The sequence below is a fragment of the Vibrio breoganii genome (genome assembly GCF_001677275.1).
Lineage (GTDB): Bacteria > Pseudomonadota > Gammaproteobacteria > Enterobacterales > Vibrionaceae > Vibrio > Vibrio breoganii.
On the sequence record NZ_CP016177.1, the window covers coordinates 1,612,709 to 1,728,051 of the forward strand.

A 115,343-nucleotide genomic window follows, 5' to 3' on the forward strand; every position below is an offset into this window, starting at 1 on the left:
ACAGGGTTACCCTGAGTGATGATCAACATACCACTTATCACGGCAACGCCGAGGGCCAAAACAACATGGCGCGTGGTGAACGCCAAAATCAATGCCAATATAGCGGGAACGATGGATAGCAATCCATAATCAGCCATTCGTAAAATACTCCAAAAATGAAAAAAGAATCGTATTAGAGGAAGGCTGTATTAGTGAGCACTGATAGACAATAGACTGGCGTTAAAGCAATAGAAAAGATGCAAGCGCATGACTGTTGTAGCTCCCCATCCCGACAGAGTCGAAGATGACAGTGTTATTCTTATTTAGAACAACCCCAGCAATGCGAGTGACCATCTACACTGCTTCGGCATCGACTCCTTTCGTTAAGCTTCAATGGGGCGTCAACCTCCACTCAACTACTCTTAGGCGATGCGCCTCTACGTATCATCGAAGAACAATATTCTTCGAGACCGCAGAATGAAAACATATTTTATACGGCACGGCAACAAATATTTTAAACTAAAAAACGTGCGATGGATCACATAATTATTCCGCGATCGCATATGGATTAAACGATATAAGAAAACGGTTGCTTTAACAGATAAAGATAGGAAATTTTTAGCAAGGCGAACTACAAATACAAAAATAGCACCCTAATGAGTGCTACTTTGTGGTTACTCTCAGACATCTCTATTGAGTGCTTGTAGCACTACATCGCTTATCTGCGAGAGCGATTTCTGCGCTCTTGTGCTTTTTTCTCTTTGAACGCTGATGCCGCTTTAGCTTGTGATGCCAAGATAGAATCGACAGTCAGTTCCATTGGCTCTCTAGGCTCAATACCGTTTGCGAAGGTACGCATTCTTGGCGGCATTTCTTTCTCTTCTTCCGTTGGACGCGGCATGCGCTTGAAGCGAGACAGGTAAAACGCCTCTAGCTTCTCTCTTGCCCATTCACTTTTGCGAAGATACTTAACGCTACTGGCGACAGAGGGGTTGGTATGAAAGCAGTTAAAGCGCATCGCAGTATCAAGAATGTTCCAACCGTAATGGTCAACCAACTCTTGAACCATGTCTTCCAGTTTAAGACCGTGTAGTGGATTGTTTTGTAGTTCTTCTCTGTTAATGCTCATGTGCTGCTTACTCTGTTTGGTTTGGCTGGATTATAGCAATGAGTGAGGGTTGTTGTTAGGGAAATATGTGGGGTTGTTCACAGGAGAATGAGTGCGCTCTAAGATCCCACTGGGCTGGCAATCCAGATAAGCTATCGCTTTCTGGGATGACGAGATTCGGGATTGTGCGTTTAAAACACACACCCTCACAGCGTCATTCCGGAAACCCGTTAGGGTTATCCGGAATCTTAGGTTCCTCATAAGATGGCACGAGGAAAAACTTGTGGCTTGTAGCTTGTGGCTTAAAACTCACAACAAACTAATGCCGTTATCCGCCACCACCCCTTTAAACGAGTCATTCAAGTACTTCACATTGGTGTAGCCTTTTTTACTCAGCAACGTATACCCCAATGCCGCTCTTGCGCCTGCTTCACAGTGCAGTATCACTAGGCCATCTTTTGGTACTTTGGCGAGTTGTTCATCAAGCTCGGATAATGGGATATTAATCGAACCTTTAATGTGACCACTTGCGACCTCATCAGGATTACGCACATCTATGATGGTGGCATTGCCTTTTTTGGCTGCGGTAACGAATACCGACTCTTCCACGGCTCCTGGTAGCATTTTTTTCTCGTAGGCAAGCTCTGTAGGCAAGCCTTCAGTTTGAAGTGGGCGCTTGGCTAGGGTCCATTCTTGCATGCCACCTTGTAAGATCACGGCATTTTTATACTTCCAGAACGTTAAGATCTCGAAGGATTCTATGGCCTCATCGCTGTCATCGTTATCCGCTACAATAATCACGGGTGCTTTCTTATCGCGAAGGCCAAGTACGGTGCGTTTTGCCACTTCGAACTTGTCAGCGTTCCACTTATCATGCTGCTCGACAAGTTGGCTTGCAGGCATATGCACAGCGCCTTTAACGCTTGAGGTTGGGTTTTCGCGCACATCTAGGATGACATGGTGGATATCTAGGTTTTTCTCCATCCATTCTGGGTTTACGTGTGCAGGGTACACATCCGCTTTCCACGCAGGGAAACCTTCAACATACGCTTTGACATTGGTGTGCCCCGCTGCTACGGCAATCTTCAGCGCTGCAGGACTTAGCGGACAAGTCACACCGCCACAGTAAAACACCAACAACATCTCTTTATCACTAGGTAGCCAATCTAAATTATCTTTTAGTTGGTTGGATGGCGTCGCCTTCGCGGTAGGCAAGTGGCCCGCGTTATACACGGATAACGGACGCGCATCACCGATAAATACTGGCTTACCCTCATCCATTAGATCAGCCAAGGTATCGGTATCAATCACTTGTTCAGGTGGCAGTTTCACCAGCACTCTTTTAATTTGAGTCGCAACGTTGTCGTCATCAACTATCGCTTTAAACTTGGTGTTCACCGTAAGGTCTTTAAATGAATCAGCCTCTAACAATGTAGTCTCGTCGGTGTATTTTAATACCTTCACCTCTTTGGTTTTAGGGTTTAGATACTGGATCACCTTTGATGAGTGAATAATGGATTGGATCTTGCCCGTTACTTCGGCCGCGCTAGTTGCTATGGATACAGTCAGCAAAGGCACAGCCAATAGCAGCGAGGCAACCATTCGATTTGTAGTTAACATAGTCAATTCCCTCTTTTGCGTTAATCACAGGCAGCAAGTTCACCGCTGTCTGCTGCATATTTCATGGCAAAGTCTGCTACATCTGGTGCAATCTCTTGGAACTTGGCGCTGCTTAAGAACTCACTAGCCTCTGGATGTTTGCTACTGTATTTCTTGATGAACCGCGCTGCGTCTTTTTTAAAGTAACGCTTCCATTCCACCTTTAAGTGCTGGCTTGCAAAATCTTGACCGTTATAGCCAAACAGCGGCCGAAGGTATTCAAGATAGGCTTCCTGCCCCTTTGCTGCGTCCGCTTGCACGCCACAGGAGAGCAAGCCAATCATTAGACCTAATATGAGCTTTTTCATTGTCATTACCTCTTATCACTTTATCTATTGTCTTTGGCTTATTCTTTCCCTGTGATCATGGCTTTTAGGTGGCTTGTTAATTTCTCACCTAGGGTGATCAGGTAAAGGTGCACAATAAGGAACGCCATCACGCTATAGGCACAAAATGTATGGACTATCGCGACTAGCTCAATGCTGTTTAAAATCCCTGCCGCTCTTAGCTCAGGATAAAAAAAGAAGATAATGCCCGTTAGGATCTGCAAAGGCACAAGGACAAAAAGCACCAACAAATACGCCACTCGTTGCAAGGGATTAAACTTATCTTTGGCCGACATATGATGTGGGTGCTTGTCTCCTTTAAATATTCCGAATAAATAAAAACGCACTACGCCTTCGATGCCTTTGTGCTCTGGCATAAACTGACGCCACTCTCCTGTGGTAAAAATCCAGGTAAAAATGAGCACCACGAGTGCACCCCAAATAAACCCAGTCCAATGATGATATTCAGACGCGTTGCCCCAACCAAAAACCGACACTAAGCCGTGCAACTCTAAGCCAGAGACGATGAGTGTGAGAACCAGCAACGCCTGTGCCCAATGCCAAAACCGCTCGAACCGTTTAAATATGACTAAGGAATTACTCATAATTACTCTCCGAACTCTTTGTCAGCCTGCACTTTGCGCCGGCGTATGCTTATTAATCGAACCATTAGGTGCAAGCCCACTCCTGCCAAACCGCCCCAAATAGCGATAGCCCCAAACCACTCAACGAATGTGCTTCTATCACGGCCAACTAGGTAGAAGTCATTTAACCCATTTAAACGGCTATCTCTGCTGTGACATTCTGAGCAGCGAACGGATTGCTCTGCAGGTGCAACCATGTGTTTGATTGGCCAGTAGCCCAGCGTCTCGATAAAGCCATAATCACCACTGAAATCCACCTCGTTTAATTTAGCTCCGGCTACTAAGGCTTTGTCCCAATCAAATTCGGTCCAAAAAGCGCCTGAACCTTTACGGCCGTAGAGTTTAATGGGCAACATCTTATTGTTCTGGGTATCAAAAGGCTGTTTGCCTTGATGGATCTTAAATGGCCAGATACGCGCGTCGGGGTCATCGTAATTACCGGTTGGCGGGTTAATATCTATAGGAGCCATTGACGGGTCAAAGGTATCTTGGAAGGTCATTTGCTCTAGTTCACCTTTATACCAACGGTATTCAGGAACCACATTTTTGCCCCAGGTAAAGGTCCCTTTTTTGCTCATATAAGCATGGTGTTCGACACCGTCAAATTCGGCATCAATCACATAGGGTTTTCCGTCTTTCAGGTCTCCTGCGGTTGACCAATCCCAAGACAATTTAGTGAGATAAGGCCCACGAGCCATTTCGGGAATATGGCATGAGGTGCAGGCAACTTTAGCGGTATGGTTATCAATTTCTCGGTTATCGTGAGGGGTGGCGCTATGACAGCTTTCACACGAGACATTATTACCCATGCGATCTTCACGGCCCATGTTTAACTCATGGTCAATAAAGGCTTTGCGGTCATTGTAGCGACCAGAGATTTTATGGTCGTTGGTGGTGTGGCAATCTTGGCAGGCGAAGTCCAGTTTTTCACTGCTCATATGAACATCTAGCCCAAAGCTTGGGTCAATTAACGAAAGATCTGTGTCACCGTGTTTTACGCCGTTACCGCCGCCTCCTAATGCATGGCACGCTAGGCAATTATCACGATCTGGCTTACCCACATTTTGTGCGACAAAGGCTAGGTCGACCGCTTTTTGTAGCTTTCCGCCGAGCATTTTATCTTCGTAGTAAGGGTGTCCAGATGAGGCGGCCGATTTCTTATAGGTTCCTGTGGTGTCATGACACACTAAGCAGTCCACATTCTCTGGCGCATCTAATTCAAAGTCGTCATTACGCCAGCCATAACCTGTGTGGCACTGAGTGCAGCTTTGGTTTCCACGTGCAGAGACACAGTAGTTATTGAAAGCGTTCTTTGCTTTGCCCACCATAATGCCATCCACTTTCTTCGCCCAGTTCCAGTGGAACGTTTCCTGCATCTGCTTAGACGCTTCGGTATGGCACTCTAAGCAGGCTTCAGTGACATCTGGCGCATAGTCGAATTCTTGATGAAGGCTTTCAAAGGTTGAATGGTCGGCGGTGCTGGTCGTGGCTAAGTTTTCTTTAGGGGGGGCTTGCTGTGCTTCAGAGGAGGCACTGAAGGCAGGAAGAGAGAATACGATAAGAAGCAAAAACCATAACTTGTTCATAGGCCACAATACCTTTTGTGGGCCAGCTTCATGGGCAATTAATCTCTGTTTTGTTGCGTCATTCTTTATCTGCTTGAGAGATTAGATTGAGTATGAATAAGCCCGACTCACTTGCTACACCAAACACTAAATTAACTAATGCTAATGTAATAAATATACTACTGGATACTTATGTACGTACTCACATTGGTGGGTTTATGAACAGTTAGTTGATCTGCATCAACTAGGGTAATAATTACACAATACCGAGGTCTCAAATATCGTAATTAGCTTTGTTGCCAATATCAAAGTGCAATGGCATCTTCCATTTTGCTATTGCTAATACGGCAAAGATAAAACCGCTAAGACCGACTAATGGTGCAAGTATCGTTGGCTCTTTCATCCACAGTACTAACACCGAAGAGATTAACAGCAGAGGCACTAGGTTTAACCCTTTAACCTTAAAGCAGTAGGACTCTTTTAAGGCGATTCCAGAAAAGGTAATGAACATGAAGCCAATGTACAGCCATTCTTTGGTGGGCAGAAGAATAAACAGCGCCAAGCCTATCCAACTCGACCATGGAAAGCTTGACGGAACCCCCAGCCTAACTGGGGGGGCTCTTTTTACAAAAAAAAAGCACCTCACAATGGAGGTGCTAAAATCTAAAAACCTGATACTTCTCTAATTAGTTTTGGTCATTTCGAGTTGCCAAACGAACCTCATCGAAATACCCAACTAGTTCATCACTCGCTTCGCCCTTATAGGTTAACGAGAATTCGTCCAAGCGCACTTCAAGTTCGTTGCTCGTAAACTGGCTACTTGCATAGATCTCTTCTTCCGTCATCGTTCCATTGACATCGATAGCCATCAACGCAAATAGCTCTACGCTACCATTATTCCCAGTATTAAATGTTGTAGATACCTTTTTGAAACATGTTTTATTAGTACCTTGAGGAGCATTACTCAAATCTTTGACGTGTGCATATTCTTCAGTTATCGCATTACCATTGATATCTCTGGCACCGAAGTACAAGGTAGATAGTGAATCGTCTTTCTTGTTATCACAGTAATACAAAGAGTAAGTCACATCTGTATTGAACGGTAGTCCCTCGACTACTTGGCTAACACCTGGCAAGGCTGAAAAGTCGTGATTGAATACATCTTTCTTGAAGCGAACTCGAGCCGAGCCACCATCACCGAAAGCGTTGTCTCCAGAGCTACCTACGTCACCAAATCCTGCACTGCTGCCCTCATGCTGAACCCAAACATCACTTGTCCCGCTATTTGCACGGAAATCCACGAACTGTGCGTCATGAACCTCTACTGGCAGTGTCACTTCGGTAGGGATACCCAAGGTAACGTCTGCAATTGTGTGACTTCCAGAGTTGAACGGTACACGCACCCAGCGGTACTCGCTGTCTGATGCTAGACCTTGCTCTTGAACCAACCCGTCGACACTTAATCTGTACGCCCCTTTAACAAAGGCACTGAGTTCGTAGTCGTGATTTGGCAGTAGTGTCACATTCTGACTTACATAGCCATTGTTACTGATTGAAACGCTACCAGAGTATGAGAATGCTTCAACACCTGTTACCGCTGAAGCACCAAAACTAAACCAGTCATCAATACCATTTGCAAAGTCATTATTGGCAATATCTGAAACCACAATAGTCGGTTCTGGTTTCTCAATACGATAATGAACTGGGCCAACTTCTTCATAAGATAACGGCTTTAGCTTTCGGTCCATTACAGAGGCTTCATCGGCACCCACCATAGTCAATGAACTTCGTGTCTGGCCATCCATATCTGTCAGCACTTTAGAAACTTCATCAAACCAATAATCAATGGCATCGAGATTCGGGGAGTCTGTTGAAGGTCGGAATAAGTTATCCTCACTGTGGCGCTTAAGCTCAGATGATATAAACTCAAAACCCTCTTCATAATAAGTAATCGAGTCACTATCAGCCACTGATTGGCCAGAAACAATGTTGTTAGTTATCGTTGAGTTGGTGGGTACACCGCGATCTGAACTGCGGAAAATAGGCCCTATAGCTTTATCCACCAAATTATTGGCGATAATTACCTCGCGAGGCTGAGTCTTCTTGCCTCCACCATCTAAATTCAAGCTGTTCACACTGTCTACTACGGTGTTATGAGCTAAATGCACATTCTCTACTTGTTGGTAACCGTTACCACCATCACCTGAACCGTCAGAGCCCAATAAAACAATGCCACCATGGTGAGTTGTATTGAGGTAACGTGCACCTTCGATGTAGTTATTAGTAACCTCATGGTCACCATCAACAATCCGAATGCCACCAGCAAGAGGATAGCCGTCACCCATAATAAAGTTGTTGTTTATTTTTGCGTTGCTACCATGTCGAGTAGTCAGAGAACCATTGCTATTACGAATGGTATTGTGACTAATAACATTGTTGGTTCCCTTATTCGAGATCACTTCAGCTTCCGCTTGAATATGTTCAAACAAATTCCCCACAATGAATGAATCACCAGGGTAATGGTGAGTAGCACTTAGGCCAGTTCGAATCGCTTCGTAATCATTATCACTTGAGTCTGCGTAGAGTTTTCCGTCAGTAGGTGGTCTATTTCCAATGTAATTTTTGTAAATCACAATGTCACGGGCCAACTCATTGGTTTTAGTTTCTTCATCCCAATCATCGCTCACCCAGCGATTAAATGAAATCATTGGGTTTTTCACCATTTTACCGCTTAGAACACTGTGATCTAGCCAGTTACCTTGACCATAGATGTGTACAAGTATGCCAGAGCTGCCGCTCGCTTTTGTATCAATTGCCGAAATCTCGGTAATTCGACAATCTGTGCACAAATTATGAGTACCGTGGCGTGTTTCAATAAGGCTGCTGCTATATTGCACGCCATCAAAAACAAAGCCCTGAACCTGCACATGGCTACCTGCCATTTTTACAGCAACAGTTCCGCCGTTAATAATCGCCTTGCCTGGGTTCTCTGCTGCTACTTTGACTGGAGCATCAACACTACCTTGTCCGCCGAACTTTAAGTACAGGCCATCACTATACTCACCATCGGCTAAACAAAGCGTAGTGCCCGGCTCCATGTCATCTGACACCGCAGATTCCAATGCCTTAGTACTATCAAACACTTCAGAACAATTTACATCAGGTACATTTACTACTGCTGCAGGAATGCCACTTGATAGGAAAGTTAGATCGCCATTAAAAGGGGGTAAAGGTGAGTCTGGATCTGGACTTTCAGGTGATGGTAGATCTGGCGGATTTGGAACGTCAGGTGTCGAGTCTTCGGGTACTTCAGGACTATCGGACGGTAAGTTAACGTCGTCACTTCCCCCATTACACCCAACGAGAGTTAATCCAATTAGGACTGCTAGTATATGTTTATTCATTGCTCTCCATTTCCATTTGTATTTGTATTATTTGATAACTAAATATTACAAAGAGAGGCTAAGGTAATTCTGAGAGCACAGTATCATTTATCTATAAATATCAATAACTAGCGACAACACCAATCACCGAGGGGCATTTTATCCATTGAAAAACAATATGTTAACAAATTAGGTGAATAGTTATTCCTTGTATTATTTTATAACAATTGTGATATTGATCTGCTGAATGATTAAGTAGGTTTGGTCAGATCTCCTATTCCCACACAGATAACAGGTGATTAACCTCACACTTTATTCAAACTGTCATTTTTGATACGGCGAAAAAGACAATTTTTCAATTGCATAAGCAAGTTTAGAGGGTAGTAAAATTAGAGTCAGGGGATACCGAATTTAGTACATCGGCACTAGATTCATTTACATGGTAAATATATAGGTAAGCACAGCGCGTCGATTTACGAACTTATTCTTTTAATGCGCTTCAACTAGAGAATGATAGTAGAGAATAGAAGTGTTAAATCTCATAACTGGCTTTCTTGCCGATATCAAAGTGCAGTGGCATCTTCCATTTTTCTATGGCTAAGACGGCGTAGATAAAACCACTAAGACCCGCTAATGGTGCAAGTATTGTTGGCTCTTTCATCCACAGTACTAACACCGAAGAGATTAACAGCAGAGGCACTAGGTTTAACCCTTTAACCTTAAAGCAGTATGATTCTTTTAAGGCGATTCCAGAAAAGGTAATGAACATGAAGCCAATGTACAGCCATTCTTTGGTGGGCAGAACAATAAACAAAGCCAGCCCTAGCCAACTCGACCATGCAATGAGGGCGCGAACTTTCTTGTCATAGACATGGATATTAGCAGCACTAAGAGCGGCCGAAACAGCAATGCACTTGATGCTCCACTCCCTTAGCAGTGGAGCCGTCTCCATTTCAAGCACACACAACAACTCCGCGCTAAACAAAGCAAGAAGCGACAATGCAAACAGCGTAATGCCCGATCTGTAGGACACTACGCTGATCTTATCTAACCCATCCAGGTGTTCTTTGTGTTCAGGATTCGCCATCAGTTTTTCTGTGTGATTCATTCCTTACTAAAAAAGATATCACTTGTTAGCGTATTTACCTTAACTACAAACACACTATCGGGATCGGATTCACGCTTAAACTGAAACCTGAACTGATCTATAGGGGTAAAAATGGGAAGGTCGGTACGTTCTGTTAGCTCGTAGCCACCGTCAAGATAGAGATCGCTTTGTATTGCAAGGTCATGTGCCCTTCTCTTTCTTGCGTCGCGATTAAAGATGGGTTGAGTGGAAGCATTGCTTGGATATGACTCACCATCGTACTTCAATAAGCGCAGAGCTCCATCGCTCCATACCGTTATGTTTTTCCAGCCGTTAGTATCAGTATGAGAAATCAATACTGGCTTTTTGACTACGGTGAAGGTGTTCATTTTTTCAAACGAAGAATTGAACAGGTATGCAGAGCAACCGCCTGTACCGCAGAAGTATGGGTCTTGCATCAACACAAAGACCTCGTCCTCGGTGTCACCATTGAGGTCGGCATAGCCGTAGTCAAACGGATAGCTTCTGTCCGTCAATCCCTCTGGTTCCAGTATCTGTTCAAATACCATTTTTTGTATGGGATCGCTGGGCGCTTCCATAGCCGTTAGCTGCTCCGGATCGGACTGACAGCCTGCCAACAAAGCAATAATGGAAAGCGTTGCAAACGCTGATATGGTGTTCATAGCTTTAGGCATAGTGTTTCCCCCTGTTTAAAACTAGGATAAAACACTATATTGATCAATAAGGTATGAGTTTTAAACCGGCTGCACGTAGAAGTAAATGGCTAAGAAGTGGCACACCGCCCCACCCAACACAAAACAGTGCCAAATCGCATGGTTGAAAGGGATGCGTTTGTTGACATAAAAGATAATGCCGAGCGAGTAGATCAGGCCACCCGCTGCCAATAGTGCCACCCCGCCAGAATGTAGCGTTATCGCCAGTTGATACACCACTATGAGCGATAGCCAGCCCATGACTATGTAGCTGATTAGAGAAAAGCGCTTGAAGCGATAAACAAAGGCAAGCTTCATCACAATGCCAAGAATCGCAATACTCCAAATGACCACCATTAAACCAATGGCCAAAGGCGTTCGCAGACCTACTAATAAGAAGGGTGTGTAACTGCCCGCAATCAGCAAGTAAATAGCACTGTGGTCAAAGGTTTTTAGCCATCGCTTGGCGCGTGGGTAAGGCACTGCATGGTAAAGCGTAGAAGCGAGAAACAGCACTATCATGCTCGAACCGTAGATAGCCATGCTCGCGATAGTCATTGTATCCGCATCATGAGACAGCGCTTTTTGCAGTAGCAAGACTAGCGCGACAATGCCAAAGATCATCCCTACACCATGAGTAACGGAATTGGCGATCTCTTCATTCTTACTGTACTGATTGCTGATTACAATTGACATAACACAACACTGGTTAACTTCTCGGCTAATGAGTATGCCACTTTTAGCGTACACGTGTAAGCTTAAATGTTAATTATCGGAAAATGAGGGAAATGTTCGTGTATACAGAAAAACCTAGTACGCCATCTCCGAGTTTTTTATCGGAGATCTAAGGGTGTGCATGAGCTAAAAGCTGTCAGCTGTCAGCTGTCAGAGGTGTCATCTCAAAGATTATTTGAAGTATAATCGATGCCTAAATTATCCCCGATACAGTCATCCTGGGCTTGATCCAGGATCTTAGTAAGCACAAGGCTGAAATATTGCACACCCAAAACACTTAACAAACACTTCGTACTTTACAGTACAAGAAGGACTTTTGAGTTCTAAGATCTAGGGAAAACAAATCTTGCAGCTTGCGGCTGACGGCTGACAGCTAAAAAAGGCAGATCCTAAACCTTTGTTTTCATATGAGGTTATTAGAAAAGTTTGGGCTATCCTTAAAACAGATTTCATATAAAGACGGATTAACTACATGAAAAAACTCATCATTGTCGCAGCGGTAATCATTGTTGGCGGGCTATTCATCTGGAATAACGATACTGCATTGGCAAAAGTGTGCTCATCCATTGATGCGGTACAAAACCAATTCCCAGCAGATTGTACTAAGGCTCGTGCGCTGTCAGTGTTTGAGTAACAGGAATTCAAAAGGGGCAGCTTATTAAAGCTGCCCCTTTTCTATATCAGCCTTGTTTAACTCTAGATCAAAGCATGTCTCGCCTTAGCAGAGATCCACTCCGATACGATTACCGTAACCAAAATAGCGCAGAAGATGACGGTTACCTGTGGCCAGGCTAGTACTGCCATTGATTCTTGAAGCTTCAAACCAATACCACCTGCGCCCACCAGTCCTAATACCGTTGATTCTCGAATATTGATATCCCAGCGGAACAGGCTCGTGCCGATAAAGCTTGGCATTACTTGAGGTAGCACCCCGTAATCAAGCACTTGCAATGACGATGCACCTGTTGCTCGAATGGCAGACACTTGGGTGTCATTGACCTCTTCTATTGCCTCGTACATCAACTTAGAGACAAAGCCAATGGAGCGAAGTGCAATAGCAATAATACCTGCCAGCAGACCTGGGCCAAGAATAGCAACGAGTAGTAATGCCCAAATAAGCGAGTTGATTGAGCGGCTCGCGGCAATAATAAACAGCGCAACAGGTCTAACAAAAACCACGCTCGGCGTTGTATTTCGTGCGGCCATAAAGGCTACAGGGAACGCGAGCACTATCCCTAGTAAGGTGCCAAGCGTTGCGATGTTAAGGGTGTCCCATAGCGGTAACCAAAGCTGTTCTAAGTAGCTCCATCTTGGCGGCCACATGCGAGAGCCGATATCTGCGATTTGATTTGGCGAGTCAGTGACAAAGTACCAGATGGTATCTTGATTCATTACCTGCCAAGCAAATACCACTAAGGCAACAAATGCCAGCCAACACACCCATTGGGTGAGGGTTTGTTTCTGATCGTATTTTTGCCATGCAGTAGGCATAGATTGTAATTTGTTCATCGTATTATCCCCTACTGTACGCGCTGACGAATGATGGTTGAGACGTATTCACACACCATTACTATGCCTATGATGATCAACAAGATGGCGGCGGCGGCGCTGTATTCATAGCGATCCATTGCGGTATTTAGCGTTGCGCCAATACCACCAGCGCCTACGATACCTATCACGGCTGATTCTCTAAAATTGATGTCCAAACGATACATGGATAAACCAATAAAACGCGGCATTACTTGCGCTTGAACCGCATAGTTGACCTGTTGTAGCCAGCTAGCGCCGGTTGCACGCATAGCGGTCAAAGGTGCGGGGTCTATGGCTTCGATTTCATCGGCAAACAGCTTAGCTAGAAAGCCGATGGTGGCAAACGTGAGGGTGACAAAGCCGGCAAAGGTGCCAAAGCCGAACAGGGCGACACACAAGATAGCAACGATGATCTCTTGAAAGCTTCGCGCAATCGCCACAAATCCGCGGCAAAAGAAATACACAGGCTTTGGTGCTAGGTTCTTGGCAGCGCCCAGCCCAAATGGAATCGATAAAATCACACCCGCTACCGTAGAGGTTAGGGTCATGGTTAAGCTTTCTACTAAGCCCTACCAGATATTGTCCCAACGCCCTGCAAAGTCAGGGTTCATGAATGCAACGATAAAGCGCCAGCCTCTCTCGCTTCCCTCATAAATGCGCATCCAGTTAATGCTGATGGATTGGGTGGCGAGATACAGGTAAATAACCACCATGGCTGTAATGCCATAGCGAACCCAAGCACTTGAGATCAGCGGCGGCTTCTTCCACTGATTAGGGTAACTGCCACTCATGCTAACGCCTCGGTGAATGTCGTTGCAGTCATAGAAGACTCAGCTTCTTCTTCCGTTGTTTCATTCCAGTCTTCTTGACCATAGATATTGGTCAACACGTTTTCATCAAGCTCACATGGCTTGCCATCAAATACTACTTCACCCGCATTAAGACCCACGATGCGCTGCACAAAGCGCTTTGCGAGTTCAACATCATGAATATTGATGATGGCTGGAAGCTGCTGCTCTTCGCAGATTTCACTGACCAAACGCATGATCTGACGAGCAGTTCTTGGATCAAGCGCTGCGGTAGGTTCGTCAATCAACAACAGCTTTGGTTTTTGAGCTAACGCTCTTGCTATCCCTACCCTTTGACGCTGTCCACCAGAGAGCGCATCAGCGCGTTTGTTGGCGTGCTCTAACAAGCCTACACGGTCCAGTAATGCGTAAGCCGCTTGTATATCTTCGCTTGGGTAGCGACGAGTGAAGCTGCGCCAAAAACTCACATAACCTAAGCGGCCTGATAGCACATTCTCCATAACGGTCAGACGCTCAATCAAGGCGTACTCTTGGAATATCATCCCAATTTCTCGGCGAGCTTGTCTTAGGTTTGATGTTGAGAATTTGACCAAATCTCTATCCGAAAACAGTACTTGGCCATCTGTAGGTTCAGTAAGGCGGTTGATGCAACGAATCAGCGTAGATTTACCCGCGCCTGATGGGCCGATTAGACCCACTACCTCACCGGCTTCAACGGTAAGATTGACATTGGTAAGTGCCTTATCCGATAAAGAATAATGCTTGGTTAAGCCTTTTAGAGTTAATGTAGACATGACCTTCCTTTGGGGAGGTGATATCAATCGCACTAAATAACCGATCAAGCTCGCTGATCACTGACTTAGTATGATTGGTATTAAATAATGATGATGTAAAGCAAGGCCCAAACTCTATTTCGGGCCTTTTAGTGAGTCGTTTTACTGGTTAGCTACAGGTATAAGAAACCTGATTTGCTGTATCTATGGTGCGAATCACTTCCCAGTGCTCTTGGTAGGTAATTGGCACAAATTGCGCCTCGCCATTGCGTTCAAACTCTTCTTGCAATTTAGTCCCTTGCCAATCGAAAGAGAAAAATGCTTGCTGAATCTTTTCTTGAAGCTCCGGCGCTAGGTTATGCGCGGTTCCGTACGCTGTGGTAGGAAACGTCTGTGATTTATAGATCGATTTGATTTGCTGCTCATTCACCACGTCGCGCGATAACATGCGATTTAGTACAGAGTTAGCAATCGCTGCTGCGTCATAGTCTTTATGAGCCACACCTAGGATAGAGTTGTCATGGGCGCCAGAGAACGCTGGCTTAAAGTCCGCATCCGGCTTCAAACCATACTCTGCATCCAAGATAGCGGATGGCGCTTTAAAGCCAGAGTTAGACGTTTGCGAGGTGAATGCTAAATTCTTACCTTTAAGGTCTTCCACTTTCTCAATGCCTGAATCCGGGTGAGTAATGATTTCCATCTCATAACCAAACGAGCCGTCTTCCGCTGCCATCATGGTAAAGGGTGCGAAACCTGCACAGTTAACCGCTAACGGCGTTGAACCTGTGTTAAAGCCTGCAATATGTAGACGGCCAGAGCGCATTGCCTCAATTTGAGCTGCATTATTCTGTACTGGGAAAAAGCGAACATTTTTGCCCGTCTCTTTTTCTAGATGCTCAAGAAACTCCCTCCATACATCAGCATAAACCGCTGGGTCTTCAACCGGAGTATAAGCAAAGATAAGAGTAGAAGGGTTTACCCATTCGGCTTTATTTTGTGGAACGTCCGCAACTAGGTTGCCAGTGCGGTCTTGGTAGCGTGAGTCCATTGCTGAAACCGCTGCAGAGAACATTAATGCAGTAGCTACTGCAGTCTTAACTAGTTTCATTGTACTTTCCTGTTGGCTAATAAACTGCGAAGAAAGTTAATCAATTTAGATGACAGTTAGGTGGAAACTAGATGAAAGATTTATTTATTAAATGAATCTTTCATGACTGATTAATCCATTTATTTTCAGAAGGTTGCATTGAAATATTTTATTACAAATAGTTTGTGAATAGATGCATTTTTAAATAGCAGTGCAAAGAACGGCATTTCATTTTGCATATTTTATTACTTAACTAGAGAATTTACTCAATAAAACAGAAAGTGTTTTTTTACTTATTAGCTTCAATTATCTGCATATCGTTTCAATTCCAAACGGCCAATACACATCTCTAGTCACCCTCTGCAACACAAGGCTACTCTCTCCTGCCGTAGGTTTATCATTGAATCTCAAAAGGTCATCGACTGACATCTTGTAAGGCTTCATCAGAGCAGAACTATTTATAGAGTGTCGTACGATATTAATTCACATCGTCATAATAATGGGTGATAGAGATCTTTGTATACTATTTAGCACTCCAGATGAAACCGGTTTCATAGTAAGCAAATGACTTTTTGTAAATAGATATTATTGATCTGCCTTATGAATAGATATTCTAATCTACAACGTTTAGCATTGAGGCAATTCATTTATTTTGCGCTACGCTCTAAGTAGCTATTTTACATGGTAGTTTTAGTAAACAATGAAGACTGTTTGTCAGTTCATGCTCGGGTTGAAGCCCGATCATAAGGGAAGAAGAATTGAGCAAATCTGGGCATTGGACTCATTTTGGTTAGAGTACGACCATGAGTACATTCAGTGGCTTTTTCCTATTGATACCCCAAGCCGCTTTCACTCCCACAGTCCTATCGCCTGTCAATCAACTCAGGATTACTTCTGTGCCTGTGAAGTATTGCGTGAGGCCCAGCTTCATTCATTAGGCATGATGTTAGACTTCTTTGGAATGCGATTTTTTGGTAACTCTATTGTGCCAAAAGAAGACCTCAATATGCAGGAACACCCTTGGTTAAAACCCATGGACCACAATCATTTGAGAATCACTCGAATCATTCGCAGTCTTGCATTGTTAGGCCAAGCAGAACTCAGTCAAACCTTCCAAATGGCGATGCTGAAAACCGCTCGTGAGCAAGGTGATGTCAATGAAGAGACGCTCGGCTTTTGGCGCCAAGCGAATTTAATAAAAGAAGTAGTTAGTGAATAAGACGCACAATAAGAGCCCCGGTTGCTCTCATTGGTTCAACATTAAAGCTCAACACGACGCCTGCTCTTGGCGCATAGTACCGTTTAACCTCTTTGCCGAACGAATCTGTTTGCACGGATAAGAGATCCCCTTTTTTCACGGGTTGAAGCAGATCCACCTGAGGCTGATAAAATCCACCAGTTTCAGCGCGAATGCTAGTCAGCTCTTTTCCTTCAACAAACGGTGGTTCCGCTTCTAACGCTTCACCTTCTATTAATACTTCATAATCGCGCAACACGTTGAGCACTCCTTTTGTAGAGCGCTCCACCAATGGGTAATCACTGTAACGCCCCACCCCTACCTCTACGGTAATAGAGGGGATGTTATGTTGATTCCAAACTGTCTCCAAAATACCGGGGTCACCGGGATCGTCAAAAATGACATCTGGGTTCATCAAGCGTGCCATGTTAAGCGCATCATTAAGGCGATAGTCGGCAAATACGTACAAGGGATAGATGGTGCCACTGGTTTGTGTATGAAGATCTATGGCGAGATCGGCATTGGGCTTGAGTAAATTCTCCCACAGCTGATAAACATAGCGCTGCGCCTCATTACCATTTTTGTTTCCTGGGAAGAAACGATTGAGGTTGGCTGTAGAATGATCAGGATCGTTTGAGCTGTAATCTCGGCTATGACTAAGCATGCCGGAAAGGTTCACAGTAGGGACAATCACCACCGAGCCTGAGATCTCAGCAGAGGCTAATTGAGATGCGACCTTTTGTGCCACCAGCACGCCATTATATTCATCACCGTGCACACCAGCGGTTATCATGAAACGCTTGCCTGGCTTAGAGCCCTTGTAGATCATTACAGGTAAATGCAGCCATTGGCCTAAAGCATTGCTGCAAATCCGAAACCAAAAGGTGTGCTCTCCTGCGCTGAGATCTGACACATCTAAGCTCTGAATCACCTTTTTCCCGTCAATAACATCCGTTAAGTATTCTGTTGTCATAATCTTCGTTATCTTCCTTTTTGCTTGGTACTTTACTCTTCTAACCAAATTTGTTGAATATCAGGCCAGCCCCAAGGGGTCATATCAACGCCATGAAACAATTCCTGAAAGCTCATCGACTGCAGGTGATGGAATAGTGGTTTAGCTATCGCTTCACTGATCAGGTAATTGCCAATGGGCTCTAATCGTTCAAGGTAATGTGGGGACTGAATGTCAGCGCATAGCTTACCTAAGCTCAAGTCTAGCCATTCGCTCGTTTTAGCGTCCATACAGCTTCTAAGTGCAATATCACTTTGAAACGCCAACAATGCTGATGTCGGCAGATTGTCGTCCAATAATAGATTCATTAAGACAATATCTTGAGTAAACCCATCACTCATCGCGAGTTTGGCATACGCCTCGATGGACATTTCTTCGATTTCAACCTCAATGCCGTGTTTCTCAAGCACGTTGCTGATAGCCTGTGCACATACCCTAAGCCCGAAGTGGTTATAGATAAGAATCGATAAACGCTTCACCTCTGAAGATTGCGCTCCCGCTATTGAATCCCATGGTTTCCAAAAAGGGTAAAAATTATCAACAGGTACAAGATTAATAGGCACTTTGTTGTTCGTTATGTCTTTCCAAAGCGCTTCACCTTGAATCAGATGACTTAACCAACGACGTGTTTCTGTGGGCAATTTCTTAGCGGCATTTTGATTGAATACGGCCAGCAAGCAGCCATCTTCTATGCTCAACTGTTTTGTGGGCTCTAGAATTGGATCGGCATCATCTTCGCTTTGCTGAGACAGCAACTTATGACTGTACGACTCACCACCATTTGTGGATTGCACATGCCAAATTGTCAGTTCATCGGTCAATGATCGATAGCCATGAAATGCCTCGTAAGCCCCTAGTTTCAGCCACTTATCACTTTGTTCAAGCAAAGTAAAAGGGCCAGAGCCAATCACAGCTTTCTGCTTTGCAATACTCTTGGTCACTTGTGTAGCCGGTTGGATGGAATACTTAACGTCCGCCAATTTTAAAGCAAAGTCGATATCTGACGCATTTAAGTAGAATTTAACCACTCTAGGTTGAGGTGACTCTATTCCGGTCAGGCGCGATAGATCCCTCTTATACCCATGTAACTTCCGGTAGGCATTGAAAAGATCGACAATTGCTTTCCCGTGGATAGGGCTACCATCATGAAACTGCACCTTGGGCCTTAGATAAAATGACCAGACCTTGCCGTCTTCACTCATCTGCCAATGGTGGGCAATGTCAGCCGAGGTGATTCCTTTAGCGTCCTGTTTTACTAAGCAAGAATAAAGTTGGCGTACAAAGAATCGTTCGCTGTTTCGTAGAATGTTATGAGGATAAAGCGCGCTAAAGGTGCGGTTATAGGTCAATTGCACATGGAGCAACCCGTTGTGTAAGCCTGCGCCTGAAGATTGTTTCAGCAATTCGCCAAACAACTACTGATTGTCCTGCAGTACTTCTAAAGCCTCTTCAAACTGCTTCTGAGAGATAAAATCTATGGCAATTTGACGGCGAATGTCGGCTTCAGAATAGAGTTTTTTTAGAATTGAGCGCTGATTTCTTCCGGTTTTTGGTGTCCAATGAAGCCAGCCGTTTTTTTGCATGTCACTTAGCAAAGTGCGCGCATAACATGTTGTTGTATATAGCAGTTCTGAGACTTCATCCAGTAGCACCGCATTCTCTTCATGCACTGCGTAAGGCTCAAGTCGAGCAAAAAACCTCACCAATTTTACCGGCTTCATAGCACTCCTATTTTTTCTATTCCTTATTTAACCTAAAAATAGCCTATTCGAAATAAAAATGAAGTGATAAATACAATATCAGGAACATTTTCCTATCTGTTTTAATAACCTCAAAAATAGCGATACTGAGTGTGTTCACTAACAAGACAACTCTTTAGAGGCGACGGTTATGAAAGCGACCTCACAACATATTTGCACTTTCAGCATTAGCACTAGGTTAATCGCAATGACAAAAAGGGAGATTCAAGTAACTAAACCGTCCAAATCAATCAGCCCACTTCATAGCGGCTAACCCGTTTAAGGTGATACTTAATTTATCTGTGTTTTATGCTCCATCCCCACCTTATAAACACAAATAGGCTAATTATCACCGCCCTTTTCAGAGCTTGGTTCTTTTGCAAGGATTGAAGATAACCGGCTCTCCTCGAGTTAAACACCAAAAGTTCACTCTCACAAATAAGCAATCACAAGCATATAAAAATCAGAGAGTTAGTTTTCATTAATACGTTTTGAGTAATGGTATTGAAAGCGTTATTTTTCGATACTTAATAAAATAAAAATGTAAATAGAAGGGTAATCACATGTTCAGTAACTTTTTCGCCAGCCTGTCCAAGGTTGGTAAGGCACTTATGCTGCCTATAGCATCCATGCCAGCGGCCGGTATATTACTTGGTATTGGCTCAGCTAACTTTGCCATCATTCCACCCATTGTGTCACAGCTTATGGCTGAAGCCGGCGGCGCCGTATTTGGTAACCTGCCGCTTATTTTTGCTCTGGGTGTCGCCATCTCCTTTACCGATAACGACGGTGTAGGTGCTGTAGCGGCAGGTATTGGCTACTACGTTTTGATCGCAACCTTAAAGGTGATGGCAGGCGTATTAGGGGTCGATCACATCGATATGGGCGTATTAGGCGGTATCATTTCTGGTGCTGTTGGTGCGTACATGTTTAATCGCTTTTATACCATTAAGATGCCAGCGTATCTGGGCTTCTTTGCAGGCAAGCGATTCGTTCCTATCATCACTTCATTTGCGATGCTATTACTCGGTATTGTTCTTGCCTTTATCTGGCAGCCAATCGGCTTAGGCATTGACGCCTTTGGTCATTGGGCAACAGAGCAAAACCCAGTAATGGCATTTTGGGCTTACGGCACCGCAGAGCGTGCATTGATCCCATTTGGTTTACACCACGTTATTAACGTAATCATTCAACTGCAAGCGGGTGATTTCACCAATGCGGCAGGTCAAGTATTCCACGGCGAGATCCCTCGATTCTTCGCTGGTGACCCTAATTCCGGTAACCTTGCAGGCGGTTATCTGTTTAAGATGTTTGGCCTTCCTGCTGCTGCTATTGCTATTGGCCGTGCATCTAAACCAGAGAACCGCGTCAAGGTTATGGGAATCATGGTTTCGGCTGCGCTTACTTCGTTCCTAACGGGTATCACAGAGCCAGTTGAGTTTGCATTCTTGTTTATCTCCCCTGCTCTGTATGCAATCCACGCGATCTTAGCAGGGCTTGCATACCCGCTTTGCATCATTCTTGGTATTAAACACGGCTATAGCTTTAGTGCGGGTCTTATCGATTACGTCACCTTCTACGGTATCTCAACCAAAGGGTGGATGATCATTCCTCTTGGCCTAACCTATGCCGCGGTTTACTACGTTGTATTTACTTGGTTCATCAAGTATTTCGACCTTAAAACACCGGGTCGCGAAGACGTTACCGAAGAAGCAACAGACGTTTTAGAGGGCGATGAGTTCACAAAAGAACTAGTGGCAGCCTTTGGCGGTAAGGGAAACATTGTTTCTGCTGATGCGTGTATCACTCGCTTGCGAATGCAGGTGAAAGATCAAGATCAAGTGGACGATGCCAGACTAAAAGCATTGGGCGCCGCTGGCGTGGTGCGTGTCGGTACAGGCGTACAAGCCATCTTTGGTGGCAACAGTGATGTCTTTAAAACACAAATGCTCGACTATATGAAAAACAACTAAATCGAGTTGATCAACTGAGTTAACAGTTTGTCCGTTTGGAGTGGAAGCTTGTAGGCGACCACTCCTTTTTTATGGCTAGATGCCTGTACTCCTTGATAGTGCATCTTTATCAATTTGCAATCAATTCAGCTTGTTACACATCAATTGTGATGCCAATCTGATGTAGCACAATAAAATAACCACACTATTGACGCGGTTAACATTTCAGCAATATCTTCATTTCAAATCCTCACAAAACGTGTGACCATTTATTAACCCAAAAGTGGTAGTCCCTACTCTTCGTTCTACAACCAATTCTTGATCATAAATACAACAAGAATGAGCTATTGAGGAATAATAATATGAACAGAAATGATAGTGTCCCTCTCCCCACTAACACCAGAGAGTGGTTTTTTAACCGTAATAGTCTGATTATCCTTGCCGATATTGTACTCTTCTTTGCCCTATACAAATCTTTACCCTTTGAGCCTCAAGTGGTGCTCGGCATTAGTATTTTGGTATTTATTGCCGTGCTTTGGCTAACCGAAGCCTTGCACGTCACCATTACCGCCATTCTTGTGCCTATACTCGCCGTTGTATTCGATATCTTCGATACACAAACCGCGCTGAGCAACTTCTCCAATCCCATTATATTTCTATTCTTAGGTGGCTTTGCTCTCGCCGCCGCCATGCATGTGCAAGGCTTAGATAAGGTGATTGCCGATAAGGTTCTGATCTTGGCAAAAGGCAAGATGAGCGCGGCTGTGTTTATGCTGTTTGGTGTCACCGCCGGCTTATCCATGTGGATCAGTAATACCGCCACTGCAGCCATGATGTTGCCCCTAGTATTGGGCGTGCTTAGTAAGGTTGATGCCGATAAAGAGCGTAAGACCTACGTGTTTGTTCTGCTGGGTGTGGCATACAGTGCCAGTATTGGTGGTATCGCAACGATCGTGGGCTCGCCTCCTAATGCGATTGCCGCGGCTGAAGTTGGACTGACTTTTACCGAGTGGATGGCATTTGGTATCCCAGCGGCGGTTATCATGTTGCCATTAGCTGTTGCTACCCTGTACTTTGTCCTCAAGCCTAACCTAGAAGGCACCTTTGAGCTCAATAAAGAGCCGGTAAACTGGGACAAGGGCAAGATAGTAACACTGGCTATCTTCTCTTTAACCGTGTTCTGCTGGATCTTCAGTAAGCCTATCAACGCTATGCTTGGCGGTATTTCTAAGTTCGATACCATAGTGGCTCTTGCTGCCATAGTTTTGGTGAGCTTTGCACGAGTCGTTCATTGGAAAGACATTGAAAAGACCGCTGACTGGGGCGTACTTATCTTATTTGGCGGTGGTATCTGCCTAAGTAACGTACTTAAAGCAACCGGTACCAGTGTGTTCTTAGCAAACTCACTGAGTAGCTTGATTTCAGACTTTGGGATCTTGTTAATCATCGCCATCATAGCGCTATTTGTAGTGTTCTTAACTGAGTTCGCCAGTAATACCGCCAGTGCGGCGCTTCTAATCCCCATCTTTGCCACTGTGGCAGAAGTGTTTGGTATGTCACCGGTCGTGCTTTCGGTGCTTATCGCCGTCGCAGCATCTTGTGCATTTATGCTGCCGGTTGCGACACCGCCAAATGCCATCGTGTTTGGTTCTGGTCATATCAAGCAACAAGAAATGATGCGGGTGGGTATTGTTCTTAACATTGCTTGTATTGGCGCACTTACCTTTATTGCTTCATTATTCTGGATATAAGCTTTTCGAAATTGAGGGGCGATCACTGAGATCGCTTCTCTTTTATTCGAAAACGCGCAAAAACTCTTCGTTTAACCACACTCTGTTGATACATTTCTTTAACGTTTAATGAATTCTTTGTAAGCTAGCATTAATACGATAATTTCCATTCAGAGCAGGATGCTCAGCCAATTGATGTCAAAGCCTTTCTTAAAACGCGTACCTAATATTGCGACTCAGTCACTGCTTGCGCTCGGTGTTTTTTCTAGCTGTGCCTACTCCGCTACGCCGGTGGGTATGAAATACACTATCCACCGAGCAGAAAACGCTGATAACACTAAGAATGCCATGGTTCTTCCCTACGCTTTCTCCACTGAGTCTATGGGACTCAATGTCGGTATCGGCGGCGTTGTACAGGGCGTTGGACAAGAGCAGATGGTCATTGGTGGTACTGGCTGGGCTGGCGCCGATAGCTATGGACTCTCAGGTGGACTATGGAACTATCGACCTTGGTTTGCAAAGCGGGCATTTATTTCCCTAGCTGGCATGTATGCCTACTTTCCAGAACAAAGAGCCTATACCAATGGCAACATAGCGTTTGAAGACCCTAGATGGGGCAGTTCTGGTTCAAGTCAGGATGACTACATTCAAGGTGATGGTTATTCCAACTGGTTAGATATAAAGGTTGAGTACGTGTTGCCACTAGGCTCCGCGAAAGAAAGAGCCACTGTCGATTACTACTTGAGAAACGGCATCTTGGTCGATGGCCCAAAAAGTACCTATTGGAACCCGTTAGAAACCGGTACGACTATCTTACTCATGCGCCAGTTCAATCGTTATCAATCTTATGAAGATGATGCAGGGATTGAGCGAGAAGGTGACATGAGTGCATTCGAGTTTGGTATTCAATACGACAACACCGATTTTGCTCCAAACCCTTCCATGGGTAGTCGCCAATATTTGGGGTACTCCTATGAAGGAAGCATTGTCTCTCCCGACAATACTTGGAATTTTGTAGAGCTTGATGTCAGCAAATACCTTTCTATCGGTGAAAGTGATTGGGCTCGCCAACGCATCTTCGCTTTCAACTTTTGGACAGGATATTCACCCTCTTGGAATATTGTTGACGTAGACGGCCAGAGAAAAACTGTTGAAGATGGCGCTCCCTACAACGAGGGGGCAACGTTAGGTGGGCACGCTCGAATGCGCGGCTACGACTCAAATCGTTTCCATGATAAAGCAAGCCTATACGCAACCGCTGAATATCGTTACACCCTGCGTTACAACCCGATTAAGGAAGTCTCTTGGTTGAGGTTCTTGAACATCGATTGGTTCCAATTGGTGGCATTTGCCGAAGCCGGTCAAGTTGCACCAGAGTATGATTTGGGTGAGTTGACCCAAGACATGAAACTTGATGCGGGTGTCGCCGTTAGGGCATTGGCGGCAGGTGTGGTGGTACGATTTGACTACGCAGTGTCAGAAGAAGGCAGTTACATGTGGTTTATGGTTAATCAACCCTTCTAAAGGCTTCTTTTTCGCTGGCAGCAAAATGCAGCCAGCTGACCCAAAACAGGGGCAGTAAATAGATTGTCGTTGATACCATATCTAGATAGGTATGGTACTCCTGATGATTCATCAATTGCAGATAGGCCAGCAGAGAACCCGCGGCGACCAACCTGCCCCATATTCCAACCTTTATGACTATGTGTACCACTAGGGCCAGTGCCACGGCAGTATGCGTGCTGTAATCTGAATGAAACGCCGGCCATATTCCTAGCCATTCATCGATAAATCTCGAGCCGTACACAATACAGATGGTCACCATCAAAGCGGTGAAGCTTGCCTTGCGCTGTGATGTAGGCTCTTGACGCAATAAAACTACACTCCATAGCGCAAGCAATGGTGTGTAGATATCGGCAATAAGCGCCCACTGTTGAAAGGTCAGGTTTAGCATGAGTCCTTGGTTACTGCAGAGGTTCTAGCTTGATGATCTTGGTACGATCGAAAGTGACACGGTAACGTGCCGTTCTTTCCTTAACACCACCTGGCTCCGTCTTTTTCTCATGGATCTTCACTTCAATGCGTCCACGACGAGAAATACTCACCTTGCGAGATTTATTGCCCGTTGAATACACATACATATCTCTGTTTTCACTTGGAAAGCATCGCATGATAGGACCAAGGTCAATACTGGTGTTGGTCTTGATCTTCTTAAAGCCGTTGTACTCAAAATTCTTCAGGCTCACTGTCTCCCTAAAGAACAGCGATATGTTTTCACGGTTTGCAATAGCGACCTTTGAGTTGGGCTGAGAGTTAAACCATGTTTCGCCCGTTCCAATGCCTGTCTTCTTATCTGGCATACCAAACCAGGAGACAACGCGGGGTTTGTTACGAATGATCTTCTCAAACACCCAGGCTTTAATGCTTTCCTTAAACACATCTCGCACAACATAAAGAGCGGCAAATGCCAACACAAACTGCAAATCGGTATCCAGACCCATTAAGCGAAACTGGAAGATCACCACACTAAAACCCAACATGATTAAACCGGTTGCGATAGCAAGAGAGAGGTAGCGCTCTTTCTCCCCCACTCGCTTGCTGCTGCTGTGCACGCGAAGAGGAAGCTCTAGCAGCTTCTTTTGTAGATCTGTTTGGTTAAATACTCGCGTCAGCTTCTCTTGGTCTTCTGGCTCTACACTTTTAACCGAGTAGATACCTTCATACATTTGAGTCACGCGGTATTCATCTTCTGCCATTGACAGCTGTGCTAGGTAATCCCTAGCAGCTGTTGCCCCTTTGATGTTTTGCAAAGTCGCAGTCTGGCGAAGCAGGTACTGCTCAAATTCGTAGGAAAGAATCGCATCCACTTTGCGAAAACGCTCAAATTTCTGGTCATCTTCAAGTGAGAAGCGACGAAACGAGGTCAAGATATTTGAGTGGCCTTTTGCCTTCTCGATGATCTCTTCTACTGCCTGCTCTTCTTTTTCTTGATTGGTTTTAAATGAACGGATGTCGTTGATAAATAAGTAGGCAAAAAGGCTAATTGAGGTCTTATAAGACTCGTATGGCAATTGCTCTTTTTCTAGGATCTTGATGTAAAGCAACATCAAGCTGATGCTTTTGCCTTTATGGAAGCGGCGAGTCTGAGTAAATGATTTATCGAAGAAATCTCCAGCCGAAAAGGTATCGCCCAGATCTATACTGCTGGGTATGACAAACTCTACCTTAGTTTCAGACTGTGAATCGGCGGCGAGCGTTTGCTGAAGTTCAATGCTCTTCTTTGCCGTTACCTTCAGATCCAACATTTATGCACACCATCCTTATTATGACACTTTTATTACAAGCCATTGTATCACTGTTCCCTCCACAAAGAGTATGTCAATTTTCAACAATAGGCACTTGAAATTGCTAATAAAAAAAAGCTGACACTGTCAGCTTTGATGATTATTTTGCGATTGGACTATTTTAGCCAAAACCACCACACAATAAAGACGATAAGTAGTATGCCGATAATATTAATCATGATGAATACCTGCTGATGATTTTGGTGAGAACAATCTTAGTCGGTTAGCATTACTGACCACAGTAATGGAAGAGAGCGACATTGCCACGCCAGCTACGATAGGGCTAAGCAACATGCCTGTCAGTGGAAATAGCACACCGGCTGCAATAGGGATCCCTAGGGAGTTGTAGATAAACGCCCCCCACAGGTTTTGCTTGATGTTCTTCATCGTGGCTTTACTCACTTCGATCACTTGAGACACACCAAACAGTGACCCTCTCATTAGAGTGATATCCGCGCTTTCGATAGCCACATCGGTGCCATGCCCAATGGCAAAGCCCACATCAGATTGTGCTAGGGCTGGCGCATCATTGATACCATCACCCACCATGGCCACAACCAAGCCTTGCTGTTGAAGCTTAGTCACCCACTCTAGTTTATCTTGAGGTAAAAGCTCTGCATGGACCTCATCAACACCCGTCTCAGCCGCCACGGCTTGCGCAGTGTGTTCATTATCACCAGTCAGCATCACCACCTTAATACCTAAAGATTTAAGGGCTGCAATTGCGGGTTTAGATTCTTTCTTTATAGGGTCGCTAATGGCTAATACAGTGGTCAGCTGATTATCGATGGCAAAATACACCACGGTCTGCGCCTGACGCTCCCATTCATCGGCAAGAGATAGAGCACTATCGATAGCAATGCTGTGCTCGGCCATCAACCTTTCGTTGCCAAGTAGCACTGTATGGCCGTCAATTTCCGCTCGCACACCTAGACCATTCAATGATTGGAATCCCACTACATTATGGCTGTTCAGTTGTTGTTCGTTTTCACGGCAATAGTGAACAATAGCCGACGCTAACGGATGCGTAGAGCCGTGCTCAATGGCGTTTAAGTACCCCAATGTTGCCTCGCTTTCTCGAACCGTTCTAACCTTCACCACACTCGGCTTACCTTGTGTGATAGTGCCGGTTTTATCCAGCACCACAACATCGATAGCACTGGCTTTTTGCAAGGCATCACCGTTGCGAATAAGGCCCCCAAATTCTGCCGATTTGCCAATACCTATCATGGTAGAGATAGGCGTTGCGAGGCCAAGGGCGCAAGGACAAGCAATGATCAGCACTGAGGTTGCAGTGACTAGCATATTTATGACGGTTGGCGCTGGCCCAAAGTTGTACCACATTAAAGCGGTTACAATAGACAGTATCATCACGGTAGGCACAAATACGCTGGAAACGCGGTCCGCTAGATGGCTGATTGATGGCTTAGAATTTTGAGCGTTAGATACCATCTCAATGATCTGAGCGAGCATGGTATCGCTGCCAATCTTAGTCGCGACTATGGTGAGGTTCTGATCGCCATTGATGGTGCCCGCAGACACTGTGTCGTCTACTGATTTGATTACCGGAATAGGCTCACCGGTTAGCATAGATTCATCGATAGAGGATTCGCCATCGATTACCTTACCATCAACAGGTACTTTTTCCCCTGCACGAATCAGTAAGGTATCTCCAATGATCACCTCTTCCACTGGCAAGGTAAGAGCTTTCCCATCTCGAATCACCACCGCCGTTTTGGTTCTCAAATCCAATAGGCGTTTGATTGCTTGAGAGGTTCTGCCCCTTGCTTTTAGCTCCAAGGCTTGCCCTAGGTTTATCAAACCAATGATCATAGCCGAGGCTTCAAAGTAGAGATGACGAGCACTCTCGGGAAGCAAAGCTGGCATGACTACAACCACAATAGAGTACAGCCACGCTGAACCTGTGCCCAATGCAATGAGCGTATCCATATTCGCGCTGCGATTAACAAAGGCTTTGCTTGCGCCAACAAAGTAGTGTCGACCGCTAAAATAGAGCACGGCTAGGGTCAATAAACCCACAATCAACCAAATGAACTGCTCACTGGGCGTATTCACCGTCATTGATCCGCCAAGCAAGCCATACAACATTAGGGGAACACCTAAGCCAAGGCCCAAAATGGTATGGCGAATCTTATCGCGATATTCTTGCTGCTCGGCCTGTTCACGCTCTTGTTCTGCTTGGATTTCATCTAAGATGAGTGACGCGCCGTAGCCTACTCCTTCGACTGTTTCAATCAAGCTATCTGCAGGCAAGCTCGAATAGATACTTGCGGTTCGATTGGCAAAGTTAATATTCACCGAATCCACGCCTTGCTTACCTGTTAATGCTTTTTCTATGGTCGCAACACAACTGGCACAGGTGACACCTGATAGGTTAAGGCGAGTTAGACTAGCCTCATCAACATCAATAACCTTCGCATCGGCTTTTTCAGATACTGGGTTATTTTCTTCTGTTGGCGCATCAGCTACAAGGGCATAACCTAAGCTTTGCAATGAAGATTGCACCTGCTCACTAGACAATAGGCTTTTCACCTCAATAGTTTGAGCTTCAATATCGACAGCAACGACCGCGTCTTTATCAAGCTCAACAAGTGCGTTGGTGATCTTCTTCACGCAGCCTTGGCAAGATACGTTCGCTACCCTGCTGTTAATCTGCGGCAAAGGTTTCTCGCTCGCTTTGTAACCTAGGTTTGCTATCACAGCTAAGATGCCTGCAATATCTAGCGTTGTGCCCACACGCGCCCATTTTTTATCTTCACTGCTGTCGATAGTGAATTGGCTGTCTAGTTCAAGGGCCGCTCGTTTTATCTTATTGATACAGCCGCCACAAGAGACACCTTCGAGCTGAAGGTTAAACTGGTTCATTACTTCTTCTCCTCAGTCCAAGACTCTATCAAACAACAAATGGAATCACCGGTTGGCAAGCTATCCGGTAGCTCTCCCCATTGTTCAAAGGTCTCTTTTAGCATGGTGACATGTTGTTGCAGTCTGAGGATCTGCGCCTCTGTCTCTACAATCTTATCCGCCATCAATGTTCGCACCTTAGGGCACGGTGAGCTGCCGTCTTCGGTGGAAGCCAATATGTCCTCAATCTCTTTCAGCCCAAAACCAAGATCCCTTGCTTGATGGATAAACTTCAGCCTCTGTAGCGCGTTTAGATCGTACTCTTTGTATCCATTGTCAGGATTTCGAGTCGCCGTGATCAATCCACGCTTGGTGTAATAGCGCACAGTATCGGGTGAGACATTGGCTGATTTAGCAAGTTTTGAGGTAATCATTGGCCATTTCCTAGTGTTCGATTTTCTAACTATAACCTTAGTGTAAAACCTAGGAGCTACACATAGGTCAAGAGTTTAATTTGTAAATAAGGCAAGAACAAAAATAACCGCGAATAATAGCCCCACTAATTTAAGCAATGGCCCTAGCGAACGCGTGCCACCCTCAGGTGCTTTGTTGCAACATCCCATGTGATGTCTCCTCGTTAAAGTAAGTTCCGCACCAGTCTAAAACCTGTGAGCAGGTCACAGGTCAAACTATTTAAGACGTTGATTTATGGTTGTTTAAGTTTCATCACTGAAACGAACATTTGTATTGACGAGAAAATTTAATATGAGCTATAACGAATAGGAACTTTACGGATACTGACCATGCTTAAACGATTTCACTCACACAGCATAATTGCAATAACACTGATACTGGCTCTGCTAGTAGCAGGTGTATTTCCGTCAGTATCTCAAGTCCAGCCTATCGAGCATCACAACGCAGCAGCGCAAACATCAACGGATGCCGATTGCTGTGAGGAGTCACACCAACAAGCCACAACTGGGTGTACTAGCGCCACGCATCAGTGTTGTGAGCAGGCTTGTGGCAGTTTAATTAGTTTGCCTTCATCCGCCCTATTGTTATCCAGTACTAGCCTTGATGAGACCAGCTACTCTTTAGCTTCTTCAGATATTCTGCCACCCTATAAGCAAGCTGTATTGCGGCCTCCTATTGTTTAATTCGCTATTCATCTAATCGAATTATCAGAGTGTCTTACACTTATCTAAACAATATTTAATTGCCCAGCGAGTCGCTTGGCAATGGAGCAATACAATGAAAACAGTTAACAAAGTTATCCTTACCGCATCTCTTCTATTCAGTGGCCTAAGCTTCGCGAGTAACAACATTGAAATGTACAAATCTCCAAGTTGTGGATGCTGTACGGAATGGGCAGAAATCATGGAGCAGAAAGGGTATCAAGTGGATATCCAACAGCAAAAGGATTGGACTAACGTCAAGCGTGAGTTTGGCATGCCAGCCAAACTGCAATCTTGCCATACGGCGATTATTGATGGTTATTTAATTGAAGGACACGTGCCAGAAAAAGACGTAGCCCGCCTTCTTAAAGAGCGCCCACAAGGCATCAAAGGACTAGCAGCACCAGGCATGCCAATGCACTCACCAGGCATGGCAAAGCCGGGGGATGAGTACAAAGGCTTCGATGTTATCGCGTTTCATGCTGATGGCACGACGAGTGTGTATGCGGAGTATTGATTGGGGTTGTGTCCGTCATCCTAGAATTTGCGAAGCAAATATCTAGGATCTTGGGGGGCACATTGCTGGCTTTGGTAGTCAATCAGATTCCAGCTAAAAGACTGCTGGAATGACGATAATTAGAGCTCAGGACCTTCGGTTCTGGGTTCTGGGTTCTGGGTTCTGGGTTCTGGAGCATCGTCATCCTAGAATTTGCATGGCAAATATCTAGGATCTTAGGGTGCACATTGTCAGCTTGGGCATTACCCAAGATTCCGGCTAAAACACTGCCGGAATGACGGTGGTCGGGACTCAGGATCTTCGGTTCTGGGTCCCTAGTTCTGGACCACAGGCTCGTGGCTTTAGGCTTGGATCTTGAAGCTAGTAGCTTGCGGCTCGCAACTCAAAAAACACCGTCATGGTCGAGCGCTCCTATCGACCATCTCTCCATCCTCCCAAAACCCAGAACCCAGCCCCCATCGAATCCTACAACCCCTTCTTATACCCCAACATATAATTAAGCTTGCTCGTCTTGCGAGTCATCTTCTGAAAGCTTTTCTCATCAAAGCTGTCAAACTGCCCCATTGCCTTAGCAGACAAACCCGAACCGCCTAGGTTTTCGGTGTCTAAAGACAAAATGACGTCACCCGCTTCTTTCACCGCTTTCATGTAACCTTGCTCAGTTGCCAGGTCATATTGGTTTAGATCAAACACAGGCTTTAGCTCTTTAGCCCAGTAGAACTCAAGAAATGGCACGGGCTGCTTTGGCTTATTCCAGCTGACGTCGCGTGAGTAGTACATCAATGCGCGGTAGGGGTCATTGGCAAAATTGCTGATGCCCATTTGCTGTGGTAACTCATCGTGGATAATGGCTTTATTGTTTAGGTCGTACAACCAGGCATTTTTGTCGGCTTCAAGTTCTGCCCAAAACGCCTGCATGTTTTCTAGGTGGCGATAGTCTTTATCAACAATCACATGCACCTTGAAGTCACTGCCGCCGCCTGACATATGCCAGAAGGTGTTGAAGGTGTGGTGGCCATCGGTTAGGTAAATTTCGTTGTTAGGTGCAAGCACTATGGTTTTCATGTCTTTGCGCTTTTCACCTATGCCTTGCTCACAAACAAAGGACTCTGGCTTTGAAGGTACTGACTTTTCATCAAATGACGATAAACCCTTCTGACCATTGGCCTCACAGATCTCATCAAACTGCTTTTTCACATCGTGTTGATAGCGGCCTAGCTTGTAGTAAATCTGATCGTAGCCCACAGATGGCTGTGTCGGCTTAAGCTCAGACAGGGTAACTTGGTAGACATCCCCCTCTTTTACCGAGGTGAGATCCTGAGCCCATACTGACGTTGCGCCTATCAACGTAGTCAGTGCAATAAGAGACTTGTTCAGACAATTCATTGTGTACCTTTGTGTTTGTGCCCACGTAGCTATGGAAGTGCTGTTATGGAAGTGCTGTTATGAAAGAGTTGTAATGCAAGTACCCTAAAATCAAAGCATTACGAACTTATGACAGACAAGTTGCATTTACATTATGCCAGTAAGCGCACCTACTATTAACTGATAAGCATTTGTATTTCATTGCCTGCCTAGAGTGTGTTAAGTTACGCTTAACGGACTCAATCAAGACTCTATAACGATATCGTGAAGCCCAAGCAGAAAAGGCACCTAACCGCAAAATACTCCCTACTATTGGTATGGTGGGTAATAGTGGTGTGTCTGGCAAAAAATGTTGGCTTTATCAGTCTTTGTACCATTTCTCCCGAACAAATTGCCTCAACAGAGATCAGCCAACAAAGCAGTTCGTCATTAACTGAAACACCCTGCTCACTATCGGAAAAACTGTTGAGTTTTCATCAAGTCAGCATGGAAGACCTTGCTGTTGCATTACTGCTGATTGCCCTGATTGGCATCTTCACCGTCACCAGCTCTTTTAAACCTGTGCGTTTCTTTACCGAGCCAACAGGACCTCCGCCGCGACTCTATCTCAGGCTGTGTGTATTTCGTGAATAAACAAAAGATGGTTATACACAACTATCACTTTGTTATTTATGGAAAAACTATGCTTAAAACTAAATTTATGACTAGCACTCTACTCAAGCCTTTGTTGAGGGGCTTACTATTTCTATGGCTAATCAGCTTAACGCAGATAGTCTCCGCGACCGAGGTCAGTTCCGGTTGGATTACCTCTGCCGATCATCCCCCCGTTCAGGTGCGTTTTGATCTCACAGGCCAAACTAATAGTGACACTCACACTGTTGAAGGCTTGCTAGAGGTTAAGCTCGATGATGGCTGGAAAACCTATTGGCGCACGGCAGGCGAAGCCGGTGTCGCGCCAAGTATCGACTATGCCGCATCAACGAATATTGAATCCCTTGAATGGCACTGGCCATTTCCAGAGCGCTTTTCGCTACTCGGAATAGAGACCTTGGGCTATCAATCCGATGTGATCTTTCCTATCACTTTGCATTTGAATGAGATCTCACAGCCTGCAACATTGAATGCGACACTGACGCTTCCGTCCTGCACGACTATTTGTGTCCTCACCGACTACCCCATCACGCTTTCGTTTGTAGCCAATGACCTCACAACAAACGATAAGGCAATGCTGAGTTACGCCAAGGCCATTAGCTCTGTGCCAAAGGACTCTCCTTTACTGAGCAACCTAGAAGCGAAATGGGACAAGGTAAGCTCTAAGCTAGAAGTCAGCGTAACCAAGACAACACCTTGGCACTCCCCAGATGTGCTTGTTGATGGCAAAGCCGAGAATGTAGAAGATGCCAGCTTTAAGAAGCCGAGCATTACGCTAGAGGGCAACACACTGCATGCGGTGTTTGAGGTAACCAGTTGGCTAGGAGCACCGTCGCTTGAGAATGAAACCGTTTCGGTCTCCTTCTCAGATTCAGACTTTCTAGCCGAAGAACACATTGCGGTCAGCACTGGAGCGGTAAATTCTATTAATCCAAGTCTATGGCAGATGTTTATGTTCGCGGTTATTGGCGGCCTTATTCTTAATATTATGCCGTGTGTATTGCCTGTTTTAGGGTTGAAGCTTGGCTCCATTGTCAGTATGCAAGGCCAAGAAAAGCGTCAGATTCGATGGCAATTTATCGCATCAGCCCTTGGCATTCTGGTCTCGTTCTGGCTGATCGCGCTGTTTTTGGCCATCGTCAAACTAACGGGCGGCGCCTTAGGCTGGGGTATTCAGTTCCAAAGCCCATGGTTTTTAGGCTTCTTGTTCGTGGTCACCGCGCTGTTTGCCATAAATATGTTGGGTTTGATGGAGGTACGCTTGCCTTCTGGTATTTCCACTTGGCTCGCAGGCAAGGGAGATAACTCCTACTCAGGACACTTTGTTCAGGGCATGTTTGCCACCCTACTCGCCACGCCCTGCACAGCGCCCTTTTTGGGAACCGCTGTAGCCTTTGCCCTAGGTGCTGACATAAGCACACTGTTTGTGATTTTCTCAGCCCTTGCTTTAGGTCTGGCTCTTCCGTGGCTGCTCGTCGCGACTTTCCCGTCAATCGCAACGAAATTGCCTAAGCCCGGCGCATGGATGAACAAGGTGAAAATCGTGTTTGGTTTGATGATGCTAGTAACCAGTATCTGGCTGCTTTCATTATTAGGCAATCATGTATCACTGCTTTGGCTTATCGTCATAGGATTTAGCCTGTTTTGCCTGCTTATCGTTAAGTCTAAATCGGCCTACGGGAAAAACGTTGCAGCAGTCGTTGGCGTTGTTGGCATCATGACTGTGGGCGGAGGCTTAATTACTGCAAGTATGACTGCCGATAGTTGGGCGACTCCCCTACCTAAAGTGCGCCAATGGCATCAACTCTCCACTCAAGACATCGAGCAATACGTTGCTGACAATAAAGTCGTGTTTGTGGATGTGACCGCTGATTGGTGCATTACCTGCAAAGCCAATAAGATAGGGGTGTTGCTACAAGAGCCAGTCTACTCGACTCTCGATAACAGCAATGTCATTCGAATGAAGGGAGATTGGACGCGACCGAGTGACAGAGTGACGGGGTTCTTAAGAAGTTATAACCGCTATGGCGTGCCATTTAATATCGTATATGGCCCAAATGCCCCGCAAGGCATTGCGTTGCCGACGGTTCTGAGCAGTGAAGCTGTACTCAAGGCTATAGAACAAGCCGGAGGAAAACTGTAATGAAGAAAGTGTTAAACCTCTTTAAAAAAGCGCTGCTGTATATCCTACTGTTTACTTTGGTATCCGTTGCTGTAGATATGTGGCGCACTCGAGATTTTACTTCTAGCGAGAGCCCAACGACGCACGCTACAGCGCTTTCTGGGAACACCATTGACTTAGACCTTCTTAGTCAAAATAAGCCGGTGGTCGTGTACTTTTGGGCAACCTGGTGCGGGGCGTGTAAGTTTGTAACGCCCACCATCAATTGGCTAAGCCAATACTATGACGTTGTAGCCATCAGCGCCTCATCCGGTGAAGCACGTCGCGTACAGGCTTATCTCAATAGTCATGATTATCAGTTTGAGAACATTAATGACCCTAGAAGTCACATAAGTTCACGCTGGAATCTCAAAGTGACCCCGACCATAGCCATTGTTGAAAATGGCGAGATTAAAAACATTACTACTGGAATTACAACGCCTATCGGTCTACTCGCTAGACTGTGGCTTCTTTAAGGCATCTCATGAACATTAAAAACCTATTTATTAGCCTATTCGCTTCACTGCTTGTTTTTGTGGCACCAGTGAACGCCAATCAAGATACAACATCACAGAAAATACAAGACATTGCCGACATGTTGCAATCACACCCTGAGTTGGTGGATAGCCTTCATGGCAACCTGCAGGCGTACATTGAGCAACAAGGTCAGCTAAAAGTGGTGCTAACTCAAAATCACGACTATCTCTACAATAACGACCTTCAGCCATCCATAGGGAATAAAGAAGCGCCCATAACATTGGTCGTATTTACGGACTACAGTTGCCCTTGGTGTAAGAAGTTTGATCCAGAGCTCTACAAGCTTGTGGAGAACAACCCAGATACGGTTCGTGTGATTAATCTCTATGTTCCCCTTAAGGAGCAAAGTAGCGTGAACTCGGCCTCTTTCGCATTGAACGTATGGCGTGAGAAGCGCAGCAGTTATGAAGAGGTTCACCAGTTGATGGTGGCAAAACCCGGCGCTCACAACCTCAACTCCATCAGCAAGGTAGCAAAGAACACCGACACTACGGCATTGATGAATGCGTCGATGAAAAGCGATGAACTCATCAATAAGAACCTAGAGCTTTTCCGTGCTCTAGGCATGCGAGGTACTCCTGCAATGCTCATCGGCGATGAGATGGTAAGCGGTTATCTTGATTACGATAAACTGCAAGCCATCGTTGACGACAAACTGTCGAAGCTTAACTAAGGTTACTGATATTAAGGGCTCATTGAGCCCTTTTTGTTATTACGAGAGATATAAGGAAAAGGAATACTAAGTGCGAATACTCTTTTTGACCGGACTTGCGATGATGGCGTTTGCTGCAAACTCTTTGTTTTCTCGCTTAGCACTGGTTGATGGAGCCATTTCCGCAGAGGCCTTTACGCTCGTTCGCATCGTCTCTGGGGCCCTGACTCTCAGTGCAATCTTGTTACTATCACAGGGAGTAAAGGGCTTCTATCATCAATGGCGCATCGGCCTCTATTCAGGCATATGCCTGTTCCTCTACGCTTTGCTTTTCTCGCTGGCCTATACCGAGCTCACAACGGGCATTGGTGCTCTCATTTTGTTCGGCTCTGTACAATTTTCTTTACTAGGTATGCACCTCTTTCAAGGACACCGCTTTAGCGCTCTAGAATGGCTAGGGATTTTAGTCTCTTTTACTGGCTTTGTTTGGCTGGTAAACCCGCCTTCTTCAACACTTGTTATCTGGCCTATGCTAGCCATGTTGTTGTCGGGAATCAGTTGGGCTGGGTTCACTCTTCTAGGCAAACAAACGGGAGCCGCGCTGCCAGCAACCACCAAAGGCTTTGTTGTTGCCTCGGTGATATCTATAGGCCTAATCCCTTGGGCGTTTGATACCCATACTATAAGCTCACAAGGCCTTATGTACGCTGTGATCTCCGGCGCTATCACTTCTGGGCTCGGCTATGTACTTTGGTATGCGGTGGTACCCAAGATATCGCTATTGAACGCGTCACTGTCACAACTCTTAGTCCCAGCCATCGCTATGATCATGGGCGTCTTATTCCTTCGCGAATCCTTAACCACTGAAAACCTAGTGAGCATGGGACTTATTTTAGGTGGTATCGCCCTCACCCTCTATCAACAGCATCGCCATTCAGGTGATTAACTCTTAGCTAACTGGCACACTAATTCTGCAACGATCGTACATTTAAGGAGCGCTTAATCCGCTAAAGTGCACATATCTCATTAATGGTGTATCTAATTATTGACACCTTAAGGTTATATGATATTTATAGTCGGTATTGACAATGAAAAATAACAACACGGACGTAGTAATGGAAAACGCAATACCCTCTCAACCCTCTCCATCTAGATTAGGCACATTAGCTCGCTCATTAGGCCCAGGTGTAATGGCTGCAGCCGCCGCTGTTGGTGGCTCTCACCTTGTTGCTTCAACCAAGGCCGGTGCTATCTATGGATGGCAACTCGCTATTTTGATTCTGTTGGTGAACCTTTTTAAATACCCGTTTTTTAAAGCTGGCGTTCAATATACGGTGGGTACAAAGACGAGCCTTGTTGAAGGTTATTCAAACCTAGGTAAGCCTTACTTGGTTTCGTTTGCGTTACTCAGTGTGATCTCGGCAATCGTTAACACAGCGGCGCTGTTGATGTTCAGTGCAAGCTTACTGGCCTACTTCATCCCAGTTGATCTTTCTATGCCTGTGCTGTGCATGATTGTACTGGTAACCTGCCTGACTATTTTGTTTGTGGGGCACTACAAGGCGCTGGATACCTTGTCTAAAGCGATCATGGCAGTGCTAACCGTGACAACTCTTGTTGCAGTAGCCATTGCCTTTGGTAATCCTGTGGAACCACAGCCGGACTTTGTATCACCGTCTCCTTGGACACTTGCTGCTATTGGCTTCATCGTGGTGACTATGGGTTGGATGCCCGCTCCTATTGAGATCTCAAGCTTGACCTCAATGTGGCTGAAGAGTCAGTGCCGCGAGCAAGAAGTGACAGCAAAATCGGCTCTGTTTGATTTTAACGTTGGTTACATTGGCACTGCTGTATTGGCGATGGTGTTTGTGGCTCTAGGCGCGCTAATGCTTCACGGCTCTGGTGTGCAGCTTCAGGCGTCGGGCGTGGGTTTCTCGCACCAGTTAATCAGCCTTTATGCGGCAACTATCGGTGAGTGGTCTCGCTACCTTGTGGCGGTGATTGCCTTCTTCTGCATCTTTGGTAGCACCATTACGGTTATCGATGGCTACTCTCGCGTAATCACAGAGTCTCAGCGTTTACTTCGCAAGAAAAAGACGATTCACCCGGCCGTAAATCAAGCATGGATGTTGATCGTCTCTTTATCGGCGCTGTTTATTGTGGTGTTCCTAGCAAAAGCACTGCTGCCTATGCTCGACTTTGCAATGGTTCTGGCCTTCATCACAACGCCATTCTTTGCGCTACTTAACTACATCCTAGTCACGCGCACTCCGCTACCTGCTGAGTTAGCGGTAGGACCAAAATTAAAAGCCCTATCTATCGTTGGATTGGTGTACTTGTTCGGTTTCTTAGCACTGTTCGTGTGGTGGAAGTGGTTCATGTAATCTAAACGCTCTCAAACAAAAAAGAGAACCACTATTGGTTCTCTTTTTTTATAGGTGTCTACATTAACTCAGGTTAAGCTCAACTGGCTCACCAAGCCAGCCAGCTCGCTCAGTGTGATCGATAACAAAGCTGCCCGCTTCAGGATGCAGAAGTACCGTTAGGCCTTGTCTGTGAGCATCTAGCCAAGCAATGATCTCATCGAACTCGTCATGAGAAAACAAGATTTGGTAGCTCCAACAAGGGTGCGGTCCTACCGGCTTGGTGTGTACTCGGCCAAGCTCAATATTGAACTTATTTGCAATAGGCTCTCGCAAACTCGTTGCTTTCTCTAGGCTCGTTTCGTCAAAGTACACATGTGCATGGTAACGCTCAAACCCGCGACTCGGTAGCATCATTTCTTTTGATATCCTTATCTAACATAGTGAAGCAATTATACACCCTTGTGATATTGCTTATTGCCCGTTGGCGCAACTTTGCTATGAATAAGCTGTGACGCGTCTGAGTCTGTCATTTTACTCTGCAGAGCTTGCTCGAACAGTGCCACTAACTCTTCTTTACCCACCAGCAATTGCGTCTCGGTTTGAATGTCTCGCAAATCAATGAGCACATCGGTAAACAGCTCAGGATAGTCTGATAGCAACTCAAGATTAAGCACATTGTGTTCACTGTAGATGCTGTTGTGACTACCTTTGTGTTTTTGAACCACATAAGGGTTATCTTTTAGATTAATGATCGAAGTACGCTTCTCACACTTTCGTAAACAGCCCTTGTTCACCTTTATTTTCTTGCACCCTTCTGTTTGCTGGAACAAACATTGACGACTGGTGAGCAGCGTATTGGGATGATAGATACTGTAGAAGGTTCTGAAGTTTTCTGGTCTCTTAATATGACGAATCTGCTTCTTACTTAATTCGTTAGAGATAAAAGCACCAGAGGCTGCAAACTCTTGCTGCTGGCAATGCATCGCAAACGAGTTGGTGGTGTTCATGTGAGGGCCGGCAACCCAGCCAAGACCCTGTTGTTTAGCCTGATAGGCAACGCCTGAGTTATTGGTGATCAGTAGTTCAGGTTGAACTGCTTCCAAAAACTCGATGGCAGCGGCAAAGTCATCACCAATCAATATTGCTGGAAAACACGGCTTCAGCCTTGGGTTTTCAGTGAACAGCTCAATCAAGTTCGCAAGCTCAGCCTTCATTCCCATTGGCAGCTGGAAATAGAAATCGGCATTATCGTTGCTGAGCAGCGCCAAGTCTTCTTCAGAAGAAAGCAATACAGACAGCTTAGGGGCCTCCATCTCTGGTCGATGATGGGACAACTTTTCAATCTGCGGTGTGTCGATAGCGCCTTTTAGGCTCGAGCCGTTGTGGGTAAAACCTGAAATATCAAAATCAGCGGTTTCTTTGGCGACGCGCTGAATAATCTCGGTCTTATCATCGTAAAGCTTGGTTTTCACCTGCTTTAGTTGCTCTTCAGATGTCACGCCATACACCTTAGAGAAGTGCGTTACTGCATTGTCTCTAGGGTTATCGATGTACATATTCTTGCCAAAGTCTGCCTGCAAAAACGCATTGGAGAAGTCGCGGTTAAACACGGTATACAGCTCAGTGGTATCACTAGATAGTGCTTCACCATCACACAATCTATCGATTTGCTTGCGCCAATTGTCCACCACAGTAAACACGTAGTGGGACTTCTTAATGCGCCCTTCCACTTTAAGTGAGTAGACGCCAGCATCCACTAGCGCTTCTAAATCGCCAAACGCGGAGTTGTCTTTTAGATTAAGCGGGTAATCATTGCCCGTTTGCGTCGTTTCATACTGCTCACGACAAGGCTGGCTGCAACGGCCACGGTTGCCAGAGGCGCCATTGCGCGCAGAACTGATGTAACACAAGCCAGAAAAGCCGATACAATAAGAGCCGTGCACAAACACTTCCATAAATACATCATGCTTGAGACCAAACTGAGCTAGGTGCTTTATTTCTTTGATGTTCAGCTCACGTGAAAGGTTCACCCTGCTCGCACCCAACTGGTTTAGGAACAAGATCTGCCCTTCGTTGTGTGTGTTTAGCTGAGTTGAAGCATGCACATCTAGTGCTGGAAAGTGGTGCTTAAGTAGATACGCCAATCCCATATCTTGCACAATCACGCCATCCACCTTAGTGGTATTGAGCTGACTGAGAAGACGCACTATGGCTGGGATCTCGCTCTCTAGAATAAGAACGTTGAGCGTCAGGAAGATCTTACATTGATGCTGATGAGCAAGTTCAAGTACCCCATTGAGGTTATCTAGGGTCAGGTTCGTGGCTCTATTGCGCGCATTAAAGCGGTCAAGGCCACAATATATTGCGTCTGCGCCCGCAGCGATTGCCGCCTTAATCGAGTCTAGATCGCCACCTGGTGCTAATAGCTCAAACTGTTCTCTTTTCACATTGTCTTCCCGAGAAAAATCAGGCGCACATCTTACGTGATTAAAAGCAAAAAGTAACCTTAGGTGATGAAATAGTAATCAACGATTATTGCGCTTTTGACCTCACTTCCTCGGATTTCACTTTGCCAAGCATGTGAAAAACATGGCATTATAGGCATCACTGCTTATTTGTATTACAAATTAACAGTAAACAGGTGCTCTCTTAAAATTTTATCTATGTAGGCTGTTATGGGACTTATTGACCAACTCGCTTTCTCTATTTCTGTTACCGGACCCATCTGTCTGATCTTGGTGATGGGAGTGGTCCTTAAGAAAATTGGCATAATTAATGACGCCTTCATTGAAAGTGCCTCTAACCTAGTATTCAAGGTTACCCTACCGACAATGCTGTTCTTGAGCTTGGTTGAAGCAGACCACGACTTTGCTACCAGCGCTTCACTGGTTGGATTTAGCGTGGGAAGTAATGTGCTGTTCTTTGCATTTTGCACCGCTTTGGTAGGTGTACTGCTTAAGGGTAACGAAGACAAAGGCGTGGTGGTACAAGGGGCATTTCGTGCCAACACGGGCATCATAGCCTTAGCCTATGTCGCCAATATGTATGGCACAGAAGGGCTTGCAACCGCGGCTATCTATGTTGCCGCAACCACCCTACTTTATAATGTTCTTGCCGTAATCTCCCTGACACCTAAGGGCGCGCAAACGGGTGCAAGTGCACTAAAAACCATGACCAAGAGCATTACCAGCAATCCATTGATCATTTCAATTATGGCTGGCTTTGCCTATTCATTTATTGGCCTTCCCGTGCCTAAGGTCGCCTCTGATGCAGGGCACTACTTTGCCAGCATGACACTCCCTCTGGCACTCTTGTGTACCGGCGGTTCGCTAAATCTTAACTCCCTAAAACATGAAATTACACCAACCTGGATTGCCACAACGTTAAAGCTGATTGCAGCGCCTATCGTCAGCTGTCTATTAGCCTACGTACTTGGTTTTCGCGGCGAAGCGCTCGGTATCATCTTCTTCATGACCGCCTCGCCTACTGCAGCTGCAAGCTACGTCATGGCGCGCTCCATGGGCGGAAACTCGACGTTAGCGGCGAATATCATTGCCCTAACTACTATATTATCGGTTGTGACTACCACCATTGGCTTGGTGATTCTAAATAGCTTGAATTTGTTGTATTGATGTTTGGTGGGTGGTCTAAGTCAGTAATGTGCTCTCTACTCTCTCGTGTCATTCCGGCAGTCTTTACCGGTTTGCCGGCCCAGCGGGTTGCCGGCCCAGCGGGTTGCCGTCCAGCGGGTTGCTGCCCAGCGGAATCTTAGAGAGTGCCCAAGCCAGTAATGTGCTCTCTAAGATCCTAGATATTTACTGCGTAAATTCTAGGATGACGTTCGTGTTGTGTTTTGCACATTAATTATCGATCCTCAGACTCCCCTACGTAGCAAAATCTCACACTCCTTTTTCGTACACGCCCCCTTCACCCGTCATTCCGGAATTTGCAGAGCAAATATCCGGGTTGCCGGCCCAGCGGATTGCCGCCCAGCGGATTGCCGGCCAGCGGAATCTTAGAGAGTGCCGAACCAAGGTATGTGCACCCTAAGATCCTAGATATTTACTGCGTAAATTCTAGGATGACGTTCGTGTTGTGTTTTGCACATTAATTATCGATCCTCAGACTCCCCCTACGTAGCAAAATCTCGCACTCCTTTTTCGTACACGCCCCCTTCACCCGTCATTCCGGAATTTGCAGAGCAAATATCCGGGTTGCCGGCCCAGCGGATTGCCGCCCAGCGGAATCTTGGAAACTACCGTACCCAGCAATGTGCTCACCAAGGTCCTGGATATTTACTTCGTAAATTCCAGGATGACGACTTCCAGCCTTTAGATGATTAGATCCTTCAAACGAGATTTATACGATTGCTTTTATCACCATAAACTACTCCGTATTCAGACGTTGGAGTAAAGAACATGAAAAAATTATTATTCGGTGTCATCGGTAACATGGGTCCAGAGGCGGATGCACTGTTTCAGGATATCGTAGCGAAGAAAGAGATGGAGCATGGCGCTCTTAAAGATCAGGACCATATGGGTATGCTTGTGGTGAAAAACCCAGATATCCCAGATCGCTCTGAAGCCATCAATGAGGGCGGTGAAGACCCGGTTCGTGAGCTGCTTAAATCTGCGCAACTGCTTGAGCGCAACAACGTGCGTTTTGCGGTAATGACTTGTAACACTGCGCACTACTTTAGAGAGCGCGTTCAGCAATGCACTGGCGTGTATATTGTCGATATGCTGAAAACCACGGTAGACACAATCAAAGCACAAGACCCTGAGTCTATTGTCGGCATTCTATGTACTAACGGCACATACAACTCAGGTATCTACGACCAATACCTAGAAGATGCGCACCTTGTGTTCGTTAAGCCAGACAGCTACGCACAAGAGCACTATGTGCACAGTGCTATTTACGGTGAAGTGACTGGTGAGAAAACACAATGCGGTCAAGACATTCGCATAAAGAATGGCATTAAATCTGGTGTATTTGAGCGCAATGCTGAGCTATTAGCAAAAGCGGTTCAACCTCTTGCTGACAAGGGTGTATCAACAGTGATTTTAGGTTGCACAGAGTTACCGCTAGTGCGTAACTTGTTGCAAAAACAGTTCCCAGACATCCACTTCATTGACCCTATGGAAGCGGTTGCTGACCGTGTTGTTAGCATCTACAACACCGCTGAAGAGCGAATGAAATCAAACTACATTCCAAAGGTTGGTTTGAACCCAGAGAAAATCAGCACCGATGAAGAGATTATCAACTATATCTTGAGCCACATCTCTTACTAAGCGGTAAAAAACAAAAAGCCCCAGCTATCTCAATTTATGAGGCTGGGGCTTTTTAGTATCCAAATTGTGGTTACGAGTTATCACAACCGCAACGGGAGCAAACGCAGGGACGCTTCATCAAGCCTCTCCATAACCAGATAATGCCCCACAGACCACCGGTAAAAATGGTCATGATGAGGTGAATCCAATGCATAGGATGTGATGTTTCATGGGTTGTGCCCTCGTTACATGCAGGGCAAAACTTGGTTACTAGCGCCACTAATACTCTCCCAAAGTGTCAATTCTTCTGACTAAACGTGTCATTAGCTATATATACCGCAAGTAGTGGGTATATCGCCATATTAAACTCGTTTACAAGGGCAATTTTGTCGCATTAATGGCCTGTAAGCGCACGATTTTGTTATCTAGACCCTTTCAAGGCATTGAAATAATCCGTCCAACTTATATGAGGTCTGCCTGCAGCGCGTTCATAATGGCTTGGATTGTCCGCCTTACCCTCGCTGATCCCTTGGTAAATGCCCGCAATGACGGTACCAATAAATTCACCAAGCTCCGCTATTCTGTCTTCTCGATACTCTGCTACTGACATAGGTTGGTACTCTAACTGAGTATCAAACGCCGTGTTGATGAAATCTGCCAGTTGGTATTGAGAGAGGGATTCACCGTTAAGGTTATAGGTCTGGCCGTTGTGTTTATCTTCTGTCAGCATCTTGGCGTAGGCATAGGCTAACTCATCTCGCGTGGTATAACCGCACTTGCCGTTGCCCGCACAATTGACAATGACGCCGAGTTTTTTATAGCTCTCTACATACTCAATGTCCGGTTCAATATAGATACCGTTGCGACCAATAACCCACTCTAAACCCGACTCTCTGACATCTTGCTCCGTCTGACGATTACTTTGAATAACGGGTGAAAAAGCGGTGCCCTGCTCTGCGCCTTGCACACTGGTATAAACAATCTTCTTCACACCGGCCTGTTTCGCCGCTGAGATAACATTGCGATGCTGGTCTATACGCTTATCGGGGGCGTCCATCCCTGAAACGATGAGCAGTGTATCGATAGATTGTAGAGAGTCTTGCAACTCGGTTCGGTTTTCATAATCACCACGACGAACCACAACGCCTAGATGTTTGGCTTTTTCTGGAGTGCGCGCCAGGGCGACGACATTCTCTTTTGAGATAAGAGTGACCAGTGCATTTACAATCGCACCACCGAGTTGACCGCTTGCTGCCGTTACCGCTATTTTCATCTTAGTTACCCGCCCGTCGATAGTATTTTTAATCCTAGTAGATAAAGGCAAGGCACTGCTCATTCACAGTACCCTGCCTTTTGGTTTCTATGCGCTAACCGAAGCCTTGATGGTGCTTTTTAGGTTCTGCATAAAGTTTTTGAAGTGTGGCATAAAGTCCGCAAACAAAGGATGCTTTCTGTTTTGCATCATTACTGGACCTAGCAAGCGAAGCGCTACTGCCACTCTGGTGGCTTCTTCTTTGGGTAGTTCACTGCCTTTATTAATCATTTCAACAACTTTGAACATATCTTCACGGTCTTGAAACTCAAATTGCAGTGTTTTGCTTTCTTCTTGCGTTACTTCTTCAATGGTAATGCGATAGTTGTGATCTTGTCTGGTGATACGAGTCATAGGGTTACCTCTTTGTTTTAATTAATATTTCTAGCTTTTCAAAAAGCGTTCAACTTTTGGTTTGAGCGTGGCCGATACCACGGCCATTAGCAGCAATGCTAAAGGCAGGGCTCTTACCAAGGTGTCTAGCCAGGTACTCATCAGCATCGATGTATCAGCAATGCCCACGCTATTTACCGCGGTGCTAAATGCCATTCCCGACTCCATAACCAATGCCATAATCAAGCCAATGGATATGTTGCGTACTTTCTCACTAGAGCTAGGAAGGAGGCGCTCAGCGAGCTTGGTCAGTAGCGCCATAAACGCAAAACCCAAAGGCATCACAGTCACCGCTGCGGTAAGAAAAGCTCGTATCCATTGAGCATAAAACAGTTCGCTATAGCCTTGATTTAGGTAAGTCATCAATCCGGTTATTGAACCGCCCATTAATGTCATCATCCCCATCATTGCGAGCACCTTCAAAAACAAAGGTGTGCGCTTTTCTTCTGAGTTTGCTATTGGCATTGCGGCAATTGCATTCATGGATAATTCGCCCTCTCACTTAGTTGATATATACAACTATAATTATTTAAGTTGATACTGTCAACTAATTTTTGTGGCGACAATAAAAAGCCCCGACTCTAAGAGCCGGGGCTAGGTACTGTTTTGTTGGTCGCGATTAGGTGTTAGCTAGCGTTTACCGCCTTGTGGGAACGCCACTGAACCACCGCAATCCCAACAATGATCACTGCGCCCAATACCCCGACATTAAACGGGTTAAGAAGCAGTAATGGTATAGCGACAGCAGCTGCAATACGCTCCACCTTGTTGAGCGCTCCTAATAAGTACCCCTCAATGGTGATGGCGATAGCCACGATAATGGCCAGAGTCTGCCCAACTGAAAGCATTAGCGCGACTATACCTTCATTAGGATTGACCAAGTTAGTGTATGCCATCATGATCGGGATAATGAACAAGCCTCCTGCCAACTTAAAGGCTTCCACTGAAGACTTCATAGGATTGGCATTGGCCACGCCGGCCCCAGCAAACGCCGCTAGTGCGATTGGCGGAGTAACATTTGAGGTTTGCGATAGCCAGAATACAATCAAGTGAGCGGTCAGTATCGGCAATCCAAAGTCAGTCAACATAGGCACCGCCATAACGGCCAATACGATATACGCTGCCGTTACAGGTAAACCCATGCCTAAGATCAGCGCCACAATACTGATAAGTCCAAGGGCGATAATCATGTAACCGCCAGAGAAATCCATCACAAATTGAGTAAACTGAAGTCCAATACCGGTTTGTCCCACAACCCCAACAATGATACCCGCTGCACCACACGCCGCAGAAATTGGCAACGCTAGCAACGCACCGTTCTTCATACCCTCAAAAAACTTCTTTAGGCCGATTCGGCTATGCTTACGCATGCTTGCCACCACTAAGATAGCCGCACATCCTGCGACACCTACCAAAAGTGGTGAATACGCCATCATGAGTAGCGTAGTGATCAATACAAGCGGGATAAGGTGATGAGCACCATGCTTCATTACCGCGATCACCGCCTCTGTTTTACTCACTGCCTGCAGATTCAATTTACACGCCATAAGATGCACATAAAGCAAGGTACAGAAGAAGTACAAAATCGCTGGTGCGATGGAAGCAAACATGATCTCGCTATAAGGCACGCCAGTAAATTGCGCCATAACAAATGCACCTGCCCCCATAATCGGTGGCATGATTTGTCCGCCGGTCGAGGCCGCTGCTTCAATTCCTGCCGCCTGTTCCGATTTATAGCCAAGCTTTTTCATCATCGGAATGGTGATTGAGCCTGTGGTTACTGTGTTGGCAATCGCGGAACCTGAGATTGAACCGAGCCCCGCCGAAGCCAATACCGCGGCTTTTGCAGGGCCACCGCGATACTTACCGGCAATGGCAAACGCAAGGTCGATAAAGAATTTACCTGCGCCTGTCACCTCTAAAAAAGCGCCAAATAGCACAAAGATAAATACGGTCGTTGCCGCGATGCCCAGTGCTGAACCAAACACGCCGTTAGCCGAGAATATTTGGAACTGTATCAGCTCTTGTAGCGAATACGTTTTAATCGAGATAGCACTTGGCAGCATGTCACCAAACATGCTGTAGCTAAGAAATAGCACAGCGATAAGCACCATCACCCAACCCACGGTGCGGCGACAGCCTTCCATTAGTAAGGCAATTAATGCCCCGCCAGCAAACATGTCGGCAGGCTGTAACCCATAAAACAGGTAATTGATATCGTTGTAGTCAAAGATTGACATACGGTAACCCGCGAACACAACGACCGCACACAAAACCAGGTCAACACAGCGACCCGCCAAGTAAAACTTGCTTCGGCGATTACTGATTAACGGGAAGTGCAAAAAGATAAGCACCAACACCCAGCATAGGTGTATTGGTCTGAAGTAAGTGGCTGAAATAGTTGAGCTTATTCCCTGCCAGATTTGAAACACTGACAACGCAACGGCAATCAGTAATATTGAATAGCCAAAGAATGTCGTCACTCTTTCATAGGGCAAGTTAGCACTAAGATCTTGGTTATTTTCGTTATTAGTTACATCCATAACGGCGCCTGAAAGAAAAAATAGATAAGAATTAGAAGCACAAAAAAGCAAGCATCACGCTTGCTTTTTTGTTGGGTGGTTTTACTTAGAAACAGAGTCTAGGTATTTCTTCGCACCTGGGTGTAGAGGTACACCTTGCAGGCGAGAAGCGTTCTCTGGGGTAGTCATTTCAGCCATCTTAACCACCTTACGAATGTCACCCATATTCTCATAGGCAGCCTTGGTTAGGTTGAAAGCCATGTCATCGTCCATATTCGCGTTAACCACCAATACGTTCCAAACACTTAGCGTAGAGACTTCGCCAACGTTGTTGTACACATCCGCTGGGATATCATAAGAGCTGTATGCTGGGTTAGCCGTTACAAACGCTTGGCTTTCTGCATCAGAGATAGAAAGGACTTTGATTTTATGCGTTAGTGCAACTTGCGTTACTGCACCAACACCTTGACCACCTACGATGAAACCCGCATCTACTTGGCCATTAGCCAATGCGTTAGTGGTTTCTGAGTAGTTTAGGTATACCGCCTTGATGTCTTTCTCAACATCAATACCGATAGACTCAAGAAGTGCTGCTGAGGTTACCGCTGTACCACTGCCTGGAGCACCTAAAGAAACACGCTTACCTTTTAGATCAGATAGCGAGTTGATGCCTGACTTCTCTAGAGTAAGGGTATGAACTAAGTTTGGGTAAAGCGCAAAAAGCGTCTTCACTGGCATTTTTGAAGGGAATTTACCCTGACCATTGTAGGCATCTAACACAACGTTACCCATTGCAATCCCTGCAATCATGTCGCCACGCACTACCTTAATAGTATTTTCTACAGAAGCAGCTGTTACCTCTGCTTTTGCATTTACTTCTGGCACATGTTCAGACCAGACTTTCGCCAGTGCGCCACCGAATGGATAGTAGATACCGCTTTGACCACCGGTACCAATTGAATAGTTTTCAGCACTTACTGATAGGGGAAGTAAACACACTAAAGCCAACATTAAGTTTCGTTTAAACACAACCATCTCCTTGATTATTAGTCCAAAACGATTGGGTTATTGTTATTTAAATTTACCCATATCGTCGCATATACCTTACTAGTGGACTAACACAAGTCAAAATATTGATTGGCTGAATGTGACGCTAGTTTTACTAAATGTGGCTTTAGACAGTTTATGGAGAATATTTCAGTTCAGGCTAAGCTGCATAGTTTGATGCTCTATGCCCACCTCTTCATAGCGCTCACCGATGGGTTCGAATCCCAGTTTTTGATAAAAATCTAGCGCATGTACCTGAGCGCCCAAGTAGACTCTCGAAAAGCTTCTAAGGCGAGCTTCATCCACCAAAGCCTCCATGATGCTAGTGCCTAATCCCTTGCCTCTGTGGCTGATAAGTACGGCAATGCGGCCAATATGACCATCTTCGAGCATGCGCCCCGTTGCGATAGGTTCATCATTGTCATAAACCAGTGCATGTACCGCCTCTTCATCTAGACCATCAAAGTCTAGGTTAGTATCTATGCCCTGCTCTGCGGTAAACACGGTATTTCGAACAAGAAAAATCTCATCTTTTGATTGCCAATCTACAATCTCTACTCGCATTATTTAGTTACCTCTTTAACGTCGATTTCTCATTACAAGTTATTAGCGTTTTTTCCACAATAACCAGAATCACAAACTAATATTTATATACATTCATTTGTCTGTGTTATGGTGCACGCCATTTGCACCCTTCACTTAACTCCATTAGGAACTATTTTGACTAATAACGATATTTTGCGCCGTATCCGCTACACCTTCGACTTCAACGATAATGAAATGATCGAGGTGTTTAACGCCGCTGATCTTACTGTTTCCCGTGAACAGGTTATTAATTGGCTCAAGAAAGAAGAAGATGACTCTTTTTGCAAAATCATCGACAAAGAATTAGCTCAATTTCTTAATGGCCTGATCAATCAAAAACGCGGTAAGCGCGAAGGTGCTCAACCTGAGCCAGAGTCACGCCTTACCAACAACATGATCTTCATGAAGCTTCGTATCGCTATGAATATGAAGGCTGAAGACATTCTTGATACATTGAAGCTTGTCGACTTTAGACTGAGCAAACACGAACTAAGTGCCTTTTTCAGAAAGCCTGACAACAAGCATTACCGTGAGTGCCAAGACCAGATCCTTCGTAATTTCTTAATGGGTCTTCAACTTCACCTACGCCCGAACAGCACCACCCAAGATTGATTATGCCGTTTTCACAGTTAACCCTATGTTCTGAGCTAAGCGAGACTCTGCAGGCCAATTTTACGACGCCTACCGAGGTTCAAAGCCAAGCTATTCCTGCAATCCTAGGACGCAAAGATGTGCTCGCTATTGCTCAAACAGGCAGTGGTAAAACACTGGCGTATGGCCTTGCGATACTCGAACAAGTCAGGCTGCAGCCTTGTAGCACCCAAGCCATCATTCTTGTTCCGACCAGAGAACTGGCTACTCAGGTGTGCGACACTCTAGAACCGTATGCCAACACCGTCGATATCACCGCGCTATCTCTGTGTGGTGGCATTGATAAAGAGTGGCAAAAAGAGCAGCTGCTCTTAACCCCTGAAATACTGGTTGCGACTCCGGGAAGACTGCTGGATCTGTTAAAAGATCAGTCAATAGACGTCAGCAGACTTAGCGCGTTCGTGCTTGATGAAGCAGACAGATTACTAGATATGGGCTTTTGGCCAGATATTCAAGAGATTGTTTCTCTTCTTCCGCCAAAGCGTCAAACCTTGATGTTCTCTGCTACCTTCTCAGAAAAGCTAGAGACTCAAGCAAAGGAATTACTGCATTCGCCAAAGCGAATTCAAACCAGCGTCGCCAATAGTGTGGTCGGGGGCATTGAAGAAACGCTGTACTTGGTAAATAAGGGCAGCAAAACCAATGCCTTGATTGCCCAGTTGAAACAGCATAACTGGTCGCAAGTCCTTGTGTTTATTGGCGCTAAGGATAACGCGGATGCTTTGTGCAAAAAGCTGACTAAAGCGGGCATTTCAGTCGCCGCTTTGCATGGCAATAAATCTCAGCAAGAGCGCGAAGAAACACTAGAGCTGTTTAAACAGCGTAAGGTGAATGTACTCATTGCGACCGACCTTCTGGCTCGCGGTATCCATGTGCAGAGCCTACCTGTTGTGATTAACTTTGAGCTGCCATCAAACGCTGAGGTCTATGTGCACCGCGTCGGACGCACAGCACGCGCCGGTGAGCAAGGCGTGGCTATCTCTTTGGTGTGTCATGGAGAGACGGAGTACTTGAGTGCTATCCGTCAGCTAACGCTTCGCGAGCTTCCTCTTGAAGAGCTTGAAGGGTTTCCTGTTACCGATAAGCCATCTTCAGGGCAAAGTAAACGTGCGCCAAGAGATAAAAAGGCAAATCGCCGTACGAATAGTAAGAAGAGCGTTAAGCAGTTTCAGGGGAAGGTTAAGAAATAATTTCTCTATTTATTTCGGACTAAAGCCGCACGATTGGTTTAGTCGGCATTGTGCGCACTAAGATCCCAGATAAGCTCCGCTTTCTGGGATGACGCTTATTACTTCTCGTGGCTACAGTTCATAACACTGCACTCCTGACGTCATTCCAGCAGTCTTTTAGCTGGAATCTAAGAAGCTACATAGCTCAGCATCGTGCACCCTAAGATCCTAGATATTTACTCCGTAAATTCTAGGATGACGACTTTTGTTTCTTGTGCATCCAGTTCATAACACTACACTCCTGCCGTCATTCCAGCAGTTTTTTAGCCGGAATCTAAGAAGCTAAATTGCTCAACTTTGTGCAACCCAAGATCCTAGATATTTGCGATGCAAATTCTAGGATGACGACTGTTGTTTCGAGCTGGCGTAGTACATAAAGGCACAAACCCCACGTCATTCCGGAATTTGCATCGCAAATATCCGGAATCTTAGAGAGCGCCATTAGAAGCCATTCCCACATACCATAAACATAAAAAAACACCAGTGCATCACGCTGGTGTTTCTGTTTTCACGCGTTATACATTCAGCACTAAGTCTGAGAAAACTGATGCAGAGATTTTGCTTGAGCTACCGGCTTGTTCTCTTTCAATAGACGCATGCCCTTGAACATTCGAACGAACCACACTGCAATGGCTATGGCAGAGATGACGCCACCGGCAATAGGGATAAAGTGTGCAATCTCAACTAATGCGCTGTTACGTGCCCAATAATCGTTAATACCAATAAGCACACCGTTTGAGGTCGCGACCGTCACAATCAGCACCACAAAGAAGGTCAAAAACAGGAAGAAGCTTCTGATCAAGCTGTAGTAATGAGAAATCACTACATCGCTGTCTTCGTCCTTATCTAAGCGATACCCTGCATACACGATGGCAATGACGCCCGACAGCAGCAAGGTGAATGGAGTAAGAATACTGCCTATATAGGCATACCAAATGCCTTTATGATGATCATTCATTGCTCACCCCATCCTTTTTGTTTGCTCCCTTAACTGGAGCTTCTTCCAATTGATCTTTTACCTCTTCAAACCATTGGTCATGGTGCTCTTTAGCCCAGGTTTCGTCTACCTTACCGGTGACCATACCTTCTAGCGCACCTTCCATGCCAAACAAGCCGATATAGATATGGAATACAAAGCCACAGATCAATACAAGAGCCGAGATCATGTGTACTAGGTTTGCAATCTCCATATCACGTCTGGTCTGGTCAAAGATAGGGAAGTCAAGGATGACCCCACTGGTTGCGGCAACCGCTCCGACCACTATCAGCATCCAATAAATGATCTTTTCACCACCATTGGAGAATCCTGCTGATGGATGTGAGCCTTTATGCTTGCCGAACATGCCACCCATCTTCATAAACCATTGCATATCGGTTTTGTTGAAAATAGATTTACGCCACCATTTCACTAAAATGAAGATAAGCAGGATATAGAAGATTGGTCCTATGTAGTTATGGTATTGCTTGGCCGTCATAATGACTAAGCCCCATAGCTCGCTCGGGATAAACGGCTTCAAGAAGTGCTTACCGTAAACCAACATCAACCCACTAAAGGCAAGAGTCAAAAAGGTAAAGGCCATTGTCCAGTGAAGCGCCCTATCCATTCGAGACCAGCGATTGAGCTTTCTGCCAGTGCGCGGCTTACTGAGCATGAGTGGTCCAACTAAGAAGTAGGCCAATACCACCATCATGATACTGCCAAAGATAGCGACCGCGGCCGCTGGAGACATCCACTTCTCTTTTAGAATGAACCACGTTTGTCCAGGCACACTAATTAACACACCGTGCTCAGGAGATTTTGAGGTTGTCGTACCCTCAACGCCTCCTTTCACATCTCGCCAATAGTCTGCACCAGCCAGTTGCACCATTTCTTTTTCTGCTGCGGTGTTCGCCTTTTGTTCTTCTGCGTAGCTTGATGTACTCACTAACATCAAAACACTGGCGAAAACCGTTAACAGCAACAAAGTCCATTGTTTCGCTAACTGCATCTGAATTGCTCCCTCTAACTAGCTTTTGGTCGCATCAAACGCTATATCTTCACCATCGCTCCATCCAGCGCCTTTAGCTCCGCGCTCAACAACGCGCTGACGGAAGATATCGGAGACCACTTCAGCATCACCCGCAAGCAGTGCCTTGGTAGAACATAGCTCAGCACACATAGGCAGTTTGCCTTCTGCGATACGGTTAGCACCGTATTTTGCGCGCTCTTCTTCAGAGCCGTTCTCTGTTTCAGGTCCACCAGCACAGAAGGTACATTTGTCCATCTTACCGCGCTCACCAAAGGCTGAGGTATGAGGGAATTGCGGTGCGCCAAATGGGCAGGCAAATAGACAGTAGCCACAACCAATACATAGGTCTTTATTGTGCAGCACTATGCCATCTTCGGTGTACTCAAAGCAGTCTGCAGGACACACCGCCATACACGGCGCATCGGTACAGTGCATACACGCTACAGAGATTGAGCTTTCACCCGGTTCACCGTCGTTTAGTGTGACTACGCGGCGACGTTGAATACCCCATTCCAAGGCATCATCGTTTTCGTTCTTACATGCAGTGACACAACCGTTACATTCGATACAACGCTTGGTATCACATAGAAATTTCATTCTAGCCATAATTTAGGTTTCCTTACGCTTTTCGAATATTACACAGTGTTACTTTGGTTTCTTGCATCTGAGTAACTGGGTCATAACCATAGGTGGTTGCAGTGTTTGCTGCTTCACCTATGACATAAGGAACCGTACCTTCTGGGTAACGTTCGGTAAGGTCTTCACCTTGGAACTTACCACCGAAGTGGAATGGCATGAACGCAAGCCCTGGAGTGACTCGTCGGGTCACCATAGCTTTCACATGCACTTTACCTTTCTCGGCACCCTCAACCCAAACCATGTCACCATCTCTGATGCCAAGGTCATTCGCGTCTTTAGGGTTCACCTCAACAAACATTTCTTGTTGAAGCTCAGCTAGCCATGGGCTAGAACGTGTTTCTTCACCACCACCTTCGTACTCAACCAAGCGGCCTGAGGTAAGAACAATGGGATACTCTTTCGATTTGTCGACATCCTGAATACTCTTATACAAGGTCGGTAGTCGATAAATAGACTCGCTGTCGTCCCACGTTGGATAATCCTTCACAAGATCTCGGCGCGGCGTATACAGTGGCTCACGGTGCAAAGGCACTCTATCAGGGAATGTCCATACAATGGCGCGCGCCTTAGCGTTACCAAATGGGATACAGCCGTGCTTGATGGCGACTCGCTGAATACCACCTGACAAATCTGTTTTCCAGTTTTTACCCTCAGCAGCCGCTTTTTCTTCTGCTGTCAGATCATCCCACCAGCCTAAGCTTTTAAGTAGCTTATCGCTAAACTCAGGGAAGCCATCTTGCAGCTCACAATCTTTCGAATAGCTGTCTTCTGCCAGAAGGTTTTCACCCTCAAACTCAACCCCGAAGCGCGCGCGGAAGTTACCACCGCCTTCGGCTACCGGTTTAGATGTGTCATACAGTATATGAGTACCTGGATGCTTCATGTCTGCTGTGCCCCAACAAGGCCAAGGCAGTCCATAGGTTTCACCGTTTGCAGGACCACCTTCGGCGGCCAGCGTGGTTTTATGGAAGGTATGCCAGTTTTGTTGGTGCTCTTTAAGGCGCTCAGGACTTTGACCTGTGTAGCCAATCGTCCACATACCCTTATTAAATTCGCGAGTAATGTCTTCAATGGACGGCTCGTTACCCTCAACGGCAATGTTTTTGAACAGCTGTTCTGAGAAACCTAGCTTTTTCGTCAACAAGTACATGATTTCGTGGTCAGGTTTCGACTCAAACAAAGGCTCAACGACTTTGTCACGCCATTGCAGCGAACGGTTTGATGCGGTCACAGAACCATGAGTTTCAAACTGAGTAGTCGCCGGTAACAGATAAACACCATCTGTTCGGTCGTTCATCACACCCGCAACTGTTGGGTATGGGTCAACGATGACCATCATATCCAGCTTCTTCATTGCAGTACGCATTTCAGGACCGCGGGTTTGTGAGTTTACTGCGTGACCCCAGTAGAACATGGCGCGAATATTATCGTTCTGCTCAATGTTCTCTTTGTTTTCCAATACACCATCTATCCAGCGAGAAACAGGAATACCCATGTTATTCATTGGTAGCTTGCCGCGATATTTGTTCTGGTCGAAACGCTCTTGTACCCAGGTGTACTCAAGATCCCACACCTTGGCCCAATGTTTCCATGAGCCAGGTGCCAAACCGTAATAGCCTGGTAGAGTGTGTGATAGTACGCCAAGGTCAGTTGCGCCCTGCACGTTATCGTGACCACGGAAGATGTTTGCACCGCCACCTGATTTACCCATGTTACCTAGAGCAAGTTCTAACACACAGTAAGCACGAGTGTTATTGTTACCTGTGGTGTGCTGAGTTCCCCCCATACACCAAACAATACAACCAGGGCGGTTGTCCGCTAAGATCTTCGCGGTTTTGTACATTTGGTCTTCAGAAGCACCCGTTACACGCTCAACTTTATCCGGCGTCCAGTTCGCTACCTCATTGCGGATTTCTTCCATACCAAACACACGTTGGCGGATGAACTCTTGGTCTTCCCATTTGTTTTGGAAGATATGCCATAGCAAGCCCCAAATAAAGGCAACATCAGTACCCGGGCGAAGTGAAATATAGTGATTGGCTTTAGCCGCAGTACGTGTACGCCTTGGGTCGGCAACCACTATCTGACAATTATTTTTCTCTTTAGCTATCAAGATGTGCTGCATGGCGACGGGGTGCGCCTCAGCAGGGTTCGAACCTATGAATAGCATCGACTTACAGTTGTGCATGTCGTTGAAAGAGTTGGTCATCGCACCATAACCCCAGGTATTAGCTACCCCAGATACTGTGGTGGAGTGACAGATACGTGCTTGGTGGTCAACGTTGTTGGTTCCCCACAGCGATGCCATCTTTCTAAACATGTAGGCTTGTTCGTTGTTGTGCTTGGCACTACCCAACCAATACACTGAATCTGGGCCTGATTCTTTACGAATTTGTAGAGCCTTGTCGCCTATCTCATTGATGGCTTCATCCCAGCTCATTTTTTTCCACTTACCACCCTCAAGCTTCATTGGGTATTTGAGGCGTTTCTCACCGCGACCATGCTCGCGAAGCGCAGCCCCTTTGGCGCAGTGCCCACCAAGGTTAAATGGATGATCGAACGCAGGTTCTTGTCCTGTCCATACGCCATTTTTCACTTCGGCATAGATACCACAGCCAACAGAACAGTGAGAACAAATGGTACGTTTGATTTCGACGTTAACGTCTTTATTTTCAGTGTTAGCTTGTGCCTTTTTCATCATACCGGGAGCAAAGATCCCCGCTCCCACCACGGCACCACTAGCGCCCAAAGATGAGTTTTTCATGAAGGTACGGCGGCTAACACCGAACTTTTGATTAGGATTTGAGGTGCTGTCAGAGCGCTTGGTTAGTTTCATAGTCTTAGGCTCCTAGAGTGAATCATAATAGTCGCGGATGTGCTGGGTTTCTTTATACCCCTGCTCATCTTTCGATTGTTCGTTATTCACATCAATCGGGTTCGCCTGAGCTGTTGTCGCTGTGCTAAGTACTGCACCCGCAACAACGCCGCCTCCTAAAGCCTTTAACGCTTTCCGACGATGACTATCAATTTCTTTGTTGTTTTTCATGACTCCATCCTCAACCTAATCCAGTTCACTCGAACGAACAGCAATGCTCTGCTCACTCAATGCTACGGCTTCCAGCTCCAAAAAGGAGGCAAGAAGGCTTGCTACAACCACGTAAAACCCAGCCGCGTTTGCGCTCTGGATTTGCTTAACTAAATCTTTATACCAAGTGCCAACGTGTCGATTAAAAAACACCCCTTGTTGCGGAGAGTTCTCTTCTACCAACATCGCCATCACCTCGCAGATGGCTGCAATGTGATCTTCTGGCTCTTTCACGCTGTCGTTTCTCTCAAAACCCAGCGCGGTAAGATCTTGCCTTAAGGCTATTAAGGGTTTCTCCATCAAGGCGCCACTGAGATGCCAAGAAGCGAAGGGCATGACCTCCCCTCTTCCAACCCCTATAAATAAATCTTGGTATTCTTCTTCTAATTCTTGTTGCGTGGCTTGGCTTGCTGCTTGCTTTAGTGCCTGCCAATCGGCGCTCATTTGACTGTTGCTGTCTTCCGTTTCTATTTCAGCTAACCACTTAAGCAAATCGCTGTTTGGAGGCTGTCTGAACAAGGTAGCAAGTAACAAATAAATATCGGCGCGCGGTGCCTGTAGTGCTTCTTGATTCATGCTTACCCCTAATATTTTAGCTGTTTTGTAGGATCTTTCGCCATTTCTTCAAAAACATCCGCAACTCGGCAGTCTTCGCACATGGCAATTCGGCGGATCGCATTGTCATCCGAGAAGTGAGAATGACCCTTTAGTTTCCCTTGAAGCATGGTAATCATTGACTTTGGAGCGAATGGTTTTTGACAACGCAAACAGAGCGCTGGCTCATCTTGGTGTAATACGGTGACATTGGTGCGTTGCTCCTGATCCCAGTTCATTCTAGGGGTCAAGGCGAGTGCATCCTCAGGACATGCTCCCTCACACAATCCGCATTGAACACAATCTTGCTCGATAAAATTGAGTAAAGGCAGCTTGCCTTCGTTATGGATAGCCGTGGTTGGGCAAACCGCTACACACGCCATACACAAGGTGCACTTATCGGCATCGCACTCAACGGTGCCATAAGGCGCTCCTGCCGGAAGTGCGACTTGCTGCTGAAGTGGCGAGAAAGATTTCGCCAATCCATCTAATGCTTGAAAGAGTCTCGAACGCTTGTCGCCCTCAAGCTCGCCAACGGCAACGCCTAACGGTTGCTCAATCAAAGTAGGTGCTTGGCTTCTCAACTCTTCTAGATACAAGATATCAACGCAACCGGCGTTAATACCTAGTTGCCTTAACAGGGTTTGCGCCACAGCGACTTCTTCACCTAGCACTCTAATAATAGTGGCTGGCATTCGACGACTGGCGGCGAACAATACCTGAGTGGCACCGTTGGAAAGAGCCGCGAACCACGTATCTATGCCCACAGAAGGAAGCTCATTCACCACTATGGGGATGACATTCTCAGGCAGTGCTCTAAGCGCCATTAGGTTATAAGTTTCATGCTCTTCACTGCAAAACAGGATGATAGGCGACTCGCCTCTTTGCTGTTGGTAGTTTTGCAGCGTTCTCTCTATGTAGCCCTGAGTTTCTTGAGGATACGGAAGTGCGTATTCAATCGCGCCGGTGGGACAAGAGGTAGCACAGGTTCCAACCCCTTGGCAGAGGTATGGGTTGATCTCTATCCTATGCCCAATCTCATCGCTCCCCTCGCTGGTCAAAGCACCAGCCGGACAAGATAAGATACAGCGTTCGCACCCTTTGACGCCGCGTGAGCTGTGCGCACACTTGTCGGTATCTAAACGGAAAAATTTAGGCTTATCAAAGGTGCCAACCAAAGCATTAATTTCTTCTATGGCATCTTCAAATTTGGGATAGCCTCTTCCCACTGGGAAATAACCCACAGGAGGCACTTCATTATCAATCAAGGCTTGCGGGCTCAAATCTAAAATCAGATCAAAGTACTGCTGCCCAATTGCAACGGGCGCAAGGTCTACCTCAGATAATGAGCCCGGTTGTGATAGGTAAATTGAAAAACGCCCCATATACCCGCTAAGAGACGCTGACGAGAAGTAATAAGGGGTTATGTCACCTTGCACAGGTGAGTTTGCTGGGGTGGCGAAAGTCACCGAACTTAACCCAGAAAATTGCAGCTGAAGTGATTCAAGGTCTTCAGCGGCCGCAATAACCAATAAAGCACCGTGACTTTCATAACTGACGGTGGGTGGAATAAGGTTTGAGAGCTCTAACGTATTGTTAAAGGCGTAGTTTCGCGCTTGGCCATTGCTTGAGGTCGATTGAGCCAAAAATTCCTTTAGCATTCGCATCCTGTGAGTTAGTGAATAAGCTCAGCTTACTGTTGTGAATAGTTTGCTTAAGGATTGCAGATAATTTGTAGAATAATATTAAACCCATAGAAATTTTGAGGCATTACGCAGGAAAATTTATTAACTATGTGATTTTCTTGGCAATTTTATTTGCATCCTCTCTAATTAGTGTAGATTCACCCTCATCGGAGTTGTTATCGAGACCTGAATGTGTTTCTTTTTTGTTAACTAACTGACTCTCTACAGGCTCAACTTCAGCATCACTTTCTTCACGCTTGCTCTCCTGACTTTGCTCATCAGTAGTGAGCAATTGCGATTCATCGGTAGGCTCAAGCTCTTCAGCTAACTCCTCTAGTTGCTCCACTTTCTCGCGCGTCCAATTACGAAGCTTACTGGCAACATCAGCAGATAGCGGCTTTATCTGACTAAAGTCTTGGGCGTAGTCATTGAGCTCGTCAACCTCACTAAATTGCCCGCTGAAAAAGAGGCTACGCAGCGCTCGCTTCTTTAACTCTGGGGCGACATCTGAAGCCAACAGCGCAGACATGGCATTGCCCTTTTTCTGTTCTTCTGTGACTTCTGTTTCATCGTCTGATGTCGGTTCTTGTTGTGCTAGCTCGCTCGAATCTATGGACTCCAAATTGGCTTCGTCGAGCTCTAGTTGCTCTTCAACGATCGCCTCAGATTCCACCTCAAGCTGAGGATTGTCTATTTCTTCCTCAAGCTCGGCAGGCGCTGAATGCTTATGCAGCAGTCTTTCAAACAATCCACGGCTCATACTGACACTCCTGATCTTCCACTATCGACTGGCACGGCCCGCACCTTTACGTTTCTTGCGTTTGTGCTCAATCAATTCTCCATGACGAGCAAGATAGGCCTCCATCCAAGCCTGAACCGCCAATGGCAAATCTAACGATAGCACCAGATAGTCGCCATCAAGAAAACTGCCTGCTACGCTTTGTGACACAGTAACTGAAACAAGGCTTAGCGATTCGGTATCGTTTTCCAACACCACGAACAATTTGGGGTTTTGTGAATTTAGGTTAAAACGGTAATCGGTTCTCTCATCTCTAAACAGTTGGATTTCAGCATCGATACCCGTCTCACTCTTCGAAGGGTCTAAAAATATCTCTTCGATGCTCCAATTGCTGGTTTGCCACTTAGAGTTTTGTGTTTGATGTAGAATAATCTGACATCTAATGGGCCAATTATCTTCCGTTTTCATTGGTACCTCGTTAAGCTAAGTCATTATTATTTAAATAGTTCTACCCGAGCCAGCTCGAGTAACTGAAAGATGGGCTTTGCCCCCTCACCTTTCTTCACAACACTGTTCTAGTATAGAAAAAGGAATTTTGGATGCCTAAAGCGCCCCATTTTGTTGCCGTTGGCCAGCCCCCGTCTCAAACCCAGAGCGTGACTGTTTTTGATGAATATGGAGAGCCACTGAGCAAAGATATTGCTTGCGAGTGTCCCTTAACCGTTCTGCTCAACTGGCGAGAGATAGTGACACTAATGACCCTTGGGTCTCACCCTGGTGCTCTGGTGCTAGGTTATCTTAAAAATCAAAGCTTTATATCAGACCCTACCCAACTTGATTCCGTGTTGATAGATTGGGAGACAAACAGTGTGGCAGTGGTCACCAAAGAAAATACAGACTTCCTAGAAAAAGCCTTAAAAAAGAAAACCGTCACCTCGGGCTGTGGACAGGGCACCATGTACGGCAACGTCATGAAGAGCCTAGAGAACTATCAAGTGCCACAAACAAAAATCAAACAAAGTGCCCTTTATTCTACGCTGATGGCGCTGACCCATTACAACGATACCTACAAAAAGGCCGGTGCCGTTCATGGCTGCGCCGTGTGCAGAGAAGGAGAAGTGGTTTCCTTTGTGGAAGATGTCGGCCGCCACAATGCGGTGGATACGCTAGCGGGTGAGATGTGGCTTAACCAAGATACGGGTGACGATAAGATTTTCTACACCACAGGTCGACTCACCTCAGAAATGGTGATCAAAGTCGCTCAGATGGGTATCCCTACCCTGCTTTCTCGCTCAGGCGTTACCCAAATGGGTCTGGAATTGGCAGAGCGATTTGGCATCACTATCATCGCCAGAGCCAAGGGACTGCGCTTTCAGGTCTACCACGGGGTAGAAAAAATCGAATTCGACGGCAAGCATGCCGATAACGAAGACATCAACAAGGATCGATAAGACTCATGTTTCTCAAACCTTTATTTCAACGCATTCGAAAGCTGCAACACACTCAAAAAAGGGCAGCGTTACTGGCTGCGCTATCTTCATTAATCCTTGTTACTGCTCCAGCACATGCTGACTCACAATCGCTGCGCATGGCAACCACCACCAGCACCTATCACTCAGGTCTGCTGGATTATCTGCTGCCTACCTTTACCAAGGACACTGGGTACGAGGTTCAATTATTGGTGACGGGATCAGGTAAAGCATTAAAAATGGGAGAGATGGGGGATGTCGATATCGTTCTTACCCACTCACCAAAGGCAGAAAAAGCCTTCTTGGATGCAGAGTTTGGCGTCGATGCTCGCTCGGTCATGTACAACGATTTTATCTTGGTCGGCCCTAAAGATAACCCAGCTAAGCTTAGCGAAACGGATACAGCAGCCAGCGGCTTAACTAAGATTGCCGACAGCAAGTCGGTCTTTATTTCTCGTGGCGATGACTCTGGCACGCACAAAAAAGAGCTGTCACTGTGGGAAGCGGGCAACGGTACGCACGAGTGGGATAACTACCGCTCTATCGGTCAAGGCATGGGGCCGACATTGAACATGAGTTCGGAATTACAAGGCTATACTTTGACTGACAGAGGCACTTGGCTTGCTTATCAAGAAGCGCTCGATCTTGCGATTTGGGTGCAAGGCGACCCTGCCCTATTCAATCAATACCAAATTATTCGCGTTAACCCGAAGCGCTATCCTGACCTAAACATTGACGGTGCTAAAGCGCTCAGTGATTGGATCGTTAGCGACAAGGCTCAAGACTTGATTGACCAATTTCAGGTCAAGGGGGAGAAACTGTTTACTGCTGATGCGAAAACGTCCAACTAATGAATATTGGTGACACTACAATAGAAGCCATTAAGCTGCTTCTTAGCCTCGACCCCGCGCTGTGGAAGGTAGTTTCTATCTCCTTCAGTGTGTCGTTGTTCGCCCTCAGTTTATCCTTACTGCCTGCCATCGCTATTGCACTACTACTGGCCTATGCCCCTTTTCCTGGGCGAAATATTGTCACTTCAATAGTTAACACACTGCAGGCGGTGCCGACCGTGGTCATCGGCTTATTGCTGTATATGACACTGTCTCGCTCCGGCCCCATGGGCGACTGGCAATGGCTGTTCACACAAAAAGCGATGATACTTGGACAGATACTCATCGCAATGCCTATTCTTATCTCTATGCTCCAAGCAGGGTTTCAAAGCGTCGATATGCGCAACGTCGAAACCTCCATTACCTTAGGGAAGTCCTATCCTCAGGTATTTAGAGCACTGTTATGGGAAACACGGTTTGCGTTAATTGCTGCCATTGTGACCGCATTTTCACGAATAGTCACAGAGGTCGGATGTTCCATGATGGTCGGGGGTAATATCCTAGGTCATACACGTAACATACCCACAGCAATTGCCTTAGAGAGTTCAAGAGGTGCATTTTCACAGGGTGTGGCGTTGGGTATAGTGTTGCTACTGCTAGCACTGATACTCAATTTTGTCTTAACGTCTTTGCGCGGGCAAAGTCATCTTCGAGTCTAGAGGCGAGAATCAATGTCAATACAACTAAGAGCCCAAGATTTGTCTAAGCGCTATGATGATCGGGTTCTGTTTCACATCCCTAGTCTAACTCTGGGCCCTAGCGATGCCATCTATTTAAAAGGCCACAATGGCGTTGGTAAAACAACCTTGCTAAAGATTCTTGCCGGTTTGACAACCCCAAGCAGTGGCACGATAAATGGCAATGAGATTTCGACATTCCACCGATTATTCAAACGAAAACTGTTCAGAGATGTGGTGTATCTGCATCAGTCGCCTTATATGTTTGATGCAAGCTTGGTGGATAACATTCGCTACGCCCTGCCCCTTACGTCGCAACAAGGTTTAAACAGTCGAACTCGAGCGATTCACGCCTTGAGGCAAGTAGGCTTAGAGTCCTTGGCAGACGAACACTGCTCTGTGCTTTCTGGGGGTGAAAAACAACGCCTTGCCATGGCGAGAGCTTGGATTGTCAACCCGTCTATATTGTTGATGGACGAGCCCAGTGCATCATTGGATTTGGAGTCGACGCAAGGCATAGTTTCTCTTGCCAAAGACCTGCTAGACCGAGGCTCAAGTATTGTTATCACCAGTCATCAGCAAAACGGGCTAACCAATCTCTGTGATACTCAATGGAGCATAGAGAATCAGGGCCTCACAGTGACTCCTCATCTTCGAATTATCGATGAAGACATCAAACACATCGAACCCATTTCCCACAATATTTCAGGAAACTAATATGAATTCAATAAGCTGGGTCGTCCTAGCCGGAGGCCAAGCCACTCGTATGCAAGGTCAAGACAAAGGGTTAGTGGAACTCAATAATAAACCACTGATCGAATACGTTCTTGAGGTTCTCAAATCCCATAGCGACTCTGTTTACATCAATGCCAACCGCAGCCAAGAGCGTTATCAAGAATATGCGCCGGTTTTTGCCGATCAATACCAAGGGTTTGTTGGCCCAATGGGCGGAATTCACGCTGGGTTAACCCATGTAGACAGTGAATGGGTGGGTTTTGTACCATGCGATTGCCCGCAAATTTCTCCCACTTTGATTCAGCGTATGCAGCAAGAAATAAACGAGGAAGACGAGATATTAGTGGCCCATGATGGTGACTTTATACAGCCCGTCTTCACTGTGTTCCGTCGTAGCGTATTAGAGCGACTGCAGCAGTTCCTTGATGATGGTGAGCGTAAGATCATCCTCTTCTACGATCGCTGCAACACAAGACAGATCGACTTTAGCGACATCAAAGAAAGCTTTGTGAATCTTAACTCGAAGCAAGAATTACTTAAATTTAAGCAGTAACCCATGAAAATGATTCGTAACACGCCAATTATTGGCTTTGCCGCGTTTAGCGATACGGGGAAAACTACCCTACTTGAGCAGCTTATTCCTTTGCTCACTAGCGCAGGCCTTAAGCTTGGTGTTCTTAAGCATGCCCATCACAACTTCGATATCGATCAAGAAGGTAAAGACAGTTATCGCTTGCGAAAGGCTGGCGCGACGCAGATGTACATCAGCTCTCGCTATCGCAACGCCATGATCACTGAAACTCCTGACGAAGAGGCAAGCTTCGAACACCTTTTAATGCAGTTTAAACATGATGAACTCGACTTGATCCTCATTGAAGGATTTAAGAGTCAATCGTTTCCAAAGATTGAATTGCGCCGTGAGGCTTTGCAGAACCCTTGGATGTATCCAAGTGATGACAACATTATCGCGGTTGCCACCGATATCGCTTTAGATTGCCCACTGCCGAAGTTTGACATCAACGACCTGGAAGCTATCGCAGAGTTTATCGCCGCTAGAGTGAAATCTGGCGACAAAATAGACAAAAAACAAAGCGAAGAGAGTGTTGCTGCGTGTTGCGATACCCTTTCCCCCGCTTTTCTTTCTGTGGAGCAAGGGATAGAGCGTATATTGGATGCCGTCTCTGAGATAGAGGGACATACCCGCGTAGAAGTGGATCACGCCCTACAGCATATCTTGGCCGAAGATGTAGTATCGAGTACCAACGTTCCGCAACACACTAATTCAGCAATGGATGGCTTTGCGATTCGCGATGAAGATGTGTCTGTTGAGCGCTTTAAGCTCGTTGCCGAAGTGATGGCAGGTCAAAGCTATCCGCATCCATTGCAAGCAGGCGAAGCGGTTAAGATCATGACCGGCGCGCCAGTGCCCAGAAATGGCACCACCGTTGTTATGCGTGAGCAATCCGACACATTCACTGAACAAGGTACTGATTTTGTCACCTTCAATGGCGCAACAATCAAGCCAGGGCAAAATGTTCGCTCTGCTGGAGAAGACCTTGCCGAAGGACAAAGTGTGTTTGAGAAGGGTTGCAAAATAGGCGCAGCCGAAATGGGCATGATTGCCTCGCTAGGCATCAACCAATGTTTGGTTAAGCGTAAACTCAAGGTGGCCATATTCTCCACCGGTGATGAGGTGCAACACCCAAGTCAGCCGCAAAGAGAAAACTGCATCTACGATTCAAACCGTTATGCCCTGATTGGCCTGCTCACACAACTGAACTGTGAAATCTTAGACCTTGGGATCCTTGAAGATGACCATCATCAAATCGAAAAGGCCGTCTCAGAGGCGGCGCAGAGTGCCGATCTAGTGCTGACCACAGGTGGCGTCTCTGTAGGTGATGCTGATTACATCAAGGACGTGCTGGAGCAAAACGGTAATATCGACTTTTGGCGCATCAATATGCGACCAGGCAGACCGCTCGCCTTTGGTAAGATTGGTGAGACGCCATTCTTTGGTCTTCCGGGTAATCCTGTTGCGACTATGGTTTCGTTTATTAACTTTGTCGAGCCGGCTATTCGCAAGATGCAAGGCGATCAGAAATGGGCACCCACTAAACTTCGCGCATTAGCGAGTGAGTCATTGCGCTCTCGTCATGGGCGTACTGAGTTTACGCGAGGTGTTTACAGCCTAAATGAGCAAGGCCAACTGGTGGTTCGCTCCACCGGTAAACAAGGTTCAGGAATACTGCGCTCAATGAGTGAAGCTAACTGCTTGATTGAGATTGAGCCTTTGTATGCCAAAGTTGAACAAGGTGAATTGGTTACCATCATTCCTCTGTCTGTCTAATTCTCTTCCTTCAAAGGATTACATAAGGGTTTCGATTTATCGAAACCCTTTTTATTATAATTTTTCATTATAGTTTGGATAATCAATGATAATTTCTTATCTTTAATTCCCTTAGGTATAGTGAGCTTAATCGAATTCCACTCATGCCAAGCATTGGTCAAATGCCGATGCCAACGAGGATAAGTCATGAAATTTCTACACACTATGCTTCGAGTTGCCGACCTAGATAAATCCATCGAGTTCTACACTAAGGTTCTAGGCATGAAGGAGCTTGAGCGTCACGAAAACACTGAGTATCGCTACACGCTAGTGTTTGTTGGCTTTGATGACAAATCAAGCTCAACCACTATTGAGCTTACCTATAACTGGGATACTGACGCGTACGACCACGGCAATGCATTCGGTCATATCGCTCTTGGTGCTGACGATATCTACGCAGCATGCGATAAAATCAAAGCGCTAGGTGGCAATGTCTCTCGTGAACCAGGTCCAGTAAAAGGCGGCGAAACTCACATAGCTTTCGTTAAAGACCCTGATGGCTACGCCATCGAACTGATCCAACTAGGCTAATTTGAGAGGAAAATCATTATGACTAACGCACTATTTCAACCGATTCAACTGGGTCCTCTTTCTCTTAAGAACCGCATTGTAATGCCACCAATGACTCGCTCTCGCGCAAGTCAGCCAGGTAACATTGCTAACGACATGATGGCTCAATACTACGCACAGCGTGCAGAAGCGGGTCTTATCGTTGCTGAAGGCACGCAAATCTCAGCATTGGGACAAGGCTATGCTTGGACTCCTGGTATCTACACTGAAACGCAAATTGCTGGCTGGAAAAAAGTGACTGACGCTGTACATGCGAAAGATGGCAAAATCTTCGCTCAGCTATGGCACGTAGGTCGCGTAACGCACCCTGACAACATTGGCGGCGAGCAACCTATCTCATCTTCTGCGCTGAAAGCGGAAAATGTAAAGGTGTTCATCGACAACGGTACTGATGCACCGGGTTTTGTTGACGTTGTCGAACCACGTGAGATGACAAAAGCGGATATCGAAATGGTGGTTGAGCAATACCGCCAAGCAGCCCTTAACGCTATCGAAGCGGGCTTTGATGGTATCGAACTGCACGCAGCAAACGGCTACTTGATTAACCAGTTCATTGACTCAGAAGCGAATAACCGCACTGACGAGTACGGCGGCTCAATTGAAAACCGTCTGCGCTTCCTTGGTGAAGTGGTTACGGCAATGTCTGAAGCGATTGGCTGTGATCGCGTTGGTGTACGTCTAGCTCCATTTACTTCATTAAATGGCACTGTTGATGCAACCCCAGTGGAGACTTACGTTGAAGCAGCAGCGCTTCTAGACAAGCTAAACGTCGTTTACGTGCACATTGCCGAAGTCGATTGGGAAGATGCACCAGAAACACCAAAAGAGTTCAAGACTGCCGTTCGTGAAGCGTACAAAGGCGTACTTATTTACGCAGGTCGCTACGATGCAGAAAAAGGTGCTGAAGCTATCGAAGAAAACACTACTGACATGGTTGGTTTTGGTCGTCCGTTTATTTCAAACCCAGACCTTCCTAACCGCATCAAGAAGGGTTATCCTCTAGCACCTCATAACCCAGAAACGTTATTTGGTGGTGCAGAGCAAGGCTTAACCGACTACCCAGTCTACCAAGCTTAATCATCGCTCAACACAATCAAAAACCCTGCGCTCTCGCAGGGTTTTATCGTTTTTACACGTCACAATTAGGATAATCATGAATCTTAAGGCATTCAAAGGTGAGTTGTTTCTTGTTTTAGCCACTGTTCTGGCAGCGATTGGCTGGATTGCTTCCAAGCTCGTTATCCTCGAGGTGCCTGGCGAAGTCTTCATTACTAGCCGTTTTCTGCTCGCAAGCCTAATCCTGCTTCCCTTTTGCTATAAGAAAGTCCTCGCGCTTAAGGTTAAACAGGTTATCTCCTTGCTTGGTGTAGGCTTTATCCTAGCGCTATCTATACAGGTTTGGGTGTACGCGGTCTCTATCTCAAACACGCTCGCTGAAGGAGCCTTCATCATGAGCCTTGCCATGATAATCGCACCATTCGTGTCACTGGTTTTGTTTCAAGTTAAGCCCAACCGCGCCTTTTGGGTCGCCCTGCCTATTGCTATCTTGGGCATGGCCCTTCTAACCCTTGCCAATGGCTGGCAAGTAGATAAAAGCCAGTGGTATTTCCTATTAGCTTCAGGACTGCTCTCTTTGCACTTTGTTTTAAACAAGCGTGTGATCACCAACCTCAACCCATTAACCTCTATCTGTGTGCAACTGTTTGCAGTTGGATTAATTGGTGCCATCTCAGTGGGCATTACTCAGCCAGAGGCTTTCGAACTGAATCGACATGTCTTATTTTGGTTTGCGGTATCGACACTCATTGCCACCTCGATTCGTTATCTAGCACAAACGGTCGGCCAGTTCTCAGTCAAGATGGAAACCGCATCACTGATCATGATTTTAGAGCCCGTTTGGACACTGATGCTAAGTATCAGCATGCTAGGAGAAGTCGTAGGTACGCAAAAGATGATTGGTGGAGGCGTTATCTTCTTGTCGCTTCTGGTGTATATCAAGCTGTCGAAGAAGGGATGAGAAATTAGCTGCCAGCTACTAGCCTGGCTTTCACGCACAAGTATTGGTAGTTCATCTAAATGTGTTCTAACTGAGTGTTTGCCATATTAGATCGCTACTTTGATGTTCGTGCGATAAATAACCGTCGTCCCCGAGGGCTTTTATCGGGGACCTTTATAGAAACAGATGCCCGATAAAAGCACTCGGGCATGACGTTTACCAAAAATTCCGGCATGTGATCAAGAGGCAAGCTACTAGCTCTAAGAAGTGTCATTCCCGCATGTTGTTAGCGGGAATCTGGGGATGCACTCCTTCAAGATTGCCGATAAGAGACCTCGGCAATGACTCATCTTAATCTGATGGCTTAAAGCTAACAGCTTTTGACTGCTTTACTTGAACTTCCTCGGCAAGTAATCCGGCTTATCATCAGGATTACGCTCTCGCTTACCCGCAATGACTCTGTTCTTCCCCATCCCAACCTTAATCTGATACCAAGTCTCGAGCAGTAGCGCCTTGCCTTGACTCGACCACCAGGTGTTATGGTAGAGCTTCTTATTCGCGGCTAATACATCTGGAGAGCGGTTAATGCACTCCAAGGCTAGCTGATAAGCGCACGCATAGGGATCGTCTGCAATCTTAGTGACTAGCCCGTACTCTTTAGCCGTTTGGCTGTCGATCTCTTTGGCGGTCATCGCCATCTCTAATGTGTGGTCTTTGCGCATTAACTCTCGAAAGGCGATAGCTCCTCCCATATCAGGAATGAGTCCCCACTTGGCTTCCATGATAGAAAAGGTAGCATCGGGACTCGCTATACGAAAATCCCCTCCACTAGCTAACTGCAATCCGCCCCCCCAGCAGCGACCATGGATGGAAAATATCACCGGACACGGAATATCGCGCCAACCCAAGGAAAAGCGCTGAGCATCATTGGCACGAGTTGGCCACCACTTGAAGAGCAAAGAAAGCGCACCGCTTTTACTGGTTAATAAAGACTTCACATCAAGCCCAGAGCAAAAATCACTACCTTCGCCTCTAACGATCACTGCCCTCACCCGTTTATCGTTTTTCAACTCGCGCGTTATGGCATTCACCGCTTTGAACATCTCCATATCAATGGCGTTGAGTTTATCAGGACGATTAAGGCTGACTATTGCAATCTGATTATCATCAATAGTGCAGGTCACTCGAGACATATCGCTTCACCTTGCATAGTGGTCAAACCACTAAGTTATACAAATTATTAACATTTTGAAAGGCGTGTATATTAATTTTCATACATAAGCCATTAGTTTTATATGCTTTTTCCTTTCAAAAGCACCGCCCCTACAACCCTACTCACTCTCAAATAATACACAGCATTTACAATACGATTACTTTTTCAGCATGTAGCGTGATCCACTCTAAAGATAAAGAATTCCGCCCTATTCATCATGATGTTATGTGATGAGAAAAACACATAAACCCGATGAATAAAGAGATAATCCCTACCAAAGTTTTCCAAAAAACCACACAACACCATGGTCCTTTTGATTGTGCTCTAGATTAGCAGAGGTAATTAAAATGAAGATTTTCTACGAAACAAAACGGGGCAAACACAAAGGGCTTATACAACAGCCCCATCGACATAAAAATGGCAAGTTTGCGGTCAGCAAGGCAAGGTTTGATGAAGGTTATACCTATGTCGAAAGCACTGAAGATATCTATAAATACTTGAGACAGGGCTATAAGGTAAAAGTGAGCAGTGCTGAGCCCCTCACTGCACCAAGTCTGGTTGGCTTAGCCTCCCTTACTATCGAATAGATCATCTTTATTGCTCCGTAAACAAAGCCGCCCCTAGCCGTCATCCTATCTAGGGGCGGCTTGTTTTCTACTGCCTATCACTCCGGCTCTATTAACTTATGGTCAATTTGGCTTTGGTACTCTTGCGGCTTAAACTGATTAAACCTTGGCAAGAACTTGTCCCAATCAATAATGTGACTGTCGATTTCAGGGCCATCAATACACGCATGCTTACGCACTAATTTTCCATCGAGCATCACCGGCACCATACAAGCGCCGCACATGCCAGTAGCGTCAACCATAATTGAATTAAGACTCGCCACACAGGGCACCGAAAAATCCTTAGTGAGGTCACTTACCGCGCGCATCATCATAGGCGGGCCAATGGTAATCACCTCTGAAACCTTAGCTTCCGTGGTGCTTTTATGGGCAAGCATCATCTGCTCAAGCGGTGTGGTGACAAAGCCCTTGATGCCAAGGCTACCGTCATTGCTGGCATAGACAATTTTTAGGTGCTCGGGATAGCGCTCACGCAATCTCTCTAATCGACCACCAGGCTCTGTCCAAAAGCTGTGCGACTTGCCCCTAAATCCAGAAATCAGCGTCACCTGATTGCCTATTTCTAGATGAGCTCTCAAGATAGGAAATACCGCAGGTAAACCTACGCCACCCGCGGTGAAAACCACTCTTCCGCTGTGCTCTGTGACCTTACTGGCTTGGCCTAGAGGGCCCGCCACTGCGCAGAAGCTGTCGCCAACCTGCATCTTATTAATCAGTTTAGAACTGCTTCCTAGCCCCTGAATAACAAGGTCAATAGTTCCTTGGGCCGCGTCCCAGTCAGCTAATGTTAGCGGTATCAACTCACCCTTTTCATCACTTAATACCCGTACAAACTGCCCCGCCCTAGCGGACTGTGCAATTAACGGCGCTTTAATGGTGAACTCGACAATCTCATCGGTTAGCTGTTTCCGCTTCACGATCTTGGCTGGCGTCTGACCCAGCTCGGTATAACGGCTGGCACTCTCAACGAGACCTTGCAACTCTTGGGTATTGAAGTCCAAATTTGCCATTATCTCGCGAGCAGCGGCCTGCCCATCACCTGCCGCCTTGATGGCCGTTGAACCACCCCTTGTAGCATCACCGCCGCTATACACCCCCTCAATGGAGGTTTGCTGCGAGTCTTTGTCCAGCAGCAAGGTTCCCCATTTTGAGGTGTTGAGATCAGGGTTGGCGTCTTTCACAATAGGGTTAGAGCTATTGCCTAAGGCCATGATGGTAAAGTCCACCTTGATCAACTCTTGCTTGCCTGTCACTTGAGGGCGACGACGACCTGACGCATCAGGCTCACCTAACTCCATAACATCTAACGTGGTACTGCTGAGTACATGATTTTTGTCACCATGAAACTCACACGGCGCTCGCAACTCTTTAAGTTGTATCCCCTCTTCTAGGGCGTGATGAAGCTCCTCAACTCTTGCGGGCATCTCTTGCTCAGTTCGGCGGTAGACGATGGTGACATTAGCCCCTAATCGACATGCCGTGCGTGCGGCATCCATTGCGGTATTGCCCCCACCGAGAATCATCACCTCTTTATTTTTCATCTCAGGTAGCGGTGTTTCGTAGTCCGCTAGGTTGGCATGCATAAGGTTGACGCGGGTCAGAAACTCATTGGCTGACATAATATTGAGCAGGTGTTCGCCGGGGACATTCATAAACTTGGGCAAACCGGCGCCGGTTCCCACAAAGATCCGCACAAATCCCGCTTTTTTTAGATCGCTTAAAGCCGCGGTTTTACCCACGATATAGTTTGTGACAAATCGCCCGCCAAGGGCCTTGATCTTATCAACCACATCGTCAATCAATTGGTTGGGCAATCGAAACTCGGGAATGCCATATCGAAGTACCCCGCCCAAGGCATGGAAGGCCTCAAACACAGTGACAGGATGACCTTCCTTAGCCAGCAAGTAGGCATTAATAAGGCCCGATGGCCCAGAGCCCACAATAGCGATGGGCGGCTTGGTGGCCATGACCCAAGGGTTGTTGGTTATTTCCCCTGTGCCGCCTGCATCTTTGAGCTCGCGTTCACGCTGAGGCAAGAACCACTCTAGTTGACCGATCTCAATGGGCTTATCGTTGTGTGTACAAACCCCTTGGCATTGCAATTCTTGTGGGCACACTCGCCCTGTGACGTTAGGTAGAGGATTCGCATCTCGAATCAGCTCAAAGGCTTCTTTCAACCGGCCCTCTCCCATCAAATTGAGTACCTGCGGAATATGGATCTTAACAGGACAGCCGCCTTCGACTTCCGCTTTAGGAGCGCCTTGCTGGTCGCATTGAGGCACGCCGATTTCACATGGGCGGTCTTCACATTGCTTGTCTCTCAGTACCTCAAGCCAAACAAACAGCTCAACCTCACGCAGGCTATAACCCAGCCCCATATAGCCAAGGTAACCCTGACTGACTAAGTCAAAATCCTTACGTCTTTCTTCGGCAGGACGCACATAAGGGGGAATATTATTACTGCCCGGCCACCCTTTTGATAAGCCCTCAAACATGGGATATCGAGCACTAAGGTGTCGGTCGATGCCTCGCACAAAAGCGCGTTTTTGTTTAAGAGGCACTCGCCATAAATAGCGCTGCAATGTGACACTGAGTTCGTCATCAACGAGTAGCAGCTCCCACAGCTTTTCTACAAATGAAGCCGAGATTTCTCCATACTTCAACGCCGCTTGAATTGCCTGCATGCTCTCATCAATCACCATTTGCTGAAAGCGTTTGGGGTCTTTGCGCATTCGTTGCTCTAGCAGCGCTTGTTGCGCCTTACTGATTGTCGAAACCATGCTACACCTCCGAAGTCTGCGAGACATTAACGTGAATGATCTCGGCGTCACACTCATCAGCAATGCGCGAGGCTCGCTCAATAAGCTCGTTGGTAATCACCAGGCTATCAAAGACGTTAGGGATCACCCGGCTGACTATCTTTGCCTTGCCCTCTTCGATGATAGTGGTCTTTTCAAACAACTCCGGAAGCTGTTGATAGCAAGTTTTACAGTCCGTACAACTTGCCATATCGGATTCAGCAATACTCACTAATCTATCCACTGCCCCTCTTACCGCAGGCGTTGTATCAGTGGACTCGATTTGCGTCACCGGAATTTGCACCTCGCTATCTACGGTAAGTGCCAGCTCTGCCAATCCGTTAGCTATGGTGTCTATGGTTTGCTCATTGCGCTCAACCGCTTGTTCATAGCGCGCTTTCCACTGGGCAATCTCTGTTTGATGCTCTGCCTGCACCTTAGCTATTTGCTGTCCGCTCAGATACTGCAGCATGTGCCAGTTGTTTAACCGCTCTTCGGTGAGCGCGACAATAGAGCTTGATACCGTGAGTTGGATTAGATGCTGCGAGCTATCTACAGACCAGATAAACGGCGTTTTATCTGCGCGCTCACTCACGCTCATGCCAACATAATCCGCCAGTTCAATGAGGTTGCGCTCACTGGTTGCAAGAGAGAAATGCTTCTTAAAGCGCCCCTCACACAAGGCAAAATCAGCAGGGGTGAGCGCCGTTTCTAGAAGCTGACTCATTCCATCATCATCCAGATAGGTGATCATCTGCTGAGTCCAGTCTTTCTGGATATCGGGATTACCCTCTAGCGAGAGCCGCTCAGCCAATGTTTCTCCCTTGCGTGGATCGTGCACAAATAGTGGGTTCATACGGCTCTCAACGGCAAAGCGTGAATGCCTAGTGCTGGCGTCATCGGCAATTCCATGCTCGCCCATGCATGGGGTATACACATCAAACAAAGCAGGGGCATCTTGATAATTGAGATACTCCACTAAGTTAGACATAAAGTGCCCTTGTATGGCTGTCGAGGTTTGCACTACCAAGACCTCAGGATGGAACATCGCGATGATACCTAGCTCTTTTCGCGCCTCTTGCTTACCACTATGTGCGCTGCCCACTCGGCTCAAATCTGAGTCTTGAGCAGTAAAGCTTGCGGTTGAGGCTTGTCCTCCCGTATTGGAGTAACTCCCCGTATTGAGCACTAACACCTTAATTGGCGTAGAGGTTGTCAGCAGTCGAGATAGCGCGCCAAAACCAATGTCGTAGGTGGCACCGTCCCCGCCGATGCTGAACACTGTGGGCAGTAGATTGAGCTCATCACTAGAGAGTTGTTGCCATTCTAGATAGGTAAGCTGCTTATCGTGGACGCTAGGATCATACAGGTCTTCCACTTCCAACTTGGCACAGCGCAGCGCCTTAATCTGCTCTAGCTGATTGGCGACTTCACCCTCAAACAGCCCCTTAGCCAGTGCTGGCGTATCTTGGAATAAGCTGTTTACCCACGGCACTTTATAAGGGTTGGATGGGAAGGTGGAGGCATACACACTGCTACAACCTGTGGCATTGGCAATCAGCGCATCGGCCGGCCCGTCACCTGTGGGTCCATGCTCAAACTCATACAGGCGTCGCTCCAATACCTTAACCGTCTCTTCAATGCGTTGAACACGCTCAGGCTGTTGCTCTGTTTCAAACAACTGACGATGTTTACTCTCAAGCCTGTCCAATAAGGTCTCTAGTTGAGCTCTGTGAGTCTTATTGCGGCGCTCTGCCATGGCACGGTTGATTGAGGTCACCAAGCGAAGGGCTGTGACTTCCCCGCAGCCGCGGCACGCGCCGTGACCTGCGCTCATTGCATAGTAATTGTCTCTATCCAGTAATAAGCGCTTAGGCTCTTGGCCATCGATAAATCGAATCGGCGTGTTTGGAAGCAACGCTAGCGTTTCGAAGCTGTGATGGAGTTGCTCATTGAGCTCAGTGGTTTGACGCACCTTTTGCAGCGCGTTAGGGCCGCACACATCCACACACTCCATACAACCACTGCACTTACTCGAATCTATAGCGACCGAATACAATCCTCCGCTACCGGGCATGGCTTTTTCCATAGCATCAAAGAAGGGCTTAGTACGCGCCACTGGCATAGATTCTAATGCGATACACACACTCGCAAATTGCTGTTGAACCTTGCCATCATTGAAGGTCATGCTATCAAGCATCGATGCAATGGCTTTATGCAGAGGAAGTGATTCCTCTTTAGAGTGAGTGCGATAATAATGTCTTACTGCATCACTCAGTTTCGGCACCTCGGCTTTCAGGGCTGAGATTTTCGCTGGAGGCACAGCAAGGGTCCCTATCGCATTATTGATAAGGTCATGCACCTCATGCACCGCATTGGGTATCGCGCTATCTGGACAGGCGATGGTGCACTCCATACAACCCGTACACTTATCAGGATCAAACAAAGGCACATTCAAACGGAACAATCCCTTGTTCTTGGTTTTTGCGCTAGAAGGCGGCATAAACATGCCCGAGCCCGGGATAACCGGCGCTTCAGCAATGCTGCCATCGGCATAGTGTTTGCCTGCAATGCTATCAAAGTAATCTTGGTCAAACAGACAGCTGCTGGCACGAGTTGTTTTATCATCTAGAGTGACTTGGGCGCTGTTTTCGCGACTAGGAACGAACTCCTCGTAATCTTGATAACGGACCTGTTTAGTGGCATGCATGCCCTCGCGAATCACGGCCATATTACTGTTCACCACTGCTTGGCCTTTGCTGGTAAACTTCTTGGCTATTTGCTGCTCGATTCGGTTTAGCATTGCCTCTTCATCAGCACTGCCTATCACTTGGCGAGCATGCCCACACAGAGCGCCAATGAAGGCGATGCCCATCATACGGATCTCTAGATCTCGACTAGGGGCTTGCTCTTTGGCTACCTTAAAGGCATCCACAATAAAGAAGTCGATATTGTTCTGGCGAATGTACTGTCTGGCGGCTTCTGGGATCTCTTTCCATACTTGCTCTGGAGTATGGTGTGTTTGCAGAATAAAGGTGCCGTTTTGGGTCAAACCCGCTAACGGGTTGGTATGCATAAAGACCTTGTGATCAGGGGATAGAACCACCTCTACCTCTTGCAGTTCCGCATTAGTGATCTTTATCGGCTCTGGTGACAAGGTAATGAAGAAGTTGGTAGGCGCGCCGCTCTTTTCTGAACCGTATTTAGGCATGGACTTAGAGTGCAGCTCTAATGCGCCAGCAAGGATATCGGTTAATAACTTGCCCGTAGCAATGGTTCCGTAGCCACCCACTGAGTGAAAACGCGTACGTATCGCCTCAAATGGAAGCAATTGGGGATTCTCGTCGGTGGACAATGCCATCAACTCAGTCTCTGGATAGGCGTCCTTGAGTCTTCTTTGTATGACCTGTAATTGCTCAGAGGCTTGGTTATCAAAAAACTGACTGCCGAGGTAGAAGAAAGGCTTACTTTGCACCGCTTGCATATTTGCAAATGCCGCAACGAGGTGACGAGGCTGCAGATCGTGGCCACCTAGCCCAAAAACGCCAGTGCTGATTTGCGGTAGCTCACGAAGAAACGGAATGTTCTCATGGCGATGACTGTCAGCGTTTTCTCTTGCTTTAAATAAGGCTCGAGTGACGCGCTCAGTTAATTTGGTTTCATCACAACGCTCTAATATGGTCACGGCTTTCTTGCCAGTTAATACCTCGATGAGCTGCGCTTCAGGGAAAGGTTGCAGCTGCTTAATACTGACCACCCCTACTTTTTCGCCCTTACCTCGAAGATACTCGGCCACCGCTTCAGCATCGTCTGTCACTGAGCCCAGACCTAAGATCACATAATCTGCATCTTCACATTGGTATTGCATGACAGGGGAATATTGTCTGCCGGTAAGCTGGGCAAACTCGCGCATCGCTTGCTTGATAAACTTAGGCACATCCGATTGAAAGTGGACCCTATGATCAACAATCCCGGCTTGATAATCGGGCTGATTTTGCACACCACCAGTCAGACCGGGATTATGAGTATCCATTAGCGCCGGCACTCGTTGACGACTGCCCTTTTCATAGCTGTTAACCCACACTCGTCGCCATTTTTTGTGCAGCTCTGCTGGGATAAAGTCCAATGTATGGGCGATTAACCGGCCTTCTTTATCTTGCTCTAGCTGCGCTTCATTGGCCTTTAGGTAATCTTTAATATCCCGTAATTTATCAGGCCAGAAGTCATCTTGATGCTTGTCTAAAAAGACATTGAGTTGCCAAATACGCCCCTTAGCACCATACAGCATCTGCTGTGCTACGGTTGGCGCTTGAATGCGCTCTGAAGGATCGCCTAGGTAGGTTTTTAAAAGCTCTGGCTCAGGTAGCCGTACTTCGCTTTGAATATGACTGGTGGCAAACCCGTCCATGCAGTTAGCAACCGGTATTAGCGAGAGTGCACTGACTCGATAAGAGATAGCGGCGAAATCAGCCGCTTGTTGAGCATTACTGGCAAACAAAGTGGTGTAGCCAGCAGACAGCAACGCATATACATCATCGTGTCCTGCCATCACATTCAAAGAGTGTCTGGAGACCGAGCGCGCTGCCACATGCAGTACAAAGCCTGCGGCCTTTTTACCTACCGTCACATAGTGGGATTCCAAGCCATATAAGATACCTTGGCTTGAAGAGGCATTGGAGATGTATTTGCCACCGGTAAGCGCAGCACCCAGTGCGCCACTTTGTGCAGAATGCTCACCCTCGGGCTCGAAGAAGAACGGATGCTGTCCCCATACATTCATTCCGCCTTGAGCACGAAATGCTTCATACAGCTCTGAGATTTCTGTAGAGGGGGTGATGGGATAACCAATAACACCGCCGCAAACATAATCCATAACATGAGCAACCGCTCCGTTGCCATGAATGACGGCTGGTGTACCGGGATAAGATGGGTATTCGATGGTCTTTGATAAAGAGGACATGCGCTGTTTCTCCTAAACAGGTGGACAAACAGACCGCACGCAATTGCAGTGTTATTTACCCACAAACTAAGTCAAGATCACGCATTTCGCCTCAAATTTTCTTCCACATACGACAAAGGCACATTTGCGTGCTGTTTAAATTCTACACCGCAAATATGCCTTATGCTGTCTATTCACTCACAAATTGTAGGGTTTTATTTGATGCTCAACAAAAACTCTCTATTTACTGAATGAATACTCGGCTTTTACTATAGAGCGCTAAGGTAAGCCTTCAATGATTTCAGCCTAACTGTTGCCCCGCCAATGATATCCATGAACCCTAAAATTGGGTGTGGTTTAGTAGCAGAAATCCACGCTGAACCCGTTGCACCGATTGGGATGTTGTAGCCTTTTGGTTCTTCAAATTCAATAATTACCGTTCGGCCATGTGTACCGGCGTTGCTTGCAACATGTTGAGTGACATTTTGAGCACCATTTTTCACCGATACCGTTGCCTCACCAGTTCCACTAGTAATACTGTGAACCTTACCGCGGAATACTTCACCCGGGTGAGAGTTAACATAGAACTCAGCAAACTGACCCTCTTTGATGTAACGATAAGTTTGATCGCTCACACGCATCTCCATGAACTTTTTGCTGGTATCGTAGATGTGCATGTTACCAGTGCGAGTACCCTTCGAGATATTCACTACACCAATCTGACCATCAAATGGTGCAACCACTTGGTTCATTTCATTAAGCCATTGGTTCTCTTTAATTTGAGCGTTAATGGTTGCAATCTCAGCACGCAACTCTGACAGGCGTGAATAACCTTGCATGATGGCGTTTCTTACGTCATCACGCTCTGCTTGGCTGCTGTACTCTTCAAGCTTCATTAGACGTGCCATTGTGGTTTCGTCTGTTTTGATCTGGGTTTCGGTTGCTGATATTTGGTGCTTTATCGCTTCAATTTGAGCTTCAAGACCTTTGATTTCTTCAACAGAATCTGTGGCTTCAAGGGTATAAAGCAAATCGCCCTTCTCAACAACTTGGTTATGGTTAACCATAACGTTTTCAACCTTTTGTCCAACCAAGGGACTCAATACCGCATGCGGAGCCTTGACTGTACTACTATCCGTTAAATCAACAGGTGCCCAAAAGCGACTGACAGTAAACAATGTCATGGCTAGGAACACCCCAAAACTGGTGATGTAGGTAGCGTTACGCAGATTCCACTTTATGACTCCAGCTTTAACCAGAATCCACATAATGAATACATAGGGAAGCATGATCTCTTTCATTATTTCGTCTCCTGCGCTGACGCGTTGCCCTGCGCGATACCACGACGGATTACGCCACTTAACGAATTGCCAATGATGTCCCAGCGAGTGAATGCAATCACAATTGCTAATACCCACCAAGTTTTGCTAATAAACAAACCACACAAAGATAAAGCGAATACCACATTGGTATGGGCGCTGTTGCGATGCTCACTCTCGTGAACCGCAACCTCGTGCAATTGCCATAGCAAATAAGCGACGTAAGCAAAGATAGAGATGGTCACCACGAAGATGAGACCCATGAAGATTTCAGAATTGAGGAGTTTAATGATGGAAGGATTACCATCGACAAACTCGCTAGCCGGCATCGATTTGCCGTGAATATTGGATAAGGTAGAGAAAAATAGGGAGGTTGCAGCTGCAGCGCTGAGGACTCCAATCGCTTTTATTAGCCACTTTAAAACACCGAACAATCTTTTCATTACTCACTCTCACTTTAGTTGGGCTCTAAAAATACGTATGGTAGTGACTACGTATGGCGCCCTAACTTCAAAGAGTGTTGGCCATCTCCCTATTCCGTAATCTCCATAACACAGTCACAATAAATAACCTTGAGGATTACCTCCAATTATTCATTTCTATACCTGATATGCATGAAAAGTATATTGAATAGAAAAACGCGCTATGCTGGTAGATGAGACTGGTATTCAATACAATCTGCCCATCGGCTCTATATCCAGCCTCCGTTTCGTATTAAGGTACCGTCCATGAGCATCGACCCGCTTTTCACCCAATTTGAACAAGCCTCCTCTTCACTACCGATGCCGGAGCGGTTCACCTTCCCTTTTTATTATGATCCGAGCCCGCTAACGGTCATCGCCTGCGAACGGCTACAAAAGAGCCTGAGTTCAAACGCTCGATTTAATGAGCTTTTTTGCCTGCAAGACGATCAGAGCCTAAATACAGAACTAAGCCCTTCAGCTAGGGGCAAGATGTTTGGTGTGTTGGTGGTAAAAAACAGTGCCGGAGAGCTAGGGTTTCTCAGCGCTTTTTCTGGCAAGATTGATGATACTAACCATCATCAAGGGTTCGTGCCGCCAGTGTACGACATGCTGGATGATGACGGTTTTTTTAGGGGTGAATTAGAAAAGGTCAACGACGTTTCCAAAGAGCTAAAAGCCTTTGTAAGCAACTGCAATATCGAGCCGCTAAAACAGCAGCTTTCATCACTGATTGAAGAAGAGTCGTCTCAAATAAAGGAGCTGCAAGCTGATATCGCGGACAGTAGAAAGCGTCGAAAAATCGAGCGAACTCAAGCGCAAGGCACCCTATCAGAGCAAGAATACCAAGAGCTTGAGAAAAACTTAGCTAGACAAAGTGTGGCGCAAAAGAATCAGCTAAAGTGGCTCAAGCAAGAGTGGGCAGATAAGCGAACCGCACTGACTGAAAGAATCTCTCACATTGAGCAGACCATCGCGGATCTAAAAGCCCAACGCGCAGCTTTGTCCAATCAGCTGCAGCACAAGATCTTCGCCCATTATTCTTTCTTGAATGCCGACGGACAGCGTCAAGATCTGAACCAAATATTTGCCCAAACTGCCTATAAAGTGCCACCAGCGGGAGCCGGAGAATGCGCCGCGCCCAAGCTAATGCAATACGCCTATCTTAATGATTATACGCCAATCGCTATGGCGGAATTTTGGTGGGGTCACTCACCTAAATCTGAGATTCGTCAGCACAAACAGTTTTATCCTTCGTGCATGAGTAAGTGTCACCCGATCCTCTCGCACATGTTACAGGGCTTAGAAGTCGACCCTAATCCGCTGCTAGAAAATCCTGCACAAGATAAGCCTTTGCCTATCCTCTATGAAGATGAGCACATTGTGGTGGTGAATAAGCCTGAAGGGTTTCTTTCTGTGCCTGGTCGACACATTCAAGACTCAGCGTTTTACCGCATACAGCAAATGTATCCCGATGCCGAAGGCCCCTTTGCCCTGCACCGCTTAGACATGGCAACCTCAGGTTTGTTGATGTTTGCCCTCACTAAGCGTGCGAACAAATCCCTGCAAAAGCAGTTCATCTCTCGTGAAGTAAAAAAACGCTACGCGGCCTTAATTGATGGGGAACTACAGGAAAAAGAAGGGGATATTAGGCTGCCTTTATGTGGTGACCCTTATGACAGGCCAAGGCAAATGGTGTCGTATGAGGAAGGCAAGCCTGCGCACACTCGCTATCAACTTCTAGAAACCATTGATGGACACAGCAAGGTCATGCTGTATCCAGAAACAGGTCGCACCCACCAGCTACGAGTTCATTGTGCTCACGCCGAGGGGCTCAACATGCCCATCATTGGCGATACCTTATATGGCCGCAAAGACAAAAGATTGTATCTGCATGCACAGCAGCTCAGCTTCACCCACCCCGTTACTAAAGAGTGGGTCACCTTTGAGGCCGATATTCCGTTCTAGCGACTAACTCGCTAGCGTAGCCAGCTGCTGCTGGTAAGCAAAGTGGCCGACGACACAGCGCAAAGTGCCGTAATCGTATTTGGCGTCAAAGTGCTCAAACAGCGGCTTTAGCTTTGCCTCAGTGAGACTATTGAGCTGCTTAATGGCAGCGTCAAACTCTTCTAGTTCGAAGGGTTCAATATCAATCACTTGTTGCAGTTGGCAAGCCCCAAGCTCTATGGCTGATGCTAGATGACTCATCACGGTGTTGAGTGCAATTGCGCGCTCTTTAGCCACCAATTCGGCATCGTTCAACGATTGAAATAACTCAAGGGTGGTTTGCTCTGTGGCGCTTAATGTAGGGAGCTGTTTAGGCTGCTGATTCATCAGTGTGATAATCGGCTCGCCATACTTAGCGACCTTAGCTTCACCAAAACCGGATATTTCACCTAGCGTGTCTAATGTAGTGGGTCTCTTTAGGGCAATATCAGCCAAGCTGGCATCGTGACAAATCACATAGGCCGGGACGTTTTGTTCCTTGGCCAGACTTGCACGAAGCTCTCTTAGCTTCTCAAACACCTCGGCATCTTGAGCTGAAAGCGCACTGCTTTTTTTCACACCGCTGGATTTTTTCTTCTTAGCCTTACGAAGCTCACGCAGCTCTATACTTTGCTCACCCTTAAGCACAGCGCGGCATTGCTCGGTCAGCCTTAGATTGTTATACATACCCTCAACAGTCAGGTAATTCATTGCAATGAGCTGTCTAAATACCCCCTTCCACTGCTCAGCGGTAAGCTCAGTGCCAATACCAAAGGTAGATAGGGTGTCGTGACCAAAGCGCTGGATCTTGTCATCACTTTTACCAAGTAGCACATTCACTAGGTGCGTCACACCAAAGCGCTGGCCTGAGCGATACACAGTAGAAAGCGCCTTTTGCGCCGCCTGAGTACCGTCCCATGTTTTAGGCGGGTTTAAGCAATTGTCGCAATTGCCACACGCCTGCTCTAGTGACTCACCAAAGTAACCTAACAAGGTTTGACGGCGACAAGCACTCAGCTCGCAATATCCAAGCAATGAATTGAGCTTGCCCACCTGCACTTGCTTGTATTCTTGATTGCCATCAGAGTTTTCCACCATCTGCTTTTGCATAACAAGGTCTTGTAAACCGTAAGCCATCCACGCATTTGCCGGCAATCCATCACGCCCTGCACGCCCAGTTTCTTGGTAGTAAGACTCGATACTTTTTGGCAGGCTAAGGTGCGCGACAAATCGTACATCGGGCTTATCTATACCCATACCAAATGCAATGGTCGCCACAATGATGACGCCGTCTTCTCGTAAGAAGCGCTGTTGGTTTTGATTCTTTTGCTCGACAGACATGCCCGCATGATAAGGCAAAGCCACTCGCCCCTGATCAGCAAGCCAGGCTGCAGTTTCCTCGACCTTTTTGCGTGATAGGCAGTAAATGACTCCCGCATCTTGGGCATGGTTGTTCTCAATAAAGTCCCATAGCTCATGCTTCGCATTGGCTTTTTCGCTGACATGATAACGGATATTAGGACGGTCAAAACTATGCACGAATACCTTGGCATCAGAGAGATGCAGCTGTGCGATAATTTCTTGTTTTGTACGCTCATCGGCCGTTGCGGTTAAGGCGATACGAGGCACATTGGGAAAGCGCTGCGGTAAGATGGACAGCTTTTGGTATTCAGGTCGAAAATCGTGTCCCCACTGGCTTACACAGTGTGCTTCATCAATGGCAAATAACGACAGGCTCGATTGCTCAAGAAGGTTAAGAGTGCGCTCCATAAGCAGGCGCTCTGGAGAAACATAAAGCAGTTGTATCTCGCCGCGCATTACCGAAGCTTCGACTTCAAGCTGCTCATATTGATCTTGAGTGGAGTTTAAAAAGGCACACGCCACGCCCACTTGTCTTAGGGCGTCCACTTGATCTTTCATCAAGGCAATCAGTGGCGATACCACCACACCGACACCCGAACGCACCATTGCTGGGATCTGGTAACAGATAGATTTACCGCCACCAGTAGGCATCAGGGTCAGAACATCTTGTCCGTGCACCACGCTCTCGACTATGGCTTGTTGTTGGTGACGAAAGCTGTCGTAACCAAAAACAGAATTTAGTACATCTATAGGCTGGGGTTTAGTGGCGTGCTCGAACTGACTCAATGCTGAAGATCCTGAGGGTTAAATGAATAAAAAGGATAGCGAAGAGTCAGCCAAAAAGCTGTGGGTAATAGTATTAAATCACCTTCTATTCAGAAGACGATTCTTGCTTCACTGACAACATCATTTGCAATCCGCCGCCATTATGCACGTGTTTATACCCTTTCGTCAGTAGTATTTGTTTCGCATTACCTGAGCGGTTGCCACTGCGGCAATACACCACAATATGATCGTCCTTATCCACAAAGGACAGATCGGCATTAGACAGTTCTGAAACAGGAATATTCATCGCATTGTCGAGATGCCCGCCGTTGAACTCTTGCGGCGTTCTCACATCAATCACGGCTGCGCCAGAGTCAATCCACTCCCACGCCTGCTCTGCACGCTCTGTGGCGAAAGCCCCTGTGGCAAAGATCATGCTAGGGATAAGTAGCGACAGCGCCATTAATCTCTTGATCATAAAGCTCTCCTGCTTCGCTTTAGGAAAATAAGCTCCAATCTACTCTAGATTCCACCCATTCCGATGAAATCTAGTAGATCTCCATCACCCAAGAGCCCAGTTTTTTCTCCTGCCAAAGCTCGATAATCATAGGTTCTAGTGCCGCAATCACGCGTTTCAGGTCTTCAGGCGTTTTGCTGTCGTTAAACCACCCATTGATTGAATCTAAATTGAAGGCAAGCTGCTTCAAATTACCAGAATTGGTGAGCAGTTCTTCACCATTAGTAGCTTGTTCTTGTTCGGATAACTGTATACGAGATTCAAAATACTGATCCCCTGCCCTGTACAGGTTCCAACCGTCTTCTCGTGTGGCTAAAAGTCGCATATTTGATTCCCTATTTTTTACTCATAATAAGCATAATCACAACACACCTATCTTGCTAATCAAAGGATGCACTTCACACACTGGTGGTTTGAGAGATGAAAATTATCGATGTCTTTACCGAGCGCAAGTTTATGAGGTAAAACAACAAAAAAGAGCAAGAAGTTAGGTAAAATAGAGGCTTATCAACATCAGTAAATTGCACTATGACCACATCGAACAAACCTTGGTTAAACACCTACCCTCAAGACGTACCAGAATTCATCAATATCGACCAATATGCCAATATCAACGAAATGTTCAAAAAGCCATTTGAACAATTTGCGGATAACACCGCATTCGTCAATATGGGACACTCTCTTACCTACCAGCAGCTGAATGACAAAAGTGATGCATTTGCGGCCTACCTGCAATCAGAACTGAAGGCAAAAAAAGGCGATAGAATCGCGCTAATGATGCCCAACCTACTGCAATACCCTATTTGTATTTTGGGTGCACTCAAAGCAGGACTGGTCGTGGTAAACGTCAACCCCCTCTACACGCCTCGTGAGCTTGAACATCAACTGCGAGATTCTGGCGCCACCATAATAGTGGCGGTGACGAACTTTGGTGACAGCTTGCAGCAAGTCATCAGTCGCACTAGCTTAAAGCATGTCATTCTTACCAGCATTGGTGATGAATTAGCGCCTCATAAGCGAACTTTGGTTAATTTTGTAGTGAAATACGTAAAGAAGATGGTACCTAAGTACCACCTTCCAAGCGCTATTTCACTGAGACGAGCACTAACCCATGGCAAACGCCTAGACTTTAATCCGCCAAAGATTGAGCAAAGCGACCTTGCTTATTTGCAATATACTGGTGGAACCACAGGCCTTGCCAAAGGCGCAATGCTCACACACAAGAACGTGATGGCCAATGTGCTGCAGGTGTTCGGACACTTCGGGCCACGCACAGCAAAAGACAAAGAACACGCCGTCACACCCCTGCCGCTTTACCATATCTTCGCAAACTCAGTGAGCATGATGCTGATGATGTATATGGGGGGCAGCAATCTGTTGATCACTAACCCTAGGGATTTAAACACCTTTGTTAATGATCTCAGTAAGTACCCGTTTACCATGATATTTGGCCTGAATACCCTCTTCGCAGCCCTAATTAATCATGCAAAATTTAAAGAGCTCGACTTCTCTAACGCTGAGTTCACTATTGCTGGCGGCATGGCGACACAAAAACACATCGCCGATGAATGGCAAGCCATCACTGGGATGCCAATTATTGAGGGCTACGGCTTGACCGAGTGTTCGCCAGTAGTTGCCGGTGGCGTCCATACTCAGCAGCAATTTGTACCGGCCATCGGAGTCCCTCTACCTAGCACAGAAATGAGAATCGTAGATGATGGCGGAAATCCTTTACCCACCACCCAAGTAGGTGAGATTCAAATCCGCGGTGACCAAGTCATGGCTGGGTATTGGAAACAAGACGCGGAAACCAAGGCTGTGCTCACAGAGGATGGCTGGCTAAACTCCGGCGATATCGGTCGCATGGATGAAGACGGCGTTTTCTATATTGAGGATCGTAAGAAAGACATGATTCTAGTGTCGGGCTTCAACGTATTCCCAACAGAAGTTGAAGAAGTTGCCACACTGCACCCGAAGATCATTGAAGCGGCTGCCGTTGGCGTGCCTGATGACGTTGCCGGAGAACGCGTTAAGCTTATCTTGGTCACTAACGGCTCGGTTTCTGTAGACGATATTAAGAAACACTGTCGCCAGCATCTAACCGGTTACAAGATCCCGAAGGTCATCGAGTTTAGAGAAGAGTTACCAAAAACCAATGTAGGCAAGATTTTGCGCCGAGAGCTGCGCGACTGATAGCCAATGAAATGGCATTAACAGCTAGAACGCAGGCCTAGCTCTCTAGGCCTGCATTTGACTGTTTACAAACCTACGAAGAAGCTGATCACTAGCGCATTCACAATATCGATAAAGAAACCACACACCAATGGCACCACGATAAAGGCCTGCGGACTCGCACCATAACGACTGGTTACCGCGGTCATATTCACAATCGCAGTCGCGGTAGAGCCAAGGGTAATACCCCCAAAGCCTGAACAGATAACCACCGAGTCGTAGTTTCTGCCCATCAAGTAGTAAACCACTAGGATAGTGAATAGTAGAGATAGCAGAATTTGAGCTGACATAATCACGGAAATGTAGCCAAACATGCCGTCTAGATCCCAGATATGAAGCCCCATCAACGCCATAGTTAAGAACATACCAAGACAGATATCAGAGATCATAGCGAGCCCTTTACGACCATCTTCGATCTTCTCTTTAGTTTGACGTTTCTGGAAAAGAGCCCTTCCTATATTACCGATCAAAATACCGGCAATTAGGCAACTCACAAATAACGGTAATTTATAGCCAGCCGCTTCAATAGACTCACCGATAGTGTAACCTAACATCAAAGTGACATTTAAAAATAACCAAGCCCGTAGCACACCGTAGTGACTCAGTTCTATAGTTGCTTGTTTGTCTTGAAACGCACCCACAGCAACGTCTTCTGAATTTGACGGGCTCACCTTGTGCTTATTCAGCAGATAGTTAGCGATAGGGCCACCTATAACACAGGCTGCGATTAGGCCAACGGTGTTTGAAGCTACGCCTAACTCCATTGCATTACTGATGCCGTACTCTTCAACAAATGTTGGCGCCCAAGCGAGAGTCGTACCAACGCCACCAATCAGGCTGACCGAGCCAGATAACAAGCCTGCTTTAGGATCTAAGCCAAACGCTGTGGCTACCGACATGCCAACAACGTTCTGCAGTACGATAAAGGTGCCAGCAAGCACCAACAAGATGAACAGCGGTCGTCCACCCTTGATAAGGGTTTTCAGGTCCGCTTGTAGGCCAATGCCTGCAAAGAAGTACAACAACAAAAAGTCTCGAACTTCTAAGGTAAACGTGACTTGAATGTCAAAGACATAATAAAGAACAGCAACGGTTGCCGCACACACAAACCCGCCGATAACCGGTTCAGGTAGGGAATATTTCTTCAATACCTCTGAGCGCTCAATAATCGCTTTACCAATAAACAGCAATGCAATGGCGATGGTAAAGGAGACGAGCGGTGGTACTAATACTTCTGACATAAATTAATCTGTTCCTTGGCAATGAATGCAATGACGTATGAAATACAACGATAAGCTACAAGTGTAATGTAAATCTCAAGAAAATCCTTAACTTATCTATATCAATTGCTCAAAAGAGAAACTAAAGAAGAATATATAACTGAGATTTCTCTAGGGTTAGTCGCGCGAAGTTTAAGCAAATATCAATGCTTCATATATAAAAGGAAATTGCGTTCACATATAAACGTGGATGATGTGTTTGACAGCAAAGTAGCTAGGCTATTTGTAACTGAGTAAACAGCAGTTGCCAACAGCCTACCGTTTAAGCAAAGTGCCAGTATAAATACCAACGATGATAGACAGTACGGCTACGACTCCCGCTGGAGATAGCGCAGGGAGAGCGACAAGCAGTTGTGTATCATTACCGCCTCCCGCCAATACCGCCCCAAAACCCATTAAACAGCCTGAGCCCAAATGCCATAAGTAACGCTTCATCTTCGCGGTTTGTAAACGAAACGACTGAGTCGCGATAGCAGCGATTAACATGCCTAATACCAAGCATGCTATAAGCATAAATCGCTCTGCGCTTGGCCAAAGATGTTCTGCGTCATTCCACACGTAAAAACTCACATCTTTAAGCAGTCCACTTGGCGTCCAATGGGGTTCGAAGACAAAAATGCAGCCAGCCATAAAACCGATAGCCAACATCGACAGCCACAGTATTTGACTCGCTTTATTCAATCGAAATATAAACAACCCAAGCAGTATCGAGCCAACAATGAGAGCGCTGTATTGTATCGCCACCGGCATCTCGTATCTATTGGGCTTGATATCAACCATCAAAGTAGAAAAAGCAATCCAAGCCACAATCCACCCAGCGATGGTCGCAAGCATAACCAGTTGTCCACGAGCCAAACGACTGATCGTAGACACACCACACCCTTGATTAAGGGCTGCGCCCAAACCAAATAGAATACCACCCACGGCAAAGTGCCAACTAGGGAGATAAGTAGTAAATAGGTTTTGTTCAGTAACAACGTAGATAAGGCCAATGGAAAGCCACGAGAATGTGCCACTAAAGATAATAGCAATGAGAAACATAGGATTGCCATCACGGGCTTCTTTAACACCGCGCACCATGCACAATCCAGTAGATTGAGCTAGGTATCCCAGTATTCCAATCAGTATTAAGGACAGATATAGCAAAAATGCTCCGATATCTATAGAAGGCAATTTGAATAAGATAACTATAGTAGAGAGGAGAGGATAAAATAGAGAGGTGTTTTTTGAAGCGTCAGAAACGAAAAAAGGCCTGATAAATCAGACCTTTTCGAATGTGGCGGTGAGTGAGAGATACCAAGTGAAAATTTAAACTCATGATATTATTGAATAAAATTCAAATCCTTGCCATTTTCTACCCTTTTCTCTACTCACTCATCTTTAATTTGGTTATGTGATCTAACTCAAAGTTTAACTGACCTTCAACGTCGTTTTACGCGAGGCAATCCAGTCTAAAACTTCACTTTCTACCCAAGCGACACGCCGCTCCGTCAACTCGATTTGTTTCGGAAAACCTTCCTTTGCCATCAATTCATAAACCGAGGATCGAGGCAGTTTGTAATCACTGGCTAACTGAATCGTTGACAGCAAACGAGGCGGCAAGGAAGCATACTCTTTGTTCTTGAAGTCATAAGTATAGCGATAGTTGCGATCACGTGCGCTGATCTTCCCTCTCACCCAGTCTTCGATATCACTGCGTGCCCACACTTTAGCGCGACCATATAGGGGGATACTGGTTGGGAATTCCCCCAGTTTTTCTAACATCCATAACGTGCTTTTCGACAATGTAGTATAGAGACTGACATCGTGAACTTTCATGTGTCGAGCAAAGTGCGTGTAATGTTCTGTCATTGTTTTCCTTAAAACTGTGACTTCAAATTAGGCAATGAGAAATCTCATCACGGTGTTTCAAAATCACGATAAAGGAAAAACGAAAAATGGAATAACTTATCGTCAAATCTTTCGTCTTCGCTCTCAAAAATAATGTTTTAAGATAGTTCGACTTTAGTAGTTCCTTTCCAGTGAGGCATGAAGCATAACTATGATTCGCTATGAAGGTCGAAAAACTACACAAGCATGCTTTCATCTTGAACCAAACTGGACAAACAGATACGACAGAATTGCTTGGTAATGACAGTTACGAATTGTAGTGGCATAGTTAATTTGGCCACCTGATTAGAGGTGCTAGAATGCACCTCGTACACAACAGGTGAAACTATGACAAAACGTACAAGAAGAACTTTTAGTCCCGAATTTAAGCTAGAAGCCGCTCAATTAGTCACTGACCAGGGCTATACCGTTGTTGAAGCAGCGAAGGCGATGAACGTAAGCAAGTCAGCTATGGACAAGTGGGTGAGACAGCTCAAGCAAGAGAGGCAAGGTGTCACGTCAAAAGCTTCACCGCTCACCCCTGAACAGATCGAGATCCGTGAGCTTAAAAAGCGGATTGCTGAACTGGAAGAGCACAATGAAATCATAAAAAAGGCTACTGCTCTGTTGATGTCGGACTCACTGAACAATTCTCGATAATCGAGAAACTCAAACAGAGCTACAGCGTTGCCAAGCTGTGTAAAGTGTTCGGTATCCATCGAAGCAGTTTTAAGTATTGGTGTAAGAAGCCTAAGACTCAATCTGAAGAAGATGTCCGTCTACGAGCCCTAGTCCAAGAAGCTCATTGCGTTAGTAACGGCTCAGCCGGTGCGAGAACCATTGCCAGTATCATAACGAACTCGGGCATCAAGTTCTCTCGCTACAGAGCGACTAAGCTGATGAAAAAGCTTGGATTAGTTAGCCGACAACTTCCTAAACACCGCTACAGCAAAGCAGCTCAGGAGCACATTGAAATCCCAAATCATTTAGATAGGCAATTCGCTGTGACTGCTCCTAATCAGGTCTGGGTCGGCGACGTGACGTATGTGTGGGCCGGAAATCGTTGGAGTTATCTTGCCGTTGTAATCGACCTCTTTGCACGTAAACCAATCGGTTGGGCGATGTCATTTTCGCCCGATAGCCAACTGACAGGTAAGGCGCTTAAGATGGCCTATGAGTCACGCGGTAAGCCCTCTAATGTGTTATTCCACAGTGATCAAGGGAGTCATTATACGAGTGGTAAGTACCGCCAAGTGCTTTGGCGATATCAGATAAAACAGAGTCTATCTCGACGAGGAAATTGCTGGGATAACAGTCCAATGGAACGCTTCTTTAGACTGAGTGGGTGCCAGCCAGTGGCTACAGTAGTTTATCTGAAGCTTGGAAGAGCATTGTTGGCTACATCATTAGATACTACAGCCAAATCAGACCGCACCAGTACAATGGTGGTCTAACACCGAATGAATCGGAGAGGCAGTATTGGGAAACTTATAAAGACGTGGCCAATTTTAGTTGACCACTACACCACTACCTCCAAGCCATGGTTAACCTCTTTAATGAGTTGCTTACTACCTTTATACGTCTCTTTTACTAAACCCCAAAATCCCACAATAACTCCTCGACTAAAAAACTGTGAATCATAATCTTAAGTAGCTCTCAGCTACTTATTTGATGCTTAGAGACTGTACACCAGCAACTCAAACAGAGAGCTTTATAAGCTTATAAAGCTCTCTGTCCCAATAACAGTAGAATCTTCGCCAAGACTTTTTGACTAATCTAACGAAAAAAATACTGGCGTTGACGCTCTACCAGAATGTACTTGCCACTTTCCATCCACAATAGCTTGAACTTGTTCAGCTTCATCTTTGTGATGTGGAAAGTCATTCTTGTAGTCTCGAGTATCAACCCACCAATAGCCAAAGCCTTGATCTAGCCAGATTGAAACCTGGCTACCATCGCTAAGTACAAGTTTAAGTGTTCTGGCGTGCGGCATTTTGTTTTTTGGAATCGAGAGAAACTCAATATCTAATTTAGTATGCTTAATACAAGCGTCTACAAGCGAGGCTCTGTCACTTTCATATTGCCAGTTATCTTGCACACTTACTGGCTCATATCGACTATCTTGCAGAATAGAGGTGACTATTTTGGCTTTACTACCTTTGTAATGCCCTATTAAAGCTCCTACTGTGTTGAGACACAGGGAAAAAGGCAAAGGTGAGCTCAAATACCTGTCACTGTAAATGACCTCTACTACCTTATTATTCTGCATTTTGTCGAGCAACAGCCCTGACGCTTTAAAGACATGTGTCCAGAAAAGGCTACCAAAAGTATTCACCTCAACATTCAATTCATCATTAATAAAAGCTTTTCCTATATCCTTTCTGCTAGAGTCAATTTCAACATTCAACTCTTGATATTGTTGAGAGCTATTTATGCCAGTAATTAACTGTTTAGTGTCATCTGTAGGGCAACCCCAACATGTAGAAAACTCACCACCATCATCAACCTCAGCAAGCAGTGTGAACTTTTTATCACTTGGATCTTTACGCTTTAAACTGATGTTCGGATGATTTGCCAGCCAAGACAGTGTCACTAACGCAGAAGTCGTAAATTGATGACTAACATCACATTCAACGACCAGCGATACCGACGTTTCTCGAGCCCAATCGTACAAAGGCGTTAACAGAGACCAGTCATCGATACTATCGATTTGATTTAGGGAGAGGTGAAGATATAGGCTTCCAGTTTCTTTATGGGCAGAAACTTGCTCTATCGCAGTAGTAAGCGGCCTAAGCTCTCGACGGTTTTGCCATTCAAATAAATGAAGCCCATCGGGTAGAGCCATGCGATTGAAGAAGTCTATGCTCAGAAACTCCACGACTTTATGGCGATTCAATTGGTCCAATGCATGTTGGGATGAATAGTCCACTAAGCATCGATGACATGCTTTATCGCAACTACAACCAATAGCCTTGGATTTTACTTTTTGTAGTAGTTCTACTAAAAACTCTGAAGCCTTTATTGAAAATCCGGCACCTCCAGACGCTGAGTCATAAATCACGATAGCTTGAGCAGGATTCTCTTTGTAATTAATAGGCTTGGTCAAACAGCCCATCTCATCATTCTTTATTCCCAATTTATCTGCTAGTTCATTTCGAAGTAGTACAGCAATAGAACGAGCCGTGCGTCTGTCATTTAGGGGACTGCCATCAGCATTAAACAGTACTAATTCGAATACATCAGAATGGGTGCTATGCCCTAAGAATATTGGTCCCTTTATCGCAAAGTCCTTTAGATTTCCCTCGCAAGTACGTTCACTTTCTCGATTCAATTGGCCTTTACCGCCTCGCAATCGAGTATGATTTGCCAAGACATCATGAGGAGTTTGGCCGTCTTTACCAGACATAGACTCCATACGGCCACACTCTAGGCAAAGCGCATACCCCTCTTCAGACAAACCGGCGCTATGGTAATATATGTGGCCATCATGACTATCCCTAAACACTGCACTAGGGTTCGAGCTTACCTCATTCCATTCACTTCCCTCTACCGTAATCCATGGGTCATTCACTGGAACATGTACTAGCTTCGAAATATCGTTGTGAGGCTTGTTTCGAATATCGATAGCAAAACTGCCAGGCTCTATGAAGCGATGAAAATGTTTAGGATCAAGTTCTTCACTGCAGTGCTTGCAGTTTTCAGGCATAGCTCTTGAAATACCACTCGCGCCGCAATGCCCGCAACGCCAAGCCCATAATAAAGCCTGGATCTCTTTAACTTGATCTGCTGATGCTGGGCTGTGCCAGTTTAAGAGTACCCCACTTGATTTATAGACCTGTCCATCAAGCACAACCTCCGCACCTGGAGCATAATCTCTAATCGCAACAGACAGATCCCTTGATGGGTAGTCTCGAGCACTGTGAAGATTATCGATACGATGTTCAAATTGTTGATTAGCCGATGCTTTGCTTTCTTTTAGGGCCTGGATAGCTCGTTTTCTTCGATTTATCGATTCAATATTATCGTTATTAAGAGCGACGACATCAGTTGGGAATCCATAACCAGGTAAAAAGCCCTTTCTTGCCAATTCAGAAAGCAAAAATTCACCCTCTAGTCTCTGAATTTGGGTTTCTACTGCGGCTTGAGCAATAGATATTCCACCGCTGCCGTCTTTGACTGCTTCACTTTGTTTCTTAAGTAGATTGTGCTCACTCAACCAGTCGGTCGAGATCTCTTTTAGCTGCAAAGCGGACTGCGATACAAGTTGATGCATTGGTATCGAATTTAAAATCGTTCTCGCTACTAACATTTTTAGGCCACCCTCAACTTCTGCCAAGGCTTCGGTTTTACACCAATCAATAAAACGATCAGCCTGCGATGCCGTGCTTTCATGAAGAGACAAAAAGAAGTTACCAGAGCTCAAACGCAAAGAGTTTTCACTATCGGTGTGACGCAAAAATACTGACATCAAAAGTGCATTGATGTGGCGTCGCACGATATATTCACTAGAAAGCGACACATTCGGAACTAATATCGGTGTATCAAAAGCCCATCGTGTTTGTTCGAAGATGTATTCTCCATGAGGCGTATTTTTGCAAAGAGTTAAGGCTACAGATTTTGTCTCTCCACGACGTCCAGCACGACCAGCACGCTGAAGATAATTCGCTGGGTTAGGTGGGGCGTTGTTCATAGCAACAACGGAGATACCACCGATATCTACACCCATTTCCATTGTGGTAGAACAACTCAAAACGTTGATCTGGCCTTTCTTAAATTTGTCCTCGTAGTCCCTTAACAAACGAGCTGGTAATTGCGCTGAGTGCTCAGCAACCCTGAAATAGGGCGTACGTTCTACAATTCGATCTGAGATGTCTGACCAAGCATTCTCTCTCCGCAGTTCAAGTATCGATTCTTGCTCTTGCCACGCTCTAACCTCCGACAGGGAAACATCGGTACCATCTTCAACGCGCCTTCCATAAGGGAACTCATAAGTAGGTGTTTCTAGCTCTCTACAAATTTGCTCTTCTCTAACTCCTCGGGCACTCAAGAAGGGAGTAATTTTTTGAAGGGGCGTGTCGATCATCTTTTGCGTATGAGGGCACTGCCACTTTTTATCATAAAGGCTAAAGCTAACTTGTTGTTCCAACTCTAGCCTGACACCATCACCACTAGCTGTCAGCACATGACGCTGAAGAACCTTCCAAGCCTCAGTAAGGATTGCATTAATGCGGTTTTTGGTTGCAACATCTGAAATATCTAATTGGAATGCTGTTGCCAACAGTCTTACCAACCTAGGTTGCACTGCACCTTTTCTTACTTGTGGCCACGACATTACATTTCGATGCGGATTATCGCTATTTGGTGCTATCAATAGGCCGGCGCTGAACTTAGCTCCAATCCAGCGCTGCTGCTCTTCACTCAGTGAAATAGCTTTAACCGCTCTTACATGAAAATTCAGGCATAAGGTAAGAAAGTCCACCCATTTTGCCTGCCCTTCATCAACAGAATTGAATAAGCTTGTCCAATCAACAGGAGCTGTGTTCCCTTTGTCTTTGATATTTGGGTATTCCATTCTTATCAAACCAAGAGTCTCTAGGGTGTTTTGTCTTTTTGGTCGACTATTAAACTCTCGAAGTAATAAAAGGCGTGCGAGCAACAAAGGGTCTTGCACCATGATCATTTTGTCGTCGAATCGGCTGTAGGAATCTTTAATCCAGTAAAGCAGCTCTTTTTCCTTAACAAGCTCTTGCTCAACCTCTTTCCAAGGAATGGAGATATCACCAACTTGGCTAAGTTCTGCGATCTTATCTTCCATGATCTCAACCATGTCGTCATCGCCGTCTTCTTGAAACATGGCTAAGCGTGCACGGTATTTTTTTAGATTGGCTTCTTGCTCAGGTGAGAGCGTTCCACTTTTCAAGGTTCGATCCACCACAAGATGAAACAACGCAGAACGTAAAAACTGCCTCTCTGCATCCTGCTGAGATTTTGCGGAAAACCTTGCTGTACCCTGTCGACTGTCGGTAAACGTAATCATGCGTCGACCATTCCATGGTCCTTTTGCCTGCTCTTTTTTACCATCCTCACAAAATTCAAGAAGTGTAGGCAGCACTGTTGAGAGCATAAATGGTGCACCATTACGGAAGTGGCGATAAAACTCAAAATTTTGAATCTTAGTGTGCTGACAACACGGGCATCTCAGTGCCAATCCACTACCGCCTGACTTTGCGTAGCCTTCAACGCGATGCACAACGAACCCTTTATCACTTCTTTTTGTCGACAAAACGCCGTCATTCTGTAACCAATGCTCTCCTGTTTCCTCAAAGTTACTCTCTGCGAGTAAACAGCGGCTAGTATGTTCATCCTCAGTATCTTCATCTTCCTCATGAATCTCAGCTTCTGTAGGCTCTAAATCCAGAGTAAAATCATCGACATTGGACTCAGGCTTAGCAAGATACAAACGGCTATCACCCGTCTCCAAGTTGGTCGCTTCATCAGCAAGTAACAAACTGGTTCCACATCCATTACAGCTCACCATATCAAAGACAGGTGAACCACAATCACACGTTTCTCGCCTAGACATATAAACCATGCCGAAACGCCAATCGAGAGCTTCCAATGGCGTACCCTGCTTGGCCTTACATTCAGAGTTTGAACATGCCCAAAGGCCACCAGCAACTCGATGAAATAGGTGTAAACGAAACGGAATGAAGGCTTGCCCATCTGGGCCAATCGTTGAAGCACAAACATCCATCCATTGAAGAGCTAAGCGTGCCTCAATTGGCTCCTCGGTTGCCGAGAGCACTTTACAAATCTCGCTCAAGGTTAGACGGTTGTCTTCAGAACAAAGATGTTGTCTCAGCACTCGCAACGGCGTCATGGCTTCAAGCATTTCATATCGCTTCGCCATATCGCTTTCTCGTTTTACTGTTTCAATATCCATCGGAAGATTTTGATCAGCTTCAACCAATTCTTTGATTTCTCTCTCACCCTTCACTAGATGAACTTGAGAAATATCAACACCTGCAACGTCCGCCAGAAAGGCCCTAAGCTCATTGTCCGAGTCTTTACCACCGATTGTTGCTGAGGTTGCAACAAAGCGAACCTGCTCAGACTTAACACCAAATCCATGCATCACACGTCTAAGTAACAAAGAAAGCTCAGCTGCTTGAGAGCCGATGTAAGTATGGGCCTCATCGAGAACTATCCATCTCAATTTACCCTTCGACTTATTCAGAATCGGCTCATCTTTTTGACGCACAAGCATATATTCCAGCATGGTCGAGTTGGTCACCAAGATCTGTGCAGGACTCTCCCTCAGACCTTTACGAGAAAGTTGTTGATTCGGCTGTTCTTTTTGCAGCTGCGCTGGTACCTGCTCTTTGGTTTCACCGTTATAAAGACAAAACTTAACATCAGAGCCTAATTGGTGAGTCCAAGCTGCAAGTCGGTCTCTCTGGCTATTAATCAAAGCATTAAGTGGATACAGAAACAGTGCTTCCACCCCTTCTGCTCCGCTTCTTCGACGAGTAATGTCATTTAAGATTGGAACAAGGAAACACTCTGTTTTACCCGAACCTGTGCCACTACTCACTATGACCGAGCAAGGCTTTTCATCTGTTAAATGAGCCCAAGCTTTATGCTGATGCTCATAAGGAAACCAGCTGGAATCAAATCGATAATCTTCCTCTAGTTCTTTCGGGGGATTCGCCATAGCATGCACAACCTTTTCTTCCAAAAGGCCACCTGCCAGAGAGTTCATTGACTGTTCAAAAGGTTTCCAGCCAAACGTTGCTTCAAAAACAGGGTCTCCGAGAAAAGAGCCATCAATTCCTGGCGATGTAGAATATTTCTGCCAAAGGAAATCCCTTAAAGGTTTAGAGCGAAGGCCAAACTGTCCAAGTGTCGCGCGAGATGCTCGCTTAGTTAGCTGATCAATTATCGATTCAAAATATTCCATTGTTTTCTCTGTCTTTTTATTCGGCTATTTCGGTTTTGATTCAAGTTAGGCGTTGATCAAACCGATAATCATTTTCTGCGTCAGGGCAAATGCTTGGTCAAAGTAGATTTCGTCGAATCTTCTATACTCGCGAAGTGCGTGTACTATCTCGGGGTTCATTCTTAGCTGGGCCTGCCCGCAGGTAGACAATGCAAGTAATACAGGAGCGTTCATTATTGTGTTCTTAAAGCTGTGCTTATCTGTGAAGCAAACTTTCTTCCACTCTGGGTTAACTTTATGAATGACACTCGCCAGGATGCCTTCAGCAGAGAATTTAGGCCATTGAGAATCCACTTGACGTTGCGAAAGCTCATTTCTCAAATCAAAAATATGCTGGCTATAAGCTGCAGGCGCTAACGACGGCTTGTTTTGCTTGTCATCAAATTTTGACAGTAGCAAATCACTCAAAGGCGCAAACCCAGGAAAGTAAGACACCAGCTCTCTTAGCTTCTTGAATAACCTAGTTTGTGCAACATCGGCCATGTCATCTCCGAGCTTATCAAGCAGATTTTGGTGGTATGCAGAACAAACTTTAACGGCATCAGAAATACTCAAGGCATACCAAACAAATGGGAATTGCCTATCAATCTGCCAGACACGATCAATTTCATTTTTGTTCGCATTTAGCAACATAGCAAATACAAACTCATTCTGCTTGATAGCACCACGCCATAAATCAAAAGTGGTTAGAGGAACCGCATCAAAGGCAAGCAAGGTGCGAACGTATTTCCATTCTTTACGCGTAAAGTCGTATGCAATATCACTGGCCACTTTTGAAAATGCGCTCAAACGATCCCAGCGCTTTCCATATCCAGATGCTTCTTCAAATCCATTCTGAGCCTCCGGCAATAATTCTAGGTCTTTACTCCACATAACAGGCCTGATGCCTTGACTTAAGTCCTTATTGAATACGAGCCAAGCCCCGGGTTGCAATTCTTCATCTGGCATCTTCCACACTCGTAAACTAGATGATGCAGAATCACTGATTTCTACAAGCTCCAATGGTGTTTGATCCGGCTTATCAAGAGGAACTGTAAGAAGCTCAACAGATTGATGAGAGGAAGTCTCAGTGCCAAATTCAATAGTTGCTTCTTCTCGATTAGGTAATAACGAGTCAGTGTAGGCAGCCAAATTACAGGTGAAGAGCTCTGTACCATGATGAAGCACACTAAACTTCACCTTAGCATCCAACTTCTCGGATAGTGCGAACAGTGCCTGAATATTGTCTCGATAAGAAGCTAGGGCTAATCCACTTGCTAGCGCATCGATAGATGGCAACACCGAAGAGAAAAAAGCACTGTTTGCAAACTTGCCACGAATATCACTAGCTTGCAGCACAAACATCATCTCAATTTCACCCTCTAAGCCAAAACCGTAGAGTTCATAGCTATTTAATCTATCTATCAATAAATCACTATGCGCATCAACAAACTGATCCTGGCCCTCTAATAGGCATACTCCGCGGCTTGGGAAAGGCACTACCATAGAAATAGACCTAGCCCTATCGACCCACCACAGTTCAATCGTGATGAATGCAGGTGGTTGCTCTGGACAAAACAGTTCTAAAGTAATGGCATTGCTAGAAGGGGACGCTTGAGAATGTATGGTAGCTGAATGCTCGCTACTTACAGCAACAACTGGCAAGCGCGAACTCGAAATCACTATATCTCCCTTGTGGATATTGCTTCCTGGCTTTATCTCAATATCAAAATCTTCAGGTAAAGCAGACAACCTAAAACGCTTTTTAGGTTTGCCATTCACTACATAAGCGGTTTCGCTTTGCCCATAAGGCATAGTGGCCAGTGGCATCCACTGTTGCTTACTTTTGTCATGCCACCTTAGCTGCGCATCGGAAACCCGAGTTTTGTGCCCTTCTGAGGTTAAACACACAAGTTCAGGTTTACCAACAAAGCACTTCGCTGGGCTAGTTTGATAAGGCAATGCCTCACCACTCCAAACATATTCTATTTTCTGAGAACCCACACCGCCAAGCTCTACACAATAGCTTCCAAATGTATGTTGCCCAACACTGTTTAAAGAAACGACGACCAGACTACTTCGAGCGATCTCTCCCAATATATCGCTTTCAAGCGGCAGCTGCGCTGTTGCATCGAGAATAACCAAGGCTGAACGCTCTTCCAAGGTAACATCACCGCTGCCTTGAAGCTGGTAGCTATTGTCTTTGTCAGTAAAGACCCATGGCTCGTGTATATCCAGCTCACTGCCACCAACAAGCGGCGCAAACCATGTATTGCCTTGATCGTCTTTTGCCATCAGCTGAACTTCTTCGTTGAACCAGTCGTCCGGCAACACTGTATCTATGATATCGACCAAGAAACGCTCTTTACGGTTCTGCGGTAGGAAGGCTTTGGCAATTAATAATGGCTTTTTACCCACAGCAAACAGACTGAAGCGATCTGGCATTGAATGCATAGCGAATAGCTGTTGAATGTACTCAGCGTTTACTCGCGGGCGTAAGGTGAGCTCAGAGCGCAATGCCCATTGATACTGAGACTCGGCAGAATCGTCACGATTATAAGCATGATGATCGAATACTTTATTGAGACTTCTAACTAAACGTATGGTATTAGGCAGACGACGTTGAATAGTAATTGCTTTGCCTAGGGCTCTTTCAAGCAATCCCCTTGCGATCTTTTGATCGATATTTATTGGCAAAGTATCAAGCCAGTTGGGAGCAACTGCATCGAGATAGCGGACAGGATCTTTTTGCTCATCTAAACCATAGCGCTCGGCTAATTCAACCAATGCCTCAGAGATTTTCCCGACTATGGTATAAACGGTGTCGTTTCGAAATGACGCCGCAATATTGTGGTCGTGCGCGCGAGCTATCTCCACCGAATTTGGCTTAGACAGTGAGTACTTGCCAAAATCTTGAATAACCTGCTCAAAGTAATGAGCGAGTTTGTTATCTGGGTTAGAGACCAGCTTCAAAGGCAATCCACCCTCTACTGCGACAGTACCGAGATACATATTGCCCTGCGCATTAGTGAGTATCGGGCGACGCCAAAATCGAAAACCACCAGCAATCAAGCGGTTTCGCTGACCAGCCGTGATTTCCTGCCCCGTTAACCCCAATGATTCAAATATTGGGTCCCAACTCCAAATCCCACCTGAAAACTCTTTACGCCACCACTCCGAAGCATAAAGTACAAACGCACCAGCCCAATCAGAACTCATACTGCTTGGCACATAGCCACTCAAATTTTTGCTCTTGAGACTATCAATCAGGCTCTTTTGCAGGGATGTTAACTCATCATCACTTAGCTTGTAACTGTACAAAGGTGAACCATCAGGAGCTTTAAGTCCACGAGAACTCCAAACGCTAAAAATTACTTGTCTAAACGTAGCCATACTAAACCTTGTTATTTTTAATTATTTTTTAATCACAAACATACAACTAACCTTTCAGCCGTATTAATTTATAAGCTTATAAAGGCCGTGTTTGTGATTAAGAACCAGCCGACTTTTTTCTGTTAGTGACGTATCAAAAGGTACAACCCAAAGCCTAAGTTCATTCTTAAAATCAAAGTGATGCACTATCGGCTCCCGGAACCCGTCATGGCTTGGGTAGATCAAGTAGAGATCTCCCTTACCCCCGAGATACTTATGTCCGTAGGCGAACATCTGATACATATCAGATTGTGAGATACCGTAATTGTGCTCTGACGTATCCAGTAGCTTCCACTTGGTATCTAGCACTATGGCATCACCTCCAGACTGCCTTATGAGTAAGTCTGGTTTGAGTTGGAATTTGTTTTGGTCATTATGGGTCACCAGGTACTTTGACCTAGCCTGTGTTAATAGTTCCGCTTTACCTTCGAGCTGTTTGCGCAGAATTGAAGCAACATAACTTTCAAACACGGCCTCCATAGGAAACAGCAAAGAGAGTGCACTGGATTCGCCTTTCATGCTTAAGGGGGAAAAGCCCGCAAGGATGAGCTTTGCCCAATCTAACGGCGCGTGATAGTCGCTCATGCTCCTGTCTAATCGAACCGCATTAATATCCTGCGCTACGGACTTTGAAGAAGGTACGTCCATAAAGGCAAACTGCATTTCTCGCAGTAGCTTTTGATTAGAGGGTAATCGGGTGTATTTGGCGACTTTTTGCAGTGCTGTTGCAATAAGTCTGTTGGCAGGGCGATTAATTAAATACTCATCGTATTCAACATAAAACTTATGCTTGTTAACCAAGTTGTGTTTGAGCTGTTTACCGACCAGTAATTTGCCTTTTTGAAAGTTCAGATTATCTTGCTCAGCAACATAGTCACTTTTAAGACCGCGTTTAATCAGTTGATTTACCGATTGTAAAAACTGATGGATAAACACCTCTAGCAGAGGCATCTTTTTATTGGCAACACTGGCTTGGTTTGCACTGACGTATCGAAAAGAGCCAAGATGAAGCAACATCATGAGAAGCATTTGCCTTGAGTTCTCTATCGCTTGGTTCTCATCTTCGGCTTTACGTCCTACTTTAGGCAATACTTCAATATGCTCACCTGTGGGAGTAAACAATACACCTACATAGTTTTTTACCTGTATCAGCTCAACACCAAGGCGTTTGGTCAGGCTAAGGCATTTACACAAATCACTTTCATCTGCGCTTAGACTCACCTCTTTTAGGTAGTCAAAAGCTCGGGTAGAGATTCGTGAAGCTCCTATACTGGTAGCTTCTTTCGAATGTGTTAAATACCCATACTCAAAAACCGTGGTGTGCATACCTATGAATCAACTCCTGCTGATTCCGCCTCAGATTCTTGCTTATCATCAGTTGCAGTTTTCGCGCCTTTATAGATGCCAATATAAGCTTGAGGGTTTGTCCAAACGCCTTCACCTTCTCCCGCTAGGGTATATTTAGTGATGGCCTCACCAAATCGGTCAAGCTGATGGTTATTACCAAATAGGTTCTTCAACTGTTCATTTGACTGCTCTTGCTTGCTGACAAACTGCAAGCCAGCTTCTTTCTGGTTATCAGCTAGAACTAGACGAATCTTGTCCCAGTCTTCAAAGAAGTATTCTTCTAGCAGTGGAATAATCTTGTTTTGGAAAACTGAAACAAGCTGTTCAAAGGTTTTAATATTGATAAAGAAGGCATGACCTAAGGTATGCTCACGGTCATACAAGATTTCGATACGTTGATTTAGTGCATTTAACAGCGCCTCAAGGTCTACATCACCAGCGTATTTACCACTCAGTAGCTTCGTATTAGGCATCATCTCTTTGAAATCGAAACGACGACGTAACGCTGTATCCATCATAGCGAGAGAGCGATCTGCGGTGTTCATAGTTCCGATGATGTGAAGGTTATTAGGAACCGAAAAGGGTTTACCAGAATACGGCAATATCAGCTCTAGACTCTCATCATTACCTGCTCTCTTAGATGGCTCAATTAAGGTAATAAGCTCGCCAAATACCTTAGAAATATTACCTCGGTTAATCTCATCAATAATAAGAACAAAGTTATGCTTCGTATCTTCTGCACTCTGGTTGTGCGTAGAGACTTCAACATCCTGACGAGCCAAATGTTTAAATAATTCTGAAGAGTTGAACCTAGTAAGCTCATAACACGTTTTCAACGTTAATCGTGTATTGTTATTGAGCGAATATAACTCCGCATCTAACCCAGTGCGTAACCATTTCACTGGGATTGTATGACAGAAATCCTCTTTATCTAAAATGCCGCCCTCTCGATATTCATATTCACCGTCAACCACACCGATTGCTTGTATCGACCATTGTCCTTTGACACAAACGACTATGTCACCCTTGGCCATGCGACTTGAAAATTCAGTTATTGAGGATTTCGCATTAGTTCCTAGCCCCTCAAAATATGCCTCTTGCTCTGGCTCTCTCTCTTCAAGTGACATATCTCCCGTATATCCCCAACCAATTGCCCCTAGCTGGTTCTTGAAACAATATTCTCGAGTTTTACTTGGGCCTGTCCCATCGATAGACAGCTTCCAAATTCTAGGGTTTGTATTCAGTAAAGAGGAAGGGGTCTTACCAGTAGTAGATGCATCATCACAGATTTGCTTAAAGATACCTGGGCGGACATGGTATTCAACTTGGTCATTTTCATTAATTTCCGCCTTCAAGCCTTCCACAAACTCTTCATAGCCATAGTTTTGATGGAAGGTAACGAAACGAACCCTTCTATTGGAAGTGAGCTTAGAAAATGTATCCTTGAGCTGTATATACTGTTCTGGTGTGGGCCCTGTTGTCTCACTAACTCCAAGGCTTTGGTAAAGCTCTGGCTCAGCAATAGCAACTGCTTCGCATATTGTGTTGTAGGTCTTGCCTGTACCAGGTGGGCCATACAGGATTTTATTTGAACCTAAAGTAGGTGAACCAACACTTCTGCTCTCACGAATAGCAAAGGAGGCGTCTCCTTTTTCCTTAGATTCTTCCTCTAGTTCCCCTTTTAGCTGTTCATATCGCTCTATACAAGCATCCCCATACGCCAGTAAGCTTTGCTGCGCGGGTTTCTGTGCGATCAACTTGTTATACATGCCTGGGTATGACGCACTTTTGGGGCTGTCGGTAAGGAGCTCAAGCATGGGTCCTGAGAATGTATTTATTATCTTGGGGTCGTCTTGGTTTTGATAAAGAAACGCTATTTTCCATTTCACTAAAGGTGAAAAGTCAAAATCGTAGATGGTTTGCAGATCGCCCTCATAAGCAGCCTTGGCAATCCGAACAATTAAATTCTTAACATAAGCAAAAACACTCTCCTCATCATTGCCATAACGAGAACGCCATGTATAAATCTCACCGTGCTCAATGCCACTCTGTTGCTTACCTTCTCCTTGGCGCTTATAGATACCAAACTTTGCCGATGTATTTCCCTTGATAGAACCTAACGATCGTGTCTTGGTCTCGATCCAATATGTAAACGTATCGATATCGTTGACGGAAATGTATTGCTCTAGAGACATTTCGTCCAAGCTTTCTCTGGGCCAACGCTCTAAAAAGCTATCCCACAACAATTGTTTATCATTAACATCCATTGTCTGTCCCCACAAAAAAGCACGCCATAAAAGCGTGCTTGATAATTAGTAATTAAGAGTTCTCGGCAGCTTTCTTAGCGGCGCGTTTTTTGGCTGCTTCAGCTTTCTTGGCAGCTTTTGCCAAGGCTTCTTCAATATCGAGCAATTTAGCTAAATGCTTAGCCGTTGCTTCACCAAACTGACGCAATTTCACCAGCGTCGTATTTGGGTCATCTGGGTAGTTCTTTTCAGCCGCCCGCGCTATGGCAAACAGAAAATCATTCACACCCTTTAAAAACTCAAAGTTGGATTTCGACATCAAGCTCTCCGATTGCTATGCGACTTAGTGAAATACAGCTAACTTACTGATTATTGATTAATTGAATAACAATTAGAATGATGGGTTTCAAGTTTTATCTATTTTCAATAGATAAGTTAATTAAAGCTGTGATCAATTATCTGCTAACTCTCACGATCCTATTCGAAAAGAACGGCTATCGTGAGAGTTTCGAGGGTTATTTAGAGTTTGCCAAATCCCCACCAAGTCTCGCCAGACCAACCTGCATCATGTTGAAGTGCAAGAGCCGACTCTGCGTTAATCGCATTACATAACTCACGTGGATCCATATCATCATCCAAAGAGAGATTAAATATTTCACGCAACTTTGGGTGTAAATAGGAATACATACTAATATCAGACACATAACAAAATAGTAATGTGGGATCTTCTTCGATTTCCCTGCCATCTGCTTTATCAAATATATCTACTATTTGCTCTGAATTCTCACCGTACAAAATTAGACCAGAATATGGAGCATAGAGATCTTGTCTGTCATCTTTAATAGTTATTACTGGAATAGCCATTTAGTACCTCTAAATTGTTTCAATAGGGGCAAATGCCACCCAAAAATCGCCAAGTGTAGAGCTATTGCATTGTCTCATTACAACAACCCCCTCAAGCTCCAGTTGACCAAGCATCACTAGTGGTTCTAGTTCATCTTCGTCTGGATCAGAGCCAAGAACTTCTATTAGTTTTGATGAAGTGTATGAGTACTCTCCATTCTCACCGTCATACATAAATAAAATACTTGGATCTAGTGAAGGCTCGCCAAGTAATTCTTGAACCTGCTCTAATTGGTCATCACTTAAGTCTTGGCCGTAAAGCATACGACCAGTGAAAGGGGAAAAGATTTTTTGCTCATCATCAGAAATTTCAATGACTGGAACTGGCATAGATAGACTCCGAAATGTTTGAAATTGCATATTATCCAATATCTAAAAATGTTTGCTTTCATAAGCTTATAAAAGCAACTAGACAAAACAGAGTGTACAAGAGGATTAATGCCACTGACTTATCAAAATGCGCCAGGTAAAATAAATTACGCTATTTACATTACCCTGGCGCATATCATATATTAGAAAGAGGAATACTAGATAACACGCTTTAGATATCTCAGCTTAAATTGCCATCCAATGCTTTCTCTACATCTGTAGTTGATGGAGGAGACATAATAAACCTGAAATCAATACGCCTATTCTTAGGGTCGTTAGTAGGTTGAATATGTTCATGGCCTTCAACAGGCCTATCGTCGCCATAACCACTAACACTAAACACGGGCTGCATTTGGTCGTTTTGCATACCTTTAAGAAGATAAGTACCGTTAACCAATTTGTTGAAGGTATAGTTTGCTCTAGCCGTTGATAAATCTCGGTTGTCAGCAAATTGACTTAGTAGAGCTCCGCGAATGGGAACGTTGTCAGTATGCCCTTCGATGAAAACTGAGTTTAACTTGCCTTTGGTTTCCGGAAGACATTGAAGATCATCTGGCTGTACAGCCGCATAACAAGGCAGTATCAGCGCTAACACGTTCGATACTGTTTCTAGCTTCTGTATATACTCATGATCCAGCTCAGCTTTGCCTGTAGGGAATAGGATTGCGTCCTCACCCAAACGCATCACGCCATGCTCCATGTCCATATCGACATTCAATCCCTGCTCTTGCAATGAGTGTTCTATGTTTTCAAGAAGCTCAACTCGAGCGCGGGAGTTTTCAACTATATTGGTGAGATAGCCTCGGGCAATATTACGCTCTGAAACTAACTTTGAGTTCTGTTCTTCTAGTAACTGTTGTAGCTCTCGAGACAGTTTTTCTTGACGAGTTAGCTCTAAATTTTTAGTTTCCAAAGTTGCTCTTAGTTTGTCTGCTTCGCTTTGTTTCCGGCGAAGAGCAGATTCTTGTTTTTTAAGATGAGCTATTCGAGCCTGATATTCATTCTCTTTACGCAAGCTATCTCTGTTAGCTTCCATTAGAGAAATCATGAAAACAGCAAGCAAGATAATAAAAACGAAGATTAGACCCGACATAATGTCGGAGACAGATAGTATATAGCTACCGTCATCAGAATATTTTTTACTTGTCACTGTTACTTAACCATATAGTCAATTCGTCTAGGGGAAAACTTGGTGCCATTTTTTAGCATATAGGAAGCACGGTACTGCCAGAATCCTGTTTTGCTTAACATAAAACTCAAGTTGTATTTTAAGTTGGGTAGATCAACAACTACCTGGTCATGCGAGTCAACTAGTTTACCTAGTTCACTAATGACCCCCTCATCAGCCGATGTGTTGTAAACAACAACCGCATTGGACAACTGCATAACCACGTACACTGTCTGATCACTAATACCATGGTGTACCTTGCAATCAGGCACATGATCTTTAACTTGGTTAACGTGACTCTTAGAAGTATAAAAATCTAACTTCCAAACTAGGCCTCTCTGAACGTAACTGTTAAAAAACTTGTTCACCCATATCAAGTTGCCGTGCTCTGGTAACGAAACTGAATACTCCTGAAATTTCTCAAACTTGTCGCTAAGCCAACTATTTCGGGTAATTTCGAGGTCACTCAACCATTCATTGTAATTACCTGAAAACTCCGCAACATGTTCATTATAACAGCGCTTCCCTCGAAGCTTAGTCTTATCAATCTCCTGAGTTAGCTGCAAAATATCACTAGTAATATCAGCCAAGTTGTCAGATAAGTTGGCTTTAGCTAATTGTTCAATATCAGACAATAGAATTTGGCACGTTATTGTATCGTTGCGATCAACAAACATGGTTTTAGCTTGTGGCCAAAAACCCTCGACCTCAAGAACATTACCCGTAAAGCGTCTTGTATCTGGGCTCAAAACACATAAGTGAGCCAAGATATGCTGGCCATACAAAGATACTGTCGAGGTATTGAGGTTTCCTTGATTCACCAATCGCCGTGTATGCTGGTAACCAATTTTGAGCTCTTCATTACTTGGCTTTTTGATTGTACTGAACAGCTTCTTGAAAGAGTCATTCGACACTTTCGCCAACGCACCTGTGGACTTTAAATCAATCATTACAAATTCCCCTCAAGCGCATGCTCAACATCGGTTGCTGTTGGTGGGGTCATAATAAATCTAAAGTCAATTCGACGATTTATTGGGTCACTCTTTGGATAAGCATACTCATGCCCAGGTACAGGACGGCCTTCCCCATAGCCACTAACGCTGATTACAGGTTGCGCGTTAACATTTTGCATACTGATCAGAATGGGCTGACTCTTAGCAATTTCACGATAAGTGAACATTGCCCTGTCAGCTGATAACTCCCAGTTATCCTTATATCGATTGGCCAGCCGCCCGCCGATAGGGACGTTATCGGTATGCCCTTCAATGAATACCGAGTCGATCTTACCTCGGGTTTCTTCTAGACACTTGCCGTTGTCTGGTTGATTACTACCGTAGCATGGCAATATCTCTGAAAGGACTTCGGCAACCACCTCCAGACGCTCCAATTGCTCACCTCGCAAATCAGCAGATCCCGTAGTAAACCTGATTGCATTTTCATTCAAACGAAGTACACCGTGTTCAATATCAATATCGACTTCAATACTTCGCTTTGCTAGCGCTTCTTGCATATCAGTCAACATTGCACCACGCATTTGGTTGTTTTCATCGAGCTTTTCTAAAATCTGCGTTAGCTCTTGCATCTTCTCCTCATGCTCTCTCGATGCAATTAGGAAATCGATGACAAAAATTGCCAGTGTAATGATAAAAATAAACATTAAACCTGACATGATGTCCGAGACAGACATCATGTAACTAGATTCTTCGCTTTGCTTCTTCCAACTCACGCTTGAGCAACCCTTTTATACTCTGCACTCGAAAGATCTCTAACTAGGGCACCAATTTCACTAGTTGCGTCAACTATGTTGCCTGCTACTTCTGCGAACTGAGAGTCCATCTGCTGAATCTCATTATTAGTGTGAGCCACGTATTGCACTAATCCCTGTTGCAGTTTCTCAAGTACATTTGCTAGCGATGATTCCATTTCACTTGCAAAACCTGATTGAGATTCAATAAGTGATTTCAATTGAACTGTTGCAGATGCAATGGCTTGATTTGACTCGCCAGACTCAACAGCGCTCGACTTTACTTGCTCAATTAAGTCTCGGAACTGTTCGATTGTTGCGTTTGTTTGTTGATTCGCTTCTACAAACTGACCTGATGCAGCTTCTAGGCTACTGATTACCTGTGTGAAGCTCATTAAGCTGTTTTTAGATGCTTCGTTAAGCTGGTTTACAACTTGAATATTACCGATCAGCTCTGAATTCATTATGCCAAAGCCATCAACTACAGCTGGAAGCTGTGCTAAAGAATCTGCAACCGCAGACTCGGCGCCTCTCATTTGTTCTGTAAGCTCTGATACCTGCTCGCTCAGACTGGTCGCCACTTTATCAATCATCTGAGGCAACATTTCATCCGTTAGCGCTTGGTATTGCTGAAGCGACTTGTTCATGTGCTCTTCTGATAGCACAGTTAAGCTCTGTGGAATTTTTCCAAACTCTTGTGCAGTTTGGCTCATCGTAGCTTTGTAATTTTCCGATACTTCAACAACTTGTGTTTGAACTGCACTAGTCATTGCTGAGATCTTCTCTTCTACATGTGCTACTACATCTTTTTCTCTTGCTGACATTTCTTCTACAGAAGTTGCCAGTTGTTGAGTAAGGCTAGTAACTGAGCTATCTAGATTCGATGCTAACTTAGCTGTAGTTTGTAGCGTTTTATCTTGTGCACTAGAGAAGCGCTCAATGTTAGCTAGTAAGTTTGCGTTGACTTGCTCAAGAACTTCACCCATCTGTTCAATTTCTTTACCAGCTGACTCCAATAAAGTTTCTCTAAATTCTTTTGACACTCGGCGAATGGTTTCATCCGTGATTCGCTGTTGGTCCACTTGGAAGTCAGATAATGCTTTAGTCTGCGCTTGAGTTGCTTCAAGTTGCATGGCAGCCAGCTTATCTGAGTCTATAAATTCAATATGTGAAGCAAGGTAGTCACTAAACTCTTTTACTTTACCCTCTAGTTTATGGAAGCGAGCCTTCTCATAAAGAGAGAATATCATAGAACAAACAATTCCCACGACAGAGGTTGTAAAGGCAATACTTGCACCAGAAAGAAGAGGATTTAATGATTCTTTTGCTGCATCAATATCTGATGAACTCAAACCAACAGATGCTTCATTGATGCCTATCATCAAGCCTACAAACGTAAACAGAAGGCCTGCACCAGTGAGCATGTTAGGGATTGAAGTAAACTGCCTGATGTTTACATATGGCTCAACTACTGTCTCCATGTTAAACACAGAGTTCACTTGTAATGTGTTGCGTAGTGCCGGTGCTTGGTTGCTTTTGAGGGTGTAGTCTTTACCAGGCAATTGCATACTTCTTTTGTATGCGCCCCATGCAGGTGCTAGATATTTAGCCCCTTTAATAACTGACTGCATTTTCCCATAGTTTTGGTACGCAATAGTTGCGGAGTTAGACTCCCACTCTTGCTCTACTTCATTACCGTCATCATCGTATTCTACTTGAGGCTTTAAGTTGTTAAGTTCTGCATTAACACCCTCTAGTTGTTTGATCAGCTTACGAGTCACTCCTTGAAGCATTACAGCAGCAATAAGAGCACCAAACACTATCAATGCGCTAAATGTAAGCGTCAAAGGGTCTTGAAAAATTGTGGCCATTAAAATCTTTTTCCTGTTTTAAAATATATAGTTCTGTCGGGAAGTCCCGTATACCTAAACTCTTGTTTTTCTTGAGCTCCACGCGCCCGTTCCAAATCGTCAGAACTCAACCATTGCTGGCCTTTATTAGCGTTATGATGAATGCCTAAGCCTTTTAACATGTGCGTTAATCTTATCTGCCACCAATCAAAATGGTCATGAACTATTTGTGGAGTAAGCTTCATTAACGTATATGCATCGAGGTAATCGGCTTCAAATAGAATTTCAACGAGCTCATCAGTCTTTTTAAAAATACCAAGATCAAAGTTACTTACTCTAAAGCGTTCGACCAAGATATATTGGCCTATCTCTAGAATGCATATTTCACTTTTGTCATTAAAAGGCATTGACTCCATAACAGTTACACGATGCTGGGCTAAATCTATTTGTGTTTTTAGTAGCTTTTCCGACCTAGACGTAAGTAAAAAACGTACACGGCCAAATGAATCACTAAAATCAGACCAAAAACTCGGGCGCTTTATTAAATGATTTGCTTCACGGCTACACAACGTGGGATCGGTACGAGTTTCACTCAGCTTTTCGAACAGCAGTTGTACCGAAGCAAAATCAGTAACATTAAAAATACTCTTAAGCTTTAGCTGGGACTCTTTCGAAAGTCGATACCAGATCGTATTTTTTGAATCAGGTAGACAGTGACCTTTTATCCATTTTTCAAATGGCGAGTCAGAGGCTATGAGTGACACTTTATTCAGTAGTCTTTCTAACTGCTCAATAGTTTGGTCTTGCTCTATTAAATCTTGACAGCTTCTCCACCAAGTCAATTGAGCTGTACTAGGGTTTTGAGGCAATGCATTCTCAGCAGCACAAGCTATTTTTGATATATGTGAACCTTTGTATTCCATGCCTAAAGAGTCAAAGAAACTAACTATCCCCTTGCCGCTAGCGAGTATGGCGCTAGCGCCTGAGTCAAACTGGTCACTAATCAAAAATCTGGTGATTTCTATTTGCTGTTTTGTTGTTCTTGAGAAGTTTCTAGGCAATACTCTTGGGAAACTATTCAGTAAAGCTTTGGCAACTGAAATGTAGTCTCTCGAATAACCCGAAACTAGCTTTATAGTTAGCTTGGCAAACCTTTGTTCATCTTTGCTAATAGCATTCCAGACTTCACCTACAACAGCTTGTCGAACCTCGTCATCTAAGGACTCATACTGCGATTGAGAGCGCAGTAAAATAAGCCACTCTAGCTCTGAGATCTCTCCAGATTCCTTTAACTTTTCAACAATGCTGGTGATCGCTTTATCTGCAAAGAAAGAAGACCCTACAGCTTGCTCAGACTGGTGTTCCTGGCCTTTACCAATTAATTCAGAAAGCTTGGTGAACCTAGGCAATGCAGGCTCGATAAACCATGATCTAGGCTTCATATTATTTGCCCATCATCTCTGTCAAATCTCGGCTCTTGAATTCGAACCTAAACACAACCTTCCTATTTTTATAAGACGATAGCTTAGGGTCTGCATCTAAATTTCCTCGAGCGGCAGGTAGAACCTTATCGATAAATCGTCCTTTATATGGGAAGGTCATTTTTTCAATATAGGTAGTTACAACCTCTGCTCTGCTCAGACTCAGAGACATAGCTTTTCCTTTGCCTTCACCTGCGTCTGCATGCCCTTCTATAACTAGGTGCAGTACCTCTTCTGAGGTGCCATCATTTAAAAATATTGCTTGGCTATATATGGGTATCAGCTTCTTCAAGAATAACTTTGATGCATCATTAATAGCATAGCTATTCTCCGAGAAATTCAAGCCCTCTGTTAATGCCAATGACCCTGTTTGTAAGTCAACTTTGGACTTAATTCCCGCTTCATCTAGGCCCTTTTGTATCTCTTCAATAATGACAATCCGGTTACTCTTAGACTGCTCTTGATACTCATAAAGACGTGCCAAAGTTACGATTAGAAACAGGGCAAAAACCATTAACAGTCCAGCCATCAAGTCACCTATTGATAGCCAAGTGCCTGTTTCATCGATTTGTTCTTCTGATTGCTCTAAAAATGTATCCATTAGACAACCAATGCACTTTCTTCTTTAAGTGAAGCTTTCTCTTGTTGAGCTTCCTCTATAACTGTACTCATAAGCTCAGCTACATAACCTAATTTGTCGTAAATACTTGAAGATGCTGCATCGAATGAAGCAAAGTATTCTTCCACCGATTGATTAGCACGCTTGAAGTAGTCATCCATTTCTGGGCGCATTTGTGATGCAACCAATGCAAACTGTGTAGAAGCTTCGCTAAATGACTTACCTAGATCTGCAACCTGACGACCAATAGATTGCTGAACTAGTTGAATTTCACTCGTCCAACTTGCTTTTTCTAAGCCTAAAGCCTTAGCCATCGACTGAACTCGTTCAGCGGCCTCGGCCAGTTGTTCATGTTGCTTATCAAGCTCTAAGAACAAAGTTCTGCGCTTTTGATATTCATCTTCAAACGCTGCTTTGAAGTTATCTACAACCTCATTTAGGCCACTCTTCTGCTCATTTAGTGACGCATCCAATAGTCTGTTTTGCTCGGTGAAGTAATGAGTAAGGTTCTGCTGGTAGTCCTCTCTGAAGCGCTCTAATTCGATTTGAACAGTTGAGGACATATCTTTAACTTTCGTATCGATATCGCCCAGGCCAGTTTCTAATTCGTGCTTTGCACTCTTCATTAGTAATGCTGACTCCATGCCCACTCTTTTCAGGATATTCGCCTGTTCATCAAACATAGATTTTGAATCAGCAATAATGGCCGAGAATGACTTAGTTTGTTGCTCGATAGACTCGTTGCCTAGCACAACAATTCCTTTAACTTCTTCTGAAATAGCAGACAGGGCCTGTGTACTATTATCAGCAAACTCATTCAAAGAGCGATCCATTGAATCTGCGAAATCACCAAGTTTAACTAGAGTTTGCTTTTCAAAGTTCACTACCGTTTCGGTGGCCTTAGACATTTCCTGAACAGAGTTAACCACATTTTGGTTTAGCTCATCCGTTACATCAGCAAAGCGAGATACGACCTTATTTGTGTCACTCAGTTCATTGGTAACAGGCTTAACAACCTCTTCACCCATTTTCTCTACAAGGTGCTCAAACTCTGCCATTCTCGACTTAGAAAGATCTTCTATACTAGCAACCGTTGACGCTGAATGAATGTTGATTTCTTCTAGCTTAGAGAAAATTGGAGTTGAAATTACGTCGGCAAGAGCCTCGCGTAGCTGCGAGTCTGACATTTGATCCTCAAGTAATTTGTCTGTGTTTAAGACACCTTGAGCAATACTATTTTCAACTAAAGTGTCAATTCCACCCAATTTAGTAGTTATGCCTTCCGAAGTTGATTGCAAAGCTGATAGCTTTTGAAGTAGAGGGTGTTGCAGCTCATGTTGCAATGCATCTACCAACTGAGCTTGTGTGAGAGGCTCAGCGCTTTGCTGTGTCAACGTTCCAAGCACTTCTGACATTGCAAACATAGCGGTGTTTATCTGTTGAGATTCATGAGCTACTTGCTCTAAAGCGGAAACTGTTGGGGCGGTTACCTTCGCTTCCAAACTCTCACCTAAAACCTCTGGAGTAATACTGTTATCAACCAAAGTATCAATTCCAGATAATTTACTTGTAATATTTGATAGGTCTTGTCGCAACGGTTCAGTCACACCACTTTCAATTGCGGAACCGACATGTTGAGCAAGAGATTTCCCAAG

General features: G+C 45.4%; 93 protein-coding genes, 2 pseudogenes and 1 riboswitch (2 of these 96 running past the window's edge). Of the genes and pseudogenes, 30 read left to right on the plus strand and 65 right to left on the minus strand.

Annotation, left to right across the window (positions count from 1 at the left end; all coding sequences use genetic code 11):
- The 11 genes from A6E01_RS07470 to trhA form a co-directional block, all read right to left on the minus strand.
- Positions 1-137 carry the 5' end (the start) of a Na+/H+ antiporter NhaC family protein gene (locus A6E01_RS07470; RefSeq protein ID WP_017030481.1) on the minus strand. 1,363 nt of this gene lie to the left of the window's left edge, so the window shows 137 of its 1,500 coding nt (coding positions 1-137); its start codon is at positions 135-137; the stop codon falls past the left edge of the window.
- A 111-nt stretch (positions 138-248) separates the two neighbouring features.
- A riboswitch (Lysine riboswitch) is annotated at positions 249-427 on the minus strand.
- Positions 428-697: 270 nt separating this feature from the next.
- Positions 698-1,108, minus strand: a complete 411-nt coding sequence (locus tag A6E01_RS07475) for a VF530 family protein (RefSeq protein ID WP_017026933.1) — start codon at positions 1,106-1,108, stop codon at positions 698-700.
- Between the two features lie 288 nt (positions 1,109-1,396).
- Positions 1,397-2,707 (minus strand): rhodanese-like domain-containing protein, encoded by a 1,311-nt coding sequence (locus tag A6E01_RS07480; RefSeq protein ID WP_065209961.1) that lies wholly within the window; start codon positions 2,705-2,707, stop codon positions 1,397-1,399.
- A 20-nt stretch (positions 2,708-2,727) separates the two neighbouring features.
- Positions 2,728-3,054 carry a hypothetical protein gene (locus A6E01_RS07485; RefSeq protein WP_017030479.1) on the minus strand — a complete coding sequence of 109 codons (327 nt, stop codon included), beginning with the start codon at positions 3,052-3,054 and terminating at the stop codon, positions 2,728-2,730.
- A 38-nt stretch (positions 3,055-3,092) separates the two neighbouring features.
- Positions 3,093-3,677 carry a cytochrome b/b6 domain-containing protein gene (locus A6E01_RS07490; RefSeq protein WP_065209962.1) on the minus strand — a complete coding sequence of 195 codons (585 nt, stop codon included), beginning with the start codon at positions 3,675-3,677 and terminating at the stop codon, positions 3,093-3,095.
- 2 nt (positions 3,678-3,679) lie between these two features.
- Positions 3,680-5,302, minus strand: a complete 1,623-nt coding sequence (locus A6E01_RS07495) for a tetrathionate reductase family octaheme c-type cytochrome (RefSeq protein ID WP_065209963.1) — start codon at positions 5,300-5,302, stop codon at positions 3,680-3,682.
- A gap of 253 nt (positions 5,303-5,555) precedes the next feature.
- On the minus strand, positions 5,556-5,843 hold the full coding sequence (locus tag A6E01_RS07500; RefSeq protein ID WP_237334459.1) for a DUF2301 domain-containing membrane protein: 288 nt from the start codon (positions 5,841-5,843) through the stop codon (positions 5,556-5,558).
- A 124-nt stretch (positions 5,844-5,967) separates the two neighbouring features.
- On the minus strand, positions 5,968-8,685 hold the full coding sequence (locus A6E01_RS07505; protein ID WP_065209964.1) for a polysaccharide lyase 6 family protein: 2,718 nt from the start codon (positions 8,683-8,685) through the stop codon (positions 5,968-5,970).
- A gap of 511 nt (positions 8,686-9,196) precedes the next feature.
- Positions 9,197-9,751, minus strand: coding sequence for a DUF2301 domain-containing membrane protein (locus tag A6E01_RS07510; RefSeq protein WP_065209965.1), 555 nt, complete (start codon positions 9,749-9,751; stop codon positions 9,197-9,199).
- A 17-nt stretch (positions 9,752-9,768) separates the two neighbouring features.
- Positions 9,769-10,446, minus strand: a complete 678-nt coding sequence (locus tag A6E01_RS07515; protein WP_065209966.1) for a hypothetical protein — start codon at positions 10,444-10,446, stop codon at positions 9,769-9,771.
- A 60-nt stretch (positions 10,447-10,506) separates the two neighbouring features.
- On the minus strand, positions 10,507-11,148 hold the full coding sequence (gene trhA / locus A6E01_RS07520) for a PAQR family membrane homeostasis protein TrhA (protein WP_170961726.1): 642 nt from the start codon (positions 11,146-11,148) through the stop codon (positions 10,507-10,509).
- A gap of 523 nt (positions 11,149-11,671) precedes the next feature.
- Between trhA and A6E01_RS21425 the strand changes: the two genes are divergently transcribed.
- Positions 11,672-11,833 carry a hypothetical protein gene (locus A6E01_RS21425; RefSeq protein WP_017026944.1) on the plus strand — a complete coding sequence of 54 codons (162 nt, stop codon included), beginning with the start codon at positions 11,672-11,674 and terminating at the stop codon, positions 11,831-11,833.
- A gap of 62 nt (positions 11,834-11,895) precedes the next feature.
- Here A6E01_RS21425 and phnE (A6E01_RS07525) read toward each other — a convergent pair whose 3' ends face one another.
- The 4 genes and pseudogenes from phnE (A6E01_RS07525) to phnD form a co-directional block, all read right to left on the minus strand.
- Positions 11,896-12,708, minus strand: a complete 813-nt coding sequence (gene phnE / locus A6E01_RS07525; protein ID WP_065209967.1) for a phosphonate ABC transporter, permease protein PhnE — start codon at positions 12,706-12,708, stop codon at positions 11,896-11,898.
- 11 nt (positions 12,709-12,719) lie between these two features.
- Positions 12,720-13,520, minus strand: a pseudogene (gene phnE, locus A6E01_RS07530) (phosphonate ABC transporter, permease protein PhnE).
- Complete coding sequence (gene phnC / locus A6E01_RS07535; RefSeq protein ID WP_065209968.1) at positions 13,517-14,332, minus strand: phosphonate ABC transporter ATP-binding protein; 816 nt, start codon at positions 14,330-14,332, stop codon at positions 13,517-13,519. Before phnC ends, phnE (A6E01_RS07530) begins: the two are co-directional and overlap by 4 nt.
- A gap of 148 nt (positions 14,333-14,480) precedes the next feature.
- Positions 14,481-15,419, minus strand: a complete 939-nt coding sequence (phnD, locus tag A6E01_RS07540; RefSeq protein WP_017242726.1) for a phosphate/phosphite/phosphonate ABC transporter substrate-binding protein — start codon at positions 15,417-15,419, stop codon at positions 14,481-14,483.
- Positions 15,420-16,098: 679 nt separating this feature from the next.
- Between phnD and A6E01_RS07545 the strand changes: the two genes are divergently transcribed.
- Complete coding sequence (locus tag A6E01_RS07545; RefSeq protein ID WP_017242725.1) at positions 16,099-16,617, plus strand: opioid growth factor receptor-related protein; 519 nt, start codon at positions 16,099-16,101, stop codon at positions 16,615-16,617.
- On the opposite strand, the gene A6E01_RS07550 is transcribed toward A6E01_RS07545, so the two are convergent.
- Genes A6E01_RS07550 through A6E01_RS07560 form a run of 3 tightly spaced genes read right to left on the minus strand, consistent with a single transcriptional unit; the run spans position 16,607 to position 19,368 of the window.
- Positions 16,607-17,608, minus strand: coding sequence for a succinylglutamate desuccinylase/aspartoacylase family protein (locus A6E01_RS07550; RefSeq protein WP_065209969.1), 1,002 nt, complete (start codon positions 17,606-17,608; stop codon positions 16,607-16,609). The genes A6E01_RS07545 and A6E01_RS07550 overlap by 11 nt on opposite strands.
- A 32-nt stretch (positions 17,609-17,640) precedes the next feature.
- Entirely contained in the window at positions 17,641-19,062 is a 1,422-nt protein-coding gene (locus tag A6E01_RS07555; protein WP_065209970.1) for an ABC transporter substrate-binding protein, read from the minus strand.
- Positions 19,063-19,368: an SgrR family transcriptional regulator gene (locus tag A6E01_RS07560; protein ID WP_065209971.1), complete on the minus strand. Its 306-nt coding sequence runs from the start codon at positions 19,366-19,368 to the stop codon at positions 19,063-19,065.
- Between the two features lie 581 nt (positions 19,369-19,949).
- Between A6E01_RS07560 and ptsG the strand changes: the two genes are divergently transcribed.
- The 3 genes from ptsG (at position 19,950) to A6E01_RS07575 (ending at position 24,592) form a co-directional block, all read left to right on the plus strand.
- Positions 19,950-21,359 carry a PTS glucose transporter subunit IIBC gene (gene ptsG / locus A6E01_RS07565; RefSeq protein WP_017030465.1) on the plus strand — a complete coding sequence of 470 codons (1,410 nt, stop codon included), beginning with the start codon at positions 19,950-19,952 and terminating at the stop codon, positions 21,357-21,359.
- A 341-nt stretch (positions 21,360-21,700) separates the two neighbouring features.
- Positions 21,701-23,089: an SLC13 family permease gene (locus A6E01_RS07570; protein ID WP_065209972.1), complete on the plus strand. Its 1,389-nt coding sequence runs from the start codon at positions 21,701-21,703 to the stop codon at positions 23,087-23,089.
- Positions 23,090-23,248: 159 nt separating this feature from the next.
- Positions 23,249-24,592 carry a BamA/TamA family outer membrane protein gene (locus A6E01_RS07575; RefSeq protein WP_065209973.1) on the plus strand — a complete coding sequence of 448 codons (1,344 nt, stop codon included), beginning with the start codon at positions 23,249-23,251 and terminating at the stop codon, positions 24,590-24,592.
- Here the strand turns inward: A6E01_RS07575 and A6E01_RS07580 are convergent.
- The 4 genes from A6E01_RS07580 to A6E01_RS07595 form a co-directional block, all read right to left on the minus strand.
- Entirely contained in the window at positions 24,576-25,022 is a 447-nt protein-coding gene (locus A6E01_RS07580) for a hypothetical protein (protein ID WP_017026955.1), read from the minus strand. The two genes, A6E01_RS07575 and A6E01_RS07580, sit on opposite strands and share 17 nt — an antisense overlap.
- Before the next feature lie 10 nt (positions 25,023-25,032).
- The gene (locus A6E01_RS07585) at positions 25,033-26,373 is read right to left on the minus strand and encodes a hypothetical protein (protein WP_017026956.1); all 1,341 of its coding nucleotides are present in this window, start codon (positions 26,371-26,373) and stop codon (positions 25,033-25,035) included.
- Between the two features lie 210 nt (positions 26,374-26,583).
- Positions 26,584-29,298 (minus strand): heavy metal translocating P-type ATPase, encoded by a 2,715-nt coding sequence (locus tag A6E01_RS07590; protein ID WP_065209974.1) that lies wholly within the window; start codon positions 29,296-29,298, stop codon positions 26,584-26,586.
- Positions 29,298-29,711 carry a MerR family transcriptional regulator gene (locus A6E01_RS07595; protein WP_065209975.1) on the minus strand — a complete coding sequence of 138 codons (414 nt, stop codon included), beginning with the start codon at positions 29,709-29,711 and terminating at the stop codon, positions 29,298-29,300. Before A6E01_RS07595 ends, A6E01_RS07590 begins: the two co-directional genes overlap by 1 nt.
- Before the next feature lie 369 nt (positions 29,712-30,080).
- On the opposite strand from A6E01_RS07595, the gene A6E01_RS21230 reads away from it, so the two are divergent.
- Both A6E01_RS21230 and A6E01_RS07600 read left to right on the plus strand, forming a co-directional pair.
- Positions 30,081-30,434 carry a hypothetical protein gene (locus A6E01_RS21230; RefSeq protein WP_133126232.1) on the plus strand — a complete coding sequence of 118 codons (354 nt, stop codon included), beginning with the start codon at positions 30,081-30,083 and terminating at the stop codon, positions 30,432-30,434.
- Between the two features lie 94 nt (positions 30,435-30,528).
- Positions 30,529-30,969, plus strand: a complete 441-nt coding sequence (locus tag A6E01_RS07600; RefSeq protein ID WP_065209976.1) for a DUF411 domain-containing protein — start codon at positions 30,529-30,531, stop codon at positions 30,967-30,969.
- A gap of 465 nt (positions 30,970-31,434) precedes the next feature.
- Here A6E01_RS07600 and A6E01_RS07605 read toward each other — a convergent pair whose 3' ends face one another.
- A complete protein-coding gene (locus A6E01_RS07605) occupies positions 31,435-32,355 on the minus strand; it encodes a ParB/Srx family N-terminal domain-containing protein (RefSeq protein WP_065209977.1) in 921 nt (306 codons plus the stop codon).
- A gap of 312 nt (positions 32,356-32,667) precedes the next feature.
- Between A6E01_RS07605 and A6E01_RS07610 the strand changes: the two genes are divergently transcribed.
- The 6 genes from A6E01_RS07610 (at position 32,668) to A6E01_RS07635 (ending at position 38,719) form a co-directional block, all read left to right on the plus strand.
- Entirely contained in the window at positions 32,668-32,967 is a 300-nt protein-coding gene (locus A6E01_RS07610) for a hypothetical protein (RefSeq protein WP_237334460.1), read from the plus strand.
- Positions 32,968-33,016: 49 nt separating this feature from the next.
- Positions 33,017-35,128 (plus strand): protein-disulfide reductase DsbD family protein, encoded by a 2,112-nt coding sequence (locus A6E01_RS07615; RefSeq protein ID WP_082961350.1) that lies wholly within the window; start codon positions 33,017-33,019, stop codon positions 35,126-35,128.
- Positions 35,128-35,622 carry a protein disulfide oxidoreductase gene (locus A6E01_RS07620; protein WP_065209978.1) on the plus strand — a complete coding sequence of 165 codons (495 nt, stop codon included), beginning with the start codon at positions 35,128-35,130 and terminating at the stop codon, positions 35,620-35,622. The genes A6E01_RS07615 and A6E01_RS07620 overlap by 1 nt, the downstream gene beginning before the upstream one ends.
- 8 nt (positions 35,623-35,630) lie before the next feature.
- Positions 35,631-36,356 carry a DsbA family protein gene (locus A6E01_RS07625; protein ID WP_017027576.1) on the plus strand — a complete coding sequence of 242 codons (726 nt, stop codon included), beginning with the start codon at positions 35,631-35,633 and terminating at the stop codon, positions 36,354-36,356.
- A gap of 70 nt (positions 36,357-36,426) precedes the next feature.
- Entirely contained in the window at positions 36,427-37,281 is an 855-nt protein-coding gene (locus A6E01_RS07630; protein ID WP_017027577.1) for a DMT family transporter, read from the plus strand.
- Between the two features lie 169 nt (positions 37,282-37,450).
- Positions 37,451-38,719 (plus strand): NRAMP family divalent metal transporter, encoded by a 1,269-nt coding sequence (locus A6E01_RS07635; protein ID WP_065209979.1) that lies wholly within the window; start codon positions 37,451-37,453, stop codon positions 38,717-38,719.
- A gap of 63 nt (positions 38,720-38,782) precedes the next feature.
- On the opposite strand, the gene A6E01_RS07640 is transcribed toward A6E01_RS07635, so the two are convergent.
- Both A6E01_RS07640 and A6E01_RS07645 read right to left on the minus strand, forming a co-directional pair.
- On the minus strand, positions 38,783-39,115 hold the full coding sequence (locus A6E01_RS07640) for a DOPA 4,5-dioxygenase family protein (RefSeq protein WP_065209980.1): 333 nt from the start codon (positions 39,113-39,115) through the stop codon (positions 38,783-38,785).
- Positions 39,116-39,150: 35 nt separating this feature from the next.
- Positions 39,151-41,148 (minus strand): peptidase U32 family protein, encoded by a 1,998-nt coding sequence (locus tag A6E01_RS07645; RefSeq protein ID WP_065209981.1) that lies wholly within the window; start codon positions 41,146-41,148, stop codon positions 39,151-39,153.
- Between the two features lie 228 nt (positions 41,149-41,376).
- Between A6E01_RS07645 and A6E01_RS07650 the strand changes: the two genes are divergently transcribed.
- Both A6E01_RS07650 and A6E01_RS07655 read left to right on the plus strand, forming a co-directional pair.
- On the plus strand, positions 41,377-42,333 hold the full coding sequence (locus tag A6E01_RS07650) for an AEC family transporter (RefSeq protein WP_017027581.1): 957 nt from the start codon (positions 41,377-41,379) through the stop codon (positions 42,331-42,333).
- Positions 42,334-43,119: 786 nt separating this feature from the next.
- The gene (locus A6E01_RS07655; RefSeq protein WP_017027582.1) at positions 43,120-43,992 is read left to right on the plus strand and encodes an aspartate/glutamate racemase family protein; all 873 of its coding nucleotides are present in this window, start codon (positions 43,120-43,122) and stop codon (positions 43,990-43,992) included.
- A gap of 400 nt (positions 43,993-44,392) precedes the next feature.
- On the opposite strand, the gene A6E01_RS07660 is transcribed toward A6E01_RS07655, so the two are convergent.
- From A6E01_RS07660 to A6E01_RS07685, 6 genes are all read right to left on the minus strand, one after another.
- Positions 44,393-45,244 (minus strand): SDR family oxidoreductase, encoded by an 852-nt coding sequence (locus A6E01_RS07660; RefSeq protein WP_065209982.1) that lies wholly within the window; start codon positions 45,242-45,244, stop codon positions 44,393-44,395.
- Between the two features lie 87 nt (positions 45,245-45,331).
- Positions 45,332-45,637: a DUF3861 domain-containing protein gene (locus A6E01_RS07665; protein ID WP_017027584.1), complete on the minus strand. Its 306-nt coding sequence runs from the start codon at positions 45,635-45,637 to the stop codon at positions 45,332-45,334.
- Between the two features lie 30 nt (positions 45,638-45,667).
- On the minus strand, positions 45,668-46,159 hold the full coding sequence (locus tag A6E01_RS07670; protein WP_065209983.1) for a DUF2798 domain-containing protein: 492 nt from the start codon (positions 46,157-46,159) through the stop codon (positions 45,668-45,670).
- 143 nt (positions 46,160-46,302) lie between these two features.
- The gene (locus tag A6E01_RS07675; protein ID WP_065209984.1) at positions 46,303-48,219 is read right to left on the minus strand and encodes a TRAP transporter permease; all 1,917 of its coding nucleotides are present in this window, start codon (positions 48,217-48,219) and stop codon (positions 46,303-46,305) included.
- A gap of 81 nt (positions 48,220-48,300) precedes the next feature.
- The gene (locus tag A6E01_RS07680) at positions 48,301-49,233 is read right to left on the minus strand and encodes a TAXI family TRAP transporter solute-binding subunit (RefSeq protein WP_065209985.1); all 933 of its coding nucleotides are present in this window, start codon (positions 49,231-49,233) and stop codon (positions 48,301-48,303) included.
- A 162-nt stretch (positions 49,234-49,395) separates the two neighbouring features.
- Positions 49,396-49,809, minus strand: coding sequence for a GNAT family N-acetyltransferase (locus A6E01_RS07685; RefSeq protein WP_017027588.1), 414 nt, complete (start codon positions 49,807-49,809; stop codon positions 49,396-49,398).
- Between the two features lie 156 nt (positions 49,810-49,965).
- On the opposite strand from A6E01_RS07685, the gene A6E01_RS07690 reads away from it, so the two are divergent.
- A complete protein-coding gene (locus A6E01_RS07690) occupies positions 49,966-50,442 on the plus strand; it encodes a YehS family protein (protein WP_017027589.1) in 477 nt (158 codons plus the stop codon).
- Between the two features lie 2 nt (positions 50,443-50,444).
- Positions 50,445-51,671 carry a DEAD/DEAH box helicase gene (locus A6E01_RS07695; RefSeq protein WP_065209986.1) on the plus strand — a complete coding sequence of 409 codons (1,227 nt, stop codon included), beginning with the start codon at positions 50,445-50,447 and terminating at the stop codon, positions 51,669-51,671.
- A gap of 568 nt (positions 51,672-52,239) precedes the next feature.
- On the opposite strand, the gene A6E01_RS07700 is transcribed toward A6E01_RS07695, so the two are convergent.
- From A6E01_RS07700 to A6E01_RS07740, 9 genes are all read right to left on the minus strand, one after another.
- The gene (locus A6E01_RS07700) at positions 52,240-52,668 is read right to left on the minus strand and encodes a hypothetical protein (RefSeq protein WP_065209987.1); all 429 of its coding nucleotides are present in this window, start codon (positions 52,666-52,668) and stop codon (positions 52,240-52,242) included.
- The gene (locus A6E01_RS07705; RefSeq protein ID WP_237334515.1) at positions 52,661-53,641 is read right to left on the minus strand and encodes a formate dehydrogenase subunit gamma; all 981 of its coding nucleotides are present in this window, start codon (positions 53,639-53,641) and stop codon (positions 52,661-52,663) included. The genes A6E01_RS07700 and A6E01_RS07705 overlap by 8 nt, the downstream gene beginning before the upstream one ends.
- A 75-nt stretch (positions 53,642-53,716) precedes the next feature.
- Positions 53,717-54,325, minus strand: coding sequence for a formate dehydrogenase FDH3 subunit beta (gene fdh3B, locus A6E01_RS07710; protein WP_017027593.1), 609 nt, complete (start codon positions 54,323-54,325; stop codon positions 53,717-53,719).
- A 13-nt stretch (positions 54,326-54,338) separates the two neighbouring features.
- Positions 54,339-57,194, minus strand: a complete 2,856-nt coding sequence (locus A6E01_RS07715; protein ID WP_065209988.1) for a formate dehydrogenase subunit alpha — start codon at positions 57,192-57,194, stop codon at positions 54,339-54,341.
- Positions 57,195-57,206: 12 nt separating this feature from the next.
- Entirely contained in the window at positions 57,207-57,404 is a 198-nt protein-coding gene (locus tag A6E01_RS07720) for a hypothetical protein (RefSeq protein ID WP_065209989.1), read from the minus strand.
- A gap of 15 nt (positions 57,405-57,419) precedes the next feature.
- Positions 57,420-58,019 carry a TorD/DmsD family molecular chaperone gene (locus A6E01_RS07725; protein ID WP_065209990.1) on the minus strand — a complete coding sequence of 200 codons (600 nt, stop codon included), beginning with the start codon at positions 58,017-58,019 and terminating at the stop codon, positions 57,420-57,422.
- Between the two features lie 8 nt (positions 58,020-58,027).
- Positions 58,028-59,698: a 4Fe-4S dicluster domain-containing protein gene (locus A6E01_RS07730; RefSeq protein WP_065209991.1), complete on the minus strand. Its 1,671-nt coding sequence runs from the start codon at positions 59,696-59,698 to the stop codon at positions 58,028-58,030.
- Positions 59,699-59,828: 130 nt separating this feature from the next.
- The gene (locus A6E01_RS07735) at positions 59,829-60,482 is read right to left on the minus strand and encodes a DUF3306 domain-containing protein (protein ID WP_017027598.1); all 654 of its coding nucleotides are present in this window, start codon (positions 60,480-60,482) and stop codon (positions 59,829-59,831) included.
- A 21-nt stretch (positions 60,483-60,503) separates the two neighbouring features.
- Positions 60,504-60,929, minus strand: a complete 426-nt coding sequence (locus A6E01_RS07740) for a DUF3305 domain-containing protein (protein ID WP_065209992.1) — start codon at positions 60,927-60,929, stop codon at positions 60,504-60,506.
- Between the two features lie 131 nt (positions 60,930-61,060).
- Here A6E01_RS07740 and A6E01_RS07745 point away from each other — a divergent pair, with 131 nt between their 5' ends.
- The 9 genes from A6E01_RS07745 to A6E01_RS07790 all read left to right on the plus strand — a co-directional run bounded on the left by A6E01_RS07745 (position 61,061) and on the right by A6E01_RS07790 (position 69,205).
- The gene (locus tag A6E01_RS07745; protein ID WP_017027600.1) at positions 61,061-61,912 is read left to right on the plus strand and encodes a formate dehydrogenase accessory sulfurtransferase FdhD; all 852 of its coding nucleotides are present in this window, start codon (positions 61,061-61,063) and stop codon (positions 61,910-61,912) included.
- Positions 61,913-61,917: 5 nt separating this feature from the next.
- On the plus strand, positions 61,918-62,781 hold the full coding sequence (locus tag A6E01_RS07750) for an ABC transporter substrate-binding protein (RefSeq protein WP_065209993.1): 864 nt from the start codon (positions 61,918-61,920) through the stop codon (positions 62,779-62,781).
- Positions 62,781-63,479, plus strand: coding sequence for an ABC transporter permease (locus tag A6E01_RS07755; protein ID WP_017027602.1), 699 nt, complete (start codon positions 62,781-62,783; stop codon positions 63,477-63,479). The genes A6E01_RS07750 and A6E01_RS07755 overlap by 1 nt, the downstream gene beginning before the upstream one ends.
- Positions 63,480-63,491: 12 nt before the next feature.
- Complete coding sequence (locus A6E01_RS07760) at positions 63,492-64,214, plus strand: ABC transporter ATP-binding protein (protein ID WP_065209994.1); 723 nt, start codon at positions 63,492-63,494, stop codon at positions 64,212-64,214.
- 1 nt (position 64,215) lies between these two features.
- Complete coding sequence (gene mobA / locus A6E01_RS07765; protein WP_017027604.1) at positions 64,216-64,785, plus strand: molybdenum cofactor guanylyltransferase MobA; 570 nt, start codon at positions 64,216-64,218, stop codon at positions 64,783-64,785.
- 3 nt (positions 64,786-64,788) lie between these two features.
- The gene (locus A6E01_RS07770) at positions 64,789-66,579 is read left to right on the plus strand and encodes a bifunctional molybdopterin-guanine dinucleotide biosynthesis adaptor protein MobB/molybdopterin molybdotransferase MoeA (RefSeq protein ID WP_065209995.1); all 1,791 of its coding nucleotides are present in this window, start codon (positions 64,789-64,791) and stop codon (positions 66,577-66,579) included.
- 186 nt (positions 66,580-66,765) lie between these two features.
- Complete coding sequence (gene gloA / locus A6E01_RS07780) at positions 66,766-67,149, plus strand: lactoylglutathione lyase (RefSeq protein WP_065209997.1); 384 nt, start codon at positions 66,766-66,768, stop codon at positions 67,147-67,149.
- A gap of 18 nt (positions 67,150-67,167) precedes the next feature.
- On the plus strand, positions 67,168-68,265 hold the full coding sequence (locus tag A6E01_RS07785; RefSeq protein ID WP_065209998.1) for an alkene reductase: 1,098 nt from the start codon (positions 67,168-67,170) through the stop codon (positions 68,263-68,265).
- 76 nt (positions 68,266-68,341) lie between these two features.
- Positions 68,342-69,205: a DMT family transporter gene (locus tag A6E01_RS07790; protein ID WP_065209999.1), complete on the plus strand. Its 864-nt coding sequence runs from the start codon at positions 68,342-68,344 to the stop codon at positions 69,203-69,205.
- Positions 69,206-69,573: 368 nt separating this feature from the next.
- Here the strand turns inward: A6E01_RS07790 and A6E01_RS07795 are convergent, their stop codons facing one another.
- On the minus strand, positions 69,574-70,377 hold the full coding sequence (locus A6E01_RS07795; protein ID WP_017030430.1) for a crotonase/enoyl-CoA hydratase family protein: 804 nt from the start codon (positions 70,375-70,377) through the stop codon (positions 69,574-69,576).
- A gap of 367 nt (positions 70,378-70,744) precedes the next feature.
- On the opposite strand from A6E01_RS07795, the gene A6E01_RS07800 reads away from it, so the two are divergent.
- A complete protein-coding gene (locus tag A6E01_RS07800) occupies positions 70,745-70,984 on the plus strand; it encodes a hypothetical protein (RefSeq protein ID WP_017030429.1) in 240 nt (79 codons plus the stop codon).
- Positions 70,985-71,061: 77 nt separating this feature from the next.
- On the opposite strand, the gene A6E01_RS07805 is transcribed toward A6E01_RS07800, so the two are convergent.
- The 4 genes from A6E01_RS07805 to A6E01_RS07820 all read right to left on the minus strand — a co-directional run bounded on the left by A6E01_RS07805 (position 71,062) and on the right by A6E01_RS07820 (position 80,522).
- Positions 71,062-73,803, minus strand: a complete 2,742-nt coding sequence (locus tag A6E01_RS07805) for a sulfide/dihydroorotate dehydrogenase-like FAD/NAD-binding protein (protein ID WP_065210000.1) — start codon at positions 73,801-73,803, stop codon at positions 71,062-71,064.
- Position 73,804: 1 nt separating this feature from the next.
- The gene (locus A6E01_RS07810) at positions 73,805-78,781 is read right to left on the minus strand and encodes a 2-oxoacid:acceptor oxidoreductase family protein (protein WP_065210001.1); all 4,977 of its coding nucleotides are present in this window, start codon (positions 78,779-78,781) and stop codon (positions 73,805-73,807) included.
- Positions 78,782-79,029: 248 nt separating this feature from the next.
- Positions 79,030-80,061, minus strand: coding sequence for an HlyD family secretion protein (locus A6E01_RS07815; RefSeq protein ID WP_065210002.1), 1,032 nt, complete (start codon positions 80,059-80,061; stop codon positions 79,030-79,032).
- Positions 80,061-80,522: a hypothetical protein gene (locus A6E01_RS07820; RefSeq protein ID WP_017027615.1), complete on the minus strand. Its 462-nt coding sequence runs from the start codon at positions 80,520-80,522 to the stop codon at positions 80,061-80,063. Before A6E01_RS07820 ends, A6E01_RS07815 begins: the two co-directional genes overlap by 1 nt.
- Positions 80,523-80,807: 285 nt before the next feature.
- Between A6E01_RS07820 and A6E01_RS07825 the strand changes: the two genes are divergently transcribed.
- Positions 80,808-82,508, plus strand: coding sequence for an RluA family pseudouridine synthase (locus A6E01_RS07825; RefSeq protein ID WP_065210003.1), 1,701 nt, complete (start codon positions 80,808-80,810; stop codon positions 82,506-82,508).
- A gap of 3 nt (positions 82,509-82,511) precedes the next feature.
- Here A6E01_RS07825 and recQ read toward each other — a convergent pair whose 3' ends face one another.
- From recQ to A6E01_RS07840, 3 genes are all read right to left on the minus strand, one after another.
- Positions 82,512-84,674, minus strand: a complete 2,163-nt coding sequence (gene recQ, locus A6E01_RS07830) for a DNA helicase RecQ (RefSeq protein ID WP_065210004.1) — start codon at positions 84,672-84,674, stop codon at positions 82,512-82,514.
- A gap of 85 nt (positions 84,675-84,759) precedes the next feature.
- Positions 84,760-85,131, minus strand: a complete 372-nt coding sequence (locus tag A6E01_RS07835) for a rhodanese-like domain-containing protein (protein ID WP_065210005.1) — start codon at positions 85,129-85,131, stop codon at positions 84,760-84,762.
- 70 nt (positions 85,132-85,201) lie between these two features.
- On the minus strand, positions 85,202-85,495 hold the full coding sequence (locus tag A6E01_RS07840) for a hypothetical protein (RefSeq protein WP_017027619.1): 294 nt from the start codon (positions 85,493-85,495) through the stop codon (positions 85,202-85,204).
- A 203-nt stretch (positions 85,496-85,698) separates the two neighbouring features.
- On the opposite strand from A6E01_RS07840, the gene A6E01_RS07845 reads away from it, so the two are divergent.
- Positions 85,699-87,363 carry an AMP-binding protein gene (locus A6E01_RS07845; RefSeq protein ID WP_065210006.1) on the plus strand — a complete coding sequence of 555 codons (1,665 nt, stop codon included), beginning with the start codon at positions 85,699-85,701 and terminating at the stop codon, positions 87,361-87,363.
- Positions 87,364-87,428: 65 nt separating this feature from the next.
- Here A6E01_RS07845 and gltS read toward each other — a convergent pair whose 3' ends face one another.
- The 3 genes from gltS to A6E01_RS21660 all read right to left on the minus strand — a co-directional run bounded on the left by gltS (position 87,429) and on the right by A6E01_RS21660 (position 90,533).
- Positions 87,429-88,643 (minus strand): sodium/glutamate symporter, encoded by a 1,215-nt coding sequence (gltS, locus tag A6E01_RS07850; protein ID WP_017027621.1) that lies wholly within the window; start codon positions 88,641-88,643, stop codon positions 87,429-87,431.
- A gap of 294 nt (positions 88,644-88,937) precedes the next feature.
- Positions 88,938-89,762 (minus strand): YeeE/YedE thiosulfate transporter family protein, encoded by an 825-nt coding sequence (locus A6E01_RS07855; protein WP_065210007.1) that lies wholly within the window; start codon positions 89,760-89,762, stop codon positions 88,938-88,940.
- A gap of 330 nt (positions 89,763-90,092) precedes the next feature.
- Positions 90,093-90,533 carry a helix-turn-helix transcriptional regulator gene (locus A6E01_RS21660; protein WP_335673594.1) on the minus strand — a complete coding sequence of 147 codons (441 nt, stop codon included), beginning with the start codon at positions 90,531-90,533 and terminating at the stop codon, positions 90,093-90,095.
- Positions 90,534-90,899: 366 nt separating this feature from the next.
- Here A6E01_RS21660 and A6E01_RS07870 point away from each other — a divergent pair.
- Positions 90,900-92,067 (plus strand): annotated as a pseudogene (locus A6E01_RS07870) (IS3 family transposase).
- 255 nt (positions 92,068-92,322) lie between these two features.
- Here A6E01_RS07870 and A6E01_RS07875 read toward each other — a convergent pair.
- The 14 genes from A6E01_RS07875 to A6E01_RS07940 all read right to left on the minus strand — a co-directional run.
- Complete coding sequence (locus tag A6E01_RS07875) at positions 92,323-98,511, minus strand: DEAD/DEAH box helicase (RefSeq protein WP_065210008.1); 6,189 nt, start codon at positions 98,509-98,511, stop codon at positions 92,323-92,325.
- Between the two features lie 45 nt (positions 98,512-98,556).
- Complete coding sequence (locus tag A6E01_RS07880) at positions 98,557-101,922, minus strand: STY4851/ECs_5259 family protein (protein ID WP_065210009.1); 3,366 nt, start codon at positions 101,920-101,922, stop codon at positions 98,557-98,559.
- 63 nt (positions 101,923-101,985) lie between these two features.
- Entirely contained in the window at positions 101,986-103,287 is a 1,302-nt protein-coding gene (locus tag A6E01_RS07885; protein WP_065210010.1) for an McrC family protein, read from the minus strand.
- Positions 103,288-103,289: 2 nt separating this feature from the next.
- A complete protein-coding gene (locus A6E01_RS07890; protein ID WP_065210011.1) occupies positions 103,290-105,575 on the minus strand; it encodes an AAA family ATPase in 2,286 nt (761 codons plus the stop codon).
- A 52-nt stretch (positions 105,576-105,627) separates the two neighbouring features.
- Positions 105,628-105,873, minus strand: a complete 246-nt coding sequence (locus A6E01_RS07895) for a hypothetical protein (protein WP_065210012.1) — start codon at positions 105,871-105,873, stop codon at positions 105,628-105,630.
- 200 nt (positions 105,874-106,073) lie between these two features.
- Positions 106,074-106,418 (minus strand): hypothetical protein, encoded by a 345-nt coding sequence (locus A6E01_RS07900; RefSeq protein WP_065210013.1) that lies wholly within the window; start codon positions 106,416-106,418, stop codon positions 106,074-106,076.
- A 9-nt stretch (positions 106,419-106,427) separates the two neighbouring features.
- Positions 106,428-106,787: a hypothetical protein gene (locus A6E01_RS07905; RefSeq protein ID WP_065210014.1), complete on the minus strand. Its 360-nt coding sequence runs from the start codon at positions 106,785-106,787 to the stop codon at positions 106,428-106,430.
- A 220-nt stretch (positions 106,788-107,007) separates the two neighbouring features.
- On the minus strand, positions 107,008-107,976 hold the full coding sequence (locus A6E01_RS07910; protein WP_237334461.1) for an OmpA/MotB family protein: 969 nt from the start codon (positions 107,974-107,976) through the stop codon (positions 107,008-107,010).
- Positions 107,977-107,978: 2 nt separating this feature from the next.
- A complete protein-coding gene (locus tag A6E01_RS07915; protein WP_065210015.1) occupies positions 107,979-108,944 on the minus strand; it encodes a hypothetical protein in 966 nt (321 codons plus the stop codon).
- Positions 108,944-109,720, minus strand: a complete 777-nt coding sequence (locus A6E01_RS07920) for an OmpA/MotB family protein (RefSeq protein ID WP_237334462.1) — start codon at positions 109,718-109,720, stop codon at positions 108,944-108,946. The genes A6E01_RS07915 and A6E01_RS07920 overlap by 1 nt, the downstream gene beginning before the upstream one ends.
- Complete coding sequence (locus tag A6E01_RS07925; RefSeq protein WP_065210016.1) at positions 109,717-111,609, minus strand: hypothetical protein; 1,893 nt, start codon at positions 111,607-111,609, stop codon at positions 109,717-109,719. Before A6E01_RS07925 ends, A6E01_RS07920 begins: the two co-directional genes overlap by 4 nt.
- The gene (locus A6E01_RS07930; RefSeq protein ID WP_065210017.1) at positions 111,609-113,030 is read right to left on the minus strand and encodes an EH signature domain-containing protein; all 1,422 of its coding nucleotides are present in this window, start codon (positions 113,028-113,030) and stop codon (positions 111,609-111,611) included. The genes A6E01_RS07925 and A6E01_RS07930 overlap by 1 nt, the downstream gene beginning before the upstream one ends.
- 1 nt (position 113,031) lies before the next feature.
- Positions 113,032-113,670 (minus strand): OmpA family protein, encoded by a 639-nt coding sequence (locus A6E01_RS07935; RefSeq protein ID WP_065210018.1) that lies wholly within the window; start codon positions 113,668-113,670, stop codon positions 113,032-113,034.
- Positions 113,670-115,343 carry the 3' portion of a hypothetical protein gene (locus tag A6E01_RS07940; RefSeq protein ID WP_065210019.1) on the minus strand. Its footprint extends 828 nt past the window's final position, so 1,674 of the gene's 2,502 nt are visible here — the last part of the coding sequence; its start codon lies off the right edge, out of view; it ends in the stop codon at positions 113,670-113,672. Before A6E01_RS07940 ends, A6E01_RS07935 begins: the two co-directional genes overlap by 1 nt.

Coding starts and splice junctions, on each gene's coding strand:
- A6E01_RS07475 (WP_017026933.1), bottom strand. CDS start 1,108: ATGAGCATTAACAGAGAAGAACTACAAAACAATCCACTACACGGTCTT.
- A6E01_RS07480 (WP_065209961.1), bottom strand. CDS start 2,707: ATGTTAACTACAAATCGAATGGTTGCCTCGCTGCTATTGGCTGTGCCT.
- A6E01_RS07485 (WP_017030479.1), bottom strand. CDS start 3,054: ATGAAAAAGCTCATATTAGGTCTAATGATTGGCTTGCTCTCCTGTGGC.
- A6E01_RS07490 (WP_065209962.1), bottom strand. CDS start 3,677: ATGAGTAATTCCTTAGTCATATTTAAACGGTTCGAGCGGTTTTGGCAT.
- A6E01_RS07495 (WP_065209963.1), bottom strand. CDS start 5,302: ATGAACAAGTTATGGTTTTTGCTTCTTATCGTATTCTCTCTTCCTGCC.
- A6E01_RS07505 (WP_065209964.1), bottom strand. CDS start 8,685: ATGAATAAACATATACTAGCAGTCCTAATTGGATTAACTCTCGTTGGG.
- A6E01_RS07510 (WP_065209965.1), bottom strand. CDS start 9,751: ATGGCGAATCCTGAACACAAAGAACACCTGGATGGGTTAGATAAGATC.
- A6E01_RS07515 (WP_065209966.1), bottom strand. CDS start 10,446: ATGCCTAAAGCTATGAACACCATATCAGCGTTTGCAACGCTTTCCATT.
- A6E01_RS21425 (WP_017026944.1), top strand. CDS start 11,672: ATGAAAAAACTCATCATTGTCGCAGCGGTAATCATTGTTGGCGGGCTA.
- phnE (WP_065209967.1), bottom strand. CDS start 12,708: ATGAACAAATTACAATCTATGCCTACTGCATGGCAAAAATACGATCAG.
- phnC (WP_065209968.1), bottom strand. CDS start 14,332: ATGTCTACATTAACTCTAAAAGGCTTAACCAAGCATTATTCTTTATCG.
- phnD (WP_017242726.1), bottom strand. CDS start 15,419: ATGAAACTAGTTAAGACTGCAGTAGCTACTGCATTAATGTTCTCTGCA.
- A6E01_RS07545 (WP_017242725.1), top strand. CDS start 16,099: ATGAAGACTGTTTGTCAGTTCATGCTCGGGTTGAAGCCCGATCATAAG.
- A6E01_RS07550 (WP_065209969.1), bottom strand. CDS start 17,608: ATGACAACAGAATACTTAACGGATGTTATTGACGGGAAAAAGGTGATT.
- A6E01_RS07560 (WP_065209971.1), bottom strand. CDS start 19,368: ATGAAGCCGGTAAAATTGGTGAGGTTTTTTGCTCGACTTGAGCCTTAC.
- ptsG (WP_017030465.1), top strand. CDS start 19,950: ATGTTCAGTAACTTTTTCGCCAGCCTGTCCAAGGTTGGTAAGGCACTT.
- A6E01_RS07570 (WP_065209972.1), top strand. CDS start 21,701: ATGAACAGAAATGATAGTGTCCCTCTCCCCACTAACACCAGAGAGTGG.
- A6E01_RS07575 (WP_065209973.1), top strand. CDS start 23,249: ATGCTCAGCCAATTGATGTCAAAGCCTTTCTTAAAACGCGTACCTAAT.
- A6E01_RS07580 (WP_017026955.1), bottom strand. CDS start 25,022: ATGCTAAACCTGACCTTTCAACAGTGGGCGCTTATTGCCGATATCTAC.
- A6E01_RS07585 (WP_017026956.1), bottom strand. CDS start 26,373: ATGTTGGATCTGAAGGTAACGGCAAAGAAGAGCATTGAACTTCAGCAA.
- A6E01_RS07590 (WP_065209974.1), bottom strand. CDS start 29,298: ATGAACCAGTTTAACCTTCAGCTCGAAGGTGTCTCTTGTGGCGGCTGT.
- A6E01_RS07595 (WP_065209975.1), bottom strand. CDS start 29,711: ATGATTACCTCAAAACTTGCTAAATCAGCCAATGTCTCACCCGATACT.
- A6E01_RS21230 (WP_133126232.1), top strand. CDS start 30,081: ATGCTTAAACGATTTCACTCACACAGCATAATTGCAATAACACTGATA.
- A6E01_RS07600 (WP_065209976.1), top strand. CDS start 30,529: ATGAAAACAGTTAACAAAGTTATCCTTACCGCATCTCTTCTATTCAGT.
- A6E01_RS07605 (WP_065209977.1), bottom strand. CDS start 32,355: ATGAATTGTCTGAACAAGTCTCTTATTGCACTGACTACGTTGATAGGC.
- A6E01_RS07615 (WP_082961350.1), top strand. CDS start 33,017: ATGCTTAAAACTAAATTTATGACTAGCACTCTACTCAAGCCTTTGTTG.
- A6E01_RS07620 (WP_065209978.1), top strand. CDS start 35,128: ATGAAGAAAGTGTTAAACCTCTTTAAAAAAGCGCTGCTGTATATCCTA.
- A6E01_RS07625 (WP_017027576.1), top strand. CDS start 35,631: ATGAACATTAAAAACCTATTTATTAGCCTATTCGCTTCACTGCTTGTT.
- A6E01_RS07635 (WP_065209979.1), top strand. CDS start 37,451: ATGGAAAACGCAATACCCTCTCAACCCTCTCCATCTAGATTAGGCACA.
- A6E01_RS07640 (WP_065209980.1), bottom strand. CDS start 39,115: ATGATGCTACCGAGTCGCGGGTTTGAGCGTTACCATGCACATGTGTAC.
- A6E01_RS07650 (WP_017027581.1), top strand. CDS start 41,377: ATGGGACTTATTGACCAACTCGCTTTCTCTATTTCTGTTACCGGACCC.
- A6E01_RS07655 (WP_017027582.1), top strand. CDS start 43,120: ATGAAAAAATTATTATTCGGTGTCATCGGTAACATGGGTCCAGAGGCG.
- A6E01_RS07660 (WP_065209982.1), bottom strand. CDS start 45,244: ATGAAAATAGCGGTAACGGCAGCAAGCGGTCAACTCGGTGGTGCGATT.
- A6E01_RS07665 (WP_017027584.1), bottom strand. CDS start 45,637: ATGACTCGTATCACCAGACAAGATCACAACTATCGCATTACCATTGAA.
- A6E01_RS07670 (WP_065209983.1), bottom strand. CDS start 46,159: ATGAATGCAATTGCCGCAATGCCAATAGCAAACTCAGAAGAAAAGCGC.
- A6E01_RS07675 (WP_065209984.1), bottom strand. CDS start 48,219: ATGGATGTAACTAATAACGAAAATAACCAAGATCTTAGTGCTAACTTG.
- A6E01_RS07680 (WP_065209985.1), bottom strand. CDS start 49,233: ATGGTTGTGTTTAAACGAAACTTAATGTTGGCTTTAGTGTGTTTACTT.
- A6E01_RS07685 (WP_017027588.1), bottom strand. CDS start 49,809: ATGCGAGTAGAGATTGTAGATTGGCAATCAAAAGATGAGATTTTTCTT.
- A6E01_RS07695 (WP_065209986.1), top strand. CDS start 50,445: ATGCCGTTTTCACAGTTAACCCTATGTTCTGAGCTAAGCGAGACTCTG.
- A6E01_RS07700 (WP_065209987.1), bottom strand. CDS start 52,668: ATGAATGATCATCATAAAGGCATTTGGTATGCCTATATAGGCAGTATT.
- A6E01_RS07705 (WP_237334515.1), bottom strand. CDS start 53,641: ATGTTAGTGAGTACATCAAGCTACGCAGAAGAACAAAAGGCGAACACC.
- fdh3B (WP_017027593.1), bottom strand. CDS start 54,325: ATGGCTAGAATGAAATTTCTATGTGATACCAAGCGTTGTATCGAATGT.
- A6E01_RS07715 (WP_065209988.1), bottom strand. CDS start 57,194: ATGAAACTAACCAAGCGCTCTGACAGCACCTCAAATCCTAATCAAAAG.
- A6E01_RS07720 (WP_065209989.1), bottom strand. CDS start 57,404: ATGAAAAACAACAAAGAAATTGATAGTCATCGTCGGAAAGCGTTAAAG.
- A6E01_RS07725 (WP_065209990.1), bottom strand. CDS start 58,019: ATGAATCAAGAAGCACTACAGGCACCGCGCGCCGATATTTATTTGTTA.
- A6E01_RS07730 (WP_065209991.1), bottom strand. CDS start 59,698: ATGCTAAAGGAATTTTTGGCTCAATCGACCTCAAGCAATGGCCAAGCG.
- A6E01_RS07735 (WP_017027598.1), bottom strand. CDS start 60,482: ATGAGCCGTGGATTGTTTGAAAGACTGCTGCATAAGCATTCAGCGCCT.
- A6E01_RS07740 (WP_065209992.1), bottom strand. CDS start 60,929: ATGAAAACGGAAGATAATTGGCCCATTAGATGTCAGATTATTCTACAT.
- A6E01_RS07745 (WP_017027600.1), top strand. CDS start 61,061: ATGCCTAAAGCGCCCCATTTTGTTGCCGTTGGCCAGCCCCCGTCTCAA.
- A6E01_RS07750 (WP_065209993.1), top strand. CDS start 61,918: ATGTTTCTCAAACCTTTATTTCAACGCATTCGAAAGCTGCAACACACT.
- A6E01_RS07755 (WP_017027602.1), top strand. CDS start 62,781: ATGAATATTGGTGACACTACAATAGAAGCCATTAAGCTGCTTCTTAGC.
- A6E01_RS07760 (WP_065209994.1), top strand. CDS start 63,492: ATGTCAATACAACTAAGAGCCCAAGATTTGTCTAAGCGCTATGATGAT.
- mobA (WP_017027604.1), top strand. CDS start 64,216: ATGAATTCAATAAGCTGGGTCGTCCTAGCCGGAGGCCAAGCCACTCGT.
- A6E01_RS07770 (WP_065209995.1), top strand. CDS start 64,789: ATGAAAATGATTCGTAACACGCCAATTATTGGCTTTGCCGCGTTTAGC.
- gloA (WP_065209997.1), top strand. CDS start 66,766: ATGAAATTTCTACACACTATGCTTCGAGTTGCCGACCTAGATAAATCC.
- A6E01_RS07785 (WP_065209998.1), top strand. CDS start 67,168: ATGACTAACGCACTATTTCAACCGATTCAACTGGGTCCTCTTTCTCTT.
- A6E01_RS07790 (WP_065209999.1), top strand. CDS start 68,342: ATGAATCTTAAGGCATTCAAAGGTGAGTTGTTTCTTGTTTTAGCCACT.
- A6E01_RS07795 (WP_017030430.1), bottom strand. CDS start 70,377: ATGTCTCGAGTGACCTGCACTATTGATGATAATCAGATTGCAATAGTC.
- A6E01_RS07800 (WP_017030429.1), top strand. CDS start 70,745: ATGAAGATTTTCTACGAAACAAAACGGGGCAAACACAAAGGGCTTATA.
- A6E01_RS07805 (WP_065210000.1), bottom strand. CDS start 73,803: ATGGTTTCGACAATCAGTAAGGCGCAACAAGCGCTGCTAGAGCAACGA.
- A6E01_RS07810 (WP_065210001.1), bottom strand. CDS start 78,781: ATGTCCTCTTTATCAAAGACCATCGAATACCCATCTTATCCCGGTACA.
- A6E01_RS07815 (WP_065210002.1), bottom strand. CDS start 80,061: ATGAAAGAGATCATGCTTCCCTATGTATTCATTATGTGGATTCTGGTT.
- A6E01_RS07820 (WP_017027615.1), bottom strand. CDS start 80,522: ATGAAAAGATTGTTCGGTGTTTTAAAGTGGCTAATAAAAGCGATTGGA.
- A6E01_RS07825 (WP_065210003.1), top strand. CDS start 80,808: ATGAGCATCGACCCGCTTTTCACCCAATTTGAACAAGCCTCCTCTTCA.
- A6E01_RS07835 (WP_065210005.1), bottom strand. CDS start 85,131: ATGATCAAGAGATTAATGGCGCTGTCGCTACTTATCCCTAGCATGATC.
- A6E01_RS07840 (WP_017027619.1), bottom strand. CDS start 85,495: ATGCGACTTTTAGCCACACGAGAAGACGGTTGGAACCTGTACAGGGCA.
- A6E01_RS07845 (WP_065210006.1), top strand. CDS start 85,699: ATGACCACATCGAACAAACCTTGGTTAAACACCTACCCTCAAGACGTA.
- gltS (WP_017027621.1), bottom strand. CDS start 88,643: ATGTCAGAAGTATTAGTACCACCGCTCGTCTCCTTTACCATCGCCATT.
- A6E01_RS07855 (WP_065210007.1), bottom strand. CDS start 89,762: ATGGTGCGCGGTGTTAAAGAAGCCCGTGATGGCAATCCTATGTTTCTC.
- A6E01_RS21660 (WP_335673594.1), bottom strand. CDS start 90,533: ATGACAGAACATTACACGCACTTTGCTCGACACATGAAAGTTCACGAT.
- A6E01_RS07875 (WP_065210008.1), bottom strand. CDS start 98,511: ATGGAATATTTTGAATCGATAATTGATCAGCTAACTAAGCGAGCATCT.
- A6E01_RS07880 (WP_065210009.1), bottom strand. CDS start 101,922: ATGGCTACGTTTAGACAAGTAATTTTTAGCGTTTGGAGTTCTCGTGGA.
- A6E01_RS07885 (WP_065210010.1), bottom strand. CDS start 103,287: ATGCACACCACGGTTTTTGAGTATGGGTATTTAACACATTCGAAAGAA.
- A6E01_RS07890 (WP_065210011.1), bottom strand. CDS start 105,575: ATGGATGTTAATGATAAACAATTGTTGTGGGATAGCTTTTTAGAGCGT.
- A6E01_RS07895 (WP_065210012.1), bottom strand. CDS start 105,873: ATGTCGAAATCCAACTTTGAGTTTTTAAAGGGTGTGAATGATTTTCTG.
- A6E01_RS07900 (WP_065210013.1), bottom strand. CDS start 106,418: ATGGCTATTCCAGTAATAACTATTAAAGATGACAGACAAGATCTCTAT.
- A6E01_RS07905 (WP_065210014.1), bottom strand. CDS start 106,787: ATGCCAGTTCCAGTCATTGAAATTTCTGATGATGAGCAAAAAATCTTT.
- A6E01_RS07915 (WP_065210015.1), bottom strand. CDS start 108,944: ATGATTGATTTAAAGTCCACAGGTGCGTTGGCGAAAGTGTCGAATGAC.
- A6E01_RS07925 (WP_065210016.1), bottom strand. CDS start 111,609: ATGGCCACAATTTTTCAAGACCCTTTGACGCTTACATTTAGCGCATTG.
- A6E01_RS07930 (WP_065210017.1), bottom strand. CDS start 113,030: ATGAAGCCTAGATCATGGTTTATCGAGCCTGCATTGCCTAGGTTCACC.
- A6E01_RS07935 (WP_065210018.1), bottom strand. CDS start 113,670: ATGGATACATTTTTAGAGCAATCAGAAGAACAAATCGATGAAACAGGC.